The sequence below is a fragment of the Variovorax sp. J2L1-78 genome (genome assembly GCF_030317205.1).
Taxonomy (GTDB): Bacteria; Pseudomonadota; Gammaproteobacteria; order Burkholderiales; family Burkholderiaceae_C; genus Variovorax; species Variovorax arabinosiphilus.
In genome coordinates this window covers 719,856-831,410 of record NZ_JASZYB010000002.1, presented here as the reverse complement: position 1 = coordinate 831,410, position 111,555 = coordinate 719,856, and the positions used below count along the sequence as shown (strand labels likewise).

Here is a 111,555-nt window from a genome sequence, read left to right as displayed (position 1 = left end):
GCCAGGATGCCGGGCAGCAGCGGCAGCAGCACGTTGCTGAAGACGACCCCGGTGACGAGGTCGACCTTGTCGCGCTTGATGAAGCGGTCGACGGCCTGCAGCCCGCTTTCGGGCTTCTGCTGGTCGTCGATGATGTCCATCTGCACCGGCAGGCCGCCGAGCTTGTCGCCGCTGTTCTTGATGCCGAGGTTGAAGCCGTCGCGCACCTCGTTGCCGATCACCGCGCCGGGGCCCGACAGCGTCGTGAGGAAGCCGATCTTGAGCGCGTCGGCCGCCTGCGCGGCGGAGGCGGCGAGCAGGGCGCCGCCAAGGGTGGCCGCCAGGGCGAGGCGGTGCAGGGAGGGACGTGGCATGCGGGCAGCTCCAGTTCGGACGAGGGGTGCGGCGAAGTCTAGGAGCCGACCCGCGCCGGCAGCTATCCGCAAACGGCAAGCGCGCGGTGGCAGGCTGTCCGATTTACGCAGTGCACCGCGCGCCCCGCCGCGCCTTGCCGTTTCCGGACAAGCCCTTGCCGATCGCGGCTAGTTCGCATCGCACGATCTCCCCACACTGGGGCCTTACGTCGTGGACGGACAAGGACCCTTTCGATGATTGCCGATGACGAGCTGGCCGCCCTGGTGCGGCCCGACAGCGTGAACAAGCGCGTCTACACCGACCCCGCCATCTTCGCGCTGGAGATGGAACGCATCTACGGCCGCGCCTGGATCTACGTCGGCCACGACAGCCAGGTGCCGAACACCGGCGACTACCACACGACCCGCCTGGGCGACCAGGACGTGGTGATGGTGCGCGCCGCCGACGGTGCGGTGAAGGTGCTCTACAACCGCTGCCCGCACAAGGGCGCCAAGCTGGTGAGCGAAGGCGATGGCTGCGCCGGCAAGTTCTTCCGCTGCCCGTACCACGCGTGGACCTTCAAGCTCGACGGCACGCACCTCGGCGCACCGATGCGGGACGGCTTCGAGGGCACGGCCTACGACCCGACGAACCCGCAGTTCTCGATGGCGCCGGTGGCGCGTGTCGACAGCTACCGCGGCTTCGTCTTCGCCAGCCAGAGCGCCGAGGGCCCAAGCCTGCGCGACTTTCTCGGCGGCGTGGCGAGCTCGATCGACAACCTGTGCGACCGCTCGCCCGTCGGCGAGGTCGAGGTGGTGGGCGGCGTGTTCCGCGTGCTGCAGGAGTCGAACTGGAAGGTGTTCTACGAGAACCTGCACGACACGATGCATGCGCGCGTGACGCACGAGTCGTCGTTCCGCGCGGCGCGCGACGAGGCGGCCGCGATCGGTGAGATGCCCTTCGAGCTGCTGATCCAGGATGGCAACGGCGAGCCCTACACCTTCTGGGAAAAGCTGGAACTGCGCGCCTACCGCGGCGGCCATGGCTACATGGAAGGCATCTTCGACCCGGGTGCCGCCACGCGCGACCCGGTGGCGCGCGCGCACTTCGAGTGCCTGAGCGAAGCGGTGGGCGAGGAGCGCGCGCGCGAAGTGCTCGGCATGAACCGCCACAACACCATCCTCTACGGCAGCGGCTCGCCGCACAACGTGTTCCAGCAGTTCCGCGTGATCCGTCCGCTGGCGGTCGACCGCACGCTGATCGAGATCCAGCTGTTCCGCTGCAAGGGCGCACCCGATGCGGTGTTCGACCGTGCGCTGACCTACGCCAACCTCATCAACTCGCCCTCGTCGAACGTGATGCCCGACGACGTGGAGCTGTACCGCCGCTGCCAGCAGGGCAACAACACGCGCGGCGGCGAATGGGTGAGCCTGCACCGCTACGCGGGCACCGACCGCATGCTGCCCGACGGCGCGGTGTCGACCAACGGCACCAGCGAGCTGCCGATGCGCAACCAGTTCGCCGCATGGCGCGAGTACATGCTGGCTGATGTGCCGGGGGAGGCTGCGCATGCTGCTGCTTGACCGCGCCTTCGACGTCTCGACCACCCCGCTGACGCCAGCGCCCGCCAACCCGGCACTGGCGCAGGAGGCCGCGCAGTTCATCGGCCGCGAGTCGCGCCTGCTCGACGAGCGCCGCTTCGACGAGTGGTTGGCGCTGTGGACCGACGAAGGCCGCTACTGGATGCCGCGCCACCACGGGCAGGCCGACCCGTTCCAGCAGATCTCGCTGTTCTGGGAAGACCGCATGCTGCGCGAGACGCGCGTGCGCCGCCTGCTGCACCCACGCAATTGGTCGCAGCAACCGCCCACGCGCAGCAGCCGGCTGGTGGGCAACCTCCAGGTCGACGGGCTCGACGCAGCGGGCCACCTCATCGTGTGCGCGACGCTGCACTACGTCGAATACCGGCTCGAGCAGCGCATGCTGGCGGGCCAGGTCTTCTACAAGCTGGCGCGCGCCGAAGACGGCGGCTTCCGCCTGCAGCTCAAGCGCGTGAACCTCGTCAACTGCGACAGCGTGTTCGGCAACCTGGAGGTCTTCGTGTGACACCGACGTCCACGACCGCGGTGCTGGCGCTGCACTACCAGAACGAGACGCTGCACCCCGACGGACGCATCCGCGTCGGTCTCGCAGAGGGCGGCGCGGCGCGTTACGCCGTGATCGCCGCCGCCTCCGCGCTGCTGGCCGGCGCCCGCGCGCGCGGCTGGCCGATCGTGCATGTGCGCATCGCCTTCCGGCCCGACTACGCCGACTGCCCGCGCAACACACCGATCTTCCGGCGTACCGTCGAACTCGGCGCGGTGCGCGACGGCGAATGGGGCGCGGAGTTTCTGGAAGCGCTCGCGCCGCAGCCGGGCGAGCGCGAGTTCGTCGTGACGCACACGCGCATCAGCGCCTTCGCCGGCACACCCGTCGAGCAGTTGCTGCACCTGGTCAATGCCAAACGGCTGCTGGTCGCGGGTGTGGCCACGCATTCGGTGGTCGAGGGCACGGTGCGCGACGCGGCCGACCGCGGCTTCGACGTGTTCGTGGCGGCCGATGCCTGCGCCGCGGCCGACCGCGCGGTGCACGACGCCTCGCTGGCGAGCATGGCGCTGGTGGCGACCATCACGACCGTGGCCGAGGCCTTCGCCGCGCTGGAGGCCATGGCATGAAGCTCGCGGGCAAGGTCGCGATCGTCACCGGCGCCACGCAGGGGCTGGGGCACGACGTGGCGCGCGGGCTGGTGGCGCAGGGGGCGCGCGTCGTGATCGCCGGCATCGACCCCGCGGCCGGGCAGGCCGTGGCGGATGCGCTCGGCGACATGGCGCGCTACGTCGGCACCGACATCGAGGACGACGCGCAGATCGCGCAGTGCATCGCCGCGACGCTCGCGCACTTCGGCCAGCTCGACCTGCTGGTGAACAACGCCTGCGTGTACGACGACGCGGGCATCGCATCGACCCGCGCGCAGTGGCTGCACACGCTCAACGTCAACCTGGTGTCGGCCGCGATCTTCGCGCAGCAGGCCGCGGCGGTGATGCCGCGCGGCGGCGTGATCGTCAACCTCGGCAGCGTGGGCGGCAAGTTCGGTTCGGCGGCGCGGGCCACCTACCCGGCGTCGAAGGCCGGCATGCTGCAGCTCACGCGCAACCTCGCCGTCGCCCTGGCGCCGCAGGGCATCCGCTGCGTCAGCGTGTCGCCGGCCTGGACCTGGTCGCCGGCCTTGGCGGGCATGAGCGGTGGTTCGATCGAACGGGCCGATGCGGTGGGCGCGCACGTGCATCCGCTGGGTCGCGTCGGGCGCGGGGAAGAAGTCGCGGCGGCGGTGGCCTTCGCCTGCTCCTCGGAAGCCTCGTGGATCACCGGGGTCGACCTGCCGGTGGACGGCGGCTTCTCGTGCCTGGGGCCGGACCAGGGGAGGTCGCCGCGCGCGTGGTTCGAGGCGACGCCCTGACCCCTCGGCAAGGGCTCAGTGATTCAGCGCCGCGGCGGCGGTCAGCGTGGACTGCGTCAGCGCCTGCTCGGCCTTCGCGTCGATGCGCAGGCCGCCGGCGCGCATCGACTTGACGAGGGCAGCGAGCGTGCTCGCCTCGGCAGCACGGCGGTGGTCCAGGCGGCGCTCGCAACCGGTCGAGCAATCGACGCGGTCGTCCACGGCGCGGGCCAGGCTCTCGAAGCGGACGGCCAGTTCGGTCGCTTGGGGCGACACCGACTGGCCGCGCGCGAAGCGGGCGAATTCGCTCGCCAGCCTTTCGGTCTGGCGCTGTGCCACGACCGCGGCCGGGCGGCAGTCGTCGAACAACGGCGTGCGGGCGACGAGCCCGCGTCCGGTGCAGACGAAGGCGACGTCCTGGTCCTTCGTGACGGTCTGCGCCACGGCCATGCTGTCGCGCGCCAGGCGCGCCTTCGTGCCGAGCAGCACGCCGTCGCGCAACACCACGTAGGGCACCTGGTCGTCGTCCTTGCTGATGCCCAGCACGCTGCCGCTGAGCAGCACCTGGCGGCCGAGCAGGCGACGGTCGCCTGCGGCCGGGTCCTTGGCATAGACCCGCCGTGCCGCTTCGGCGGTGACCGCCACGGTGCCGAAGAGTTCGCCGACGGCCGTGTCTTCACCGCGCCCGAACGCGGCCACCTCGTCCTTCAAGTAGAAGTTGACGAGCGGCGCGAACTGGCGGTCGAGCGTGTAGCGGACGGTCGAGACCACGTGATCGGCCGGCGGCGCCTGGAATTCAAGGGTCGGCACGCGCAACGTCGCATCGATGGGTGCCGGCGGTAGCGCCTCTCGCTGCGCGCAGGCGGCCAGCGCCAGCAGAAAACACAGGGAGAGGAGGTGTCGCGTCATGCCCAGATTGTCGAGGGGCAGGGTGACGACTGTCTGTGCAATGTCAACACTCCGGCCGCATTCCGCATCTGAGATCGCCGTACTGCCAAGAATTTAACGATCGCGGCGTGGCCAAACGGCCCACCCCCCTAAAGTCCGGGCCTTCTCATCCGAAGGCCACGCCGACGACCGGGGGCCCGATGCGCGATCATGGGACCATGACGATTGCGGTCTGCACCCTCTTCGAAGGCCACTACCACCACGGCGTGGCGGTGCTGGTGAATTCGCTGGCGGCGGCAGGCTACGAAGGCACGGTGTGGGCCGGCCACCGCGGACCGCTGCCGGAATGGCTGACCCGCCGCGCAGGCTTCGAGCGCGGCCGGGCGCGGCTGCAGGTGACCTCGCGGCTGGCGCTGCAGACGGTGGCCCTCGACCCGCCGTGGAGCCTCAACTACCACAAGCCGGCCTTCATGCGCGAGCTGCTGCACCGGGTCCCGGCGGCTGACGCGGTGGTCTACCTCGACCCCGACCTGGTGGTGAAGTGCGCCTGGTCGGAGATCGAGGCCTGGCTCGCCGGTGGCGAGGTCGCGCTGATCGAGGACCTCGACGGCGCGCTGCCCTCGGACCATCCCAGGCGACAGCAGTGGCGCCAGTTCTTCGCCGCGCACGGCGAGCAGCCGCAGCGCCCGCTGGAGCGCTACTACAACAGCGGCTTCGTGGGGGTGCCGCGCGCGCGGGCCGACGTCCTCGGGCACTGGCAACGCATCTGCGAACTGGTCGCGGCCGAGACGGGCAACGTCCTGCGCCAGCGCAAGATCGGCGGGCCTGAGCATCCCTTCCATTCCACCGACGAGGACGCGCTCAACTTCGCCTTGAGCCTGTCGCTGGCACCGCTGCGCACGCAGGGCCCCGAGGCGATGGACTTCATGCCCGGCGGACGGCACCTGTCGCATGCGGTCGGTGCGGCCAAACCCTGGCAGGGCCGGCATTTGCGCGGGGCGCTGCGCGGGCGGCCACCGTCGGTCGCGAGCCAGGCCTTCTACCGGTTCACGCGCGGCCCGCTCGCCTCGCTGTCGCCGCTGACGCTGGTGCGGCGGCGGGTGTCGATGGCGCTGGCGACGGCGCTCGGGCGGGTGTACCGGCGGCGCTGACGCCGATCGCCTGCAAGGGCTTCAGGGCTGCGGCGGCTGCGCGAGCACCCAGCGCGCCAGCGTCTCGGATTCCGCCACCGTCATCTTCGGTTGGCGCGGCATGATCACGCGGCCCCAGGTGCCGACGCTGCCCCCGCGGATCTTCGCGGCGAGCCGTGCCGGGGCGGCGGCGTCGCCACCGTAGCGTGCCGCGATCTGCGCGAAGCCGGGGCCGACCTGCTTTCTCACCATGCCATGGCAGGCCATGCAGCCGTAGGTCCCGCTCAGCCGCGGCGCGTCGTCGGGCCGCCCGTCCACCGCCTGCGCGGCATGCGGGGTGGCGCAGAGGATCAGCAGGCTGGCCAGAAGAAGCGTTCGCATGCCACGCACTCTACGTGCTGCGCGCGATGGGCGGCTCGCCATCGAAGACGACGCCCAGCGCACGTGCCACATGCGCGTCCTCGATCGGCAGCTCCCAGCTCAGGAACACCAGGGTTGCATCCACCTCCGCCGCGAAGTCGGCTTCGTCGAAGCCGCTGCGGCCGCGCCGGAGGACGGTGTGCGGCTGGCCCGTGTCGAAGACCACCGCCAGCCCGCGGACGAGGGGCATGCGAAGGCCCACTGCCGGGAAATGCAGGTCCAGCCCCTTGTCTTCGCTGAGGAAGAGGTTGCAGAAGGCCGCACCGCCGTACTGCGCGGCGTCGTGGTGGACCCTCGCGCCGCGGCAGGCCATCAACGCCACCTCGCTGGAAGCCAGCACCTCCGACAGCCCGAGCGCACGGGTCCAGTCGGCCATCGCCTGCACGCAGGGCCGGTAGTCCGGCCAGCGCGCGCGGGCGCGCGGCAGGGGCAGCGGCTCGACGTCGCCGGGCGCCAAGCCCAGGCGGGACGACACCTCGCGTTCCCAGTCGGCCGTCAGACGCGCGGGCGGCATCGGCACCTCGAGCGTGCCGACCAGCACCACATCGCTCACGCTTCGACTGCGCAGGTCTTCACCGGTGCGAAAGCGGACGATCGAGGGGCCGCGTTCGTCAGGCGGCGGTGAGACGGGAGGCATCGGGTCAGTGTAGTAAGGCGAAAGACAACAGACGGATGACAGCTCGCAAAACACGTCGTTGCGAACGTGCCAAGGTTGACGCGGGCCGCACGCATCGAACAGGTTTGGACACCTTTTCGTCCTATAGTTAAATTTTCATACCTGCCACCGCAGCGCTTGCCTCGAAAACGCGCACAGAACGTCATGCTGAAGAAGATCAAGGCCACGCAGCTGGAAGAAGGCATGGTCCTCAAGGGGCTCGATGGCATCTGGACGGGTGTGCCGAATTCGCGCTCGACCTCACGGGTGCTCGACCGGCGCCTGTTGCGCTCGCTGCGCGCCCGGGGCGACATCTCCGTCTGGATCGAGGTCGCCGAAGCACCGCCGGTGGTACGTGCGCCACCTCCCATCAATGCGCACGAAGCCGCCACCAGCGCCCGTGCCCTCGGCGCGTCCACCATGAGGGGAGCCTTCGCCGACGCGCAGGCCAACCGGCCCCTCAACGTGGCACAGGCGGTTCAGGTGGTCGACGGGATCTACGCCACCATCGAACACGACCCCGGTGCCATGCTGAGCGTGGCCCGGCTCAAGACCGCCGACGAGTACACCTACATGCACTGCGTCACCGTTTGCGCGCTCATGGCGGCCTTCGCGCGCGAGCTGGGCATGACCGAAGGGCAATGCCGCAACGCGGCCATCGGCGGTCTCTTCCACGATCTGGGCAAGGCGCGGGTGCCGATCGAGATCCTGAACAAGCCGGGCGCCCTCACCGACGCGGAGTTCACGACGATGAAGAACCACCCGCGGCTGGGCATGGAGATGTTGCAGAGCAACGGCTTCGACGAGCCCATCGCGCTGGACATCTGCCTGCACCACCACGAGAAGATCAGTGGCGGCGGCTACCCCGACGGGCTGGACGACGAGGAGATCTCGATCTACGCGCGCATGGCGGCCATCTGCGACGTCTTCGATGCCGTGACCTCCGCGCGCGTCTACAAGCGTGCCTGGGACCCGGCCGACGCCCTGGTGCGCATGGCCGCGTGGAAGGGCCACTTCGACCGCGAGCTGCTGGCCGCCTTCATCAAGCTGGTCGGCGTGTACCCCGTGGGCTCGCTGGTGCGGCTGAGTTCGGGCCTGCTGGCCGTGGTGGTACAGCAGCGCAAGGATCAGCTGTACAAGCCGATCGTGCGCACCTTCTATTCGACGGTGCAGGAAACACCGACGGTGCCGACGCTGCTCGACCTGAGCGAGCCGGATTGCAATGTGCAGATCGTCGGACGCGAGCCGCGCGACCTCTGGGACGACGCGCACATCCAGCGGCTGTCGCTGCCGGACTGAACGCCGGCGCGCCAAGCCATGCGCGGGCTCGTGGTGCGCCCGAATGCCTGATGCGGCGCGGACGATTCAGCGCCGCGCCGTGTGCCGCGGCAGTTCGCCGAAGCGCTCGCGGTAGTAGGCCGAAAAACGGCCCAGATGGCCGAAGCCGAAGGCCATCGCCGCGTCGGTGACCAGGCAGTCGGCATCGCGCTCGAGCATCTGCCGCGCGGCCTCGAGCCGCACCTGGCGCAGCCACACCATCGGGCCGACGCCGAAGCGGCGCTTGCAGTGCATGTGCAGGGTGCGCGGGCTCACGCCGGCGGCGCGCGCCAGGTCTTCGAGCGACAGCGGCGCGCACAGGCGGCTGCGCATGTAGCGCTCGGCGGCGGCCAGCGGCGGCTCGAGCGCGTCGGCGGACGACGGCGTGCCCAGGGTCAGCGCTGCGTCGTTCAGCGCCGGCGCACCGCCCGCCGGCTGCTGCGTGAGCAGGAAGTAGGCGAGGCTGCGCTCGACATGCTCGAGCCAGGCCGGGTGGCAGGCCGCGGGCCGGTCGGCGGCGTCGGGCAGGGCGAGTTCCATCAGCGACTGCACCAGGCCGAACCACTGGGCCGATGCGCCGTCGTGCAGCCGATGGGCCGACTGCAACCCGGTGGCGGCCGCGGCCTGCGCGCTGTGCACGGCGGCGTCGTGCACCAGTGTCAGCGGAATGCGCAGCAGCAGCTGCTCGCAGTCGCGGCTCCAGCGCAGGCGCACGCTGCGGCGCGGCGCAATGACCGCCACCTGGCCGCGGCCGATCGAGAGGCGGTGGCCGTCGCTTTCGATCTCGGCGCTGCCGGACAGCGGCATCTGCACCAGCGCGAAGCCGTCGAAGGGCTGCGGGCGCACCTCGACCTCGGGCCCGTAGCGCAGGATGAACATCTGCAGCCGCGGCGAGCCCGCGCTGTAGAGCGCCGAGTCGACCGCGCCGGCGCCGCAGCGCACGTCGTGCTCGACGAGCGCGTGGCGCAGGTAGGCCCTGGAAGCGTCGATGCAGTCCGACGCGAAGACCCGGTTGCGGTAGAGCCGCGACAGGTCCATCGCCGGCATCGCCGGACTCATGGACGGCACGCCGCGAAGGCGGCACGGTCGAAGCCGAACGGAAGGGACGGGTCGGTCCGGGTCATGTGCGTCAAGCTCCTTGGGGCGCCGTGGGGTGCGCGGGATGGGGCGGATGCCGTGCGTGCGGCATCGCAGTCTGCATCCACACCCGTCGGCGAGCAAGAGCCATGCCGATGCCCATCCCGCGTGGGCGCCTTTGTCCGCTATCGGCGATGCGCCGCCGCGCGGCCGGCACGGGCTTGCGGATTCCGGATAGCCACGCGAGCGGTTTTGCGGTGAGATCGGGCGGTCGCCAACTCACTCCGCCTGCCCCACGCAGGCCGCACCCATGAGCAGAACCCTCACCATCCCGGCGCTGGACGGCAGCGGCAGCTTCTCCGCCTACGTGGCCGTGCCCGCCAGCGGCCATGGCCCCGGCATCGTCATCGCGCAGGAGATCTTCGGCGTGAACGCCAACATGCGCGCCACCGCCGACCTCTACGCCGAGGAAGGCTACGTGGCCATCGTGCCCGACCTGTTCTGGCGCCAGAAGCCGGGCATCGAGCTGGGCTACACCCCGGCCGACTTCGAGCAGGCCATCGGCTACTTCCAGGGCTTCGACCTGGACAAGGGCATCGAGGACATCCAGGCCACGCTCAACCTCCTGCGCACGCTGCCCGAAGTCGAGACCTCGGTTGGCCAGGGGCTCGTCGGCTTCTGCCTGGGCGGGCGGCTCGCCTACTTCGCGGCCTGCCGCACCGACGTGTCGGTGGCCGTGGGCTACTACGGCATGGGCATCGAGCATGCGCTGGACGAGGCACCGAAGATCAAGGGCCGGCTGGTGCTGCACTTCGCCGAGCTCGACGGCTACTGCGACGCCGCCGCGCGCGCCACGATCACCGAGGCGCTGGCGCCCAACAAGCGCATCGAGATCTACACCTACCCGGGCGTCGAGCACGCCTTCGCGCGCCTCGGCGGCATGCACTTCGACAAGCTCGCGTCGATGATGGCGCAGCAGCGGACCATCGCCACGCTCAAGCGCGAACTCGGCCCCGACTACGACCTGTCGGCGCTGTGGGACAAGCACTGCGAATACGAGTTCGGCACGCGCAACGTCGAGGACACGATGGCGACAATGGTGGCCGAGCCCTACGTCAACCACATCCCCACCATGACCGGTGGCGTCGGCTACAAGCAGCTCTACCGCTTCTACAAGAACCACTTCGTGCACGGCAACCCGCCGGACATGGCGCTGCGGCCGCTGTCGCGCACCGTCGGCTCCAACCAGCTCGTCGACGAGTTCATCATGAGCTTCACCCACACGACCGAGGTCGACTGGATGCTGCCCGGCATCGCGCCGACCGGCCGCAAGGTCGAGCTCCCGATGCTCGGCGTGGTGCGCTTTCGCGGCGACAAGCTGTGCCACGAGCACATCTACTGGGACCAGGCCAGCGCGCTGGTGCAGATCGGCGTGCTCGACCCGGCCGGCCTGCCCGTGGCGGGTGCGGAGACGGCGCACAAGCTGATCGACGAGACGCTGCCGTCGAACACGTTGATGGCGCGCTGGAAGACCAGCGAGGGCACGTGACGGGCTGAAGCCTGCCAGCCGGTCGGTCAGCGCAAGGGCCGCCCGGTGGCAGGTTCCAGGCCCTCGAGGCCGTGGACGATCTGCCGGCTCAGCGCCACCAGCGGCGCGCTGAGATGCGCCGCCACGTCGGCCACCGGTTCGGTCGTGGACACGCTGACGTTCAGCACATGGCCCCATGCGCCGTGCACACGAAGCGGCACGGCCAATGCAACGATCTCGGGCTGCCATGACGCGACGCACCACCCGTGCGTGTGCACGCTGTCCATGGCCGCGTCGATCTCCCGGCGCAACGCCGGCCAGTCGGCACGGCGCGCCTTCAGCGTCTTGAACAGCGCCTTGCGCTGCGCTTCGGGGGCGACCGCCAGCCAGGCGCGACCGAGCGAGGTCAGTTCGATGGGCACCCGCTGGCCGCTGACCACGTTGCGCAGGGACGGGCGACGGTTGTAGCGGATCGACTCGATGTAGACCATCTCCGACCGGTCGGCCACGGCGAGCCCGACGTTGATGCGCAGCTTCTCGGCCAGGGCGCGCATCAGCGGCGCCGCCACCTGCAGCACCGTCGAGCCGGTGCGCATCGCATGCGCCAGGCTCAGCACGGGTGCGGCCAGGCGATAGGCGCGCGCCGGGCGGTCATGTTCGAGCAGGCCCGCACCGACCAGGGTCTGCGTCAGGCGGCTCACGGTGGCCGGTGACAGCTGCGTGCGCTCGGCCAGTTCGCCGTTGCCGAGCAAGGCGGAGCCCGGCCGGAAGGCCCGCATGATCTCCACCCCGCGTTCGAGGGAACGGTTCGTCGTGGCCATGGCTATCCTTTCGAGCGGTCAATGCAATTCCACTCAGTGGAATTGGCAGGGTGCATCGCGGGAGTATGCGACCTAAGCTGCAAGCGCGTAGTCATACAAGAAAAGAGACAAACCATGCTTGCATTCATGCACCCGCGGGCGCTGCGTCGCCTGCCGTTCCTTCGCTCGATCGCGCTCCTGGCGTTCGCGGTCTTCGGCGCGCTGCCCGCCATGGCGGCGTTCCCCGACAAGCCGATCCGGATCGTCGTGCCCTTCGCCCCGGGCGGCGGGACCGACGCCATCACGCGCACGCTCGGCGTGGGCATGGCGAATACGCTCGGCCAGCCCGTCATCGTCGACAACAAGCCCGGCGCCGGCACCATCATCGGCACCGACTTCGTGGCCAAGAGCGCGCCCGATGGCTACACGCTGGTCATGGCCACCTTCGCGCATGCGGTCAACCCGGCCCTGCAGCCCAAGCTGCCCTACGACACCCGCAAGGCCTTCGCCCCGGTCGCGTTGATCGGCGCGTCGCCCAACGTGCTGGTGGTGCGTGCGGACTCGCCGTACAAGACGCTGGCCGACCTCGTGGCCGGCGCGAAGGCCAGGCCGGGCAAGCTGAGCTTCGCCTCGCAGGGCAATGGCACCTCCGCGCATCTGGCGGGCGAACTGTTCAAGAACCTCGCCAGGATCGACCTCGTGCACGTGCCGTACCGCGGTGCCGGCCCGGCCATGACCGACCTGCTGGGTGGCCAGGTGGACATGATGTTCGCCACCGCGGCCGCAGCGAAGTCCTTCGTGGCCGCGGGAAAGATGCGCGCACTGGCCGTGACCACGGCGCACCGTTCGCCCGCCTACGCCGACGTACCGACCATGGCCGAGGCCGGCGTGCCCGGCTATGCCGCGGAGAGCTGGTACGGGCTGTATGCCGCCGCGAACACGCCCAAGGACGTGATCGATCGCCTCAACGCCGCCGTGCGGCGTGCCGTCAAGGAAGCGCCCTTCGTCCAGCAGACGCAGACCGAAGGGCTCGACGTCAACGTCGGCTCGCCCGACGAACTGGACCGCTACGTGCGCGCCGAAGAAGTGCGCTGGCGCAAGGTCGTCCAGGACAACCACATCACCATCGACTGAGGTCCACGCCATGAGCCACACCCCCACACCTTCGCTGATCGACCTGAAGGTCGATGCCGGCATCGCCACCCTCACGCTGAACCGCCCGGACAAGCGCAACGCCATCACCGATGCGATGCGCACCGAACTCATCGACGCGCTCGAACAGGTCACGGCCGACGGCGCCATCCGCGCGCTGGTGCTGACCGGTGCCGGCAAGGGCTTCTGCGCCGGTGGCGACGTCGCCGGCATGCAGCGCCGCATGGATGCGCGGGCCGGCGAGGTCGGCTTCAACGGCTGGACGCGCCAGCAGCGCGTGCACCACTCGGTCGCCCTGCTGCACACGATGCCCAAGCCGGTCATCGCGGCCGTCAACGGCGGTGCGAACGGGCTGGGTGCCGACATGGCACTGGCCTGCGATTTCGTGGTGGCATCGGACGAGGCCAGCTTCGCCTGGAGCTACATCAAGCGCGGGCTGATTCCCGATGGCGGCGGCATGTACTTCCTGCCGCGGCGCGTCGGCCTGGCGCGCGCCAAGGAACTGATCTTCACCGGCCGCAAGGTCGAGGCGGCCGAAGCCTTGACGCTCGGCATTGCCGACCGCATCAGTCGCGCCGATGCGCTGCTGGCCGAGGCGCAGGCCTGGGCACGCGAACTGTCGCAGGGCTCCGCCCCGGCGCTGGCGCTGGGCAAGTCGATCCTCAACCAGAGCTTCGAGCTGTCGGCCGAGCAGGTGTTCGCGCAGGGCAGCCAAGCCCAGGGCATCTGCTACACGACGCAGCAGCACCGGGACGCGGTGATGGCCTTCCTGAACCCGACGCGGGAGAAGGCGGCATGAGCGGCACGACCGGACCTGGCGAGCGCACCGACGCGATCTCGCGCCTGATGAAGCCACGCAGCGTGGCGGTGATCGGCGCGTCTGCCGACCCGACCAAGACCGCGGGCCGGCCGGTCGCCTACCTGACCAAGCACGGCTTCGGTGGCGCCATCTACCCGGTGAACCCACGCGCCGAGCTGATCGGCGGCCTCAAGAGCTACCCCGACGTCCGCTCGCTGCCCGAGGCACCCGACGTGGGCATCGTGCTGCTCGGTGCCGAACGCGCCCACGAGGCGGTGCGCGAACTTGCGGCGCTCGGCACCTCGGCAGCGATCGTGCTGGCCAGCGGCTACACCGAAGTCGGCGAGGAAGGCGCCCGGCGGCAGCAGCAGTTGCTGGAGGCGGCCGGCCCCATGCGGCTGCTCGGCCCCAACACCATCGGGCTGGTCAACCTGACCGACAACATCACGCTGTCGGCCACCGGTGCGCTCGAGATGGCCGGCTTCGAGGCCGGGCACATCGGCGTGGTCTCGCAAAGCGGCGGCATCCTCGGGGCGCTGCTGTCACGCGCCGCGGCACGCGGCATCGGGCTGTCGAAGCTGGTCTCGACCAGCAACGAGGCCGACCTCGACATGGCCGATTTCGTCGACCATCTGGCGGACGACGAGGCCACCTCGGTCATCGCGCTCTACATGGAAGGCCTGCGGCACCCCGACAAGTTCCGCGCCGCCGCGCTGAAGGCGGCGCGCCAGGGCAAGCCCGTGGTGGTGTTCAAGATCGGCCGCTCCGAATCGGGCGCCGCGGCTGCGGTGTCGCACACCGGGGCGCTGGCCGGTGCGGACCGCATGTACGACGCGCTGTTCCGCGAGGTCGGCGTGATCCGCGCGCAGAGCTTCGCCGACCTGCTCGACCTGCCGGCCGCGCTCGCGAGCAGCCGCCGCCTGCAGGGCCGGCGCGTGGCCGTGCTCACATCGACCGGCGGTGCCGGCACGCTGGTGGCCGACAGCCTCGGCACCAGCGGCTTCGAGACGCCACCGCCCGACGAGGTCACCGCCGCCGCACTGCGCGCGCTGCAGTCCGGCGACCATGCCGTGCTCGACCGCAACCCGATCGACGTCACGCTGGCCGGCCTGCAGCCGACGTTGCTGCGCGGCGCCATTCGCGCGCTGCTCGCCAGCCCGACCTACGACGCCGTGGTCGTCATCGTCGGCTCGTCGGGGCTCGCCATGCCGGACCTGATGGCCGACGCCATCCACGACTGCCTGCCGGCCAGCGACAAGCCGCTGCTGGTCTACGTGAGTCCGCATGCGCCCGGCATCGCGAGCCTGCTCAACCAGCGCGGCGTGCCGGCCTTCATGGCCCCCGAGAGCTGCAGCAGCGCGCTCGCCGCGATGCGGCAGACCACGTCGTGGCGCGCGCCGGCCGCGCGCCCGGCGTTGCCGCCGATGGCCATGGATGCCGAGTGGCCCGTCGGTGCGCTTGACGAGGCCGAGGCCAAGCAGCTCTTCGCGCGCTTCGGCGTGCCCTGCGTGCGCGAGCGCATCGTGTCCGACGCTGCCGAAGCGATGCAGGCAGCGCGGGCTTTCGAAGGGCCGGTCGCACTCAAGATCCTGTCGTCGACGATCACGCACAAGAGCGACGTCGGTGGGGTGGCCGTCAACGTGGCACCGGCGCAGGTCGGCGAGCGCCTGGCGCGCATGGCCAGCGATGTCGAAGCGCTCGCCGGCGTGCGGCCTTCGCGTTTCCTGGTGCAGGAGATGGTCGCGAGCGGCGGCGTCGAGTTGATCCTCGGCTTTCACCGCGATCCGCTGGGCGCGGCCATCCTGCTCGGCATGGGCGGCGTCACGGCCGAGCTGCTGCAGGACACGGTCCTGCAGATGCTTCCCGCAGGCGGGCTCACGCGCGGCGAGGCCGCCTCGCTGGTACGCGGCCTCAAGACCTGGCCGCTGCTCGACGGCTTCCGCGGCCGGCCGCCGGCCGATGTCGATGCGCTGGTCGACGCGGTCGTCGCGTTCTCGCAGATGGCGGCGGTGCTGGGCGACCGGCTGCTCGAAGCCGAGATCAACCCGTTGTTCGTGTTGCCCCGAGGCCAGGGCGTGCGTGCAGCGGACGGTGTGGCAGTGCTGCAGCCCCAGGGCTCACAAGGAGACAAATCATGAGGTCGCTTCATTCAATGTCGCGCCGGCAGTTCGGCGCCGCGATCGGTGCCGGGCTGGCCGTGTCGGCACTGCCGATGCGCCCGGCCTGGGCCGCCGGTGCGCCGGACTTCCCGTCCAAGCCGATCCGCATCGTCGTGCCCTTCGCCCCCGGCGGCCCCACCGACCTGATGGCGCGCGCGATCGGCAAGAGCATGTCGGTGTCGCTCGGCCAGCCGGTCATCGTCGACAACAAGCCGGGCGGCGGCGGTGTCATCGGCATGGGCGAGATCGTGCGGCAACCCGCCGACGGCTACACCCTGGTCTTTCCATCGATCCTGGCCGTGACCAACCCTGCGCTGATGCGCGACTACCCCTTCGACACGCTGCGCGACTTCGCGCCGCTCACCGTGGTGGGCTTCGTGCCGCACGCCGTGGTGGTGCGGCCCGACTTCCCGGCCAAAACGCTGCCCGAGCTGGTGGCGCTGGCCAAGGCCAAGCCCGACAGCCTGTCGTACGGCTCGTCGGGCAACGGCACGTCGGCGCACCTCGGGGCTGCGCTGTTCGCGCAGCGCGCCGGCATGCAGGTGGTGCACGTGCCCTATCGCGGCGCCGGGCCGGCCGTGCAGGACCTGCTCGGCGGGCAGATCCAGTTCATGTTTCTCGACATGAGCAGTGCGCTCTCGCAGATCAAGGCAGGCAAGTTGCGCGCGCTCGCCGTGGCGCCGAGCAAACGCTTCGTGGGGTTGCCCGATGTGCCGACCGTGGCGGAGCAGGGCTTTCCCGGCTTCGACATCCACGGGTGGTACGGCCTGCTGGCCCGCGCCGGCACGCCCGAGCCGGTGATGAACGCGCTCTATGCCGAGGTCAAGCGCGCGCTGGCGACGGACGAGGTGCGGCGCATCTTCGAGGCACAGGGCATCGAGCCGGGCGGCATGCCGCCTGCGGCGTTCACGGCGCTGGTGCAGAGCGACCTGGCGTGGTGGAAGCGCACCGTCGAACAGTTGCACATTCCGCAGCAGTGAAGGAGACCTCCATGCGCATCGTCATTCCCGATGACTACCAGGACTGCGTTCGCGGCCTCGACTGCTTCGCGAAGCTCGCCGGCCACGACGTGCAGGTGTTCAACGACACCGTCCATGACACCGAAACGCTGGCTGCGCGCTTCGCGGATGCCGAGGCCATCGTGCTCACGCGCGAGCGCACGCGCATCGACGCCGCGCTGCTCGATCGCCTGCCGCGCCTGCGCCTCATCGCACAGACCGGCAAGCTGGCCGGCCATGTCGACCTGGCCGCCTGCACGGCACGCGGCGTGCTGGTCGCCGAGGGCAGCGGTGCCGGCTCGGCCACGGCCGAACTCACCTGGGCGCTGGCGCTGGCCAGCCGGCGCCACCTGGTCGACGAAGCGACGCGGCTGCGCCAGGGCCTCTGGCAAGGGCACCTCGGGCAGCAGCTGGGCGGGCAGCGCCTGGGCGTGTGGAGCTATGGCCGGATCGGCCGGCAGGTGGCGGCGTACGGTCGCGTGTTCGGCATGCAGGTCTGGGTGTGGGGCCGCGACGCATCGACCGCCGCCGCCCGCGCCGACGGTTTCGAGGTGGCGCCATCGCGCGAGGCGTTCTTCGCAGAGAGCGACGTGATCAGCCTGCACGTGCGGCTCAACGCCGACACGCTGGGCCTGGTCGATGCGCAGGACCTGGGCCGCATGAAGACCACGGCGCTGCTGGTGAACACCAGCCGTGCCGAGCTCATCACGCCCGGTGCGCTGGCGCAGGCGCTGGCCCATGGTCGCCCGGGCTTCGCAGCGGTCGACGTGTACGAGGCCGAGCCCATCCTGGGTGCCGACCATCCGCTGCTGCGTCTGCCCAACGTGCTGTGCACGCCGCACATCGGCTACGTCGAGAAGGACAACTACGAGCGCTATTTCGGCATCGCCTTCGACCACATCCGGGCCTTTGCTGCCGGCACGCTGACGGACGTCGTCAACCCCGAAGCGCGCCGCTAGGCGCGTGCCGAGGCCGCCGCCGCGCGCAGCACCCACGGCGTCGCGAGCACGGCGAGCAGCTGCACCAGCATCCGCTCCTGCGGCAACCACCGCGGCCGGCTGCCCAGCACGTTGAAGGTCGCAAGGCAGCGGCCCGCGTCGAGCAGCGGCACGTTGAGCACCGCATGCAGGCCGAGCGACGCGATGCGCGCATGGTCGTCGAACACCTCGCGCAGCACCGCATCGCCCTCGCCGACGAACAGCTCGCCGCCGCGCAGCAGCTGGCGCGTCCAGGGCGTCATGGTCTTGCGCTTGCGGCCGCCGACCGGGTAGGCGTCGGGGTTGGAAGTCCACAGCCGCTGCAGCTCGATGGTGTCGCCGTCCTGTGGGCCGTCCGGCGCGGCGTCGATGTTGACGGTGAGCAGCCCGTCGCCGAGCTGCGCCTGTCGCACGGCCTCGATCAGGCCGAGTGCCGCGTCCAGATGGGGTGCTCGCGGCAGGTCGTGGCAAAGCGCCGCACAGGCCTCGGCCGGCAGGCAGAGCATGGCCTCGGTCCGCGCCTCACTCATTCTTGATGCCAAGCTCGCGGATGACCTTGCCGTAGCGGTCGGCGTCGCTGCGCAGCACGGTGGCGAACTGCTGCGGGGTGCCCTTGACGATCTCGACGCCCATCGAATCCATGCGCGTGCGCACCTCGGGTTGGGCCAGCGCCTTGTTGATCTCGTCGTTGAGCTTGGTCACCAGTTCCTTGGGCATATTGGCCGGGCCGAAGGCGCCGTACCAGACACCGAGCTCGTAGCCGGGCAGCGTCTCGGCCACGGTCGGTGCGTCGGGCAGCAACGCCGAGCGCTTGGCCTCGGTCACGGCCAGCAGGCGCAGCTTGCCGGCCTTCACGTGCGGCAGCGTCTGCGTGCCGGCCGAGAACAGCACCTGCGTCTGGTTCGACACCGTGTCGACCACGGCCGGCGCGCCGCCCTTGTAGGGCACGTGCAGCATCTCGATGCCCGCGGCCTTCTCGAACAGCACCGCGCTCAGGTGGTTGGTGGAGCCAGGCCCGGCCGACGCGTAGGCCAACTTGCCGGGGTTGGCCTTGGCGTAGGCGATGAACTCCTTCACGTTGGTCACGGGCACCGCCGGGTTGATGACCATGGTGTTGATCACGTTGGCCATCTGTGCGATGGGCGTGAAGTCCTCGACGCCGCGAAAGGGCATGGCGGGCATCAGCGCCGGGTTCATGGCATGCGTGCTCATCGAGCCGATCAAGAGCGTGTAGCCGTCGGGCTTGGCCTTGGCCACGAAGTTGGAGCCGATGTTGCCGGACGCACCCGCGCGGTTGTCGACGATGACCGTCTGGCCCAGCGACTTGGTCAGCTGCTCGGCCAGCGAGCGCGCGAGGATGTCGGTCGAGCCGCCGGGAGCCCAGGGCACGACCAGCGTGATGGGCTTGTCGGGCCACTCGGCCGCGGCGAGGGTGGCGAAGCCGCAGAGGGCCAGCAGCGTGAGGCTACGTCGGAGGCGTGAAAACATGGGAAGGACTCCTCGAGAAAAAAGAAGGGGGTTCAGGTCAGCGGCCGACGGCGTAGCCCTGCATGCCGCGCGGGTTGGCCGCCGCACGCAGCAGCAGGCGGCCTTGCGCGTCGTGCTCGCGCGTGCAGGCGGACAGGCGGCTTTCCGACCACGGCTCGCCGACCTTCACGTCGTGCCCCTGCGCGCGCAATGCATCGAGCACCTCGGGCGAGAAGCGCGACTCGACCGTGAGCCGGTTGAGCGTGGTGGTGCGCGGCCAGAACGACGCAGGGAAATGGTCGACGTGCCAGGCCGGCGCGTCGATGGCCTCCTGCAGGTTCATGCCGTGCACGGCATGGCGCAGGAAGAAGGCGGGCGACCACTGGTCCTGCTGGTCGCCGCCGGGCGTGCCGAACACCATGTAGGGCTCGCCGTCGCGCAGCGCGAGCGACGGCGACAGCGTGGTGCAAGGCGGCACGCCCGGCGTCACGGTGTTGGGCAGGCCGTCGTCGAGCCAGGTCATCTGCAGGCGCGTGTTGACCGCGAAGCCGAGCGCCGGGATCACCGGGCTGGACGACAGCCAGCCGCCCGAGGGCGTGGCCGCGACCATGTTGCCGTGGCGGTCGATCACGTCGATGTGGCAGGTGTCGCCGACGAAGACTTCGCGCTCCGCCCACTCCGCAACGGGTGGCAGCGCCGCGAAGGTCGGCTCGCCGATGCCGAAGCGCGTGTCGGCGGTACGCAGCGTGCGCGCGACCACGTCGAGGTCGGGCAGGCGCGGCGCCTGGCCGAGCGGCGACCCAGGCTGCAGCTGCTGCGATGCGCGGTCGCCCACGGCCATCCAGCGCTGGCGCAGGTAGTCGTCGGACAGCAGCGCCATCTGCGCTTCGCGCGACGCCCCGGGTGCGCTGCCGTACCAGGCCAGGCGGTCGGCCATCGCCAGCTTGGCCGCTTCGGCGATGCGGTGCACGAAGCCCGCGGTGTGCGGCGCGTGCTGTTCGAGGCCGGCGTGGCGCAGCATGCCGATCTGCTCGAGGAAGGCCGGGCCCTGGCTCCAGAAGCCGCACTTGGCCAGCGTGTAGCGGCCGAAGTCGACGGTCAGCGGCGGCTCGATGGTCGGCTGCCACTGCGCCATGTCGTCGTAGCGCAGCAGGCCGGCGTGCCGCTCGCCGGTGGTGTCGCGCACCTGGGCCGTGCGGTAGTAGTTGTCGATCTCGCGCGCGACGAAGCCCTGGTACCAGCAGCGCAGCGCGGCATCGATGGTGCCGGTGCGCGTGCCGCCACCGTCGCTCTCGGCGGTGCGCACGAGGCGCTCGTAGGTCGCGGCCAGGCGCGGCTGGCAGAACAGTGCGCCGGGCTGGGGCACCTGGCCGTCGGGCAGCCAGACCTCGGCGGACGAGGTCCAGTGTTCGCGGAACAGCGCCTGCACCGCGACGATGGCCTGCACCGCACGCGGGATGAGCGGGTAGCCATCACGTGCGTAGCCGATGGCCGGCGCGAGCACGTCGGCCAGCGACCAGGTGCCGTGGTCGCGCAGCATCGTCAGCCACGCCCCGAAGGCGCCGGGCACGGTGGCCGGCAGCAGGCCGATGCCCGGCACCTGTTCGAGCCCCAGGCGGCGGAAGGCCGCGGCCGAGGCCTCGGCCGGTGCGGCGCCCTGGCCGCAGACCGACTGCATGCGCCGGTCCTTCTCGCTCCAGAAGAGGATGGGCACTTCGCCGCCCGCGCCGTTGAGGTGCGGCTCCACCACCTGCAGCACGAAGCCGCCGGCCACGGCCGCGTCGAAGGCGTTACCGCCGCGTTCGAGCACGCCCATGGCGGTCTGCGCGGCGAGCCAGTGCGTGGCCGCGGCGACGCCATGCGTGCCGGTGATCTCGGGGCGGGTGGTGAAGGTGCTCATGGTTCTGGTGCATCGAAGGGATGCGCCGATTCTGGTCGCATGAAATAGGCCAATGCACATGGATTGCTATCGATGCATGCATCGATTGCTATGCTCCAGGGCACCATGCCTCCTGCGCCCCTCGCCCCCGACGCCCTCGCCCTGCGCCTGGAAACCCGCCTGAAGATGCGGCACTACGTGCTGTTGATGGCGGTCGACCGGCACCGCTCCATCACCCGCGTGGCCGAGCAGCTGTCGCTCGCGCAGCCGACCGTGACGCGTGCGCTGGCCGACATCGAGGACATCTTCATGACGCCGCTCTTCATCCGCAGCCGACGTGGCCTGGAGCCGACGGTGGCCGGCGAGGTGGTGCTGGCGCGCGCCAGGCTCGCCGTGGCGGACAACCACGCGCTGCAGCAGGAGCTGCGCGCCGTCAGCGGCGCCGGGCTGCAAGGGCGGCTGCGCATGGGCGTGATCCCCTACGCCGCGACGCAGACGCTCGACGCCGCGTGGCAGCACCTCTTCGGCCTGCGCCCGCGCATCGCGCTGCTGGCGCACGAGGACACCACGCACAACCTGGTGCTGGCGGTGCGCCAGCGCACGCTCGACTGCGCCATCTGCCGCTTCTCGCACGACAGCACCGACGACGACCTGGTGCAGGAGCTGCTGTACCGGCAGGAGGCCTGCGTGGTGGTGTCGAAGGCCAGCGCGCCGCGCCTCGCGCGCCAGGACACGGTCGACATCTCGCTGCTGTCGGAGATGGACTGGATCTTCCCGCCCTCGGACACGCCCATCCGCCAGATGATCGACACCGTCTTCGCCGCCGCCGGCCGCACGGTGCCCGTGCCGCTGCTCGAGGCCTATGCGGTGCGCACCGTCGCCTCGGCCATGCAGCAGCTACCGCGGGCCGTGACGATCCTGCCGCGCGACGTGGCGCAGGCCGTGGCCGCCACCGGCGCCGCCGAAGTCATGCCGCGCCCGCTGCCGTGGAACCTGCCGCCGGTGGGGCTGGCGTGGCTGCGGGATTCGCCGAAGGCGGGGGTGATCCAGGGGTTGGCAGCGGCGCTGCGCTGAGGCCGGCCTTGGCACCAGGCGGCCTCAGAACACTGCGCCGCGTGCTCACCACGCCCTGGGAAGCACCAGCATCAGCGCGGCGATATTCATGACCACGCAGAACGCGATACACAAGGGCGAGATGTCGATGGCAAATATCGACGACAACCTGTCGGCGGGCACCGACGCCACGAGCGGCGCGGGATTGGTGTATTCGAAGGCACCCCCATACCCATCGCCCGACGGCGCCCCTTGCACCGTGAAGCATCCGCTGGCCACTTTCACCGAAGCCCCCCGGATGCCCGCCCTGCGTGCACGTCCTGGGTGGGTCCTGCAACGCCGCGGCTCGAGGCGTCGGCCAACCGCTGCTCGAGCCGGTGTTCTTCGGCCGCCAGCCGGGCGAACGTGCGCAGATCCGCATCGCTGGGCTCGGAGCCGTCGCCTGCCAGGTAGGCACGAAAGGTATCGACGAGACGCAACTGGAACGCCGCACGGGCGCGCGTTGCACGAGCGAGCGCCGCAGCGTCTCGATTGAAGGCCGGAATCGCGCCCAGCCTGGGGCGGTCGACCCGCAGGAAATGTTGAGCCGACATGGCCCCTCCCAGAAAAATCGATGGATGGGAAAAAATCACATCCCTACATTTTTTCTGTTGCGCCTTGCGCTGGATGTCGGACGCACGCTCGCCTCGTGACGCTCTGGTAACGGGAGGTGTCCTGCACACCAGCCCGCACCCATTGAGCCAAGGACCCATCGAACGGGCCGTGGTGCGCCGTCAGTCGAAGATGACCTGCGTGGCGATCAACACGTCGTTGACGATGCGCCCACCCACCACGGTGACCTGGACGCCGTTGCCAAGTTGGCCTGCCGCCCCATTCACATACTGGATGCCGGCCCCGCTGGCATCGATCGCCTGGCCCTTCACCTTGAATTGCGCGAGCGACTTGAAAGCACTCACCGTGCCCATGGCCGTGAAGGAAGCCGAACTCGCACCACCCGGGGTCTTCTTGATCTTGATCTTGGTGGCCACCAGCGACCCGTTGACGACGGTGCCGGCCACATTCAGTTCGACGCCATTGGCAATCGCCGCCGCCGGCCCCCCCGACACCTGCGCGGACGAGGCGTCCACGGGCGTGCCGAGCACCCGGAAGCTGGAGATTCCGCTGAAATCCGTCACCACGCCACCCAGCTGGCGGCGCGTGCCGTCTCGCAGCGAAACGGGGTACCAGAGCTCGACCGAACTGGCTTGCAGCACGCCGGCCGCCAGCGACAGGTTCGTACGCACGCGCACGTTGACCCCCGCCGCGAGCGCGGCAGGCGAAGCGATCTGGCTGAAATCGACGGCCAGGCTTCCCAGCAGGAACTGGCGGTTGGCCACGTCGAGGTTTTGAACGACCCCCGAGAGGATCGGGGTGCCGGCCACCCGTTTCTCGATCCGCGTCGCACGCAGCAAGCCCGGCCCGGCAGGCAAGCCCCACACCTGCACGGTCATTCCGGGGGCCAGCGCGTCGAGGCCCGGGATGTTGCCCCACACCGTCGTCGCGTCTGTATTGATGGTCATGCCGAGCACGACCAGCTCACCATTGCCCGCGTTGATCGAGGTGACCACGCCACGCGCATCCGCAGCGGACTCGACCTCCGTGGCCTCACCGGCGGTGAAGTCCGCATTGGTGGATCCGTTGACCTTGGCGGTCATGCCCAGTTGCAGCTGCGGCGCATCGCGCAGCTTCAGCACGGCGTCAGCGGTGTTGTACCGAACGTCGTTGACGATGATGCTGGCGACGCCGCCCACGCCCCCCACGCCCGAATCGCCGCTGTCGCCCGCGGATGCGGAAGCCCCCGTGCCGCCGGAGCCCACGCCACCGGCATCGCCGGAGGAGGCCGAGGCGGTGTCACCACTGCCGCCTGCTGCGCCGGCCCCGGCACTTGCGGCGCCCGATCCGGCGTCGGCGCCTGCGTTGCCGCCGCCATCGTGGGAACCGGTCTGGCCCACGAAGCCCCAGTCCGGCGAACTCACGTCCCCGGTGGCGACGGCTGCGCCAGACGAACCGGCCGCCGGCGACCCGTCGATGGCGTCACCACCACCGCAGGAAAGAACGAACACGGTCGACAGCGCGACAAGGCCACGCATCAGGCGCTTTTTCATGGCTTCAAACTTTCCTTTGACGCCGCATCGAAGGACTCCTCGGAGCTTCCCTTGGCGTCTTCGAAATACGTGTAGATGCCTACCCTGATCCGAGCCGTCGCGCCCTCGCCCGCGGTGTCGATGGCGGTTCGCATTTCATGCGCCAGCTCGTGATGCAACGTGCTCCAGCGGGCCCGGACCAACTGGTGAATTTCCTCGCAGGCGGCCATCGGAAGGCCATGCGCAAAGATCGATCGCTCCAGCAGCGGCGGGCGTTCCGCCAAGATGTTGGACACCGACGCGTTCAGATGATCACGCCCGTTGTCGGCGAAGAAGGCCAGCATGCCGGCCAGGTCGTTCACGGGGATGAAACCATCGGCCTTGAGCTCGACCTGGGTGCCGTGGTCGGTCACCAGTCCCAGGCGGACAAGCTCTTCAAGAATGACGCGGTGATGCACATTGCCCCGACTGCCGATCCATGCCATGGACTCGAACGACGGCGCCTTGCTCTCGCTCATCACGGGCAGTTTGTGCAGCTTCGGGTTGTCCGTGGCCATCTCCAGCCACACCGTGAGGGTCTTCGCCGCAGAGGAGAGCTCGGTCGGCGCCAATGGATCGCGCGGCGCGCGAACCCTCGTCGTGACCGCTTTCCGGTTGATGCCCGTCGTGATGGAAAGCTGACTGAGGTTCGGTTGCACCCCCTTGGATTGCCACGACCTGCGCGCTTCATCCAGCAGCAATTCGTTGAGCAGTTCCTGCAAGTGCGGCTGCTTCAGACCCAGGCCCATGGCGAGCCTGACCACCGGCCGCAGAACGCGTGCGCAAGCGGACAGTGCCAAGGCGAGTTGATTCATTGGACGACGGCGATTGTCGCCGAGTTGCTCGAATTCTCAGGACGGCAGGACGGCCATGGACAGCATGCGTCGAGCCCGGATGCGAGGCAGCGTGGGCATCGCCATGGCGAGCCGTCCCAACGTCGAGGCGACGGACACCTGGCGGGTCTTCTGCGACTCGGCGGAAATCGGCGGCAGGGGTGCCTCACCGACGAGAAGAGCGTACTGGCGCAGCTGCCTGGCGATCTCCATCATCCTGGCAGATGCGCCCGGCTCGTGGCGGCGCAGCGCCTCCATGCCTTCTGAATACTGTTCGGTCAACCGAGCCCAGTTTGAAAAGTCGCTCTCGAGAACGGCAGCGTGCGAGTGCATGTGAGGCATACAGAGGTCGTGAGTGGATGAAACAACTGTATGTGACATTTTCACATTTGACCAGCCCGCTGGGCGCCCGGCCGATCCGGCGTGATGTATTGCTCATCCTCTGCCGTGGCTGCCGCCTTCGCCGCTCTGGCCTCCAGGCCCGCATCCCCCGCAGCGGTAGTGCGCCCGCACGGCGACCCGCAGCCGCTCGATGGCCGGCGCATCCGGCGGCTGTCGCTGCCATGCGGCCTCTGCATCGGCCGTGAGCGCCGCTTCCAGGGCGGGCAGGTCCACCGACTGGCAGCGTGCGTCGTGCACCACGCTGCGGCCGCCGACGATCAGCCGATGGATGTCGCGCTTGGTCATGCGCGCAATCAGGCGTTCGAGCCGATGATCGGGCGCCTCGGCGAGCACATCGCGCGACAGGCGCCGCGTGTCGAGCACCAGGATGTCGGCCGGCGCACCGGTGGCCAGTTCGCCGCCGCCATCGGCGCCGGTGATGCTCTGCCGCCCGTGCACGCACACGGCGCGGAACAGGTCGCCCAACGCAAAGCGCTCGTCGCTGCCGGCATCGGCCGTCTGCAGCTGGTGCCAGGCCAGACGCATCTCGCGCAGCATGTCTTCGTCGTCGTCCAGGCTCATGCCGTCGAGCCCCAGGCCGAAGCGCAGGCCGGCGTCGAGGTAGCGCCGCCACGGCGGCAGGCCCGTGCGCAGCCGCAGGTTCGACGACACGTTGGCGCTGACCGTGACGCCGCGTTCGGCCAGCAGCCCGCAGTCGTCGTCGTCGAGCCAGACCGCGTGCGCCACGGTGAGGCGCGGCGACAGCAGCCCGATGCCGTCGAGGTGGCGCAGCAGGCCGCGCGGGTAGTGCGCATCGGCCCAGGCGCGCTGGCGCTGTGTCTCGAACAGGTGCATGTGCACGCGCCGGCCGGTGTCGGCGCTGGCCAGGGCGATGGCCGCCATCGCCTCGTCGTCCACCCACTGCGGGCCGACCGGGCCGTACTGCACGCGAAAGCCTTCGTGTTCCAGCTGCGCGATCTCTTCGACCAGCGCGAAGTTCTGCTGCAGCGTGCGTGTCGGCTGGCGCATGGCGTGCACGCGCGCGTGGTCGGCCGCCGGCAGGTGCGCCAGCAGCGGCTCGAGCGGGCCATAGACCACGCCGTTGCGGCCGGCGAAGGGCACGGCGAAGCCGATCCGCAGGCCCACGTCGCGCGCGGCACGGGCCACGCCTTCGGCCTCTTTCAGCAGCGCCTGGCTGTCCTGTGTGTTGTGGCAATGGTTGGCCGCCGCGATGCCGCCTTCGGCCATGCGCGCAAAGGCCACGGCGGCGCGCAGGTAGGGGTCGACGCGCGGCTCGAAGGCCAGTTCGGGCAGCCAGGTTTCCAGCGACTGGTCGCGCGCGCCGAAGGCCAGCGTGCGCAGGCCGCGGCCGTGGTCATGGGCATCGGCCGGTGCGGGCAGCGCGACGTGATGGCGCGCCGCGGTCGGCAGGTCGGCCAGTGCCTCGATGCGGACGATGCGGCCGGCGTCCAGGTGAAGCCGCGACGGGCCGAGCGGTGCGTCGACGCCTGGCCTCGCAAACACCTGCGCGACATCGACATGCACCGGACCGTCGCCAGCGTTCAAAGCGCCGCCCAGCCGCCGTCGACCGGCAGGTCCACGCCGGTGATCTGCTTGGAGACATCCGACGCGAGGAAGAGGCAGGCGTTGGCCACGTCCATGTCGGTGGTGATGCGGCGCAATGCGTATTCCTCGGCCTGGCGTTCCTCGGCCTGCGCCTCGTCGAGGCCGAACTTGCGCATGGCCTCCGGAATCCAGAGGCTGCGGAAGCGCTCGTCGTCGACCATGCCCGGCGCGACGAGGTTGACGTTGATGTTGTGCGCGCCCGCTTCCAGCGCGGCCGACTTGGTCACGCCGCGCAGCCCCCACTTCGAGGCCGAGTACGCCATGCGGCCGGCCCGCGCGCGCATGCCGTAGGTGCCGCCGACGTTGACGATCTTTCCGTAGCGGCGCGAGATCATGCGCGGCAGCACGGCGCGCATGGTGTTGAAGCAGCCCAGCAGGTTCACCTGCATCGTGTGCTCGAACTCCTCGGGCGAGGTGTTCCAGGTGGCGTCGCCGATCGGGCCGGTGTCGCTGGCCACGTTGACCAGCACGTCGATCTGCCCGTACTGCTGGATCGCCAGCTCGGCCATGCGGTCGGTCTCGGCCGGTACCGTCACGTCGCAGCGCACCGGCAGCGCCTGCCCGCCCAGCCCTTCGGTCTTCATGGCGATGGCGTCGATGGCCTCTAGGTCGCGGCTGGCCAGCACCAGCCGGCAGCCTTCCCGGGCGAATGCCTGCGTGATGGCCGGCCCCAGCCCCTTGGCCGGACCGGTGACGATGACGACCTTGCCGCGCAAACCCAAATCCATGTCGTGTTCCTCTTGTTCGTAAATGGCAACGCGATCCGGCGCCATCTGGCACCCCCCTTGCTCTGGCAAGCGGAAACACCGCGCGATGTACCGATATCGCGTGCTCAGGACCACGTTAATGGATCCCGTGCACTTTCGAGGTGCCAAATTGGCGCGGCCGTGTTGACTTTCATGCCCGAGGAGGATTCGATGGCCTTGCGAAACATGCGCGTCTGGCGCTATCTGGAAGAGGTGGCCCGCACCGGGTCCGTGCGTCAGGCCGCCGAGCGCCTGCACCTGACGCCCTCGGCGCTGCTGCGCCGCATCCAGGATGTCGAGTCCGACCTCGGCGCCGCGCTGTTCGAGCGCACCTCCTCCGGCGTGCAGCTGACGGCCGCCGGCGAGATCTTCATCGGCTGGATCAAGAACCAGAACGCCGACCTGCGGCGCGTGTATTCGCAGATCGAGGCGCTGTCGGGCCTGCGACGCGGCGAGATCCGCATCGCCGCCAGCCAGGCCGTGGCGCGCGGCGTGCTGCTCGAAGAGATGAACGCCTTTCGCGCCAAGCACCCGCTGGTCAAGCTGACGGTGAACGTCTGCGACCATGCCTCCGCGATGCGCCTCTTGCTGGCCTACGAGGCCGACCTGATCCTCGTCTTCCGCCCGCCGCATGCGGCGGAGCTGCAGCCGCTGATGTCCATCGGCCAGGGCATGGTGGCGGTGATGGCCAAGGACCACCCGCTGGCGGCCAAGGAGAAGGTGCGCATGCGCGACTGCCTGGTGTACGACCTGGCGCTGCCCGACGCGAGCTATTCGGGCCGCGAGCTCATCGACCAGATCCTCGCGCGCGGTTCGCGCCAGCCCAACCCGGTGATCGAGTCGAACTCCTTCGACCTGCTGTCCGACATGGTGAAGGGCACCGAGATCATCACCTTCCAGGTCGACATCGGCAGCAGCCGCTGGCGCCAGGACCCCGACCTGGCCGTGCGGCCCATCGACGAGGCCGACAGCGCCTACGGGCCGCTGGTGCTGGGCCAGCTGAAGGGCCGCACCCTGCCGCTGCCCGCCGCGCGCTTCGCCGAGCAGATGGCCCGAAGGCTCGACGACATGCGCTCGCTGCCGATGGACGAATGCGTCGCCACGGCCCAGCGCGCGCAGCAACGTGCGCCGCGCCCGAGCGAGGTCGAGGAAGAACTGGACTGAGGCACTGACGCACGGGGCCAGGGCGGCAGTCGCGCCGCCGCGTGGCCGAAAGCGCAGCCGCGCCCCGCGCAAATGGCGACACGGCGCGCCAGCCCCTTGCCTAGCATCGATGGCTTCGCCACAGCCCGATGCGTCATGTTGTCTCCGTTCTGTTCCCGATGCCGCACCGGGCGCGGCCTGAGCCGCCGCGGCTTCCTGTCCTTCGGCGCGATCACCTCCGCCGCGGCCATGGCGCCCTGGGCCATGCCTGCATCGGCGGCCGACCCGCCAGCGTCGACGGTGCCTGTCGAACAGGAGGAATGGGGCGACACGCCCGTCGTGCTCACGCAGGGCACCAACCTCGCGATCGCGCTGTCGCCCGACGGCCGCACGCTGGCGATGGACCTGCAGGGCCTGCTGTGGACCGTGCCGGTCGAAGGCGGCACGGCACGGCGGCTGACCGGCTACCTGCACGACATCGCGCGGCCGCACTGGTCGCCCGACGGCACGTGCATCGTCTTCCAGTCGTACCGCGACGGCAGCTTCCAGCTCTGGCGTATCGCGCCGGATGGCCGCGACCTGCGGCAGCTCACGCAGGGCGAATTCGATTGCCGCGAGCCGGCCTGGTCGCCCGACGGCCGCGAGATCGCCTTCGCCAGCGACCGCAGCGGGCACTACGCGATCTACGCACTCGACATCGCCTCGGGCCGCGTGCGGCGCTTGGCCGACACCGACGCGGAAGACGGGGAACCCGCATGGTCGCCCGACGGGCGGCGCGTGGCCTTCTCGAGCGGCGGGCGCATTCGCGTGGCCGATGCGACCGCTTCGGGCGCTGCGATCGCCACTGTTTTCGACGGGCCGGGCGCGAGCGCGCCGGCCTGGTCGCCCGACGGCCGCCTGAGCTGGCGCGTGGTCGCCGGCACGGCGCGCGACGTGCAATCGACCCGGCTCTTGGTCGACGGCCAGCCGGTGAGCGACGCGGCCGAAGACGTGTTCCCCGTGCCGGCGGTGTGGCTGTCCGGCAATGAGCTGCTGTACACCGCCGACGGCGAGATCAAGCGCCGCACCTTGCTTCGCGCACCAGGCGCATCGGCCATCACCGCCCGCATCCCCTTCAACGCCACGGTGCGCGTGACCGCCCACCGCGCGCCGCTGCACCGCCGCCGCGACTTCGACAGCACCGTGCCGCGCACGGTCAAGGGCATCGCCTTTCCGGCGCTGTCGCCCGACGCCACCCGCATCGCCTTCGGCGCGCTCGGCCAGCTCTGGCTGCTGACGATCGGCGACCCGCACCCGCGCCAGCTCACGCACGACGCCTTCGCCAAGATCGGGCCGGCCTGGTCGCCGGACGGGCGCACGCTCGTCTATGCCTGCGACCGCAGCGGCATGCTGCAGCTGTGGCTGCACGACCTGGCCGGCGGCGGCGCGCGCCAGCTCACGCAGGCCGACCGGCCGCTCAAGCAGGCGGCCTGGTCGCCCGACGGGCAACGCATCGTCTGTGCGTCGGAAGACGGCTGGCTGTGCCTCGTCGACCCGGGCACCGGCGCGTTGCAGCGCGTGGCGAAGCAGACGGTGTGGTCGGGCCGGCCGAGCTGGTCGCCCGACGGCAGCCACCTGGCGCTGGCGGCGGTGCAACCCTATTCATCGCGCTACCGCGAGGGGCTGACCGCGATCCTCACGGTTCACCTTGCCAGCGGGCGCATGCGCTACCAGCGGGTGCGGCCGGGCGTGTCGCTCGACGTGCGCAACGTCAACGGGCCGCTGTGGTCGCCCGACGGCCGGCACTTCATCTACACGCTGGGCGGCACGCCCTGGCGCTCGCCCATCGCCGCCGACGGCACGCTGCAGGGCGCGCCCGAGGCGCTGGGTGACGACAGCGCCGACGCGCTGAGCCTGAGCGCCGACGGCCGCACGCTGATGTACCTGTCGAACGGCCGCCTGCGCCTGCGCACGCTGGACGACGCCACCAGTACCGCACACGACGTGCCCTGGGCCCTGCAATGGCGCGTGGCCCCGCCCGCACAAACCACGGTCGTGCATGCCGGCCGGCTGTGGGACGGCATCGGCGAGGCGCTGCGCGAGAACGTCGACATCGTCATCCACGGCCACCGCATCGCCGCCATCGAGCCGCACCGCGCCCAGCGCCCCGGCGTGCGCTGGGTCGATGCGAGCGGCCTCACCGTGATGCCCGGCCTGATCGACATGCACACGCACCGCGAGATGGGCAACCAGCTGGGCCTGCGCGACCCGCGCATTTTCCTGGCCTACGGCATCACCAGCACGCGCGGCCTGAGCGACAACGCCTACCTCACGCTGGAGAACAAGGAATCGGTCGACGCCGGCTGGCGCATCGGCCCGCGCCACTTCGGCACCGGCGAGGCGCTCGACGGCGCGCGCGTGTTCTACGACGGCATGCACCCGATCCGCGAGGCCGGGCAGTTGCTGCGCGAGTTCGAGCGCGCCCGCGCGCTCGACTACGACCTGCTCAAGTGCTACGTGCGCCTGCCGCTCGAGCTGCAGGCGCGCGCCACCGCGATGGCGCGGCGCCTGGGCATCCCGATCAGCTCGCACTACCTCTTCCCCGCCGTCGCCTTCGGTGCGCAGGGGCACGAGCACATGGGTGGCACCAGCCGCTTCGGCTACTCTCGCACCGGCAGCGCACTGGGCGTCGGCTACCAGGACGTGATCGCCATCGCCGCGGCGTCGCGCAGCTTCCGCACGCCCACGATCTTCGGCATCGACGGCCTGCTGGGCGATGCGCCCGACGAGGTGTTGAACGACCCGCGCGTGCAGCGCCTCTTTCCGCCGGCCGAGCGCGCGCCGCTCGAACGCGCCGCGCGCGGCGGCCCGAGCCGGCCGGTGCGCATGGTCGCCAACCAGGTGGCCACCCTCCTGGCGCAGCAGGCCGCGGGCATGACCATCGTCTGCGGCAGCGACTACCCCATCGTCGCGCCCGGCATCAGCCTGCACCTGAACCTGCGCGCGATGGTCCGGCACGGCATGCGCCCGGTCGACGCGCTGCGCACCGCCACCCGCAACGCCGGCCAGGTGCTGGGCCACGACGTCGGCACGCTGGCGCGCGGCCAGCTGGCCGACCTGGTCTGCGTGGACGGCGACCCGCTGCAGGACATCGGCGCCGCCATGCGCGTGCGGCGCGTGATGGTGGGCGGCGTGGACCACACGGTGGACGAACTGATCGCGCCCTTCGAAGCGCAGCAGCCCGTGCCTGTGGCCACCGCGGAATCGGAAGACCTCGTCGCAGCCCTTGCGGCGCACGTCGTGGAGGACGACGCCTGGTGGCACGACCCGCACTGGGTCGCGGAGATGCGCACCAGCTGCTGCACGCCGTTGGCCTGAACGCCTCGAGGCGCCGGTGGCAGCGCAGGCCCGAGAATCCCCGCATGCCCCACGCCGTCGCCCGGCTGCGCGCCGCCCGCCTGGCGCGCAGCAGCAAACCCTTTCTCGCCCGCGGTGGCTTCAAGCAAGAGCGTTGCGTCGGTTGCCGGCTCCTGCCGAGCCACTGCCTGTGCGCCCTGCGCCCGACGATGTCGACCCGCGCCGGCATCTGCCTGCTCATGGCCGACATCGAGCCGCTCAAGCCCAGCAACACCGGCTGGCTGGTCGCGGACGTGGTCGCCGACACCTTCGCCTTCGGCTGGGCACGCACGGAGACCGACCCCGCATTGCTAGCCCTGCTGAGCGACCCGCAATGGCAACCCTTCGTGGTGTTCCCCGGCCAGTACGCAGCGCCCGAGCGCGTGGTGCACGCCGTGCCACCGCCCGACGCGTCGGCCGATGGACTGGTCAAGCGCCCGCTGTTCATCCTGCTCGACGGCACCTGGGCCGAGGGCCGCAAGATGTTCGGCCGAAGCCCCTATCTCGACGCGCTGCCGGTGCTGAGCCTGGCGCCGGAACGGGCCTCCCGATACCAGCTGCGCAACTCCGGCCGCGACGACCACCTCTGCACCAGCGAAGTGGCCGCGCTGTGCATGGGGCTGGCGGGCGAGCACCATGCTGCACAAATGTTGGGCGCCTACCTGGATGTCTTCACCCATCACTACCTGTGCGCGAAGAACCAGCAGCCTGTGGCGTGGGAGGGGTCAGCGCATCAGGGGCTGCGCGACGTGCTGTCCCCGCCCGGCCACCGGTCCCTCGGCAACCGATACAGCAGCTGACGCCGCAGCGGGTGCTCGATCGGCACGAGCGGATGATCGAAATCGTCGGCGGCGGTGTGCGACATGCCGAGCTTCTCCATCACGCGGCGCGAGTTCCGGTTGGCGGGCACCGTGTTGGCCACGATTTCGGGGAGTTCGACGTGCTCGAATCCAAAGCGGATGGCGCACGCGGCAGCCTCGGGGGCATAGCCCTGCCCCCAGAAGCGCCGATGGAGGCACCGTCGGCCTTGGACTCGATCGCCCAGAAGCAGAAGCCATGCGTCCGCAGATGCGCCTGTTGTCGATCGATCCATGCATCGACGGCCTCGGGCGAAGCGAAGGGCAACAGGTGTTCCATCACCTGCGGATCGTTCGACATGCGCGCGAACGGCGCGCGATCCCGGTCGAGCCATGGACGCAGGGTCAGGCGCGGCGTTTCCAGCGGGACCAGGCTTGGGGACGTGGCATCGTTCGTGGGCATCGCGCGATTTTCGCGCCGGCACCGGGCCGCGGCCCTGATTCGGATCAGCGCCCCGCGCCCACCAGCCCCGCCGCCGCATCCGCCGCAGCCGCCACCGCACTGCGCTCCCGCGCATCGCCGAGCCCAGCGCCGCCCGGCAGCTCCAGCACCAGCCGCTCGCCCGCCGGAATCGTCTGCAGCCCCTTCGCGCGCAGCAGCGTGCCGGACGTGAGCCGCACCACACCCACTGCGCCGTCGCCGCCGCCGGAACGCCCGCGCGCCGGCGTCGCCACGCGTTCGTACATCGCCAACACCTCGAAGGCCGCACCATCGCGTGTGCCGACCTCGACGGTCTGGCCCAGGCCGCCGCGGTAGCGGCCCGCGCCCCCGCTGTCGGGGCGCAGCTCCTTCTTCCAGATGACGATCGGGGCGCCGTGCTCGCTCACCTCCACCGGCATGGCGCGCACGCCGCTGGGGAAGGCGGTGGCGTCCAGGCCGTCCTGCCCCGGTCGGGCGCCGGCGCCGCCGCTGTTGAAGAACACGGTGTCGAAGGTGGCGGCGGCCGAGCCGGGCACGCGGCCGCGCAGCTGCACGCTCCACAGGCAGGACGAACCCTCGGCCGGCACGCGGTTCGGCAGCGCCTGGTCGAGACAGCCCAGCACCACGTCGGGCAGCATCTGGCCGATGACATGGCGGGCCGCCACCGGTGACGGGCGCAGCGCGTTGAGGATGCTGCCCTCGGGCGCATCCACCACGAAGGGCAGCAGCGCGCCGTGGTTGTTGGGCACCTCGGGCGAGATCACGCACTTGAGGCCGAACACCGTGTACGCGCGGCAATAGTTCAGCACCACGTTGATGCCCTGCGGCACCGCGCCATCGGTGCCGACGTAGTCGACCGACACCTGGTCTTCGGTGATGGTGAGCGTCGCGCGCAGGGTGATGGGCGCGTCGTAGCCGTCGATGGTGAGCTCGCTTTGCCACTGGCCGCGCGGCAGCGCCGCGATGCGCTCGCGCGTCGCGGCCAGCGACTGCGCCAGGATGTAGTCGCCCAGTGCGTCCAGGCTCAGCTGGCCGAACTCCGTGAGCATGGCCTTGAGCCGCCGCGCGCCGGTGTCGTTGCTGGCGATATACGACAGCACGTCGCCCTCCACCTGCAGCGGCGTGCGCACGTTCTGCTTGAGGATGGCGAGCAGGTCTTCGTTGATGCGACCGCCCGAGGCCAGCTTCATCAGCGGGATCTGCAAGCCTTCCTCGAAGATCGATCGCCCGTCGGGGCCCTGCCCCAGGCCGCCGATGTCGAGCTGGTGGCAGCAGCAGCCCAGCAGGCCGACCACGCGGCCGTCCATCACCACCGGGCTCACGACGGTGATGTCGTGCAGGTGGCCTGCCGTGAGCCACGGGTCGTTCGTGATGTAGTGGTCGCCCTCGGCCATCGTGTCAATGGGGAAGCGCGCGATGAAATGGCGCACGCCTTCGGCCATGGAGTTGACGTGGCCCGGCGTACCGGTCACGGCCTCGGCGATGAGCCGGCCCTGTGTGTCGAACACGGCCGCCGAGAGGTCGCCGGCGTCGCGCACTGTGGTCGAGAAGGCGGTGCGCATCAGCGCCTGCGCGGCCTCTTCGACCACGGAGATCAGGCGCGTCCACATCACCTGCAGGCGCAGGTCGCGCAGCGTGTCGTCCACGCCGGCCGTGCTTGTCGTTGAAGTCATCGTGAATGCTCCCATTTCAGTTTTGCAAGGCGCCGCGCGCCAGCCGCATCGGATGAAACCGGCGCGGCCGAGGCCAGGGCACCCGCGGAACTGGCTCTGCCAGGCCGCCGGGTGCGCCCCCTTGAGGGGGAGGCGGCGACACGCAGTGCGCCGCTTCGGGGGTGGGTTTCATTTCCGCCTCGTCATGACGATGTAGCCGTGCCCGTCGATGCGCGCATCGAAGGCTGGCGACACCACGGTGGTGGTCTCGTCCTCGACGATCAGCGCCGGGCCCGACAGCGTGTCGCCGGGGCGGAGTTCGGTGCGTCGGTACAGCGCGTGGCGACGGACTTGGCCCAGGCCCGGGTCGAGCACCTCGCGGTGCCCGTCGGGCTCGGCGTTGCGGCGCTGCGCGGGCTCGGGGATGCGCTCGACCGGCGGCTGCGCGGTGGCCACGGCCACGCGCCAGGTCAGGATCTCGATCGGCAGCTTCACGGCCAGGCCGCCGTAGTGCGCGCGGTAGGCCGTTTCGAAGGCGGCGGTCAGCAGCTCGGCATCGGCGACGGTGAGCGTGCGCGCGGGCACGTCGATCGCGATCTCGTAGCCCTGGCCGCGGTAGCGTGCGAAGGCGGTGCGGCGTTCACCGCGTGGCAACTCGGCATTGCCGTGGCGCACGATGACATGCGCTTCGTCCGTCATCGCATCGAGCAGCGTGTTGACCGCGCCGGCGTCGAAAGCATCGAGCCGCTGGTGCAGGCTGCGCGCGATTTCGTAGGCGATCGGTGCGCGCAGGAAGCCCACCGCCGAGCCCACGCCCGCGCTGCGCGGGATCACCACCTCGTCGATGCCCAGCTTCTCGGCCACACGCGCGGCATGCAGCGGCGCGCAGCCGCCAAAGGCCACCAGCGTGCGCGCGTCCAGCGTCAGGCCCAGCTCCACGGCATGCACACGCGCGGCGCTGGCCATGGCCTCGTCGACGATCTCGCTGATGCCGAGCGCGCGGGCTGGCGCATCGGCCTGGCGCAGGCCGGGCAATGCAAGCAATGCCGTCGCGCAGGCCTCGGCGTCGAGCCGCATCTTCCCGCCGGCGAAGGCATCGGCGGCAATGCGGCCGAGCGCCAGGTCGGCATCGGTCACAGTGGGGTCGGCACCGCCGCGGCCGTAGCAGGCCGGGCCGGGCTCCGACGCCGCGCTCTTGGGGCCGACGGCCAGGCGGCCGGCACCGTCGATGCGCGCGATGGAGCCGCCACCGGCGCCGATCTCCACCATCTCCACCACCGGGATGCGCAATGGCAGGCCGCTGCCCTTGCGGAAGCGGTGCACGCGCGCCACCTCGAACACCTGCGAGCTCTGCGGCAGGCCGTCGTCGATGTAGCAGAGCTTGGCGGTGGTGCCGCCGACGTCGAGCGCCAGCATGCGTGCGATGCCGCGCTCGGCCGCCACCGCGGCGGCGAACAGCGCGCCGCCCGCGGGGCCGGACTCGACCAGCCGCACCGGGAAGCGTGCCGCCGTCTCCACCGTCGTCAGGCCGCCGGAGGACAGCATCAGGAACAGCGGGCAACCGAAGCCCAGTGCGCGCAGCTTCTGGTCGAGGCGGCCGAGGTAGCTCGCGACGATCGGCTGCACATAGGCGTTGGCGGCGGTGGTTGAGAAGCGCTCGTACTCGCGCATCTCCGGCGACACCTCGCACGACAGCGAAATCGTCACGCCCGGCAGCGCCTCGCGCAGCAGCGCGGCGGCACGCTGCTCGTGCGCCGGGTTCACGTAGCTGTGCAGGAAAGCCACGGCCACGCTCTCCACGCCCTCGGCCGCGAAGAAGGCGGCGGCGGTGCGCACGCCGTCTTCGTCCAGCGGCAGCAGCGCGGCGCCGTCGGCGGCCATGCGCTCGCGCACCGGCACGCGCAGCCGGCGCGGCACCAGCGGCGGCGGCTTGTCCATGGCGATGTCGTACTGGTCGAAGCGGCTCTCGGTGCCCATCTCGAGCACGTCGCGAAAGCCCTCGGTCGTCAGCAGCGCGGTCTTGGCGCCGCGACGCTCGATCAGCGCATTGGTGGCGAGCGTGGTGCCGTGCACGACCAGGCCGACGTCGTCAGCACGCAGGCCAGCCTCCGCCAGCAAGAGCGCGATGCCGTCGAGCAACGCGCGCTCGGGCGCGTCGTAGGTCGTGAGCAGCTTGGTGGAATGGCGCCGCGTCGGCGTCTCCAGCACCACGTCGGTGAAGGTGCCGCCGATGTCGGCGCCGATGCGCGCCAGGCCTGCGCTCGTGGATGCCGATGTCACGTCGTGCCCCGCTTCACAGGAAGTCGCCCGGCGACTTTTCCAGCCGTGCGTAGAAGCGCTTGAGGTGCGTGCCGACATGCACCGGCTCGAAGCGCGCCACGCCGCCGTCGCGCGCCACCAGCTCGGGCAGCGGCGCGACCACGGTGTCCTGGTCGGGGTTGAGGAAGAACGGGATCGAGAAGCGCTCGACGCCGGCCTTGTTGCGCACGCGGTGGTAGTTGGAGACGAACTGCCCGTTCGACCACCACATCATCATGTCGCCGATGTTGATCGTGTAGGCGCCCGGCACCGGCGGCGCCGAGATCCAGGTGCCGTCGCGGCGCTTGACCTCGAGCCCGCCGATGCTGTCCTGCGCGAGGATGGTCAGCGGCCCTTCGTCGGTGTGCGACACGGTGTTCGACACCTCGACGTCCGAGCCGTCGGGAATCGGGATGTAGTACAGCAGGCTGAGCTGGCAGATCGGCAGGTCGAAGTAGCCGTCGAAACGGTCTTCGGGCAGGCCCAGGCCGATGGCGAAGGCGCGCAGCAGGTCGCGCGACAACGCCAGCATCGCCGCGTAGTGCGCCTGGCAGGCGGCGCGGAAGGCCGGCATGTCCTCGGGCCAGCGGTTGGGGCGGTTGAAGATCGGGTCGGGCTCGGCCTCGTCCGGGAAGTCCGCCTGGATGCGGTACTGCTCGAAGAGCCGGCTGTTGCGGTCGAGCGCGCCTTCGCGGCGCGGCATCGGGATCCAGCCGCGGTACCACTGCAGCGTGGCGGCCGAGGCGCGGCGCTCTTCCTCGGGCCGGTGGAAGAAGGCCTTCGATGCATCGAAGGTGTCGGCCAGCACCTGCGGCGGCACATCGTGGCCCTTCAGGTAGAAGAAGCCGATCCGCTCGCAGGCGTGGGCGATCTCGGCGGCCACGGCCTTCTTGCCGGCCTCGCCGCCGTGGCGGAAGGGCGAGAAGTCGATGATGGGAATCTCTGCGAGGTCCACCGTCCTGGCGACGATGCTGTCCTCGACGCCGGCAGTGCTGCGGCTCATGGAAGCGGGTCCTTTGCAAGTCTTTCGAACGCATGCCCGGCGCCGTGCAACGTCGTCGTGCACGCAGACGCCACGGATGGCAGGCAGGCCGTGACGGTAGCGCCAAGCCGCGCGCGCCGGGGTGCCTTTTGCGTCAGCACCGCTTGCGCAAACAGCTACGTGTGCTGGGCGTTTCCGGCGGCAAGATCACGGCCATGCCAAGCCATGTTGCGACGTCCGTCGATCGCTTCCGCGTCCCCCGCCTGGGGCGTCGCGGTGCGCTGGCCGCGCTCGGCGCCTTGCCGCTCGCGGGCCTGGGCGCCCTGTCCTTTCACGTGCTGGCGCCGGGCGGCGCCGCATCTTCCACACGAGGTCTCATGACGTTCGACCACCAGCTCGGCTGGGTCAAGGGCATCCAGTTCGGCGGCTACCTGGCCGCGCTCGACCGCGGCTATCTGGCGGAGGAAGGGCTGGACGTGAACTTCGTCGCCGGCGGCCCCGGCACCGACTACCGCACCCTGGTCGCCAGCGGTCGCGCGATGACCAGCGAAAGCAACGTCGCCGGCATGATCGACGGCCACCTGCACGGCCAGCCGCTCGTCGCCTTCGCCGCCGTGATGCAGCACGACCCCGGCGCCATCATGAGCCCGGTGGGCCGGCCGATCCGCTCGGTGCAGGACATGGTGGGCAAGACGCTGGGCGTGCCCAACAGCGTGCGCGCGCAGCTCATCCCGCTGATCCGGCGCGCCGGCATCGACCCGGCCAGCATCCGCCTGGTGCCGGTGGGCAGCGACCCGTCGCTGCTGGCCTCGGGCCAGGTCGACGGCTACTACAGCTGGTCGACGACGGCGGTGCCGGCCCTGCGCAAGATCGGCTTTGACCCGCACTGGATGCCGCTGTCGGACCTCGGCGTGCCCGGCTACGGCCAGGTGCTGATCGCGCGGCGCGACACGCTGGCCCAGCACCGCGATGCGCTGGTGCGCTACACGCGCGCGCTGATCCGCGGCTGGCGCTGGGTGGTCGACAACCCCCAGGAAGCGGCCGAGATGATCGTGCGCAAGTACGCGCCGCCCGGCACCGACGTGGCAGAGCAGCGCGGGCAGGCGGACATGATGCGCGACTACATCGTGGGCGGCGACGCGAAGAGGCACGGCCTGCTCTGGATCGACCCCGCCGTGTTCGAAAAGGCGGTGGCGCTCGGCCGCGAGGCGGGCAGCGTGCCGGCGGACGCCGAGGTCGACGTGTCGCGGCTGGTCACGCAGGACATCGTGAGAGCCGCGCTGAAATGACCGCTGCAAGCGCATCGATGGCCGGCCTCTCGGTCCAGCATGTCTCCAAGTCCTTCGCACTGGATGGCCAGGCCGTGCCCGCGCTCGCGGACGTCAGCCTCGACCTCGAGGCCGGCCAGTTCGGCGCGTTGATCGGCCCCTCGGGCTGCGGCAAGTCGACGCTGCTGCGCATGGTGGCCGATGTGTTCGCGCCCACGGCCGGGCACATCGCCGTCGACGGTGCGCCGCCGAAGCAGGCCCGGCGCGACCACCAGATCGGCTTCGTGTTCCAGGAAGCCACGCTGCTGCCCTGGCGCAGCGTGCTCGAAAACGTGCGCCTGCCGCTCGAGCTGCTGGGCAAGAGCGGCTACGTGCCGGCACGCACGCCCGAAGAGCTGGTGCGCCTCGTCGGCCTGTCGGGCTACGAGCACGCGCGGCCTTCGCAGCTCTCGGGCGGCATGCAGCAGCGCTGCGCCATCGCGCGGGCGCTGGTGGCCTCGCCCAAGATCCTGCTGCTCGACGAGCCCTTCGGTGCGCTCGACGAGGTGATGCGCTACCGCATGAACTTCGAGCTGCTGCGCATCCGCGCCGAGACGCAGACCACCGCGCTGATGGTCACGCACTCGATCGAGGAAGCGGTGCTGATGGCCGACCGCATCTTCGTCTTCGCGGCCAAGCCCGGCCGCATCGTCGAGACCATCGATGTCGAGATGCCGCGCCCGCGCCGTCTCGCGACCATGGACGACCCGCGTTTCAACGCCACCGTCGACCGCGTGCGCCGCGCGCTGTTCGACCAGTTGCCGCATGCGCTGGACCACGAGACTGCCGATGTCGAAGGCTAGCCGCCACGCCCGGCGTTGGCTGCTGCCGATGGCGGTGTTCGGCGCGCTGCTGGCCGCGGCCGAGGCCTGGGTGGCGCACGGCGGCGCGCCGATGACGATCCCGAAGCCCTCGGGCGTGCTGCGCCTGCTGTGGGCCGAACACGCGATGCTGCTGCAGCAGCTCGCCACCACGGTGCTGACCGCCGCCTACGGCTTCCTCATCGCGCTGATGCTGGCGCTGGGCATCGGCTTCGCGGTGTACGCGGCACCGCGCAGCGAAGGGCCGGTGCTCACCGCCGGTGCCGTGCTCAGCAGCATCCCGATGATCGCCATCGCGCCGATCCTCAGCGTGTGGCTGGGCCTCACGCTCGGCACGCGGGTGCTCATCACGGTGGTGATCTGCGTGTTCCCGATGCTGGTGTCGGTGGTGCAGGGGCTGCGCGAGAGCAAGGCCGGCGAGCAGGAGCTGTTCACCGTGCTGGCCGCATCGCGCTGGCAGCGCTTCCGCCTGCTGGCGCTGCCGAGCGCCGTGCCGCTGCTGTTCGTCGGCCTCAAGATCAGCGCGCCGCTGGCCGTGCTGGGCGCGCTGATCGGCGAATGGAACGGCGCCGAGAACGGCCTGGGGGTGGTGATGCTCAACGCGATGTTCGGCCTGCAGGTGCAGCGCCTGTGGGCCACCGTGCTGATCGCCTGCGCGGTGTCGTCGCTGGCTTACGTCTACATCTGCCTGCTGGAGCGCGTGGCGGGCTACGACCGCGCACCTGCGCCGGAGGCGGCATGAGCGCAGCGCCGGGCCGCCCCAAGCAAGCTTGCACCGCAGTGCAAGGCACGGAGGTGCTCCGATGACCGGTGCGCTCACGCTGACGGCACAGCGCCTCGCCGGCTACGCGGCGACCATCGCCGTCGTGGCGCTGCTGTGGCAGGCCGCGATCTGGGTCTTCGCCGTGCCGAACTACCTGCTGCCGAGCCCCGGTGCCGCGGCGCAGGCGATGGGCGAGAACGCCGGCACCATCGGCCACGCCGCCTGGCTCACGGTGCAGTCCACCGTCATCGGCATGGCGGTGGCCACGGTGGCGGCGCTGGTGCTGGCGCTGCTGTTCATGGCTTCGCCGACGCTCGACGCGGCGCTGATGCCGCTGATCGTCGTCGTGCGCACCGTGCCGATGATTGCCATCGCGCCGGTGCTGGTGCTCATCTTCGGGCGCGACCGATGGAACGGCGTCGGCATGGTCGCACTGCTGTCCTTCTTCCAGATCATGCTGGCGGCGCGCAAGGGCTTCGAGGCGCCGAGCCGCCACATGCTGGAGCTGATGCACTGCAGCGGCGCGGGCTTCTGGCAGACGGTCTTCAAGCTGCGCGTGCCCTGCGCCATGACGCATCTCTTCACGGGGCTGCGCATCGCGTCGGCCTCAGCCATCCTGTGCGCGATGTTCGCCGAATGGCTGTCGGGTGCACCGGGCCTCGGCAGCCTGATCCTCGACGCCTACTCGCGCCAGAACTTCGCGCTCATGTGGGCGGCCGTCGGCGCCGGCACGACGGTGTCCTATTTATTTTTCACTTTCACCATCGCGCTCGAGCGCGTCGTTCAGGACTGGAGCCGCTGACCGCGGCCCCTCGACATGACCCTCATGAACACACTGAAAGGCAAGGTGGTCTTCGCCACCGGCGCGACCAAGGGGCTGGGTGCCGAGCTGGCACTGGCGCTGGCGCGCGAAGGCGCGCACGTGGCGATCGTCGGACGTGACACGCAGTCCGGCAACGAGGTCGCCACCGCGGTGCGCGCCATCGGCAGCGAAGCCATCGTGCTGCAGGCCGACGTGACCGACAGCGATGCGCTCGATGCCGCCGCGCGCGCAGCCCACGCGAGCTTCGGCCGCATCGACCGGCTGCTGTGCACCGCCGGCGTCGGCAGCCCGCGCCAGCCGGTGTGGCAGAGCACCGCGGCCGACTACCACGCCTGCTTCGACATCAACGTTCTCGGCACGATGCTGGCGATGCGCGCGGTGATGCCGCTGCTGATCGCGCAGGGCGAAGGCCGTGTGGTGGTGATCGGCGGCACCTACGGCCACAAGGGCGTGGCCGATGCGGCCATCTACGCGGCGTCGAAATGGGCGGTGCGCGGGCTCGTGAAGTCGGCCGCGCTCGAAGGCGGGCCGCACAACGTCACCGTCAACACGGTGGCGCCGGGCGGCATCGCCGGGCCGCGGCTCAAGCGCCTGTTCGAAGCCTCGGCGCTGCGCGAAGGCCTGCCCTACGAAACCGTGCTGCGGCGCTTCACGTCCAAGTCCGCGCTCGGCCGGCTGGTGAGCGGCGACGACGTGGCCCATGCGGTGATCCACCTCTTCTCCGACGGCGGCCGCCTCATCACCGGCCAGGACATCGTGGTCGATGCCGGCACGCTGGTCTGAATCTCTTCCCTTCCTCAAGCCATGAACACACCCGCTTCCCACGCCAGCGCCTTCGCGCAAGACACGCAGATCGTCCACCTCGGCCGCGACCCCGATGCGTACCACGGCATCGTCAATCCGCCGGTCTATCACGCGTCCACCTTCATCTTCAATTCCGTCGCGCAGTTGCTGGAGACACGGCGCGACCGCGCCAGCGGCGCCTTCGAACAGTTCACCTACGGCCGCGAGGGCACGCCCACCACGCGCGCGCTGGAAGACGCGGTGACGCAACTCGAAGGCGGCTACCGCGCGGTCGTCACCTCCTGCGGGCTCGGCGCGATCTGCGCCGCGCTCACCGCCTTTCTCTCGACCGGCGACCACCTGCTGATCGTCGACAGCCTGTACGGCCCGGTGCGCCAGTTCTGCGACGAGTTCCTGAAGAAGTACGGGGTCGAGGTGACGTACTACGACCCGCTGATCGGTGCCGACATCGCGCACCTGGTCCAGCCGAACACCAAGGTCATCTACCTCGAGTCGCCCTGCTCGCTGACCTTCGAGATGACCGACGTGCCGGCGATCACCGCCGTGGCGAAGGCGCGCGGCATCAGGACCATCCTGGACAACACCTGGGCCTCGCCGCTGTGCTTCAAGCCGCTGGCGCACGGCGTCGACGTGTCGATCCATGCGGCCACCAAGTACATCTCGGGCCACTCCGACCTGATGCTGGGCATCGCGGTCTGCAACGAGGCCTCGTTCATCCCGGTCAAGAAGACGGCGTCCGGCTCGGGCTACTGCGGCGGCCCCGACGACGTCTACATGGCGCTGCGCGGCCTGCGCACGCTGGGCCTGCGCATTCCGCGCCACCAGGAAACGGCCACGACCATCGCGAAGTGGCTGCAGACGCGGCCGGAGGTCTCGCGCGTGATGTACCCGGCGCTGCCGGACGACCCCGGCCACGCGATCTGGAAGCGAGACTTCACCGGCGCCAGCGGGCTCTTCGGCGCGGTGCTCCAGCCCTGCAGCGACACGCAGTTTGCCGCCATGCTCGACCACCTCGAACTGTTCCGCATGGGCTATTCCTGGGGCGGCTACGAAAGCCTGGTGGTGCCGACCTACCCGGCCACGCTGCGCAGCGCGCGGCCCTGGCAGGAGAAGGGCCCGGCGCTGCGGCTGCACGCCGGCCTCGAAGACCCCGACGACCTGATCCGCGACCTGGAACGCGGCTTCGCACGACTCGCGGCCGCCGCCTGAAGGACCTCCACGCATGACGCCAGAGATCGACTACGCGAACGCGACGCACCCCTTCCTCGACGGCGCGCCCAAGCGCATGCTGATCGGCGGGCAGTGGGTGGCCGCGGCCTCCGGCAAGACCTTCGAGACGCGCAACCCGGCCACCGGCGACCTGCTGGCCGTGGTGCCCGAGGGCGATCGCGAGGACATCGACCGCGCCGTGGCTGCCGCGCGCGCTGCCTTCGAAGGACCGTGGCGGCGCATGAAGCCCGACGAGCGCGCGGCGCTGATGCATGCGCTGGCCGACGTGCTCGACGCGCACTACGACGAGCTGGCCTGGCTCGACACGCTGGACATGGGTTCGCCCATCCGCCACACGCGGGGCAGCCGGCGCCACCTGGTCGGGCTGATGCGCTACTTCGCCGGGCAGGCCACCGCCATCCATGGCCTGACGGCGGAGACCTCGCTCAACGGCGACATGTTCGCCGCCACGCTGAAGGAGCCGGTCGGGGTGGTGGGCGCCATCATTCCTTGGAACGGCCCGCTGTGGGCCACCGTCTTCAAGACCGCGCCGGTGCTGGCGACCGGCTGCACGCTGGTGCTCAAGCCTGCGGAAGACGCGCCGCTCACGCCGCTGCGCTTCGCCGAACTGGCGCTGCAGGCCGGCGTGCCGCCGGGCGTCATCAACGTGGTCACGGGCTTCGGCGCGGGCGCCGGTGCGGCGCTGGCCGAACACCCGGGCGTCGACAAGCTGTCGTTCACCGGTTCGGTCGGCACCGGCCAGCAGATCGTGCGCGCCTCGGCCGGCAACCTCAAGCGGCTGTCGCTGGAACTCGGCGGCAAGTCGCCGCACATCCTGTTCGACGATGCCGACGTGCAGCGCGCCGCGCAATCCGCGGCGATGGGCGTGTTCGCGAACGCCGGCCAGATCTGCAGCGCGGGCACACGCGTGTTCGTGCAGCGCGGCATCTACGACGAGGTGGTCGAGGCCATGGCGCGGGCCGGGGCCGCGCTGCGCGTGGGCGCCGGCACCGACCCGACGAGCGACATCGGACCGCTGGTGTCGCCACGCCAGATGGCGCGCGTGCTCGGCTATGTCGACAGCGCCCGCGACGAGGGCGCGCGGCTGGTGTCGGGCGGCGCGCGGCTCGACGGGCCCGCGCATGCACAAGGCAACTTCGTCGCGCCCACGGTGTTTGCCGACGTGCGCGACCCGATGCGCATCGCGCGCGAAGAGATCTTCGGCCCCGTGGCTTCGGTGATGCCCTACGACGACCTCGACGAGGTGGTGCGCCGCGCCAACGACTCGCCCTTCGGCCTGGGTGCCGGCGTGTGGACCCGCGACATCGGCCGCGCGCACGCCATGGCCAAGCGCCTGCAGTCGGGCTCGGTCTGGGTCAATTGCTACAACCAGATGGACCCGTCGATGCCCTTCGGCGGTGTGAAGCAGAGCGGCTACGGCCGCGAGTCGGGCGCGCAGCAGCTCGACGAGTACCTGAACGTGAAGGGCTTGTGGATCCAGCACGACTGACGCTGTCGTCCATCGGTTGAGCTGGTCATCGAGGCCGCGCAGCAATGCGCGGCCTTCTGCTTTGTGGGTCCGGCACTGGAGCACAGCAGCAGGCCGCCTGCCATTGGCGCGTTGCTTTTTCACCCGTGGGAACGCGTCGACGCGTTGCCATTTTGTCGAGGCCCATCTCGAAAAAGAGAACGCACGGCCTTTTGCGCACCCAGCACCCCTGAGGCGCTGCCACGTAGCGGTCCGTGCGTGATGCACCGACGAAAAAAGCAATTCTTCGACGAGGGCCTTCTCGATAAATTGACCTGGCCTTGCAACGTATCCCGCGCCACGCGCTTCGGCCCGCCGCACGGCGAGCCGCCACTTCAACGTTTTCAACCGTACCGGAAACCCACCCATGAAGACCGAATTCATCGCCACCGTCCTGGCCACGGCCGCGGCTGCGGCCTGTGCACAGACGGCCTTGCCGACCCCCACCGCGACACAGGAGAGGACCGACATCGGCCGCGTGAGCGCCACCGGTGCCACCAACGCGAATCCGGACGACACACCCTCGGCCACCGGCGTCACGCGCAAGGAGCTCAGCGGTGGGCTGATGGTCGACGAGAACGTGCCCAAGGCCAAGAGCTCGGTCACGCGCGACTTCATCCAGAAGCAGCAGCCGTCGGCCGACGTGTTCCAGCTGCTCAAGCTGTCGCCGGGGGCCAACGCGGCGCCGAGCGATGCGTGGGGCCTGAGCCCCGGCGTGATCTCGGTGCGCGGCTTCGATGGCGGGCAGATGGGCTTCAACTTCGAGGGCATGCCGATGAGCGTGGCCTCGAACTGGTCGGTGTTCCCCGGCCAGTACATCGACACCGAGAACACCGACGTGGTGACGCTGAACCAGGGCTCCGCCGACCTGGTCTCGCCCAACGTCACGGCCACCGGCGGCATCGTCGACATCTTCCTGCACACGCCGTCCAAGACCCGCGGCGGCCTGCTGACGACCTCGATCGGCACCGACAACGCACGCCGCATCTTCCTGCGCGGCGAGACCGGCGAGATCGGCGACAGCGGCTTCCGCGCCTTCGGCTCGATCTCGCAGATCGACGCCGACCACTTCCGCGGCCCGGGCGACGACCGCAAGCAGCATCTGGCCTTCGGCGCGGTGCAGGAATGGGGCGGCGGCAGCCGCACGCGCATCGCGCTGACCTACTCGAAGATCATGCGCGACGTGTACAAGAACCCGACGCTGGCGCAATGGAACGCCGATGGCGTCAAGGGCGCCAGCACCAACTACGACAGCACCTACACGCGCGGCAGCCTGAACTACTACAAGTCGCTGCAGAACCCGTGGGAGAACGTGCTGCTCTCGGCGCCAAGCGACCTGCGCGTGAACGACAAGCTCACCGTCAACGTGACGCCCTACCTCTTCTACGGCTACGGCGGCTCGGGCTCGGCCGGCACGCTGAACGAACGATCGGTGGCCTACGGCAACCGCGTGAGCGCAGTCGACCTGAACGGCAACGGAACGACCACCGACACCAACGTCTCGTTCTACAACCCGATCATCGAGAAGAACATCCGCACCGGCATCACGACCAAGGGCACCTACCAACTCGACAACCACACGCTGGTCGCCGGCGTGTGGGCCCAGCATTCGCGCGACCAGCTCTACCGGCCGTACAGCCTGCTCAACGCCGACGGCACGCCGGCCAGCGTGAGCGGCACCTCGTACAACATCCGCACCGCGAACGGCGACGTGGTGCAGCAATGGAACCAGGACACGCGCGACAACTTCTACGCGCTGTTCGCGGGCGACACCATCAGCCTGATGGGCGACCGGCTGGCGATCGACGTCGGCATCAAGAAGCTGTGGCTCAACCGCGAAGGCATCAACCGGGTGCCCAGCTCGGTGCCCGAGACCGAGGCCTCGAACAACCCCGTGCTGCCGACGGCCGCGATCCGCTACAAGCTCGACGACACGAGCTCGGTGTTCGCCACGGTCGCTCGCGGCTACCGCATCCTGCCGGCCGGCGCGCTCTACCCGCGCTACAACGCCACCACGGGTGCGACGACCACGCGCGAGAACCCCGGGCAGCCATCGGAAACCTCCAACTCGATCGAGGCCGGCTACCGCTACCAGGGCCCGGTCTACAGCCTGGCGAGCTCGGTGTTCGCCTACAAGTTCAACAACCGCCAGATCTCGGCGCAGGTGTGCGACCCGGGCTGCGTGGCGTCGCCGATCAACGGCGGCAAGCAGAGCGCCTACGGCATCGACTTCGAGGCCGGCATGCGCCCCTACAAGAACTTCCGCCCCTATGCGTCGCTGGAGCTGATGAAGACGCGCATCGACAGCAACATCCCGGTCTCGGGCGACTACCTGCCGACCACCGGCAAGGAAGCAGTGCGCGCACCGAAGATGCAGGCGGCGCTGGCGGTCGACTACGACAACGGCACCTTCTTCGGCAACCTGGGCATCAAGTACGTGGGCAAGCAGTACGCCACGCTCATGAACGACCAGCAGATCCCGTCGTACACCACGGTGGACGCCGCCGTCGGCTACCGCTTCGCCAGCAACCCGACCTATGGCTTCACCAAGCCCGAACTGCGCCTGAACCTGCTGAACCTGGGCAACCGCAAGTACCTGTCGGGCGTGAACAGCTCGACCACCAACGCGGTCGCCACGCGCGGCACCAACGGCACGCTCATCGCCGCTTCCCAGCCCACCTACGTGGTGGCCAACACCTTCGCCGCGATGCTGACCTTCTCGGTCGGCTTCTGAGGACTCACGCACCATGCAAATCAGCCAGGACTTCCTGCACGCCGCCACGATCAACCTGCTGTACGCGGGCATCGCCATTCTCACCTTCGTGATCCTGGAGCGGCTCGTGTACTACGTGCACCTGATGTCGCGGCGCACGCGCATCGCCAAGGCGATCGCCACGGCGATGGCGCGCGATGCGAGCCATCCGCTGCCCGAGCTCGCGCCGGGCCGCGACGTGCTGACGCTTTCCATGCAGGAGTACGTCGCCGTGCAGCGCAAGGGCGCGGTCACGCGCAGCCGCATCGAGGACCTGTCGGCCGCGCTCTTCCTGCGCGTGGACGGCAAGGTCAACCGCGGCCTGTGGATCCTCGACACCATCGTCACGGCGGCGCCGCTGCTCGGCCTCCTGGGCACGATCCTCGGGATCATGGACACCTTCCAGGCGCTGTCCGCCGGTGGCGTGTCCGACCCGTCGGCGGTCAGCCGCGGCATCGGCTCGGCGCTGTTCGCCACGGCGATCGGCATCGGCACCGCGCTGTACGGCCTGCTGGGCCACAACGTGCTGCACCGCCTGGGCGAATGCATCACGGAGGACTTCAAGGGCTTCCTGCTCGAAGCGACCGAGTGACCCGGAGCCCGCCATGAGAGCCTTCCCCCAACGCAAGGAGCGCCGCGCGCGCATCGAGATCATTCCGATGATCGACGTGATGATGTTCCTGCTGGTGTTCTTCGTGCTCATCAGCACCAACGTGCTGCCGGCGCTCGGGCTGAACGTGGCGCTGCCGGGTTCGGCCAAGCCCGATCCGGTCAAGGACGAGCCGCTGCGCATCACGCTGACGATCGACCGCACCGGTGCGGTCTACGTCGACGGCAAGCCGGCGCCGATGGCGCAGATCGCCGACCGCCTCAAGGCCGCGGCCGGCCCCAAGCCGGCCAAGGTGATCATCGCCGGCGACGGCAGCTCGAACCTGCAGACGCTCGTCGAGCTGCTGGACCAGCTCAAGGCCGCGGGGATGCCAGCGGCGTCCATCATCACCAAGCGCCAGCCGTGAGCGATTTCCCGAGTCACGACGGGCGCCGGGTGTTTCGGCCGATGACGGCGCGCGATCCGTTCGAGCGCGCCTCGATCGGTTTCGCGCTGGCGGCCACCGCCGCCGCCGTGGTGGCGCTGGCGATGATGCCGCGGCCCGAACTCGCGCCCAACCCACCGCCGCCCGACGCGCCGACCGTGGTGACCCTTCAGGCGGAAGAAGTGCCGCCCGAGGTGCCTCCGCCGCCGCCGCCTCCCCCACCACCGCCGCCTCCGCCCAAGCCGGTGACGCCGCCCCTGCCGCGTCCGCTGCCGCCCGCACCGGCCCCGGTGCCGGCCCCGTCGCCTTCGCCCGCACCGGCGCCCGTGCCGCCGCCGCCACCACCGCCGCCCGTGGCACCGGCCCCGCCGCCGGTGCCGACGCCGCCCGTGCCCGCACCCGCGCCGCCACCGGTCAACAACGCCAACATCGAGGCCGGCTACGTCGGACGTCTGCGCGGCTACATCCGCAGCATCACCGAATACCCGACCTCGGGCGATGCACGGCGCCTGCGGCCCGAAGGCGCAAGCGTCGTGCGCTTCACGCTGGGGCGCGACGGAACCATGAAGGATGCGGAGATCGAGCGCAGCGCAGGCTCGCCGATCCTCGACAAGCAGGCGCTGCAGATCGTGCGCAACGGCAAGTACCCGGCCTGGCCGGGCGACGCCTGGCCGGGCAGCAGCGACCATGTCTTCACCGTCACCGTGCAGTTCGTCTCGCCATGAGCGCGCCACCCGACTTCGACACCGAATCGCCGTCCGCCGTGCGCGCGGCGATCCGCAGCGGCGCCTTCCGTGGTTTCACCAACACGGTGGCGCGCGGGCATGTGCAGGGCAACCTGATGATCGTGCCGGCCGAACACGCCGACGACTTCGCGGCGTACTGCGCGCTCAACCCGCAGGCGCTGCCGCTGCTGGGCCGCAGCGAACCGGGCTCGCCGCACATTCCCGGCATCGCGGCCGACCTCGACCTGCGCACCGACGTCGGCGGCTACATGGTCTTCCGCGACGGCGAGCTGGTCGACACGCCGCGCGAGATCGCCACGGTCTGGCGCGACGACCTGGTGGCCTTCGTGCTGGGCTGCTCGTTCTCGTTCGAGGCCGTGCTGCAGCGCCAGGGCGTGCGGCTGCGCCACATCGACGAGGGCAGCGTCTCGGCGATGTACGTGACCGGCATCGAGACCAAGCCGGCCGGGCGCTTCGGCGGCCCGCTGGTGGTGTCGATGCGCGCGCTGCGCGCGGCCGACGCGATCCGCGCGATCACCGTGTCGCAGCGCTACCCGCAGTTCCACGGCGAGCCGGTGCACATCGGCTGGCCGTCGTTGATCGGCATCGACGACCTCGCGCGGTCCTATGGCGGCCACGGGCTCACCGAGCTGCACGACGACGAACTGCCCGTGTTCTGGGCCTGCGGTGCGACCGCCCAGCTGGCCGCCCGCCAGGCCCGGTTGCCGCTGTGCATCACCCACTACAAGGCGCACATGGTCGTGACCGACCTGCCGATCGACGGCACCGCCGCCGATCCCTCATTCGAAAAGGAAAAGACATCATGAACATCGAGACGATGTATGCGCAGTACCAGGCGCAAGGCTACGTGCTCATCCCCGACGCGCTCAACCCCGCCGAGGTGGCCGAGTTGCAGGCCACCACCGACCGCATCGCCGCGCAGGCCACCGGCCTGACCGAAGAGAATTCGCTCTTCGACTTCGAGGCAGCCCACACGCCCGAAGTGCCGATGGTCCAGCGGCTCAAGAAGCCGCACCGTGTCGACCCGCTGTACTTCGCGTTGGCGAAGCACCCGGCGATCTTCACGCTGGTGCAGCGCATCTGCGGCGAGAACATGCGCCTGAGCCACAGCAAGATCAACATGAAGGCCGCGCGCGAGGGCTCGCCGCTCGAGTGGCACCAGGACTGGGCCTTCGCGCCGCACACCAACATGTCGACCTGCGTCGCGTCGGTGATGATCGACGACGTGTCGCTCGAGAACGGCGCGATGCAGGTGCTGCCCGGTAGCCACAAGGGGCCGCTGTTCGACCACCACGACCCGGAGCTGGGCTTCGTCGGCGCGGTGGACATCGCCGCGCAGAAGGTGGACATCGGCGGCGCCGCGTCGCTGGTCGGCGCGGCCGGCACGGTGTCGATCCACCACCCGATGACGATGCACGGCTCGGGCGCCAACCGCTCCGGCCGGCAGCGCCGCATCCTGTTCCTCGAGTACGCGGCCAGCGATGCCTTCCCGCTGTTCTACGACGTCGACTGGGACGAGTACAACGCGCGCCTGCTGACCGGCCCGGCCACGAGCGAGGTGCGCACCGAGCCCCACTACATCAAGCTGCCCTTCCCGTCGCGCGCCGGGAGTTCCATCTACAAGGCGCAGGCCCATGCGCGCGCGCGCTACTTCGACAAGGCGGCCGCATGAGCGCGAACGATCACGAGCCGTCGACGGCGAACCGGTTCGCACTCGTCACCGGGGCCGGCAGCGGCTCCGGCCGGGCCATCGCCATCGCGCTGGCCGAGGACGGCTGCGACGTCGGCATCCTGGGCCGGCGCACCGAGGCGCTGGAAGAAACGGCCACGGCGATCCGCGCCCTGGGCCGCCGCACCTGCATCCTGTCGACGGACGTCTGCGACGAGTCGGCCGTCGCCGCGGCGATGGAGGTGTTCCTCGCCTGGTCGGGCGGCCGCGCCGACGTGCTTGTCAACGCGGCCGGCATCCCCGGCCCGCTGCTGGGCGAAACCATCGGCGAGCTCAAGGTCAAGGACTTCGACGCCGTGATGGCGACCAACCTGCGCGGCCCCTTCCTGCTGATGTCGCACCTGCTGCCGGTGATGTGCCGGCAAGGCAACGGGCGGGTCATCAACATCGGCGGCAACCACGGCATGCGCGGGCGCGCCGGCCGCGCCAGCTACGCGAGTTCGAAGTGGGCACTGCGCGGCCTGACGCGCAGCGCCGCGCTGGAAGTCGGCAAGCATGGCGTGACGGCCAACCTCGTGGCGCCCGGCGCCATCGCGGTCGACCGCATGCGCCAGCGATGGGCCGACCAGGCCGAGGCCGAAGGCGTGAGCGAAGCCGTGGTGCTGGAGCGCTACGTGCAATCGCTCGGCGTCGCGCTGCAGCGGACCAACGACACCGCCGACGTGGTCGCCGCCGTGCGCTTCCTGGCGGGCGAAGGCGGACGCAACATCACCGGGCAGGAGATCGTGGTGGATGGTGGCGTGATCGTGTGAGTCGTTGACCGTCCATGCGCCTGCGGGGCGCCGGGGGCGTCTTGCATCGGCCGGACGGCCTCACAGCGTCTTGCTGAGGGTGACGATGCCACGCGTCTTGTTCACGAAGCCGAAGTAGTCCTTCTTGTTGGCACCCTGCACGCCGCCGTACAGCGCGACACCGCTGCCGAAGTCGTACGACACGCCCAGCGCGTAGTCCACGTAGTTCGGGATCTTGCTGCTGGTCAGGGCCGTGTAGTCCTTGATGCCGCCATTGAAGCGCGTGTAGCCCACCGCCGCCTTCAGCGTCAACGAGGGCGCCACTTCCTGTGCGAACGCCAGGTTCAGGTACCCCGTGTTGCGGCCCTTGTAACCCGAGCCCGAGCTCTCACCGGCCCAGCCGAAGTAGTCCTTGGAGATCGTGTGCGAGTACTTCAGCGTCAGCGGACCGAAGCTGCCGGCACCGTACAGCTCGGTGGTGTTGGCGCCCTTGGCACCCGGGTAGATGTAGGTCAACGCGCCCACGTCCCAGTTCACGCCACCGGCGGTGAATTTGTAACCCCCGTACAGGTCGCTCTCGATGCTGTTGCCCGACAGCCAGTTGACGCTGGAGTTCCAGTTGCCCACGTACCAGCCGCTCTCGCCGAAGGCGTAGTCGAAGCCGCCCTGGATCGCCGGCTTGAAGGCACGCGTGCGGCCCGTGTCCTGGTCCTGCCCGCGGAACTTGTAGTTGCTCGTGAGTGCCACATTGGCCGTCAGCTGTGCGCTGGCGAGCATCGGCAGGGTAGCGAGGGCGACGCAGAGGGTGGTGCGAAGGGTGCGTTTTTGCATGGGGATTCCGTTGGGGCCATCGGCCGTTGTCGTTCATGTCTGCCGGGTCGGCAGCCGGACGACACTGTCGAGCAACGGGCATCAAGAGGGTGCAAAGCTTTGGCCGCCTCGCGCAAAGACCGCATAAAAAAGGGAAGGTCAGCGACGAGTCGGCCGTCGCCGCGGCGATGGAAGTGTTCCTCGCCTGGTCGGGCGGACGCGCCGACGTGCTGCTCAACGCGGCCGGCATCCCCGGCCCGCTGCTGGGCGAGACCATCGGCGAGCTCAAGGACAAGGACTTCGATGGCATGACGGCCAACCTCGTGGCGCCCGGCGCCATCGCGTCGAATGCATGCGCCAGCGATGGGCCGATCATCGACGGCACGGCGGCGCCGTTGCGCTTTTCCCGTGAACGTCAGCGGCAGGCGCCCGTTCGTGAGCGCCCAGCAAGAAGACGACTTACTTGCCGCACGTGCCCGGCTGCGCCAACCCGAGTTTGACCACGTCGGCCTTGCCTTGCTCCTCGGGAATCTGTTCCAAGTCGGCGCCGCCCACGAAGGCACCGAGCTTGATGAACTGCCGGATGAAGTAGTTCTTCCCGGCTTCCATGAATACTTCCATGGCGTTGGGCGAGAACTCCGATTCGGTTTCGATCTTGTGCTTCTTGCCACCTTCGACCTGCGTGTAGAAGAACACGTCGGATGCACTCTCGCCCAGGCATTTGCCGTCGACCCAGATGTCCTTCTTGAGCGCCTTCCCGACGAAGCTGTTGCGATACACATAGACGCCGGAGTTCCCCGCACTGGGAGCGCTGAATTGCTTGGCCTTGTCCGACTCCTCCTTGCTGGCCATGTTGACGGAGGCACATCCGGTCAACACGAAGGCGGAAAGGGCGAGGATGGTGATGTTGTGATTGATCTTCATCTTTGAACTTGAAAGACAGTTGAGAAAAAACGCCGAGCCCGATCTCGAGCCCGCCTCCATGACCGCGGCGTGGTGCCGGGAGCGGCGGGATTATGCCCTTTTGTTTCGACATGTAACTCAGTGTCTTGGGTGTTGGATTCGCGGGGTGAGGGCCTGAGCGAACTGGTACCCGGCAAGACGGGTGTTTCCCTCGTCGCCTGGCCCCACCAGGCGCTCTGCGGGAGAATCCCCCCATGAAAATCGAAAAAGACACCGTCGTCACCCTCCGCTACAAGGTCACCGACCTGCAGGGCAAGCTCATCGAGGAAGCCAAGGAGCCCATGGGCTATCTGCATGGCGGCTACGACAACACGCTGCCCAAGATCGAAGAGGCGCTGGACGGCCAGGAGGCCGGCTACGGCGTCACGCTGCAGCTCAAGCCCGAAGACGCCTTCGGCCTGCGCGACCCGGCGCTGGAGCGCACCATCGACAAGAGCGACTTCCCGCCGGGCGTGAAGGTCGGCGGCCAGCTCGAAGGCCGCAACGACAACGGCGAGCCGCAGATCTACTACGTGAAGAAGATCAAGGGCAACCAGGTGCTGCTCGACGGCAACCACCCGCTGGCCGGCCAGGAGCTGCGCTTCGTGCTGAAGGTGCTCGAGGTGCGCGCTGCCGCACCGGAAGAGCTGGCGCACCGGCACGTGCACGGCGCAGGCGGCCACCATCATTGATCCACGAAGCGACGGCCCACCCATGAACTCCCCCCTGAGCGCCCGCGAACAAGACCAGAAGAAGATGGCGCTGTGCGAGCCGTGCAGCGGCATCCAGCGCAACTGGCGCCGGGCCCCCGGCCACGCCGAGCTGGTGCAGGGCAACAACCGCAAGGAAGAACGCGAGGACGGCCGCATGGTCACCGTCACCAGCTACCGCTGCGACCGCTGCGGCACCCGCTGGGAATACGAGAACGACAAGGCCAACCTGCATGCGGGGTGGTCGGTGACGGGGCGGTAGGCGCTTGGAAGACGCGCTTCGCATCCGCAGCTACCAGCCGGGCGACGCCCCTGCGCTGCGCCACGTTTTCGAGTCGTCCGTCCACACCCTCGCGGCCCGCGACTATCGACCCGAGCAGCTCGCCGCCTGGGCACCACGCGACCACGACGCGGCGCGGTGGGCCGAGCGCATGCAGCACATCCGGCCCTTCGTCGCCGAACGGGGCGGCACGATGGCCGGCTTTGCCGACGTGCAGCCGTCCGGCCACATCGACATGTTCTTCGTCTCGGGCGATCACGCGGGCCGCGGCGTCGCGACGGCCCTGATGGCGCACCTGCATGCGGTGGCGCAGGCGCAGGGCATCGCCGCGCTGCATGCCAACGTAAGCCTGCGTGCGGAGCGCTTCTTCCTCGCCTCGGGCTTCGCGATCGAAATGCGGCAGGAGGTCGAGCGCGCCGGCGTCATCCTGCGCAATGCACGCATGCGCAAGGTGCTGACGGCCGCCGCCTGAGCCCGCCAGCGCCGCGGCGCCTGCCGCAGCGAATTGAGGGGGAAAGCCCCCTCTGTTCCACCCATGGGCCACGGCCCCCGCGGCCTAGGATCCGACTTCCTTCATCCCGCCACGCGGTACGCCGACCCTTGGGCGCATCCGTCTGCACATGCCATGTCCGGAACTGTCGTTTTCAAGGGCGTGACGTTCTCTCCCGACGTTGCGCCGCTCGTCCCGCGCATGGCGCTGGTGAATGACCATCGCGAGTCGCTGCAACGGCTGGAAGACACCTGGGACCAGCTCGGTCTGCTGGCGCAGATGACCGGCAGCGGCACGTCCATCGCTGCCACGGGCGCCAGGTTCCACGCCCTGACCGGCGTGCTGCTCGACGCCCTGGCCCAGCGCCTGCGCCAGGACGCCCTGCGCTCGGCGCGCGCCAAGGCACAGACCCTGGTCGACCTGCTGGTGCGCAACCTGTTCGAGCGCACCGCCGACGTGGGTTTTCTCGCGCTGGACAGTGCCCTCGTCAGCGCCGCCGCCGCGGCGACCGAGATCGACGCGGCGCAGCTCGGCGCCCTGCAGAACCATCTGACTTCGTACCAGGCGAAGTACAGCGTGTACGACGACATCCTGTTGCTCGCGGCAGACGGCAGCGCACGCGTGCGCCTGCGGCAGGACACCACCGCGCAGGCAGACGCCGGGCTGGCCCAGGCAGCGCTGCGCAACGACGCGCCCTACCTGGAGCGCTTCGGCCCGTCGCCACTGCTCGGCGGACAGGATGGCCTGCTCTTCTGCGCCCCGGTGCGCACCCCCGGCGGCCACGCCGCGGCAGTGCTGTGCCTGAGCTTCGCGCTGCAGAACGAGATGGCGTCGATCTTCGCGGCGCTCACCGCGGGCGACGAGGCCTCGGTGCTGCTGCTGCTCGACGCACAGCGCACCGTGGTCGCCAGTTCCGACGTGCACCAGGTCGGGCTCGGCGTGGTGCTGCCGGCGCCACGCCCGGGCAGCATCACCCTGCGCTTCGCGGGGCGCGACTACCTCACGGTGCAGGCGAGCTCGAACGGCTACCAGGGCTACGTCGGCCTGGGCTGGGTCGGCTGTGTGCTGGTGCCGCTCGATGCCGCGTTCGACGGCAGCACCGCGCCGATGCCGAAGAAAGACATCGGCGCCCGGCTTTCCGCGGGCAACCACCTGTTCGGCGAAGCGCTGCGCACGATCCCGATGCAGGCCAAGGGCATCCAGCACGGCCTCGAGCGGCTGGTCTGGAACGGCCAGCTGCGCCTGAAGGCGGACGGCGGCGACGTGTCCGCCACCGGCTTCGCGAACGTGCTGCTCGAGCGCGTCACCGCCACGGGGCGCCGCATCAGCCAGGTCTTCGAAGAGGCGATCGAACAATTGCAGCAGTCCGCCGAGGCCTCGGTGGTCGACGAGGTGCGGGCCGCCGCGGCGCTGGGCAGCGACATCCTGGACCGCAGCTTCTACGAGCGCGCGAACGACTGCCGCTGGTGGGCGCTCGACGAGACCCTGCGCACTGCTGCGCGCGAGCGCACGCCCGACGCCTGCGCCCAGGCCTCGAAGGTGCTCGCGCACATCAACGGCCTGTACACGGTGTACGCGCAGCTCCTGCTGCTCGACGAGCACGGCAAGGTGCTCGCCAGCTCACGCACACCGCAAGCGGGCAGCGTGGCGACGCCCTGGATGTCGGCAGCCGCCCTGCTGCGCGACGAAAGCGCCTACGTGCGCGCGGCCTTCGGCCCGTCGCCCTTCTACGACGGCCGCGGCACCAGCATCTTCGCGGCGCATGCCCACACCGGCACGGGCCGGGGCGGCACCGTGGCGACCGTCTTCGACAGCGCGGTGCAGATGGAAGCCATGCTGCACGACGTGCTGCCGCGCGACGCGGCGGGCGCACCGCTGCCCGGCGCCCTGGCGCTCTTTCTCACCCGCAACGGCACGGTGGTGGCCAGCACCGATGCGCGCTGGCAGGCCGGCGACGAAGCGCCGCTGCGCGAGCGCTGCGAATCGCTGGCCCGGGGCGCATCGAACGGCGCACTCGTCGAGCTCGGCGGCGTGCTCCATGCGGCCGGCATCGCCATGACGGGCGGTTACCGCGAATACGACAGTGCCGGCAGCTGCGGACCCGACGACATGGCCTGCCTGGTGCTGTCGGCGCTGGGCGAGGTGGCTGCTGGCGACACCGACGCCTGGCCCGCGCGCTTCGCGCCGGCGCTGGATGCGCACGCGCCCCAGAAAGACGAACGCACCGGCTTCGCGAGCGTGCGCATCGGCCCCCAGTGGCTCGGCCTCGCGACGGCCCAGGTGGTCGAAGCCATCGAGGCGCCCGCCTCGGCCGCCGGCGAAGGGCGCGGCGGGATCGTCATCCACGACGACCGGGCGCTGGCGGTGATCGACCTGCATCGCCTCGGCCGCGACGCCGGTGGCACGACCGACCGTCGACAGGCCCTGCTCGTCATCTGCGAAGACGCGAACCAGCGCCGGGTTGCGCTGCGCGTGGACGAACTTGGCCCGGTCTTCGACGTGGCGCGCTCGGCCCTGCGGCCGCTGCCGCCGGGCCTGGAGGCGCGTGACCCGCTGGCGACCGCGCTGGTGGACGGCGGCGACGGGCCGATGCTGACGGTCATCGACATCGATGCCCTGCACGCCATCGGGCGGGCCGCGGTGCGGACGTAGCGACACTGGCATGCAGCATTGCGGGCACGCGCCTTGCACAATCGCCCGCATGACCCGCCCCACCGCCATCCCCACCGTCCAGATCGACAACGACCGCGTCACCGTCACCGAGTGGCGTTTTCCGCCCGGTGCCGAAACCGGCTACCACCGCCACGGCATGGACTACATCGTGGTGCCGATGACCACCGGCACGCTGCTGCTCGAAACGCCGAACGGCGAGGTGCGCAGCCCCCTGACCGCTGGCGTGTCGTACACGCGGCTCACCGGCGTCGAGCACAACGTGATCAACGCCAACGACCACGAGTTCGTCTTCGTGGAGATCGAACTGAAATAGACCCACCCCCGATGCGGCGCACTGCGTGTCGCCGCCTCCCCCTCAAGGGGGCGCACCCAGCGGCCTGGCGGAGCCAGTTCCGCGGGTGCCCTGGCCTCAACCCACTTTCACTTCGACCCGGCGCGGCTGCGCATGCTGCGCCTTCGGGATGCGCAGGCGCAGCACGCCCTGCGCGAACTCGGCCGAGACCTGCTCGGTGTCGAGCTCCTTGCTCAGCGTGAAGACGCGGCGAAAGCGCGCCAGGCCGACCTCGGTGTGGCTCGACTGCAGGCCCTCGGGCGACGGCAGCGCCGACTCGGCCTCGATGGTCAGCGTGTCGGCCTCGACGTTCAGCTGCAGCTTGTCGCGCGACACGCCCGGCAGGTCGGCGTAGAGGGTGATGCCGCCGCTGTCCTCGATGACGTCGACCGGGGGTGTCAGCGCGGCGTCGCTGTAGCGCGAACGTGGCTGGGCCTTTTGCTGCGCGCTCGGTGTGTTCGACGCACCCTGGGTGGTGGCCGGTGTCTGATAGGTGTTCACGATGCACTCCTTTCTTGCAGTGTCGAGGATCGAATTCACTGGACAGCGATGCGCCGCGGCTGGGCCGACGCGCGCCGCTGGATGCTGATGTGCAGCACGCCGTCGCGGTATTTGGCGTCGACCGCGTCCGGGTCGGCGTCGTCGGGCAGCGTGAGCACACGGCGGAAGCTGCCCTCGAAGCGCTCGTTGATGTGCACGGCGGCCTTGTCTTCGGGCTTCGGCAGGTCGCTCTTGCGTTCGCCGGCGATGGTGAGCAGCCCGCGTTCGAGGTTCACCTCCAGCTTCGCCGGCTCGACGCCGGGCGCGAAGGCGAAGACCTCGATGGACTGCGGCGTGCCGCCGACGTTGATGGCCGGAAAGCCGTTGCGGCCGATGCCGCGGATGGTGGGCGACAGATCGAAGGCCTGCTGCATGTCGCGCTGCAGGCGATCGAGTTCGGCGAACATGTCGCGCGGAAAAAGCGATCGATACATGGCGATAACCTCCATTCATGCGTTGAAACGAAGGAGGCGCCGGAGGCGTGTCCAGCGCTTCCGAGGGCGTACATAGGGCACGCCCGGACGACTTCAAGAGCGGAGATTTCGCTTTTTTAAACCGCCGGATCGACCGGCATCGGCGGCGTTCCGCGCGCCTCGATGGCCTCGCCAGCCGCCAGCAGCAGGTCTTCGCGGAAGCGCCCCGCCACCAGCTGCACGCCGACCGGGCGCGTGCCGGCCATGCCGGTGGAAACGACCAGCGACGGCAGCCCGGTGAGCGGCAGGCCGATCATCGGCGCCTGCGCGGCCCACACCCGCGCGTAGGCGTCCGGCCCCTGCAGGTCGAGGTCCGACGCGAAGGGCAGCTCGGCGCTCGCCGGCATCAGCAGCACCGGGTAGCGCGTGGTGAATTCCTGCCAGGCACGCGCCAGCGTGGCCCGGCGGATCAGCGCCTTCGACAGGTCCGGCGCGCCCGCCGCGCCGACGAGGCTGGCCTGGCCCGCGAGCGCCGCGATGGCACCGGCATCGCCTTCCTGCTGTGCGGCGGAGACCATCGCGTCGTAGCCGTCGCCCATCCACAGCACGATCTGCGTGGTGCAGGCGTCCTGCAGCGGCGGCACGTCGTCGAGTTCCTCCACCTGCCAGCCGGCATCGCGCAGGCGTTCGGCGGCATCGACCAGCGCGGCGGCCACCGCCGGGGACGTGTCGAGCCCGTCGGGCCGCACGCACAGGCCGACGGTGCGCGGCATGTCGGGGCCGGTGAGCGGCGCCGGTACCCACCACGGGTCGCGGTCGTCGGCGCCGGACATGGCGGCCAGGCCCAGGCGGATGTCGCCGATGGTGCGCGCGATCGGCCCCGACACGGCGGTGATCTGGCCGCCGATGTTGCGTTCCGGCCCCGACGCATTGAAGGCGGCCACGCGGCCCAGCGAGGGCCGCAGCCCGTGCACGCCGCAGGCGTAGGCCGGGTAGCGGATCGAGCCGGCGATGTCGGTGCCGTGCGCGAGGTGGCCGATGCCGGCCGCGATGGCCGAGGCCGCGCCGCCGGACGAGCCGCCGGGCGTGAGCGACGCATCGCGCGGGTTGACCGTGCGGCCGTGCAGCCGGTTGTCGGTGAACCAGCGGTAGCTGAAGGCCGGCGTGTTGGTGCGGCCGACGATCACCGCGCCCGCCTTCAAAAAGTTGTCGACCACCGGGCTGTTCGTCGCCGCGATGCGGTCCTTCTGCAGCGTCACGCCATTGGTGGTCGCGAAGCCGGCCTGGTCGATGTTCACCTTCACGGTGATCGGCACGCCGGCGAGCGGGCCGCAGTCTTCGCCGCGGGCCAGCGCGGCATCGATGGCGTCGGCGCGCTGCAGCACCTCGTCAGGGCGCCAGTCGACCACCGCGTTGAGCCGTGGGTTGACGGCATCGAGCCGCGCCAGGGCGGCCTGCGCGGCTTCGACGGCGGAGAATTGGCGTCGCGCGATGTGCTGCGCGACGTCGGAAGCGGAGAGGCGCCAGATGTCGGTCATGGTCGCGGTTTACAGCGCAGCGAGCACGCTGTCCAGCGTCTCGACCAGGAGGTCGGCATGGGTTTGGTCGAACACCAGCGGCGGCCGGATCTTCAGGATGTTCGCCTGCTCGCCCGTGGCGCTGAACAGCACGCCCCGTTCGCGCATCGCATTGACGATGCGCGCCGTCTCGGCCGTGGCCGGCGTGCGCGCGGGGCGGTCGCTCACCATCTCGACGCCGACGAAGAAGCCGGCGCCGCGCACGTCGCCGATCAGCGCGTGGCGGTCCACGAGCTGCGTGAGTCGCCCACGCAGGTAGGCGCCGACGCGCTGCGCATTCGCGACCAGGCCTTCGCGCTCGACCACGTCGAGCACCGCCATGCCGGCGGCCATCGACACCGGGTTGCCGCCGAAGGTGTTGAAGTAGCGGCACTCGCGGCCGAAGGCGGCCAGCACCTCGGGGCGGATCGCGATGCCGGCGAGCGGGTGGCCGGCCCCCAGCGGCTTGCCCATGGTGACGATGTCGGGCACCACGCCGTGGCGCTGGAAGCCCCACATCGCATCGCCCGTGCGGCCCAACCCGGCCTGCACCTCGTCGGCGATGAAGACACCGCCGGCCTCGCGCACCGCCTCGACCGCGTCCTGCAGGAAGCCCGGTGGGTCGGTGAAGATGCCGTCGCTCGAGAAGGATGTGTCGACCAGCAGCGCGGCGGGGCGCATGCCGTGGGCCTTCAGGTCGGCGATGGCTTCGCGCACGCCGGCCGCGAAGGCGCGACCCATGTCGGAAGGCGCGATGCGGTAGCTGTCGGGTGCGGGCACGGTGCGCACGCTGGCCCCCAGCTGCACGAACTTCCCGAGCGACGGCGAGGCCTCGGCGATCGATGCGGTCACGCCGTGGTACGCGAAGCGCGTAACGATCAGGCCTTCGGCCTTGGTATGCGCCCTGGCGATGCGCATCGCGAGGTCGTTCGCCTCGCTGCCCGTGCAGGTGAACATCGCATGCGCAAGTTCCTGCGGCATGGTCGCGAGCAGGCGCTCGGCATAGTCGAGCACGCCTTCGTGCAGGTAGCGCGTGTGCGTGTTGAGGATGCTCGCCTGCCGCGCGATGGCCTCGACCACATGCGGATGGCAGTGGCCGACCGAGGCCACGTTGTTGTAGGCGTCGAGGTAGCGTTTGCCGTCGCCGTCGTGCAGCCACACGCCGTCGCCGCGCACCGGGTGCAGCGGCGTCTCGTAGAACAGGCGGTAGGCCGGGCCGAGCACACGGGCGCGGCGTTCCATCAGGGCCTGGGTGTCGGCAGGAAGGGCGGACATGGGATGCTTTCGATTCAGAGACCGCAGGCGCTGCGGAAGGCGGCCGTGGCATCGGCGTTGCCGACGCGTTCGCAGGCCTGCAGCCGCGCCCACGACAGCGGGTTATTGCGCAGCAGGTAGGCCGCGTTCTCCGGATAGCGCGCGGCGCGCCAGCCGCTGATGGCGACCACCATCACCAGCCGTGCCGTGATCAACGCGAAGAGCAGGTCGAGTTCGGTCGCCAACAGTGGCCGGACCGCGTGGTACGCGGCGACGAAGGGCACGATGTGCGCGAAGGGCGCATCGTCGGTGCCGATCTGGTAGGCCGCGGCCACGGCCAGGTCGTCGATGCACGGCGCGCGCACCATGTCGCCGAAGTCGAGGATGGCCGCGATGCGGTCGGTGTCCTGCGGGTCGACCAGCACGTTGTAGATGTTGAAGTCGTTGTGGATCGGCTGCGCGGGCAGCGTGCGCAGCACCGGCTGGGCCGCGTGCTCGAAGCGGTCGAGCGCCGCGGTGGCGAGCGCGCGGCGGTCGGCGTCGGCGATGTGCGCGAGCAGGCCGCGCACGCTCTCAGCGCGCTGCAGGTCCCAGGGCAGGGGCAGGTCGCCGGCCGGGTGGTCGAAGCCGGCCAGCGCCACGTCGAGCCGCGCCAGCATGCGCGCCAGGTTCTGCTGCTGCAGCGGCGTGCGCGGCGCCTCGGGCAGCGGCAGGCCGGGCAGGTAGGTGAAGACGCGTGCGACGCGCGGCAGGCCGTCGCCCGGGTCCACCACGATCGAGGGTGCGCCGTCCAGTGTCGGCACGATGCGCTGCACCGGCAGCGTGGGATCGGCCTTGGCCAGATGCAGCAAGGCCTGCGTCTGGAAGTCGGCGACCAGCGGGGTTTCGGCCGGGTGCGAGATCTTCAGCATGAAGCGCGCGCCGTCGGAGGCGCGCTCCAGCCGGTAGTTGCGGTCGCGCTCGCCGGTCAGCGGCTTCATTTCGCCGGCGATGCCCCAGCGCTCCTGCGCCAGCGCGCGCACCCAGGCGTCATCGAGTTCGGGCGAGCCTTCGCTCAGCACCTGCGCGTCGTCGAATTCAGTCGCCGGGCTCATGCAGCACTCGCAAAGCCGCGCAACGCGCTCGCGATGTTGGGACCGAGGTCGTCCGACAGGTAACCGCCCTCCTGGACCAGCACGGTCGGCAGGCCCAGGCGCGCGATCTCGGCCAGCAGCACTTCGAAGCCGGGCGTGGTGATCTTCATGCCCTTGTACGGGTCCTTCTCGTGTGCGTCGAGGCCGAGTGCCACCACCACCGCACCGGGCGCGAAGGCGCGGATGCTGTCGCAGGCGTCGCGCAGCGCGGGCAGGTAGCCGTCGATGTCGGTGCCCAGCGCCAGCGGCTTGTTAATGTTGTAGCCCAGGCCTTCGCCTTCGCCACGCTCGTGCGCGTAGCCGGTGAAGAAGGGCGTGAAATTGCGCGGGTCGCCGTGCAGCGAAATCGTCAGCACGTCGCTGCGCCGGTAGAAGATGCCCTGTGTGCCGTTGCCGTGGTGCACGTCGATGTCGAGGATCGCCACGCGCGGGTGCGCCGCGCGCAGATGCTGCGCTGCGATCGCCACGTTGTTGAGGTAGCAGAAGCCGTTGGCGCGGTCGACATAGGCATGGTGGCCCGGCGGACGGCACAGCGCGTAGGCGGCACGCTCGCCGTCGAGCACCAGCTGCGCGGCGTGCGTGGCCATGTTCGCAGAGGCGATGGCGGCTTGCCACGTGTGCGCGCCGATCGAGCACGCGTTGTCGCCCATGTGGAAGCCGGCCTGACCGACCACGCTCTCCGGGTAGCTGCAGGGCTGGCCGGGGAAGGGATGGATGTTGGGCATGACCTCGTCCGACGGGTCGTCCAGCAGCTGCCACCGTGCATGGGCCGTTTCGAGGAAGCGCAGGTACTCGGGCGTGTGGATGGCCGCGCGCGGGGCGGGGCCGAAGTCCTGGCCCGCAATGACCTCGTGGCCCTCGGCCTGCACCGCCTTCAGCAGGCGGAAGGCGCGCTCGGGCTGCTCGTTGCTGCGCTTGAGCTTGCCGCGCACCATGAAGAGTTGCGGGTCGTGGTCTTTGTGGGTGTCGGTGTAGACGACTTTCATCGCGGATGTCCTTGAACGGTTCAGGCGGGGGATGGCGTGGCGGGAAACGCAGGGGCTGCGCCGTGCTGCTTCACGAACAGCGCGCGCACGTTTTGCCACGCGTCCTCGAGATGCACGCGCATGGCCGTCTTGGCCGCTTCGGCGTCGCGCTTCATCAATGCGTCGACGATGGGGTAGTGCAGCGAGGCCACGGTGGCCGGGTCGTGGTAGACCGCATCGATGAGCGCGATGATCATCCGCAGCTCGGTCTGTGTGTTCTGGTAGATGCGGCGCAGGTGCGCATTGCCCGAGAGTTCGCAGATCAGCGTGTGCAGTTCCAGGTCGCTCGTGATGCGTTCGTCCTGCGCCTGCGTCGCGGCCTCGCGCACCATGGTGTCGACCAGCGCCTTGACGCGCGCGAGGCCCGCGTCGTCGGCCCTTCGGCAGGCCAGCTCGATGGACGTGAGTTCGATGCTCAGGCGCACCTCGTACAGGTCGTCGATCTCCTGCACGCTGATCGTGCGCACCGCGAAGCCATGGCGCGGCCGCGAAACCAGCACGCCCTGCCGCTCCAGCCGGCGAGCCGCCTCGCGCACCGGTGCGCGGCTGATGCCCATACGCCGCGCGATGTCGGCCTCGACGATGCGGCTGCCCGGCGGCAGGTGGCCTTCGACGATGGCACGCGTGAGTTCGGCCTCGACCAGCCCGACGAGGTCGGTCGACTCGACGGATTCGAAGAAGGTGGCGTCGGACGATGTGGAAAGAGCCATGGAAGGTGTGTCTCGCTGGAGCCGGTGGCCCGTTCTTATTCGATGGCGACCCGCTGCGGCGTCGGACGTGCGCGCGCGATGTACATGCCGGCGCACATGATCAACGCGATGCCGGCGATCGCCAGCGTGTCGGGCGGTCGGTGGAAGAAGAAGGAACTGATCAGCACCGCCAGCAGCAGCTGGAAGTAGTTGAGCGGCGCCAGCGTCGAAGCCTCCACCCGCGAGAACGCGGCCAGCAGCAGCCATTGCGCCGCGCCGCTGCAGGCGCCGCCGGCCAGCAACAGCAGCGCGTCGCCGACGGGCACATGCTGCGTCGGCCAGAAGAAGGGCGCGGGGATCGCCGTGACCACCAGGCAGACGATCGCCGTGTACGCGTACTGCACGGGGCTCGCGACGTGGCCGGCCAGGCGCCGCGTCAGCAGCTGGAAGACCGCGTAGCAGACGGCCGACACGGCCATCAGCACCGTGCCCAGCAGCGGCAGGTTGCCGCCGGGCCGCACGATGAGCAGCATGCCGCCGAAGCCCACGATCACCGCGATCCAGCGGCTGCGCCGCACCGTCTCGCCCAGCAGCCAGGGCGACAGCGCGACCATCAGCAGCGGCGCGGTGAAGTAGATGGCGGTGGCCTCGGCCAGCGGCATCCACAGCAGTGCCGTCATGAAGCAGGTGGCCACCGTCGCCAGCATCACGCCGCGCAGCAGCAGCAGCGGCTTCTGCGGCGCGCGCCAGATGCGCAGGTCGCCGTGGTGCAGCAGCATCGCGAAGGCGATGCCGATGACCGCGAAGTAGCGCATCACGTTGACGAAGGGCGCCGAATAGAACTGCAGCATGTACTTGCAGAACGCGTCGTACGACGCGAAGGCCACCAGCGCGCAGAAGAAGATCGCGACGCCCGCGCTTCGGGAGCCCGGCGGGCGCAGCGAGGCGATGGCGGCGCTCATTCCGTGACGTTCATCGGGTGGACAGGAAGCCCTGCACGAAGCGGTCGAGCGCCGGGCCGATGGCCTCGACCATGTAGCCGCCCTCCTGCACCACCACGGTCGGCAACTGCAGTGCACCGATCCGCTCGCCGAGCGCGCGGTAGGCCTCGAGGTCGAGCTTCAGCACGCTGATGGGGTCGTCTTTGTAGGTGTCGAAGCCCAGCGGCAGCACCAGCGCACCCGGTGCGAAGTCGCGCAACGCCGCCACGCCGCGGTCGACCGCGTCGAGGAACTCGTCGTTGCCCGTGCCGTGCGCCAACGGCAGGTTGAGGTTGAAGCCCTCGCCCGCACCGACGCCGCGCTCGTGCGCATAGCCGGTGTAGAACGGGTAGTAGCCGCCCGGGTCGGCATGCGTCGACACGGTGAGCACGTCGCCGCGCGCATAGAAGATGTTCTGCGTGCCGTCGCCATGGTGGGCGTCGACGTCGAGCACCGCCACGCGGCCGTGCGTCTGGCGCAGCCGCTGCGCCGCGATGGCGCTGTTGTTGATGTAGCAGAAGCCGCCCGCGCGGTCGCGGTGCGCATGGTGGCCCGAGGGCCGGCACAGCGCGTAGGCCACGTCGTCGCCGGCCAGCACCGCATCGGCCGCGGCCACCGCCGTGTGCGCCGAGCGCAGGACCGACCGCCAGGTGTGCGGCCCCAGCGGGCACGACAGGTCGCTGATGTAGTAGCCGGTGCGCGCGATGAGCGAGGGCGACGGGCACGGCGCGCGGTCCACGCCCGGCACGCCGTTGTAGTACGGCGAGAGATTGGGCAGCACCTCGATGCCCGGCTCCAGCCCGAAGACCTTCAGCTCGCGCCACTGCGCATAAGCCGTCTCGAGGTAGTCGAGGTAATCGGCGCTGTGCACCGCCTCGAGCGGCGCGCGTCCCACATCCGGCGGCGAGGCCAGCGCGATGCCGCGGCCGGCCAGCGCGTCGCGCAGCGCATGCGCGCGGCTGGGCAGGTCGGTCGGCTTGCAGATGCGGCCGACGCGCATGTACTGCTGCGGGTCGTGCAGCAGCTGGTCGTCGGTGAAGAAGGCCTTCATGCGAAGGTCTCTTCGAAGATGGCCATGGCGCGCTCGAAGCGCACGAAGAGTTCGTCCATCTCGGCGGCGGTGGTGATGAGCGCCGGGCAGAAGGCGATGGAGTCGCCCATGGCACGCACGATCAGGCCCTGCGCCAGCGCCAGCTCGGCCAGCCGGGCACCGGCCTTCTTCGCGGGGTCGAAGGACACGCGCTTGGCCGGGTCGGCGTACAGCTCGATGGCCGCGATCAGGCCCACGCCGCGCACCTCGCCGACGTACTTGCGGCCTTCGTAGCCGTGCAGCGCCTTCTGGAACTGCGGCACCAGCGACTTCACGTGCGCGAGGATGTTCTCGTCCTCGTAGACCTTCAGCGTCTCGAGCGCGATGGCGCACGCCACCGGGTGGCCCGAATAGGTGAAGCCGTGGCCGAAGGTGCCGATCTTCCCGCTGTTGGCGGCGACGGCGGCATGCACCTTCTCGTTGACCATCACGGCCGAGATCGGCACGTAGCCCGACGACAGCGCCTTGGCGCTGGTCAGGATGTCGGGCTTGAGGCCGAAGGTGGTCGAACCGAACATCTCGCCGGTGCGGCCATAACCGCAGATCACCTCGTCGGCGATCAGCAGCACGTCGTACTTCGCGAGCACCTTCTGCACCTTCTCGAAGTAGGTGGCCGGCGGCACCAGCACGCCGCCCGCGCCCATCACCGGCTCGGCGATGAAGGCGCCCACGGTGTCGGGGCCTTCCTCGAGGATGCGCTTCTCGAGGTTGTCGGCCAGGCGGGTCGCGAAAGCCTCCTCGGTCTCGCCCGGTTCGGCATAGCGGAAGTGGTGCGGGCAGTCGACATGCAGGATGCGGTCGATCGGCAGGTCGAAGTCGCGGTGGTTCGGCACCAGGCCGCTCAGGCTCGCGGCCGCGACGGTGACGCCGTGGTACGCGTTCTTGCGCGCGATGATCTTCTTCTTGGCCGGCTTGCCGATGGCGTTGTGGTAGTACCAGACCAGCTTCACGGCCGAGTCGTTGGCCTCGGAGCCGCTGTTGGCGAAGAAGACCTTCGACATCGGCACCGGGGCCAGCGCGATGAGCTTGTCGGCCAGCGCGATGGCGGCCGGGTTCGAGCGGCCGTTGAACGTGTGGTAGTACGGCAGGCCGTGCAGCGCGTCGCTGCCGGCCTTGGCCAGGCGGGCATTGCTGAAGCCCAGCGACGCGCACCACAGGCCCGACATCGCTTCGAGGTAACGGCGGCCCTGGTCGTCTTCCACGAAGATGCCGTCGCCGCGCGTGATGACCAGCGGGCCGACCTGCGGATGGGTCGCGAGGTTGGTGAAGGGGTGCAGGTGCGACGCGACGTCGTGCGCTGCGTTCTCGGCGTGGGTGCTTGCGTTCATGGAGAGTCTCCTTGTGTGATCGGCGGGTGGCAGCTCAGTAGCCGCGTTCCAGGTCGATCTGGTTGAGCGGGCGTTCGCCCTGGCGAATGGTGGCCAGGTTGGCGAGCGTCTGCTGGGCGATGACGAGGCGGTCGGTGCGCGTCGCGATGTGCGGCGTGACGAGGATGTCCGGGTGGCCCCAGAAGGGGTGGTCCTTCGGCAGCGGCTCGACCGAAAACGCGTCGAGCGTGGCGGCCGAGAGCTGACCGCTCGCGAGTGCGGGCAGCAGGTCGGCTTCGACCAGGTGGTCGCCACGGCCGACGTTGACCAGGTGCGCGCCCCGCGGCAGCTTGGCGAACAGCGCCGCATCGAGAAAGCCCTGCGTCTGCGGTGTGAGCGGCAGCAGGCACACCAGCGTGTCGCAGCCCGACAGGAAGTCGTCGAGCTGGTCGGCACCGTGGAAGCCGGTCACGCCTTCGGGCAGATCGCTCTTCGCGCTGCGGCTCCAGCCGCGCACCTGGTAGCCGATGGTCGACAGTGCATCGGCGCAGGCCAGGCCCAGCGTGCCGAGGCCGGCGATGCCCACGCGGTGCCGGCGCGGCGAGACCACGGGCTGCTCTTCCCACTCCGCGGCGTCCGAACTGGCCACATACGCCTTCATGCCGCGGTGGTGCTGCACCACGGCCCAGCTCACATAGGCCTTCATGCCCGCGGCCATCGTGTCGTCGACGATGCGGCACAGCGGCAGCTGGCGCGGCAGCTCGGGGTCGGCCAGGATGTGGTCGACGCCAGCCGCCAGCGACTGCACCAGCTGCAGGTTCGGGAACTGCGCGAGCCGGCCGTGGGGCGGGAACCAGCAGACGGCGACGTCGATGTCTTCCAGCGCGCCGAGGTCGTCGCCCAGGCGCACGTCGATGCCCGGCTGGGCTTGCTCGAACGCATCGGCCAGGTACTGCATGTGGATCGCCGAACTCAGCAGCGCGACGACGGGGGGCTTCTTCATCTTCTCTTCTTCGATCGTGTGTCAGGCCACGAGGGCTGGGGGTTCGGCGGGGGATGCGAGCCGGGGCACGGCCTCGATCAGCTTGCGCGTGTACGCGTGCTGCGGGTCGCCCAGCACCTTGGCCGTTTCCCCGTATTCGACCACCACGCCACGCTGCATGACGGCGATGTGGTCACACATCTGGCCGGCCACGCGCAGGTCGTGCGTGATGAAGACCATGGCCAGCTGGAATTCCTCGCGCACCTGCGCGAAGAGCTCGAGCACCTGCGCCTGCACCGACACGTCGAGGGCCGACACCGGCTCATCGGCCACCAGCAGCGACGGCTGCATCGCGAGCGCGCGGGCGATGCCGATGCGCTGGCGCTGACCGCCCGAGAATTCATGCGGGTAGCGCTCGGCCGCATCGGCGCCCAGGCCGACGAGCTTGAGCAGCGCCATCGTGCGCGCCGTCGCCTCGGACTTGCTCACGCCTTGCGCGATCGGGCCGCCCGCGATGGCCGCGCCGACGCGGTGGCGCGGGTTGAGCGAGGCGTACGGGTCCTGGAAGACCATCTGGATCTTGCCTTCGGCCGCCGCGCGGAAGTTGCCGCCCTGTGCCAGGTTGCGTCCGTTGAAGAGGATGCGCCCGCTGTCGAAGGGCGCGAGCCCGACCAGGCAGCGGCCCACGCTCGACTTGCCCGAACCGGATTCGCCCACCACGCCCAGCGTCTCACCGCGGCGCAGGTCGAAGCTGATGTCCTTGGCGGCCTGCACCGCACGGCCACGCTTGAACAGGCCGTTGCCCGAGCGGTAGGTCTTGCACAGTTCCTGCACCTGCAGCACGTAGGGCGCGTCGCTGGTCGACGGGCCGCGCGTGGCGGTGCCGGTGGGAATGGCATCGATCAGCTTGCGCGTGTACGGATGCTGCGGGGCCTGCAGCACGTCGCGCGCCGGGCCGGCCTCGACGACCTTGCCGGTCTGCATCACGACGACGTGGTCGGCGATCTCCGACACCACGCCGAAATCGTGCGTGATGAAAAGCACCGCGGTGCCGCGGCGCTGCTGCAGCTCGCGCACCAGCTTGAGGATCTGCGCCTGCGTGGTCACGTCGAGCGCGGTGGTCGGCTCGTCGCAGATGAGCAGCACCGGCTCGAGGATGAGCGCGCAGGCGATCATCACGCGCTGGCGCTGGCCGCCCGACAGGCGGAAGGGATAGGCGTCGATCAGCAGCTCGGGCTCGGGCAGTCCGACGTCGGCCAGCGCGGCGAGGATGCGCTTGCGCTTCTCGTCGGCCGGCACGTTCATGTGCGCGTCGAACACCTCGCCGATCTGCTCGCCGATGCGCATCACCGGGTTCAGCGCGGTCATCGGCTCCTGGAACACCATGCCGATGCGGCGGCCACGCAGCTCGCGCATCTGCGGCTCGGTCAGCGTGAGCAGGTCGATGCCCTCGAAGAGGATCTTTCCTCCCACCGGCCGCACGTGCGGCTGCGGCAGCAGGCCCATCACCGAATTGGCGATCATCGACTTGCCCGATCCGGATTCGCCCACGACGCACAGCGTCTGGCCCGGCAGCACCGACAGCGAGGCGCCTTCGACGGCCAGCGAACGGTCGGCGCCGGACGGCAGGCAGATGCTCAGGTCGACGACCTCCAGCACCGGCTGCACGGGCTTGATGGCGGTGACGCTCATTTCGTTCTCCCGTCGAGCCGCTGGTTCAAGCCATCGTTCAGGCCTTCGCCCACGAGGTTGAGCGCCAACACCGTCAGCACGATGGCCAGGCCCGGGAACAGCGCCATCCACCAGGCCTGGCGCAGCACGGTGCGCGCCGAGCCGACCATGTAACCCCAGCTCATCTGGTTCGGGTCGCCCAGGCCGAGGAAGCTCAGGCTCGACTCCAGCAGGATCGCGGTGGCGATCATCAGCGAGGCCATCACGATGATGGGCGACATGGCGTTGGGCAGGATCTGCGTGAGGATGATGCGCGGGGTCGACTGGCCGGCCAGCAGCGCGGCCTGCACGAAGTCGCGCTGGCGCAGCGTGAGGAACTCGCTGCGCACCAGGCGCGCCACCGGCGGCCACGACACGATCGCGATGGCCGCGACGATGGAACCCACCGACGGCTGGAAGATCGCGACCAGCACGATGGCCAGCGCGAAGCTCGGCACCGCCTGGAAGATCTCGGTGAAGCGCATCAGCGCCGCGTCGACCCAGCCGCCGAAGTAGCCGGCGATGGCGCCGAGCGTGACGCCGATGAGCAGCGCGACCACGGTCGACACCAGCCCGATCAGCAGCGAGATGCGCGCACCGTAGATCACGCCCGAGAGGATGTCGCGGCCGAGCGTGTCGGTGCCCATGGCGAAGCCGGGCTCGGTCCACGGCCGCAGGAAGGGCTGTTGCACCATGCCCCAGGGGTCGTTGGTGGCGATCCACGGGCCGAAGACGGCGATGAAGGCGACCAGCAGCAGCACGACCGTGCCGGCGACGGCACCCTTGTTGCGCATGTAGCGCCGCATGAAAGGACTCTTGAGTGTCATAGCTCGATCCGCGGGTCGACCAGGGTGTAGACGAGGTCGGTGATGAGGTTGAACAGCACGGCCATGGCGGCGGTCACCAGGAAGGTGCCCAGCAGCAGGCTGTAGTCGCGCTGCAGCAGCGCATCGAACATCAGTCGGCCCAGGCCCGGCCACGCAAACACGGTCTCGGTCAGCACCGCGCCGCCGATCAGGCCGCCGGCCTGGATGCCGGCCAGCGTGACGACCGGCAGCAGCGCGTTGCGCAGCACGTGGGCGCGCAGGATGCGGCCCGGCTTCACGCCCTTGGCGCGCGCCGTCTTCACGAAGTCCATCTGCGCGACCTCGAGCATGGCGGCGCGGGTCATGCGCGCATACACGGCCATGTAGAACAGCGCCAGCGTCAGCACCGGCAGCACCAGATGCTGCGCGATGTCCCAGGCCAGCGCGAGGCCGGTGGCGCCGGAGCCCACCGTGCTGAAGCCGAAGCCGGGCAGCCAGTCGAGCTGCACCGTGAAGACCAGCACGGCCATGAGCGCCAGCCAGTAGAGCGGCGTGGCGTAGAAGACGAGCGCCACCAGGCTGATGGCGCTGTCGACCCAGGTGCCCGCCTTTCGCGCCGACAGCGCCCCCAGCGTGATGCCGAAGATCAGCGAGAGCACGAAGGCGCTGCCGGTGAGCAGCAGCGTGGCGGGCAGCCGGTCCAGGATGAGCTTGAGCACAGGCTGCTGCTGCCGGTAGGAATAGCCCAGGTCCAGCTGCACCACCTTGCCCAGGTAGGTGGCCAGCTGCGTGGTGATCGGCTTGTCGAGGCCGAACTGCGCACGCAGCTGGGCCACGAACTGCGCGTCCGAAGCGCCCGCCTCGCCGGCCATCACCGACACCGGGTCGCCCGGGGCGGCGCGCACCAGCATGAAGTTGACGGTGGCGATGAGCAAGATGGCGATCAGCCCCTGCAGCACCCGCTTGACCATGAATTGCGTGCGCTTCATGCCAGCCACGCCTTCGCGAAGCCGTCGTTCAGGCCCACGCCCGAATTGATCGGGTTGTTGACCCTGGCGCGGTACACCGTCGGGAAGTTGAGCTCATGCAGCCAGGCCACCGGCATCTCGTCGACGAGCAGCTTCTGCACCTCGAAGTAGATGGCCTGGCGCTTGGCCGGGTCGAGCTCCTTCTGGCCCTGGTCGAACAGCGCGTCGACCTTGGGGTTGCTGTAACCCTCGACGTTGTTGAAGGGCGAGCCCTTCTCGATGTTCGACGTGGTGTAGTTGCGCGCCACGCCCAGTGCGGCGTCGCCGTGCTGGTAGAGGAAGTTGAAGGCCAGGTCGAAGTCCCACTCGTTGAGCCGCTGGTTCCAGCCGGCCACATCGGTCGGTGCCAGTTCGACCTTGATGCCGACCTCGGCCAGGTTCTGGCGCGTGATCTCGGCCAGGCGCTGCCAGGTCTCGCCGTAGGGCAGGGGCAGCAGACGCAGGGGTTCGCCCTTGTAGCCGACGTCGGCCAGCAGCCGCTTGGCCTTGTCCTTGTCGCGTGCCAGCTTGGGCAGGTCGGCGCGCGCATATTTGAGGTGCCGGTTGAAGGGGCCGTTGGGCACCTCGGCATAGCCGTACCAGGCCACCTTGCGCATGGCTTCGCGGTCCAGTGCGAGGCTCAGCGCCTGCCGGAACTTCACGTTGTCCATCGGCGCCTTGCGGTTGTTGATGACGATCCACGACAGCGGCGCGAACATCTCCCAGCCCTTGGTGGTCACGACGACGCCGGGCAGCTTGGCCAGCCGCGCCACGTCGAAGTACTCGACCGAGCCGCCGGGCAGCACGTCGATCTTGCCGGACTCGAAGGCGTTGGCGCGCGAGGCGGCGTCGGGGATGACGTGGAAGTACAGGCTGTCGACCAGCGGCGCGTCCTTGACGTGGTAGTCGTCGTTGCGCACCAGCTGGATGTACGACGCGCGCGCCCATTCCTTGAACTTGAAGGGGCCGGTGCCGATCGGCGTGGCGTGCGCCGGATGCTTGAGGAAGTCGGCTGCGCCTTCGTAGATGTGCTTGGGCACCATCGGCATGCCGTTGGCCGGGAAGATGCCGAGGAAGGGGCCGAAAGGCTGCTTCAGCTTGAATTCGACGGTGAGCGGGTCGACCTCGCGGATGCTCTGCACGACCGCCATGTTCGAGCGTGCGCGTGCATGCGTCTTGCGCAGGAAGACGTCGATGGAGAACACCACGTCGGCCGCCGTGAAGGGCTTGCCGTCGTGCCACTTGACGTTGGGCTTGAGCTTGAAGACGTAGGTCAGGCCATCGGGGCTCACGGTCCACGCGGTGGCCAGCGAGGGCTGCGGGGTGAGCTGCTCGTCGTAACTCAACAGGCCTTCGTAGATGTTGCCTCCCACCAGAAGGGCCGGACCGTTCTGGATCGTGCCGATCATGATGCTGGGCGGCTCGGGTTGCAGCGCGACGTTGATCACGCCGCCCTTCTTGCCGGCGGCGAGCAGCTCCAGCGGGATGCCGGCCAGCGTGAGGCCGGCCGTGGCGCCGCCCAGCTGGAGGAGGTTGCGTCGTTTCATCGGAAGTGGACTCCGTCAGGTAAAGAGTGGACGGGCGGGCCCCGGAAGCGGCCCGCCGCGTGCGTTCGGCACAGACGCGGGCGCCAGCGCCTGCGGCGGTTCAGGCGATCGAGGCGCCGCCCAGGCTGTCGTTCAGCCCGATGCCCGAAGTCACGAGGTTCGTGAGCTTGGTGCGGTACAGCGTCGGGAAGTTGATCTCGTAGAGCCACGCGACCGGCACTTCGTCCAGCAGGATCTTCTGGGCCTGCAGGTAGATGGCCTTGCGCTTTTCCGGATCGGCTTCCTTGGCACCGGCTTCGAACAGCTCGTCGACCTTCGGGTTGGAATAGCCCTCGACGTTGTTGAAGGGCGAGCCCTTGGCGATGTTGGCGGTCGTGTAGTTGCGCGACACACCCAGGGCCGGGTCGCCGTACTGGTAGACGTAGGTGAAGGCGAGGTCGTAGTCCCACTCGTTGAGCTTCTGGTTCCAGCCCGCGACGTCGGTGGCGACCATCTCGATCTTCACGCCGGCCTGCAGCAGGTTCTGGCGCAGGATCTCGGCCGAGCGCGTCCAGGTTTCGCCGTAGGGCAGCGGCAGCATGCGCAGCGTCTCGCCCTTGTAGCCGGCTTCGGCGAGCAGCTTCTTGGCGGTCTCGACATTGCGCGGGTACTTGGCGACGTCGGTGCTGTAGAACTTGATGTTGCTGTTGAACGGGCCGGTGGCCGGCTTGGCGAAGCCCTGCCACGCCACCTTGCAGATCGCTTCGCGGTCGATGGCGAACATCATCGCCTGGCGGAACTTGATGTTGTCCATCGGCGCCTTGCGGTTGTTGATCCACAGCCACGCGTGCGGCGCGAAGAACTCCCAGCCCTTGGTGGTGACGGCCGCACCGGGCAGCTTGGACAGGCGCAGCACGTCGAAGTATTCGACCGCGCCGCCGGGCACCACGTCGACCTTGCCGGATTCGAAGGCGGCGGCGCGCGAGGCCGCATCGGGGATGACGTGGAAGTACACGCTATCGACCAGCGGCATGTCCTTGACGTGGTACTTGTCGTTGGCCACCAGCTGGATGTAGCTGCCCTTGACCCATTCCTTGAACTTGAAGGGACCGGTGCCGATGGGCGTCGCGTTGGCCGGGTTGGTGGCGAAGTCGGTGCCTTCGTAGATGTGCTTGGGGACCATCGGCATGCTGCCGACCTCGAAGATGCCGAGGAAGGGACCGAAGGGGTACTTGAGCTTGAACTCGACCGTCAGCGGATCGAGCGCCTTGATGCTTTCCACCGCAGCCAGGTTGTTGCGCAGCCGCGCATGGGTCTTGCGCAAGAAGACGTCGGCCGAGAACACCACGTCGGCGGACGTGAAGGGCTTGCCGTCGTGCCAGGTCACGCCGGGCTTGAGCTTGAAGGTGAAGAGCGTGCCTTCCTTGTTCGAGGTCCACGAGGTCGCCAGGCCGGGCAGCGGGTTGATCTTCTCGTCGTAGCGCAGCAGGCCTTCGTAGATGTTGCCGGCCACCAGCTGGGTCGGGGCGTTCTGCGTGATGCCGACCATCAGGCTGGGCGGCTCGGGCTGCACGACGGCGTTGATGACGCCGCCCTTCTTGCCGGCGGCCAGCACGTGCAGCGGCACGCCCGCCAGCATGAAACCGGCAGTGGTAGCGGCACCCGCCTGAATGAGATTGCGTCTTTTCATGGGAAGGACTCCTGGAGGCTCGAGAAGGGTTGGGGAAGGATCGACGGAAAGGAAACGGGGGGGCTCAGTCGCGGAAGGACGTGACCGGCGATGGCGCGATGCGTTCGAGCATCGCGCGCCATTCGCGGGCGTTCGGATCGGGGTCGCCGGCTTCGCGCGTGCTGTCGCCGCTCTCGTACTGCTGCGCGGTGCGCTCGCAGACCTCGGGCGGCACGGGGTGGATCGGCTCGCCGGTGGAGGCGATGGCCACCTGCACGCGGCAGGCGCGCTCGAGGTTCAGCATCAGGATGAAGGCCTCGGAAACGGTGCGCCCCAGCGTCATCAGGCCGTGGTTGCGCAGGATCATGGCGCGCGAGCTCGGGCCCAGGTCGGCGATGAGGCGCTCGCGCTCCTCGTGGTCGAGCGCGATGCCCTCGAAGTCGTGATAGACGACGCGGTTGTAGAACTGCAGCGCCCACTGGTTGCAGGGCTGCAGCCCGCCGGCCAGCGAGGAGACGGCGACGCCGGCGATCGTGTGCGTGTGCAGCACGCAGGCGGCATCGTGGCGGGCCGAATGCACCGCACTGTGGATGGTGAAGCCGGCCGGGTTCACGTCGTAGGGCGAGTCGTCGAGGATCCGGCCTTCGAGGTCGATCTTCACGAGCGACGAGGCCGTGATGTCGCGGAACAGCATGCCGAAGGGGTTGATGAGGAACTGGCCCTCGGTGCCCGGCACCCGCGCGGAGATGTGCGTGTAGATGCTGTCGTCCATGCCGTAGTACGCGACCAGTCGGTAGGCGGCAGCCAGGTCTTCGCGCACAAGGCGCTCGGCGTCGGAAATCTCGGTCTTTCGGGGGCTCACGGATTGGAGGTGCATAGGGGTCCTTGGCTCGCCGCCTGCCTTGAAACCGCGCCCGGAAGGGTGCGGGCGGTCAATATGTAACCTGTCGACAGTCAACGTTTGACATTTATCATGCAAATTGCGGGCCAGGCGTGATAGGGCGAACCCGCCCGCAAACGGTGCAGGAAACGGGCAGGATTTCGCGGACGGAGCACCGCACTGGGCATCGCGCTTGCATGCGGACACAGATCTCGGTAAATGTGAAGTTCTGTAAAGCAGGGCTTCTTCCAGCGCCTGCCGCGAACCAGTAGCGCCTGCTCGTTTCACACTTCCGCCTTGACCCCACAACCACCGGTTCCCATGTCGCACCCTGCCCCGTTCGCGCCACCTTCCCCTGCCTCTCGCGGCCTTCGTCTTGGATTTGTTGCGTGGGGGCTGGCGGCCGCGCTGGCGGTGACGGTGGCCGGCTGTTCCCGCTCCGAAACGGCCGCCAAGGGTGCGGCACAACCGCAGGTCAAGGAGATCGGCGTGGTCACGCTCAAGCCCGAGCGCATGGCGTTCAGCACCGAGCTGTCGGGCCGCACCGTGGCGCCGGTGATCGCCGAGATCCGTCCGCAGGTGGGCGGCATCATCCAGAAGCGCCTGTTCAACGAAGGTTCGCAGGTCAAGGAGGGCCAGGCGCTCTACCAACTCGACCCGGCACCGTTCCAGGCGGCCTATGCCAGCGCGCAGGCCAACGTGCGCAAGGCCGAATCGACGCTCGCGAACGCACGCACCGTGGCCAAGCGCAACGCCGAGCTCGTGAAGATCGACGCGATCAGCCAGCAGGTGAACGATCAGACGCAGGCGGCCTCGCTGCAGGCCGAGGCCGACGTGGCGGTGGCGCGCGCGGCGGAACAGACGGCGCGCATCAACCTGGGCTACACGCGCATCAACTCCCCGATCACCGGCTGGGTCGAGCTCTCGAGCGTCACGGCCGGCGCGCTGGTCACGGCCAACCAGGCCACGGCGCTCACCACGGTGCAGCAGCTCGACCCGGTGTACGTGCACGTCACGCAGTCCAGCGCGGACCTGCTGCGCCTCAAGCGCGACCTGGCCGAAGGCCGCCTGCAGCGCGGCAACGCCAACGAGGCGCCCATCAAGTTGCTGCTCGAAGACGGCTCGGTCTACCCGCACCCCGGCAAGCTGACCTTCGCCGGCGTCACGGTCGATGCCGGCACCGGCAGCGTGACGCTGCGCGCGGTGATGCCCAACCCCGACCGCCTGCTGATGCCCGGCATGTATGTGCGCGCGGTGCTGCAGGAAGGCGTGAACGAGGCGGCGCTGCTCATCCCGCAGCAGGCCGTGACGCGCACGCCCGACGGCGCCGCATCGACGCTGGTGGTCGGCGCCGACAACAAGCTGGTCAAGCGCGCCATCGTCGTCGGCCGTGCCGTGACGAACCGCTGGCAGGTGCTCAGCGGCCTCCAGGCCGGCGAGCGCGTGCTGGTCGAGGGTTCGCAGCGCGCCCGCGTGGGCGACACGGTGCGCGCGTCGGAAGTCACGCCGCCGGCCGCGACGCCCGATGGTGCGAATCCGAAGGCACCCAACGGCGCGGCCGGCACGCCCGGGCCGGTGGCGAGCGCCGGCGCCACGGCCACCGTGCGCTGAGGAACGACGATGGCCCAGTTCTTCATCGACCGCCCCATCTTCGCGTGGGTGCTGTCCATCATCGTCATGCTCGCGGGGCTGATGGCGATCCGCACCCTGCCGCTGGAGCAGTACCCGGACATCGCGCCGCCGCGCGTGTCCATCGTCTCGACCTACACCGGCGCGTCGGCCAAGACGGTGGAGGACTCGGTCACGCAGGTGATCGAGCAGCAGCTCACCGGCATCGACAACCTGCTCTACATGCAGGGCACCAGCAACTCGTCGGGCGTCTCGCGCATCCAGCTGACCTTCGCGCCCGGCACCAACGTCGACGTGGCGCAGATGCAGGTGCAGAACAAGCTGCAGCCCGCCATGGCCCGGCTGCCGCAGCAGGTGCAGACCCGCGGCGTGTTCGTCATCAAGGGCGGCAACGACTTCCTGATGATCGTCTCGATGTTCTCCGGCGACGGCAGCGCCGACGCGGTGGACGTGGGCGACTACATCACCAGCAACTTGGTCGACGTGGTCAGCCGCATCGACGGCGTGGGCGAGGTGCAGACCCTGGGCACCGGCTACGCGATGCGCATCTGGCTCGACCCCGACAAGCTGCGCAAGTACTCGCTCATGCCCTCGGACGTGAACACCGCCCTGCAGGCGCAGAACGCCCAGGTGTCGGCCGGCCAGCTGGGCGCCCTGCCCGCCGCGTCGCAGCAGCAGCTCAACGCCACCATCACCGCGCGCAGCAAGCTGCGCACCGTCGAGCAGTTCGGCAACGTGGTGCTGCGCGCGACCGCCGACGGCGCGGTGGTGCGGCTGCGTGACGTCGCCCGCATCGAACTGGGCGCCGAGAACCTGACGGTGCGCTCGGTGCTCGGCGGCAAGCCCGGCGCGGGCCTGGGCATCGTGCTGGCCGACGGCGCCAACGCGGTGCAGGTGGCCGAAAACGTAAACGCCAAGATCGCCGAGCTGCAGCCCTTCTTCCCGAACCGGCTCGAGACCTTCGTGAGCTTCGACACCACGCCCTTCGTCAGCGCGTCGATCGACGAGGTGGTCAAGGCGCTGGCTGAGGCGATGCTGCTGGTCGTGCTGGTGATGTACGTCTTCCTGCAGAACTTCCGCGCCACGCTGATCCCCGCGGTGGCGGTGCCGGTGGTGTTGCTGGGCACCTTCGGCGTGCTCTCGGCCTTCGGCTATTCGATCAACACGCTGACCATGTTCGGCATGGTGCTGGCCATCGGCCTGCTGGTGGACGACGCCATCGTGGTGGTCGAGAACGTCGAGCGCGTGATGAGCGAGGAAGGCCTGTCGCCCAAGGAGGCCACGAAGAAGTCGATGGCCGAGATCACGCCGGCGCTGGTCGGCATCGCGCTGGTGCTGTCGGCGGTGTTCATCCCGATGGCCTTCTTCGGCGGCTCGACCGGTGTGATCTACCGCCAGTTCTCCATCACCATCGTCTCGGCCATGGTGCTGTCGGTGCTGGTGGCGCTGACGCTCACGCCGGCCCTCTGCGCCACGCTGCTCAAGCCGGTGCCCAAGGGGGCGCATTCTCCGCACGGCGCGCCGCGCAAGGGCCTGTTCGGCTACGTCGACCGCTTCTTCGCGGGCTTCAACACGCGCTTCGATCGCAGCGCCGACCGCTACACGGGCATCGTCGGCGGCATCGTGCGGCGCGGCAAGCGCAGCCTGCTGGTCTACCTCGGCATCTGCGCCGTGATGGCCATCATGTTCATGCGCCTGCCCACCTCCTTCCTGCCGGACGAGGACCAGGGCTTCGTGCAGGTGCAGGTCACGCTGCCGCCGGGTTCGTCGAATGCGCGGCTGCAGCCGGTGCTCCAGCAGGTGCAGGACTACTTCCTGAAGCAGCCCGAGGTCGTGACCATCAACCTGATCATCGGCCAGAACGGCGACCAGAGTTCGGCGCGCGCCTTCGTCAAGCTCAAGGACTGGGCCGACCGGCCGGGCAGGGAACATTCCGCCGCCGCCGTGGCCCGCCGCGGCAGCAGGGACCTCGCCGCCGTGCGCGACGCCCGCATCTACGTCGTGCTGCCGCCGGCGGTGCGCGGCCTGGGCGCCAACGCCGGCTTCAACTTCTTCCTCAAGGACCAGAACGCGCTGGGCCACGACGCGCTGCTCAAGGCGCGCGACCAGGCGCTGCAGCTGATGGGCCAGCGGCCCGAACTGGCGAACGTGCGCAGCAACAACCTGGAAGACACGCCCGAGTTCGCTGTCGACATCGACGACGCCAAGGCCGGTGCGCTGAGCCTCACCACCACCGCGATCGACAGCACGCTGTCGACCGCGATGGGCGGCACCTACGTGAACGACTTCCTGAACAATGGCCGCGTCAAGCGCGTCTACATGCAAGGCGACACGCCCTTTCGCATGCTGCCCGCCGACATCGGCCGCTGGAGCGTGCGCAACACGCTCGGCCAGATGGTGCCCTTCAACGCCTTCTCGACCACGCGCTGGACCTACGGCTCGCCACAGCTCATCCGCTACAACGGCGCGCCGGCGTATGAATTCGTCGGCGATGCCGCACCGGGCGTGAGCTCCGGCGCGGCCATGCTGGCGGTCGAGGACGTGATGAAGCAGATGCCCGCGGGCATCGGCTACGAGTTCTCGGGCGCGTCCTACCAGGAGCGGTTGTCGGGCGCGCAGGCGCCGATGCTCTACGCCATCTCGATCCTCTTCGTGTTCCTCTGCCTCGCGGCGCTGTACGAGAGCTGGTCGGTGCCCTTCTCGGTCATCCTGGTGGTGCCGCTGGGCGTGGTGGGCGCGCTGCTCTTCACCTCGACCCGCGGGCTGAGCAACGACGTGTACTTCCAGGTCGGCCTGCTGACCACCGTGGGCCTGTCGTCGAAGAACGCGATCCTGATCGTCGAGTTCGCCAAGCAACTGCAGGAGCAGGGCAAGAGCGTGATCGACGCGACGCTGGAGGCGGTGCGGCTGCGACTGCGGCCCATCCTGATGACCTCGCTGGCCTTCGGCTTCGGCGTGCTGCCGCTGGCCATCGGCACCGGCGCGGGCGCCGGCGGCCGCCAGTCGATCGGCACCGCGGTGCTGGGCGGCATGGTGCTCGGCACCGCGCTGGGCATCTTCTTCGTCCCGCTGTTCTTCGTGCTGATCCGGGGTTTCATGGAACGTCGCCGCAGCAAGCGCACGCCACCGGCGATGCCGGTGCAGGCCATCGAGCAAGGGAGCCACTGATGCGCACGCACCGCGGCTTTCGCCCATTCCTTCTTTCGCTGGCCGTGCCGGCCGCGCTGCTGTCGGGCTGCGTCAACCTGGCGCCCCGCTACGCCCAGCCGGCGGCGCCGGTGCCCGCGGCCTGGGCCTCCGCCCCCGCGGGCCTGGCGTCTGCGGTGCCCGCCGCGCGCGACCTGGGCTGGCGCGAGTTCTTCATCGATGCGCGGCTGCGCGGCGTGGTCGAGCTCACGCTGGCCAACAACCGCGACCTGCGCGTGGCGGCGCTGAACATCGAACGCGCCCGGGCGCAGTACGGCGTCACGCGTGCCGGCGCCTTCCCGTCGATCGGACTGGGGGCCGGCGGCAGCCGCGCCCGCACGCCGGGCAGCGTGTCGGCCAGCGGGCAGGCGCGCATCGCGACGCAGTACAACGTGAACCTCGCGCTCACCAGCTACGAGCTGGACCTGTTCGGTCGGGTGAGCAACCTGAGCGACGCGGCGCTGGAGAGCTTCTTCGCGACCGAGGACGCGCGTCGCGGTACCCAGCTGAGCCTGGTGGCCGAAGTCGCCACCGCCTGGCTCGTGCTGGCCACCGACCAGCAGCGCCTGCAGCTGGCGCGCGACACGCTGACGACGCGGCAGAAGTCCTACGACCTGATCAAGCGCAGCTACGACCTGGGCGCGCAGTCGGGCCTGGCGCTGGCGCAGGCACAGACCACCGTCGACACCGCGCGCGCCGACGCGGCCGCCTTCGACAGCCAGGTCGAGCAGAGCCGCAATGCGCTCAACCTGCTGGCCGGTACCACGGTGCCCGCCGAGCTGCTGCCGCCACCGATGGCCGCGATGGCGCAGGCACCGGCCGCGCAACTGCTCGCGCCGCCGGCCGAGCTGCCGTCGTCGGTGCTGCAACAACGGCCCGACGTGCTGGCCGCCGAGCATGCGCTGCGCGCCAGCAACGCCAACATCGGCGCCGCACGCGCGGCCTTCTACCCGCGCATCACGCTCACCGGCTCGGCCGGCACCGCGAGCAACAGCCTGTCGGGCCTGTTCGCGGACGGCAGCGCGGCCTGGAACTTCGCGCCGTCGATCAGCCTGCCGATCTTCGACGGCGGCATCAACCGCGCCAACCTGGGCGTGGCCCAGGCGCAGCAGCAGATCCAGCTGTCGAGCTACGAAAAGACCCTGCAGGTCGCCTTCCGCGAGGTGGCCGACGCCCTGGCCGCGCGGCGCACGTTGGGCGAGCGGCTGGCGGCGCAGCAGTCGCTCGTGGCTGCCACGACGCGCGCCTTCGAGCTGTCCGACGCGCTCTTCCGCAGCGGCGGCGCGGCCTACCTCGACGTGCTCGACGCGCAGCGCGCGCTGTACACGGCGCAGCAGTCGCTCATCAGCCTGCAGCTCACCGAGCAGACCAACCGGCTCACGCTCTACAAGGTGCTGGGGGGTGGCTGGCGCGAGACGACGGAACAGGCGGCCGACGTGAGCACGCCCAAGCCCGCTGGTGGCTGAGGGCTAGACCGCGCGCGGCACGGTCCGAAAGGGCTTGCTCAAAAAGCGTGACCCCTTCTCCCCGAAGCGCCACGGCACGTCGGCCGCCTTCGAGATTCCGATGCGCGGGCCGACCTCGACCTGCACGGCGGGCTGCTCGCCATCGATCGGAATCAGCACGAAGGGCGGCGCATCGAGCGCCTTGCCGTTGAAGCTCCCGTCGATGCCGAGCGCCTGCCCCACGCGGCCTGGGCCGGCGCACAGCAGGCGCAGATCGTCGAGCCCGCGCCGTGCCTGCATGCGTGCGATGCCCATCGTGGGTTCGATCGCGCGGATCAGCACCCCGGCGCCGTGGCCTGCTTCGCGGCAGACGACATTCAGGCACCAGTGGATGCCATAGGAGCGGTAGACGTAGGCGCGGCCCGACGGCCCGAACATCGCCGCGTTGCGCGGCGTAGGCCCGCCGAAAGTATGCGAGGCCGGGTCGTCGCGGTCGTAGGCCTCGGTCTCGACGATGCGGCCGCCGACACCGTCGACCAGCAAGGTCACGCCGATGAGCGCGCGCGCCACGACCTCGGACGGCGCGTCGAAATCGAGGTCGAGGGGAGGATGCGAAGCGCGCGGCATGGGGACTGCAGTTTCCCAGAGAAAATGGCGGGCTCGAACTCACCCGACCCCATGAACGATTCCACCACCCGCCCCGACCTGCCCGACCACCTCTCCATCGACCCGCGCAGCGCGCACCATGTCGCCGCCGTGTTCGAGCACGACATCGGCATCCGCTTCAACGGCAAGGACCGCGCCGACGTGGAGGAGTACTGCGTCAGCGAAGGCTGGATCAAGGTACCGGCCGGCAAGACGCTCGACCGCAAGGGCAAGCCGTTGATGCTCAAGCTCAAGGGCAAGGTCGAAGCCTTCTACCGCTGAGAACGCCCGGCGGAGTCACCGCCACTGCAGCAGGAGCGACCAGGGCTGCCGGCTCAGGTGCCGGTCGATGCAGCCGGGCGTGCCCACCGTGCAACCCTCGGCCAGGTAACTCGCGTCGAGCACCGAGGTGCCCGGTGCGAAGTCGAGCCGGCGCCGCGTGACCGACTGCAGCACGTTGCCGCCTACGGCGTCGAAGCCGCTCGCATCGACCGCCACGATCGCATCGCAATGCATCGGCAAGGCCACGCCGCCGGTGGGCCGCCCGGCCAGCACCTCGCCGATGCGCGCGAAGGTGTCGAGCCCGGCGCGGGCACCACGCGCCTGGCAGACCAGGTCGCCCACACGCGGTGGCGTCTGCGTGATGTCACAGGCACGCATCGCGTAGCGCGTCGGTGCGCCCGTCGCCTCCGCCTCGCCGGACTGCCACGCGGCGCCCGCGTAGTCGGCATGCGCCTCTGAGAAAACGAACTCGCCGTCGACCAGGCCCGACTGCCGCGCGAGCCAGCTCACGAAGGCGGCGGACCAGGGCGTGTCGATCACCGCGACGCGGTTGGCCGCCGTCTGCAAGGCACGCACCTCCGAGGCCTCCAGCCCCTGGTCCGGCCCCACGCCCAGCCCCTGCAGCCGCTCGGCGGACGCCTGGCCGATGGCCTGCACCAGCAGGCGCCGGTCGGCCGGCCGCCACGCGCCGAAGCGCACCTGCGACGGCAGCAGGCCGTCCTGAGGGTCCACCGCCGCCCAGTAGCCGAGCACGCGCTGCCAGGGCGGGCGGTCGGCGAGACTGCGGCGCGTGTCTTCGGCCTCGGCGTTGCCGGCGACGACCATCCGGCCTTCGGCGTCGATCGTCTGGCCGCCGAAGGCCTGAAGTTCCTGCTGCGCAGCCGTGGCGAAAGCGATGGCACGGGGTGAGGCGGTGACCTGCGTTGCGGTCTGCAGACAGATGGAGGCGGTGTCGGCGGCCGCCCCCGCCGCGCCGGACGATGCGAGAGCCAGTGCGACACACTTCAGCGATTTCGAGAAAGAGGCGAGGATGGCGTCAACGGACATGCGAGGACAGCATAGCCGGCCGCCTGCGTCGCACCAGGCCGCCGTTCCACATGCAGAACACGGTGTCCTCCCTGTCGGCCTTCCGCTCCACCGAACCGACCCCATATTCCGGGGATCGCCGCCACCATCGCAGCCGGCGCTCACTCGAAAGACACCGCCATGACCGACCCCATCGTCCAGATCAAGCCCCTCGGCTTTCCGTGGGAGACCATCGACCCGTTCCTGTTCTGCGCGTACCACGACGACGCCTATCCCGCCGGCAACGGCGCGATGGGCCCCGCGGTATCGCTCGAAGGCCGCGCCATCGGCCAGGACTTCAGCCGCAAGGACGGCTGGAGCATGTACCACGGCGAAGACATTCCCGGCTTCCCCGGCCATCCGCACCGCGGCTTCGAGACCGTGACCATCGTGCGCAAGGGCCTCATTGACCACGCCGACTCGCTCGGCGCGGCGGCGCGCTTCGGCGGCGGCGACGTGCAGTGGGTGACGGCTGGCGCGGGCATCGTGCACTCGGAGATGTTCCCGCTGCTCGACGCGACCGCGCCCAACCCGCTGGAGCTGTTCCAGATCTGGCTCAACCTGCCGGCGCGCCACAAGATGGTGGCGCCCCACTTCACCATGTTCTGGGCCGAAGACGTGCCGCGCTTCACCGCCACCGACGACGCGGGACGCACGACCGACGTGGCCTGCGTGGCCGGCCGCATCGGCCCGATCGACGCCGCGCCGGGCCAGGCCAGCGGCCCGCTCGCGCCGCCGCCCGATTCATGGGCCGCACAGGATGACGCCGACGTGGCCATCTGGACGATCCGCATGGCGCCCGGCGCGCGCTGGACGTTGCCCGCCGCGCAAGGCCGGGGCACGCGCCGCAGCCTCTACTTCTTCAAAGGCACGTCGGTGACCGTGGGTGGCCGCGATGTCGCGAGCCACGCGGCCATCGAGTTGCGCGCCGACCAGGCGGTCGAACTGGTCAACGGGGATGCCGTGGGCGAGTTCCTGGTGCTGCAGGGCAAGCCGATCGCCGAGCCCGTGGCCCAGTACGGCCCGTTCGTGATGAACACGCAGGCCGAGATCGCGCAGGCCATGGCCGACTACCGCCGCACCCAGTTCGGCGGCTGGCCGTGGAAGGACGAGGCGCCGGTGCACGGCACCGACCCGGCCCGCTTCGCGCGGCATCCGGACGGGCGCGAGGAGCGACCGGCGCCGGGCGCGACAGCCACCCACGCCACGAACGGTTAGGCTCGCTGTCGCCGCCGGCCACCGACCGGTCTGCGCGCGACAAGAATGACAACGAGCCTCTCGAGACACACCCCGCCCCGCTCTTCCTGGCTGATGCTGCTGGCCCTGACCGGCGCCTTCGCCCTCAGCCAGGCCTTCCGCACCGTCGCCGCCATCCTGGCCGCGCCGCTGCAGGCCGAGTTCGGCCTGTCGGCCCAGGCGCTGGGCCTGTTCGCCGGGGCCTTCCACTTCGCCTTCGGTGCGCTGCAGCTGCTGATGGGCATCGGCATCGACCTGCAGGGCGTGCGGCGCACGGTGCTGGCCGCGTTCCCGCTGGCGATCGTCGGCGCGGCGGTGTCGGCGCTGGCACCGACCTTTCCGGTGCTGGTGGCGGGCCAGGTGCTCATCGGCGTCGGCTGCGCGCCGGCCTTCCTGGTGTGCACGGTGTTCATCGCGCGGCAGTTTCCGGCCGAACGCTTCGCGGCGGTGTCGGGGCTCACGTTGGGCATCGGTTCGCTGGGCATGCTGCTGACCGGCACGCCGCTCGCGTGGCTGGTGCAGGCGACATCCTGGCGCACCGGCTTCTGGGCGCTGGGGGCGGTGTCGGTGCTCGCGTGGTTGCTGATCCTGTGGCTGGTGCAGGAGCCGCCGGCACCGGTGGCGGCGGCCGAGCGGCCGTCGGTGCTGGGCGCGCTGCGCAGCTACGGCGCGCTGTTCGCGCTGCCGCACACGCTGGGCATCATTGGGCTGGCGTGGGTGACCTACGCGTCCTTCATCTCGCTGCGCGGGCTGTGGCTCGGGCCGCTGCTGATCGAGCGGCACGGCTTCTCGCTGGTGCAGAGCGGCAATGTGGCGATCGCGGTGTCGGTGGTCGGCATGTTCGGGCCGGTGCTGTTCGGCCGCTTCGACCCGGGCGCGGCGCGGCGGCGCTGGATCGTCGGCTTCACGCTGGGCGTCGCGGCGATCTTCGGCGTCATGGCCTTCAACCCCGGGGCGGCGCTCGACGTGGCCGGCCTGATCGCGGTCGGCGTGCTCTCGGGCTACATCGTGCTGCAGTACGCGGACGTGAAGGCCGCCTACCCGGCCGCGATGACGGGCCGCGCGATGGCGGTCTTCACGATGGCGATGTTCCTCGGCGTGGCGGTGATGCAGTGGTTCACCGGCGCGGTGGCGTCCGTCGCATCGGCGCACGGGGCCGACCCGTTCATGAGCGTGCTGCTGACCATTGCCGCCCTGCTGGTCTCGGGCGCGGCCGCTTTCGTGTTCCTGCCGAAGCCCACCGGCACGCGGGCGCCGAGCGGCGGCTGATTCAGACCGAGAGGCCGTGCTCGACCATGTCGAGCAAGCGCTGGCCCACCTGCTGCATCTGCGGGCCGACCACGGGGCCGAGCGGCCCGTCGAGCACCAGCATCGCGAGGCCGTGGACCGCCGACCAGGCGAGGAATTCGGCGCCGGGCCGCCGATCTGCCGACATCAGCCCGGCGGCCACCATCTGGTCGAGAGCCTCGCCCAGCAACTGGTACGGGTTCTTGCCGCTCGGCCCGGCACGCGCCGGATCGCTCGGGCCCTTGAGGTCGTCGGACGCCGCATAGGCCGTGAGGAACAAGCCGTGCTCGGCCTGCGCGAAACGCAGGTAGCCGGCACCGATGGCGCGCAGGCTCGCGCGGGCCGCCTCGGCCGGTGCAAGACCCGCCGGGACCGTGGCCAGCTCGGCCTCCATGGCCGCCGCGGATGCCGACAGCGCGGCCGCGCGCACCGCCTTCAACAGCTCCTGGCGGCTGCCGAAGTGCCGGTACGCCGCGTTCGGCACCACGCCCGCCTGGCGCGTGACCTCGCGCAGCACCACCGCCTCGGGCCCGCCGCTGCGTGCCAGCGCGATGCCCGCTTCGAGCAACGCGCGCCGCAGGTCGCCATGGCGGTAGGTGCTGCGCACCGGCAGCGGGACGGGAACGGGACTCATGGCACGGGGAATTTCATGTGGACAGCGTCCATTCTCTCCGTTAAGGTCTTGTGGACGGCGTCCACAAACCGTCCCATTTCACCCCATTTCCCGAGGAAAACCAATGGCGACCCAGATCTTCGTCAACCTGCCGGTGAAGGACCTGAAGCGGTCCGTCGCTTTCTTCACGGCACTCGGCTACACCTTCAACCCGCAGTTCACCGACGAGAACGCGACCTGCATGATCGTGAGCGAGGAGCACATCTACGTGATGCTGCTGGTCGACACGTACTTCCAGACCTTTACGTCCAAGACGATCGTCGACGCGAAGACCAGCACCGAGGTGCTGCTCTGCCTGTCGTGCGAGAGCCGCGCGCAGGTCGACGACCTCGTCGGCAAGGCGGTGGCCGCGGGTGGCACCACGCCCACCCCGGCGAAGGACCACGGCTTCATGTACCAGCACGCCTACCAGGACCTCGACGGCCACGTGTGGGAGCTGGTGTACATGGCACCCGGCGCGGTGCCGGGCTGAAGCGCCGCGGCGGCGATCAGTCGATCGCGACCTTGCCGTCCTTCACCAGCTTCGCGAACTTGGTGGTCTCGTCGGCGATCTGCTTGGCCATCTGCTCGGGTGTGCCACCGAGCGGCTCGGCACCGATGGCCTGCATGCGCTGCGCGAAGTCGGGCGAACGGATGATCTTCACCATCTCGCTGTTGAGGCGCGCCACCACGTCCTTCGGCGTCGCGGCCGGCGCGAGGACGCCGAACCAGGTGCCGATGTCGAAGCCCTTGAGCCCGGCCTCTTCGAGCGTCGGCACGTCGGGCAGCACCGACGAGCGCTTCGCGGTCGTCACGGCCAGCGCGCGCAGCTTGCCCGCCTGGATGTGCTGCAGCACCGGCGTGATGGTGTCGAAGGACATCGCGACCTGGCCGCCGAGCAGGTCGGTCGTCAGCGGGCCGCTGCCCTTGTAGGGCACGTGCAGCAACTCGACACCGGTGCTGGCCTGGAACTGCGTGCCGATCAGGTGCTGCGCGGTGCCGTTGCCGTTCGACCCGTAGGCCAGCTTGGCCGGCGCCGACTTGGCGAAGGCCACGAGCTCGGTCACGTTGCGCGCGGGCGTGAGCGCGGCGTTCACCACCAGCACGTTGGGCACCATCGCGACCGTGGCCACCGGCGCGAGGTCCTTCTGGAAGTCGTACGGCAGCTTCTTGTAGACGCTGGTGGCGATGGTGTGGTGCACCGCGCCCATGAGCAGCGTGTAGCCGTCGGGCTTGGCCTTGGCGACATAGTCGGCCCCAACGGTCGCACCGGCACCGGGCCGGCTTTCGACCACGACGGGCTGGCCAAGGCTCTGCGAGAGCCTGTCGGCCAGCGCGCGCGCCAGCACATCGGTCGTGCCGCCGGCGGGGAACGGCACGATCAGGCTGATCGAGCGTGTGGGCCAGGCTTGCGCCATGGCCAGCGTGGCCGACAGGCCGAGCGCGAGCGCCGCGGCCTGCACGAGCTGCCGACGATGCGGCCGGAAAGAAATGCGCATGGTGTTGTCTCCGTCTTGTTGTGAATCTCGTCGCTCGCGCCAGGCTGGCGCGGCCGCGCTCAGGCGGCGCGGCGTTCGCTGTGCGCGCTGGCGATGTGCTCGCAGACCGCGCGCGTGACCGCCTCGGTGGTGGCCGTGCCACCGAGGTCGCGCGTGTGCAGCGCGGGGTTGGCGGTGACATGCTCCACGGCCTGCATCACACGGGTCGCCGCGGCGGGCTCGCCCAGATGCTCGAGCAGCATCACCACCGACCAGAAGGTGCCGACCGGGTTGGCCAGCCCCTGGCCCATGATGTCGAAGGCCGAGCCGTGGATCGGTTCGAACATCGACGGGTAGCGGCGCTCCGGGTCGATGTTGCCGGTGGGTGCGATGCCCAGGCTGCCCGCCAGCGCGGCGGCCAGGTCGCTCAGGATGTCGGCGTGCAGATTGGTGGCCACGAGGGTGTCGAGCGTGGCGGGCCGGTTGACCATGCGCGCGGTGGCGGCGTCGACCAGCTCCTTGTCCCAGGTGACGTCCGGGAACTCCTTGCTGATCTGCACCGCGATCTCGTCCCACATCACCATCGCGTGGCGCTGCGCGTTGCTCTTGGTGACGACGGTGAGCAGCTTGCGCGGGCGCGACTGCGCCAGCTTGAAGGCGAAGCGCATGATCCGCTCGACGCCGGCGCGGGTCATCATGCTCACGTCGGTCGCGGCCTCGATCGGGTGGCCCTGGTGCACGCGTCCGCCGACGCCGGCGTACTCGCCTTCGGAGTTCTCGCGCACGATGACCCAGTCGAGGTCCTTCGGGCCGCAGCGCTTGAGCGGACCGTCGATGCCCGGCAGGATGCGCGTGGGCCGCACGTTGGCGTACTGGTCGAAGCCCTGGCAGATCTTCAGGCGCAGGCCCCACAGCGTGATGTGGTCGGGGATGTGCGGGTCGCCGGCCGAGCCAAAGAGGATGGCGTCCTTGTCGCGCAGCGCATCGAGGCCGTTGGCCGGCATCATCTCGCCGTGCGCGCGGAACCAGTCGCCGCCCCAGCCGAAGTCCTCGAACTCGAAGCGCAGCGTGCCGTCGGCCGCGGCCAGTGCGTCCATCACCTGCCGGCCGGCGGGGATCACTTCCTTGCCGATGCCGTCTCCGGGGATGGTGGCGATGCGGTACGTCTTCATGGTGTCTTCCTTCAATGCGGCGGTGGTCTGGATGACGCACTGTAGGATCGGCCCGCGCGATGCATTCGCGCCGGAATTGAATCCATCGTTAACCTGAGTTCAACAATGGAACGTCGATGAGCGCCTCCATCCAGCCCGCGGAACTGGGCTTCTTTTCGACGCTGGCAGCGGCCGGCAGCCTGAGTGCGGCAGCGCGCGAGATGGGCGTGACCACGCCGGCGGTGAGCAAGCGGCTCGCGCTGATGGAGGACCGGCTGGGCGTGACGCTGGTCAACCGCACCACGCGGCGCATGGGCCTCACGCCCGAGGGTGAGCTGTACCTGGCGCATGCGCGCCGCATCCTCGGCGAGATCGAGGACATGGCCCAGCTGCTGGGGCAGGCCAAGGGCGAGCCGCAAGGCCTGCTGCGGGTGAACGCGACGCTCGGTTTCGGCCGCAGCCATGTCGCACCGGTGATCTCGCGCTTCGCGCGCCGCTACCCCGAGGTCGACGTGCAGCTGCAGCTGTCGGTCAACCCGCCGCCGCTGACCGACGACGCCTTCGACGTCTGCATCCGCTTCGGCGTGCCGCCCGATACGCGCGTGATCGCGCGACGCATCGCGTCGAACCGGCGCTTGCTGTGCGCGTCGCCGGCGTATCTGACGCGCGCCGGCACGCCCCGGGTGCCGAACGACCTCGCACGCCACGCCTGCATCGGTATCCGGCAGGGCGACGAAGCCTACGGCACCTGGCGCCTGACCAGCGGCCGCGGCGCCACGCAGCGCACGCAAGCGGTGAAGACGCGCGGCCCGCTCACCACCAACGACGGCGAGATCGCGGTGAGCTGGGCGCTCGACGGGCACGGCATCGTGATGCGCGCCGAATGGGACATCGCGCGCTACCTGCGCAGCGGCCGGCTGGTGCAGGTGCTGCCCGGCTACCGCACGCCCGAGGCCGACATCCACGCGGTGTACCCGCAGCGCCACCAGCTGTCGACGCGGGTGCGCGCCTTCGTCGACTTCATGGCGGCCGCCCTGGCGAAGGGCGAGGCGGGCGGCGCGGTGGCCGCGTGACCGTCGACGCGAAACGCCGTCGTCGAGGGGTGCGACTCGGCTGGGACGCCTGCGAGGTCAGGCCGATGGCGGCGTGCTCGGCGCCTCCGCTGCGGCTTGCAGCATCCAGTTTCGGAAGGCCGAAACGGCAGGGTCGCTGTCGCGCTCGGCGCTGAGCACCATCGCATAGTCCGGCGCGCGCCAGGTGGTCGCCGGCAGCGGACACACCAGACGCCCGGCGGCAAGATCACGCAGGATCAACGGCAGTGAGGCCAATGCCACGCCCAGTCCTTCCACCGCTGCGGCCTGCTGCAGAAACACATGCTCGAACTCCATCTGTCGCGCGGGCCGAAGGCCAGGTGCGCCGGCCGTGCGCAGCCAGTGGGTCCAGGCGCCTTTGGTACTGGCGGAATGCAGCAGCGTATGGTGGCGAAGGTCGGCCACACTGTGGATCGGATGCTGGCGCAGCAGGGCCGGGGCGCATGCTGGCAGGCGGACATCGGCCATGAACATGCGCGAGACGAGGCCGGGTCCCTGCTCGGGTCCGGACCGCACGCCGATGTCGAAGGCATCGCCCAGGTAGCGCAACCTGCGCGAGGTGGTCGACACCTGCACGTCGATGTCGGGAAACTGCAGGCAGAAGTCTGGCAGCCGTGGCAGCAACCAGCTCAGCGCGAAGCTCACCAGGGCATTGACCCGCACGGTCCCCGAGATGCGCCGAGCGGAACCTGCGTCGCGCAGCCGCGCGGTGCCCGTCGCCAGCCGGTCGAAGGCATCGCTGACGTCACCCAGGAGGGCCGCGCCCTCATCGGTCAGGCGCACGCCGCGCGCACGGCGTTCGAACAGGGGCTTGCCGAACCAGTCCTCCAACAGGCGGATCTGTTTGCCAACCGCCCAGTGGGTGACGTTGAGCCCGGCCGCCGCAGCGGCGAAGCTGCCATGCAGGGCCACCGCCTCGAAGCTGCGCAGCGCATTGAGCGGAGGCAAGCGGGCGCGCTCCACGCGGGCTTCGGCCTTCTCGATGTTGGCGGGACTTTTTCTCCCCATAGCCGCGATATTACGTCTGTGGTGGCCTGGGCCGCGGAAGCCTAGGATCGATCGCATGACGACGCCCTCCCTCGCTGCCGATTCGACCAGGCGCAAGCACGCGGCGCCGGAGGCGAATCGCGTGCTCTGGGTATCGTGCGTGGCGCATGCGCTGCACGACGGCTACACCGACCTGATCTACGTGTTGCTGCCGGTGTGGCAGACGGAATTCGGCCTGGGCTACGGCGCGCTGGCCGTCCTTCGCGCGGTCTACGGCGGCACGATGGCCTGCCTGCAGTTGTCGGCCGGTCGACTGTCGCAACGGGTAGGACGGCGCGCCACATTGGCACTGGGCACGCTGCTGGCGGCGCTGGGCTATGCAGCGGCCGGCATGTCGGGCAGCCTGCTCGGCCTGTGCGTGGCGCTGGCGGTATCGGGCAGCGGCTCCAGCACCCAGCACCCGCTGGCCTCCACCGCCGTGTCACACGCCTACGGCCCACGCGCCCGGGGTCCGCTGGGCATCTACAACTTCGCCGGCGATCTGGGCAAGGCCATGCTGCCCGCGGCCATGTCGCTCCTGGTGGCCTCGATGCCCTGGCGCCATGCGCTGTGGGTGATGGCCGCCGTGGGCGTGCTGGTCGCGGCAGGCATTGCACTTTTCCTCCCATCGCTGCCGCGCGCCGCGCCGATGGCGCAGCGCCAGGCTGGCGGCGGCCCGCACGCATCGCGCAGCGGCTTCCAGCTGCTGCTGGCGATCGGCGTTCTCGACACTGCCGTGCGCATGGGTGTTCTGACCTTCTTGCCCTTTCTGCTGCAGGCCAAGGGCATTTCGACGCCCATGCTGGGCACCGCACTGGCGATGGTGTTCATCGGCGGCGCGGCCGGCAAGTTCGTCTGCGGCTGGCTGGGCGAGCGCCTCGGCGTGACGGGCACCGTGCTCGTGACCGAAGGCGGCACGGCAGCGTGCATCGTGGCCGTTCTGCTGTGCCCGCTGGGGCCTGCCCTGGTGCTGTTGCCCCTCCTGGGGCTGATGCTCAACGGAACGTCGTCGGTGCTCTACGGTACCGTGCCGGACATGGCTCCGTCAGACGGCACCGAGCGCGCCTTCGCGGTGTTCTACACGGGCACCATCGCTTCAGGCGCACTGTCGCCGATCGTCTATGGCTTTTTGGGCGACCACGTCGGCATCCGGGCAGCGACCGTGGCCACGGCGCTGACGGCGCTGGCGATCGTGCCGCTGGCGTTGACACTCCGGCCACGCCTCGCGCCGACGCAACAACGTGGTTGAGGCTCGGGTCCGATGCCACTGCTTCGGCATTCATCTCATCATCACTCCGAGGTCCGCACCATGCATGCCGTTTCCCAGGCGCCTTTGATCCTGATCACCGGCGGCAGCCGTGGCGTCGGTGCCGCGACAGCGCGACTGGCGGCCGCCCAGGGCTACGACGTGGCGCTCAGTTTCATCTCCGACGAGTCCGCGGCCCGAGCGGTGCGCGCCGACGTCGAATCGCTCGGACGCCGGGCCCTGGCCGTGCGCGCGGACAGTGCAGACCCCGCACAAGTCGCACAGTTGTTCGCCGCCATCGATGACGCGTTCGGCAGGATCGATGTGTTGGTGAACAACGCCGCCATCATTGCGCGGCAGTCCCGGATCGAGGGACTCGACTTCGCACGGATGCAGCGCATCTTCGCCGTCAACGCCATCGGCCCGATCCTCTGTGCGCAGCAGGCGGTGAAGCGCATGTCGCAGCGTCACGGCGGGCGGGGCGGCGCCATCGTCAACATCTCATCGGCCTCTGCCCGGCTCGGCAGCCCGAACGAGTATGTGGACTACGCTTCGTCGAAGGGTGCGCTCGAGACCTTCACCCTCGGCCTCGCCAAGGAAGTCGCGCGCGAAGGCATCCGCGTCAACTGCATTCGTCCCGGGCACATCTACACCGAGATGCATGCCAGCGGCGGCGAACCGAACCGTGTCGATCGCGTCAAGGACTCGATTCCCATGGGACGAGGCGGCCAGCCCGAAGAGGTGGCGCGGGCCATCCTGTGGTTGGCGGGCGCCGAGGCGTCTTTCGTCACCGGCACCTTCCTGGATGTCACCGGCGGCAAGTGATCGACAGCGCACGTCGACGGCTTGCCTCGACGCTCGTCAGCTGCAACGGCCCTCGCGCATCGGTGACCCAGGCCGATGCGGCCGCGCGTTAGATTCGAGGGCTCAACCGGAGACCCTCTTCATGATCCACGTCCTCGCCTTCATCACCGCCAAGCCGGGCCTGCGCGCGCAGGTCATCGACGCCTTCCAGGCCAACGTGCCGGCGGTGCTCGCCGAAGACGGCTGCATCGAATATGCCGCAACGGTCGACGCGGCCGGCATGCCGCCCTCGCGCGGCAGCGTCGGCGACGACAGCTTCGTGGTGATCGAGCGCTGGGCCAGCGTGGCGGCGTTGCAGGCGCATGCCGCGTCGCCGCACATGGCGGCCTACGGCGCGAAGGTGAAAGACTGGACGGTCAGCCGCACCATCCACGTGCTCGAAGCGGTCTGACCTGCCTGCGCGCTCAGCCCTTCGCCGGCGGCGGCAGCTGCCGCAGGTAGAGGTGCAGCGCGCGCATGTCGATCTCGCTGATCTCACGCAGCGATTCGAAGGGCATGACCCGCACCGGCGTGCCGTCGGGCCGCTGGCCGGTCTTGAACAGCCGCATCATCGATTCGGCATCGGGGTAGCGCGCCATCACCGTGCCCTCGCCCGGCGCGAGGCGCGACGCGGCCGGCCAATCGGGCGGACCGCCGGGGATCTTGCCGCCCGCCAGTTGCGCGCCATGGCAGCCCAGGCACATGTTGGCCACGTAGGCGCCGTGCTGCACGCTCACACCTTCGGGCACCGGTGCCGCCGGCGGACGTGTGTGGTCGATCTTCGCGGCGGCGTCCTGGATCAGCCCGAATCCGTAGAGCGCGCGAACCGGCAGCGGCAAGTCGAGCACCGCGGCACCGCCTTCGGTCGGCGGCAGGCTGCGGATGTGGGCGACGAGCGAGGCGAGGTCGTCGTCGGTGAAACGGTTGTAGTCCTCGCTCGGCATGATCATCAGCGGCCGGCCGATCGGGTGCACGCCATGGCGGATCACGCGCACCCAGTCCTCCGGCCGGTAGCCCGCGGTCACGCTGCCGGGGCCGGGACTGATGTGCGGGCCGGCGACGCGCAGACCGTTCGGGTCATCGATGAAGGTGCGACCCCCGCCGTTGGCGCCATGGCAGTCGACGCAGCCGCGCGAGGCGTAGAGGTAGCGGCCACGCTCGAGGGCCACCGTGTCGGTGAGCGGGCGCAGCGCGACCGGCTGGACAGCGACCTCGACCTTGCGCTGCATCTTGCGGTCGGCCTGCGACAGGCCGAACCACAACGCGGCGCCGGCGAGCAGCACCAGCCCGAGCACCACCACGCCCGCGCGGCGCAGCCACCGTGCTGCGGCGGGGCTCATGCGTTCTCCTTCGCATGCATCCGCGGCCGGCGCCCCATGCGCTGGCGCAGCAGGCCGGCGGCCATCTTCCATTGCAGGCGCAGCCGCGGCTTGTGGCCCCACACGCTGGTCTGGTCCATCCGGCGCGACTGCCACGTGCGCGGCTCGATCTCCTGCGTGCCGGTGCCGATCTCGAAGTCGAAGCCCGAGGGCGTGGCGCCGTAGAAGGACACGGTGCTGTCCGGTGCCGGGTGTTGCCCCAGGTCCAGGCTCATCGGCACCTTGAGCCGTCGGGCACGCTCGTAGGCCATGCCGATGTCGCGCACGTCGGGCGCCTGCAGCATGAAGTGATGCATGCGCTTGCGCATCGGCAGGTCGAACAGCGCCAGCGAGTGATGGCGGCGGTTGCAGTGCATGAAGACACCCTGCACCTGGATCGGTCCGAGGCGCGTGTCCAGCCGCTCGGTGACGCCGAAGCCCAACGCCTCCACATAGAAAGCTTCGAGCGCGGGCACGCGTTGCGACACCAGCACCGCATGGCCCAGGCCGAGATCGCCGACCACGAAACCCTGCGGAAAGGCATCGGACGCGAACGGTCGCGCCGCGGCCTCGGCCCCGACGCAGAGTTCGACGACGTTGCCGTCGGGGTCGCGCACCACGTGGAGGCGCCGCACCCGCCGCGCCGCTCGGAGCGTCGCGTCGCCCACCTCGACCCTGTGGCCGGCAGCGGCCAGACGAACGAGCAATGCATCGAGCGCTGTGTCGTCCGCGCAATCGAAGCCCAGCGCCACCACGTCATCGGCCGGACCCGGCCGGACGATCAGGCGCTGCGCGCGCGCGTCGACCTGCCAGCCCACGCTGCCATCGCTGTTGGCCAGCGGCGCAGGCAGGCCCAGCACCTCCCGGCAGAAACGTTCCCACCGCGGTGGGCTGGACACCTCGAACACGAGGTAGGCGAGTACAAGAGAAGGCGTCATCAGTCTGTCCTCTAGAATTGTCGAGTCATTCAAATTTGAATGCGTCATTGAAAATTGAATGCTATGTCTAATTTTGAAGGACTGTCACTCGCCGCATTGCCTATGCCGCTCGGCCAGGCGCTGGCTGGTCAGCCGCCCGGGCTGGGCAAGCGCGAGCGCACGCGCCGCCAGCTCATCCTGGCGGCGGTCCAGGTGTTCTCGGCCCGAGGGGTGGCCGGTGCCACGATGCAGGAGATCGCCCAGCTCGCCGGCGTGACCCCTGGGACCGTCTACAACCACTTCGATGCGAAGGAATCGATCGCGACGGCGTTGGCCGTGTGGCTGGCCGAGACGCTCTGCCAGCACATCAACGACAGCCAGCAGGGCGTCGAGCGCGCCGCGCAGCGCATGGCGATCGGCCAGCGCCGCTACGCCTGGCTGGCGAAGGAGAGTCCGCGATGGACACTGCTGTTGCTCGATATCGCGGCCACGGTGCCCGCACTCACGGAACGTGTCGCGCTGTATGCGCGAGCCGACCTGCGCCTGGGCATCGCGCAGAAGGATTTCCGCGTGCCCAGCGAGCAAGCGGCGATGGGGCTCATCATGGGGACCGGCATGCAGACCATGCGCGACATCGCGCTGGGCACCGCGTCGACCGACCACGACATCGCCATGGCGACGGTGGTGCTGCGCGGGCTCGGCGTGCCATTCGAAAAGGCGGCTGAAATCGCCCGCCGGCCCCTGCCGGCGTTCGACGACGTGGCGCCGGTCCCGGCACGTAAGACGGCAACCGCATTCGCCAAGGCGACGCCAAAAAAAACGCGCCCGAAGGCGCGTTCCTGATCGACCGGTAGGCCGTGCTTACTTCGACACAACCTTGACCATCTCGAGGCACTTGTTCGAGTAGCCCCATTCGTTGTCGTACCAGCTCACCAGCTTGACGAAGGTGCTGTCCAGCGCGATGCCGGCTTCGGCGTCGAAGATCGAGGTGCGCGGGTCGCCGCGGAAGTCGGTGGCCACGACCTTGTCTTCGGTGTAGCCCAGCACGCCCTTGAGCGCGCCTTCGCTCTGCGCCTTCATTTCAGCGCAGATTTCCTTGTACGTGGCTTCCTTCACCAGCTCGACCGTCAGGTCGACCACCGACACGTCGGAGGTCGGCACGCGGAAGCTCATGCCGGTGAGCTTCTTGTTGAGCTCGGGGATCACCACGCCCACGGCCTTGGCGGCACCGGTCGACGACGGGATGATGTTTTCCAGGATGCCGCGGCCGCCGCGCCAGTCCTTGTTGCTCGGGCCATCAACGGTCTTCTGCGTGGCCGTGGCCGCATGCACCGTGGTCATCAGGCCGCGCTTGATGCCCCACTTGTCGTTGAGCACCTTGGCCAGCGGCGCCAGCGCATTGGTCGTGCAGCTGGCGTTGCTGATGATGGCTTCGCCGGCGTACTTCTTGTCGTTCACGCCGTAGACGAACATCGGGGTGTCGTCCTTGCACGGCGCCGACATGATGACCTTTTTGGCGCCCGCGTCGATGTGCTTCTGGCAGGTTTCCTTGGTGAGGAACAGGCCGGTGGATTCGAGCACGATGTCGGCGCCGGCTTCGTTCCACTTGAGGGCCGCGGGGTCGCGTTCCTGCGTGAGGCGGATCTTCTTGCCGTTGACGATCAGCGTGTTGCCGTCGACCGAGACTTCACCCTGGAAGCGGCCGTGCACCGAATCGTACTGCAGCATGTACGCCAGGTAGTCGGGCTCGAGCAGGTCGTTGATGGCGACGATCTCGATGTCGTTCCTGAAGTTCTGCACCGCTGCGCGCAGCACGTTGCGACCGATGCGGCCGAAGCCGTTGATACCGAGTTTGATAGCCATCTGACTTGCTCCTAAGGTTGAAAAATCAATTCCGGAAAACTCAGCGCGCCAGCGCCGCCTCGACCGTGGCCGCGACGTTTTCCGGGGTGAAGCCGAAATGCTTGAACAGCACGCTCGCGGGTGCCGATTCGCCATACGTGTCGATGCCGACCACGGCCGACACGCCGTATTTCCACCAGCCGTCGGTCACGCCCATCTCGACGGCGATGCGCGGCAGGCCCTTGGGCAGCACGCTCTTCTTGTAGGCCACGTCCTGGCGGTCGAAGGTGGTGGTCGAGGGCATCGACACCACGCGCACGCCGATCTTCTTGGCGGCAAGCAGCTCCTGCGCCTTCAACGCGAGCTGCACTTCGGAGCCGGTGGCGATGATGACCGCCTTGACCTTCTTGTTCTTCAGGCCGACGCGCTCGGGCTCGGCCAGCACGTAGGCACCCTTGCTGATGTCGCTCAGGTCGCTCTTGGGCGAATACGGCAGGTTCTGGCGCGACAGCAGCAGTGCCGTCGGGCGCGTGGCGTTCTGCAGCGCGACGGCCCAGGCCACCGTGGTCTCGGCCGTGTCGCCCGGACGCCAGACGTCGAGGTTGGGGATCAGGCGCAGCGAGGCGGCGTGCTCGATCGACTGGTGCGTCGGGCCGTCTTCGCCCAGGCCGATGGAGTCGTGCGTGAAGACATGCACCACGCGCTGCTTCATCAGCGCGGCCATGCGGATCGCGTTGCGGCTGTAGTCGCTGAAGGTGAGGAAGGTGCCGCCGTAGGGGATGAAGCCGCCATGCAGCGCCACGCCGTTCATGATGGCCGCCATGCCGAATTCGCGCACGCCGTAGTTGATGTGGCGGCCCAGCAGGCCGTCGGGGAACTGCTCGTTGCCTTCGCTGCGCACCACGTCGCCCTGGTCGTCGAAACGCAGGTTGGGCGTGCTCTTGGTGTTGGTGAGGTTCGAGCCGGTCAGGTCGGCGCTGCCGCCGAGCATCTCGGGCAGCGCGGCGGTGAAGGCTTCGAGCGCCAGCTGCGAGGCCTTGCGGCTGGCGACCGTCTCGCCCTTCGAATGGGCCGCCACCACGGCGTCGAACGCGGTCTGGTGGAAGCTCTTGGGCAGCTCGCCCTTCATGCGGCGGGTGAACTCCGCGGCCAGGTCGGGGAAGGCCTTGGCGTAAGCGGCGAAGCGCTCGTTCCAGGCGGCTTCGGTCTTGGCGCCGGCGGCCTTCGCATCCCACTCGGCGTACACGGCCTCGGGCAGCTCGAAGGGGGCGTGCGGCCATTGCAGCGCGCTGCGGGTCAGGCCGATCTCGTCGGCGCCCAGCGGCTCGCCGTGGGCCTTGGCGGTGTTGGCGCGGTTCGGGCTGCCCTTGCCGATCTGCGTCTTGCAGATCACGAGGGTGGGCTTGTCGGTCGACTTCTTCGCGTCGGCGATCGCCTTCGACACGGCCTTGGTGTCGTGGCCGTCGACCGGGCCGATCACGTTCCAGCCGTAGGCCTTGAAGCGCTCGGCGGTGTTGTCGACGAACCAGGGCTTGACCGGGCCATCGATGCTGATGCCGTTGTCGTCGTACAGCGCGATCAGCTTGCCCAGCTTCCAGGCGCCGGCGAGTGCGGCGGCTTCGTGGCTGATGCCTTCCATCAGGCAGCCGTCGCCCAGGAAGGCGTAGGTGTGGTGGTCGACGATGGCGTGCGACGGGCGGTTGAATTCGGCGGCGAGCAGCTTCTCGGCCAGCGCGAAGCCCACGGCGTTGGTGATGCCCTGGCCCAGCGGGCCGGTGGTGGTTTCGACGCCGGGCGTCACGCCCACTTCAGGGTGCCCGGCGGTCTTGCTGTGCAGCTGGCGGAATTTCTTGAGCTCGTCGATGGACAGGTCGTAGCCGGCCAGGTGCAGCACGGCGTAGATCAACATCGACGCATGGCCGTTGGACAGCACGAAGCGGTCGCGGTCGGCCCAGTGCGGATTGACCGGGTTGTGGCGCAGATGGTCTCCCCACAGCGCCACGGCCATGTCGGCCATGCCCATGGGGGCGCCGGGGTGGCCGGAGTTGGCGAGTTGAACGGCATCCATCGCCAGCGCGCGGATCGCGTTGGCCATCAAGGCTTGGTTGGCCATCGGGGAAGGCTTTCGGGGGGTGAGATTGGGGGAGCCCGCGATTTTAGCGGGCCGGGTCCGGGAGGCTTCCTGACGCATGACAAGTCCCGGCGCAACAAGGGCGCACTGCTAGAGTCGCGAGCCATGCAAGGGCTGCACCTCACCGCCGATCTCCACGACTGCCAATGCGCGCCACCGTGGCTCACCGACGCGCAACTGCTGGGCGAGCGCTGCACCCGCGCGGTCGCAGCCGCCGGGCTGCAGGCCGTCGGCCAGCTGTTCCACACCTTCCCCGCGACGCCCGACGGCCCCGGCGGCGTGACGGCCACGGTGCTGCTGGCCGAATCGCACCTGTGCGTCCACACCTGGCCGGAGTTGCGCGGCGCCACACTCGACGTCTATGTGTGCAACTTCGGCGCCGACCATTCGGCCCGGGCGCACGCGCTGATGAATGCGCTGCTCGCGCTGTTCGAACCGGGGCAGGTGGAGCGCCACGAGATCGCGCGCGGCGGCGCGGCGGTGGTCAAGGCATGACCGGCGCCCAGGCCATGGTGCTGGCCGCCGGCCGCGGCGAGCGCATGCGGCCGCTGACCGACGCCACGCCCAAGCCCCTGCTCGACGTGCGCGGCAAGCCGCTGATGCAGTGGCCCCTGGAGGCGCTGGCGGCCGGCGGTTTCTCGTCGGCGGTGGTCAACACCGCCTGGCTGGGCGAGCAGATCGAGGCGCGCTTCGGGGCGGGCGGCAATGCGCTGCCGTCGATCGCCTACTCCCACGAGGGCCGAGACTTCGGCGGCGCGCTGGAAACGGCCGGCGGCATCGTGCGCGCCTTGCCGATGCTCGCGGACGTGTTCTGGGTCGCGGCCGGCGACGTGTATGCGCCAGATTTCGTCTTCTCCGAGGCGGCTGTGACACGTTTTGTCACCAGCGGCCGCCTCGCCCACCTGTGGCTGGTGCCAAATCCGTCACACAACCCCAAGGGTGATTTCGGCCTCTCGGCCGCCGGTCTGGCGCTGAACGAGGCGCCCGAGCGCCTGACCTTCTCGACGATCGCCCTCTACCGGGCTGCCTTCTTCGCGCCGCCCCACGGCGACATCCCGCCCGGCAACCCGCAGGGCACGAAGGCGGCCCTGGCCCCCCTGTTGCGGCGCGCCATCGACAACGCCCAGGTGAGCGCGGAACGCTACCTGGGCGCGTGGACGGATGTGGGCACACCCGAACGGCTGGCCGCGCTGAACGCCGGTCGCTGAGACCGACGCCGCGCGGCGGCTGTCAAGGGATGTTCGAGCCGGAGACCTGGAACGGGCCGCCCGGCAGCGCAAAGCTGCCACCGAACTCGAAGGTGCCATTGGTGGCGCAGCCATTGGGCGGCTGGCACGCCTTGCCGCTGCCCTGGTTGGTCCAGAAGACCACAGGGCCGTAGCGGTAGTTGGAGACCTGCTTTCCGCCGTAGTCCGCGACGGACAGGACATAGGACTCGGTGCCATGGTTCTCGGCGTCCTCGGCGGCGATCGGGTCCACCAACCGCGTGTCGGTCAACGGGTTGGCACGCACGACGCCACTGTTGAAGTCGGCCGCAAACTGCACCCAGTCGATCCGGCGGTCGCCGCGCGAGGTCACGATGACCTCACGCTCGAAGCCTTGCGTGTAGACCTTGGTGCCATCGTGAGGCTTGACGTAGGCGATGTGCGTCGGGTTGCGGCCGACGGTCACGCCGCCCTTGCGCACAATCTCCGCGGCCGCACCGCCGCCGGAGGCATTCAGGTAGTTGCCGAGGTCATAGATGTGCAGCTGGCCTTCCTGCGTGGCGATGAAGGCGCGCCGGGGACCATCGTTCGGCCGCACATTGACAGCGGTCGGGCGGTTCTCCATGTCGATGGTCTTGATGACCGCCGGCTTCTGCGATGCCACCGCGTCGAAGGTGTAGGGCCATTGGCTGGCGCCGGGGCCGCGACTGGCGATCATGGCGTTGAAGTCGGACTGCGAACCGCCAAAGTACTTCTCGCGGTAGTAGCTGAACAGCGGACGCAGGTCGATGAAGGCGGCCCGCTTCTCCGACTTGGAGATCACCACCGCCACACCGGCCCGCGCATAGGCGCCACCATTGACGCCCGAATAGAAGCTCGTGCGGTTGTTCTGGTCCGTGAGCGGGAGCGCGTAGTAGTTCTGGAGGTTGTTGGTGCCCGGCGCGAAGGTGCGGTTGTAGTCCTCGAACGCGATGCCCGTGGAGCTCGAGATCTCGGTGGGCGCGCGCAGGTTGTCGGGAAGATCCACGTAGCCGAGCACCTTCATGTAGGCCGTGTTGCCGAGGTTGGGCAGCCCGGGGTAGACGTTGCCCCAATCGCCCCAGTGGTTGTACCAGCCCGATGGATTGTCGGGGTTGCAGCCGTCGCAGAGGCTGGCCAGCGCAATGACCGCGATCTGGCCCTTCAGATTGACCGTGTCCCACACCGTGACCAGTGCGAATTCGTTGCTGCCGGTGACGGCGATAGCGGTGGGCACCTTGCCCGCCGCCAGCTGGACCGTGGCGCGGTTCGTCGACGTGTTGCTGCCGGTGGTGGCGATCAGGCCGTTCTGAAACACCATCAGGCTGTTCGTGCACCAGCCGGAGCGGCCATAGCAACGGCCCACGGCCACAGGCTCGCGCGCACCGAGTCCCCGGGCGACATAGCTGACGGCCGCACTGTCGTCGACGCCGTTGCTGTAATCGACCGTCCAGCTCGGCTCGGGCTTCTGGGCGAAGGTGTTGTGGGCCATGTTGATGGCCTGCAGATTCGAGATGCCCACATGGGCCGCCGGCGCGTCGGCGATGTACGCCGTATGCAGGATCGACGACGAATAGTCGCCGGGGTCGGTCTGCAGGGAGCCGATCTGCCAGGTGCCGCAGTAACCGCCCTGGTTGGCGGGTGCACAGCCCCGGGTGCCGCCGGGATTGCGAATGGAGATCGGGTCGTAGGACTGGTCGCCACGCGTTCCCCAGGTCGGCAGCCCGCTGTTGCCCGCCTTGCCGTACGTCGCCGCCGAGGGCCCGTACCGGTATTCGATCCCGGCCGCCTTGCTGAACTGCAAGGCCGTCTCGCGGTAGGCAGCGGGCACCACGTTCACGGTGCTGTCCACGACATCGTTCTGGATCGGGACGGTGCCTGTGGCGCCGCTTGCGCCCCCAGCACCACCGCTCGCACCGCCCACGCCGTCGGCCTGCGTGGTGCTGCTGACATTGCTGCTGCCCGAGGCCGTGGTACCGGTCCCGCCGCCGCCGCCACCACCGCCGCACCCGACCAATGCCGCCGCCAAAACCAGCGACATTGCGAATTTATTTTCAGTAACTGTGAACAATGTAGGAATCCTCTGATTGACAGTGGCGCGTTTGTACATTTTTAGTCTGACAACAGGAACTCTTCTTTCAATTCTTTGCTCACGTCGGCAGAGATGCCACACTGTGCCGTTACAAAACGGCAGCATGGTTACAGCAATGGATACTTCCTTCTACATAGCCCGACGCAATCGTCTTGCAGCAACTATCGGGCCCGGTGGCATCGCCGTCATTCCGACCGCGCCGGAACGCCCGCGCAACCGCGACAGCGACTACCTCTACCGTCACGACAGCTACTTCTATTACCTGACGGGATTCACCGAACCCAACGCCTGGCTGGTGCTGACCGGCAGCGGGCACGCCACCCTGTTCTGCGCGCCCAAAGACCTGGAGCGCGAGATCTGGGACGGCCACCGGCTGGGCCCCGAAGCCGCGCCCGAAGCGCTGGGTGTCGACGCCGCCTGCCCCGTCACCGAACTCGACACCAAGCTGCCCCGGTTGCTGGAGAACACGGCCGCCGTCTGGTACCCCTTCGCCACGCACAAGGGGCTGGAGTCGCGCATCGACGGCTGGCTGTCGTCGGTCCGCTCGCGCGTGCGCTTCGGCGCGATGTGCCCCGACCAGCAGCGCGACCTGTGCGGCCCGCTCGACGAGATGCGGCTGGTGAAGGACGCGCACGAGCTCGACATCATCCGGCGCGCCGGCAAGATCAGCGCGGGCGCCCATGTGCGCGCCATGCAGGCCTCGGCCCGCATGCTGCGCGAGGGCAGCGACCTGCGCGAGTACCACCTCGACGCCGAGCTGCTGCATGAATTCCGCAGGGGCGGCTCGCAGTACCCGGCCTACCCGTCGATCGTGGCCGCGGGCGCCAACGCCTGCGTGCTGCACTACCACGCCGATGCCGCGCCGGTGCGCCCCGGCGAGCTGGTGCTGATCGACGCCGGCTGCGAGCTCGACGGCTACGCCAGCGACATCACCCGCACCTTCCCCGCCGACGGTAAATTCACCGGCCCGCAGCGCGCGCTGTACGACATCGTGCTGGCCAGCCAGGTCGCCGCCGTGGCCGCGACCAAGGCCGGCAACCGCTTCAACGACCCGCACGAGGCCGCCGTGAAGGTGCTCGCGCAGGGCATGCTCGACGTCGGTCTGCTCGACGCGAACAAGGTCGGCAGCCTCGAGGACGTGATCGAGCAGCGCGCCTACTTTCCCTTCTACATGCACCGCACCGGCCACTGGATGGGCATGGACGTGCACGACAGCGGCAGCTACGTGGAGCCCACGCAGCAGGGCGAGGTGAGCGAACGCAAGGACCCGCTGAGCGGCGAGACCATCAAGAACCGACCGAGCCGCATCCTGCATCCGGGCATGGTGCTGACCATCGAACCCGGCATCTACGTGCGGCCGGGCGAGGGCGTGCCGGCGCAGTTCCACCACATCGGCATCCGCATCGAGGACGACGCCATCGTCACGCCCGACGGCTGCGAGCTGACCACGCGCGACGCGCCGGTCGACGCCGACGAGATCGAGGCGCTGATGCGTTGATGCTGGCGCGCAGGTTTCGCCCTCAGTCCGCCTTGAAGCCGGTTTGAAGCCGGTCGCTGCCACCGCTCTGTTCGCGCGGTGGCGGTCGGCCTGACCAGGGTTAACCGTCAGGCGCTCAGAGGCTCCCCGCGAGATGCCCGCGCGTGAACGCCTCTTCGAAGATCGAATAGCCCGACCAATCGGCGTGCGCGAAGACGAGCCGGCCGGCGACCACGGTGGCCTCGTGGCCGAGCTGCGCGCGCAACCCTGGCGTCGGGATCGCCATCGCGTGGCCGTAGCGCGTGATGTCGATGCGCGTGGCACGCTCGGCGATGTCGGGGTGCGGCACCGACAGCTCGGCCAGCAGCGCATCGCGCCAGGCGGACCAGGGCTGGTCGAGCAGTTGGCGGCGGCCGTCGGTGCCGTCGAAGGCGCTCGGGCCCAGCGGGCGGTACCAGGTCAGCACGGTGGCGCGCGGGGTCGGGTCGAGCGTCTGGTGACGGGCGTCGACATACCCCAGGCCACGCGTGCCGTAGACCACGTTGTCCCAGCTCGGCGCGGCGCCAGGTCGGTCGGCGAGCGGCGCGTCGAGGTGCAGGTTCGCGACCAGCCAGGGCGCGTAATGCAATGCAGCCGCGGCACGGCGAAGAAGCTCCGGCGGGTTCTCCACCACGCGTGCGGCGATGAAGACCGGCAGCGCGACGATGCAGCGCTCGGCCTGCCAGCGCACGAGCGCCTTCGTGGCCGTGTCGAACACATCGACCTCCACGCCGTCGCGCATCTCGGCGATACGTGTGACGACCTGGCCGGTGCGCAGCCGCTCGCCCAGCGGCGCGGCGAGGCGCTGGGTGAGCCAGCCATTGCCTTCGGGCCAGGTGAGCACCGCATCGCGGTCCGCGCTGTCGTCGCCCGGCGCGTGAAACCCGTGGCGGCTCGCGAAGTAGTGGATGCCGGCCCAGGCCGACACCTGCGCGACGCCGGCGCCGTAATCGTCGCGACAGCAGTACTCGAGGTACCAGCGCAGGTGCGCATCGCCCAGGCCCTCGGCATCGAGCCACTGGCCGAAGCTCATGGCGTCGAGCGCGCGCGATGCCGATGTGGAAGGCGCGCGCAGCGAGGGGATCGCGAAACGGGCGGCGTGCTGCAGTTCGTCGACGCGTTGGGCGAAGCGGCGGTACTGCGCCAGCGTTTCGGCGCCGACACCCTGCACCGGCAGCAGCCCGTCGTGCCATTCGCCCTGGAAGAAGAGACGCTCCTGCGGGCTGTGGCACAGGTGGCGCTCGTCGTATTCCCAGCGGCCGGCCACGCGACGCCGCAGGCCGAGTTCTTCCAGCAGATCCTGCACCTCGTGCGCGTCATCACCGGGCACCGGCAGGTAGTGCGCGCCGAGCGGGCAGGCGATGCCTTCAACCGCCCCGCCGCGGCTGTTGCCGCCAGCCGTGTCCTCCAGCTCGAGCAGCACGAAGTCGTCGACGCCGCGTGCGCGCAGGGCACGCGCGGCCGCGAGGCCCGCGACGCCGCCGCCAGCGATGAGCACGCGCGTGCGCTGCACGGACGAAGGCGTCGCACCGCGCTGAACGCCGTCGCGCAGCGCATGGCCGCGTGCGACGTCGATGCCGGTGAAGCCGCCCGCGATGGTGCGCGATGCATCGCAGCCCGACAGCGCGAAGGCGCCCGCGCCCAGGGCGCTGCCGATGAATGCGCGGCGCTGCATCGTCAATGCCCCGAGACCTTGCCCCACTCGCGCTCGTAGGTGGTCACCAGCGTCTGGTTCGACAGCCGGTTCACTTCGGCGGGCACGCGCGCCATGTCGAGCGGAAAGTCGAACATCAGCGACAGCGTGGGGAGCGACAGGTAGCGCAGGCCCGCCGGCAGCGAATCGGGCCGGCGGTAGGGCCGATGGCTTGCGATGACGAAGCCCCATTCGCCGAAGCTCGGCACATGCACGTGGTACGGCGTGGCGGTGAGGCCGACCGATTCGATGGTGCTCGCCACCGTCCAGAAGCTCTGACGTGCGATCAGCGGCGACGTCGTCTGCACCACGGCATAGCCGCTCGCCGCGAGACGCTTGTCGAGCAGGGCGTAGAAGGAATTGGTGTAGAGCTTGCCGATGGCGAAGTTGGTCGGGTCGGGGAAGTCGACCACGATCACGTCGAACGTGTCATCGCCTTCCTGCAACCACTTGAACGCATCGGTGTTGACGATCTTCAGCTTGGGCGACTTCAGCGCGCCGCCGTTGAGCGCCGCGAGCGTCTCGTGCTCGGCGAAGAGCCGCGTCATGTTCGGGTCGAGCTCCACCAGCGTGACCGACTCGACCGACGGGTACTTGAGGATCTCGCGCACCGCCATGCCGTCGCCGCCGCCGAGCACCGCCACCTTCTTCGGCGCGCCATGCGCCGCCATCACCGGGTGCACCAGTGCCTCGTGGTAGCGGTACTCGTCGCGCTCGGCGAACTGCAGGTTGCCGTTGAGGAAGAGCCGATGCCCCGCACTGCCGCGCGTCACCACGATGCGCTGGTAGGACGAGGTGGCGCTGAAGACGATGCGGTCCTGGTAGAACTTGTCTTCGGCCAGCGTCGTGATGTGGTCGGCGAAGACGAAGCCCACGACCAGCACGGCCAACGTCAGCATGCATGCGACAAGGTGCGCGCCGAACTGCCGCAGCTCGTGCCGGAACATCCACAGCGCCCACAGCGCGACGGCCGCGTTCATGAAGCCGAACAGCAGGCCGGTGCGGATCATCCCGAACTGCGGCACCAGGATCAGCGGAAAGGCGACCGACACCGCCAGCGCGCCGAGGTAGTCGAAGGTCAGCACCTGCGACACCAGGTCCTTCAGCGCCGTGTTGCGCTTGAGGATGCGCATGACCAGCGGGATCTCGAGCCCGACCAGCGTGCCCACGACGACCACCAGCCCGTAGAGCAGCAGGCGGAAGGCGCCGGGGATGTAGGCGTTGGCGATGAAGAGCAGCGCCGGCAGCGCGCCGCCGACGAGCGCGACCAGCAGCTCGATGCGCAGGAAGTGCGCGGGCAGTTGCCGCTCGAAGTAGCGCGAGAGCCACGAGCCCACGCCCATGGCGAAGAGGTAGGTGCCGATGATGGTGCTGAACTGCAGCACCGAATCGCCGAGCAGGTAGGAACTCAGTGCCGCCGCGCTCAGCTCGTAGACCAGCCCGCAGGCGGCCACGACGAAGACGCTGGCGAGGAGGGCGATCTCGACGGGCTGCGGGCCGCGCCTCGCGGGGTCCGGCACGCTCAATGGATCGCGGCGGCCACGATGATCGAGATGCCCAGGCACATCGCCGCGACCACCATGCCGAGCGCGCGGTTCTGCTTCTCGACGATCTCCTGCCAGAGGTCATAGGGCGTGAGCTTGTCGATGATCAGGAAGGTGACCCAGAAGATCAGCACGCCGATGATGGCGTAGAGCATCGAGCCCAGAAATGCGGCGGGCCGCAGCCATTCAATTCCCATCATGAGAACCTCCTGAAGAAAGGGTGTGTGAAAAGGCGTCGGTCATTTGTGACCGCCGCCGCTGGAGTAGCCGCCGTACGAACCGCCGGAACTGCGCGTGGACGATCCGCCCGACGAACTGCAGGTGCTCAGGATGATCAGCAGGATGAGGATCACCACGACGACGAGGATGATGGTGCCGCAGCCCATGCTCGACGCGGCGCTCAGCGGCGCGGCGTCGGCGCGTTTGAACATGTCCTTCTTCGCGTCGAGCTTGAAGGCGGCGGCCACGGTGGCGCTGTCCATCTTGCTGCCGGACGACCAGGTCAGTTCGTTGGCCGAACGCTCCATCGACAGCAGCGCATTGCCGTTGGCGAAGTCGCGGTTGAAGGTCTTCTGCCCGCGCTCGACCTGCCAGTAGAACTCGCCCGCCACATAGGTGGTCTCGGCGTTGTACGCGTATTGCTGCTGGTAGCTCTTGCCGAGGTACTTCGCGGTCTTGCCGCTCTCGGCCATGCTGGGCGCGCCGGTGGTCGGCGCGACCATGCTCCAGCCGTCTTCCGCATCCACCAGGAAGCTGAAGCCGCGCTGGCGGTTGAAGAGCAAGTATTCGTTCCAGCCGAAGTGCTCGTCGTCACCGGGCTCGCTCCCCATGCGGTGCTGGAAGCCGACCACTTGCCAGTTCACACCCTGCAGGGTGCCGACGCTGCCCAGCGCGATCAGCGGGCGCACCGGCTCGTCCTGCTCGGCGTGCTTCAGCTCGCCGCCGATGCCCTGCGACAGGTCGATGATGCTGTTGCAGTGGCCGCAGGTGATGCTCTTGCTGTCGGCCAGGTTGACGGTGACCGGCGCGCCGCAGTTGGGGCAGGCGAAGCTGCGGCCCTTTTCGTCCTTGGTGGATTCGTCGCGCAGGCCGGTGAGTTGCAGGTCTTCGAGCCGCACGGCGCGGCCGAGGTAGGCACCGGGCGGCTGCGTGTCGTAGTCGAGGCTGAGCACCTGGCCCTGATCGCTGCGCAGTTCGACGACCGCGAAAGGCTTGCCGAGATCGGGCAGCCGCGGCAGTTCGCCCTGCGCCGACACCAGCGTCACCTGCTCGTTCGACGCGACGGTGTAGCCCTGGCCGTTGAAGGCGGTGGTGGCGCCGACGCGCAGGTCACCGGCCGGCGGC

104 protein-coding genes and 1 pseudogene (2 of these 105 running past the window's edge) are annotated in these 111,555 nt (G+C 69.6%); 51 read left to right on the top strand and 54 right to left on the bottom strand.

Translation table 11 applies throughout. The annotated features are described in order from the left end of the window. A protein-coding gene (locus QTH86_RS17845; protein ID WP_286647536.1) for an ABC transporter substrate-binding protein crosses the window boundary here: on the bottom strand, nt 1–353 show its 5' end (the start). 835 nt of this gene lie to the left of the window's left edge; 353 of the gene's 1,188 nt are visible here — the first part of the coding sequence; its start codon is at nt 351–353; its stop codon lies beyond the left edge, outside the window. Between the two features lie 234 nt (nt 354–587). On the opposite strand from QTH86_RS17845, the gene QTH86_RS17840 reads away from it, so the two are divergent. The 4 genes from QTH86_RS17840 to QTH86_RS17825 are packed head-to-tail and all read left to right on the top strand — an operon-like array spanning nt 588 to nt 3,829. Beyond that, nucleotides 588–1,916, top strand: coding sequence for an aromatic ring-hydroxylating dioxygenase subunit alpha (locus QTH86_RS17840; RefSeq protein ID WP_286647535.1), 1,329 nt, complete (start codon nt 588–590; stop codon nt 1,914–1,916). After that, nucleotides 1,903–2,439, top strand: a complete 537-nt coding sequence (locus tag QTH86_RS17835; protein ID WP_286647534.1) for an aromatic-ring-hydroxylating dioxygenase subunit beta — start codon at nt 1,903–1,905, stop codon at nt 2,437–2,439. Before QTH86_RS17840 ends, QTH86_RS17835 begins: the two co-directional genes overlap by 14 nt. Then, nucleotides 2,436–3,047, top strand: coding sequence for a cysteine hydrolase family protein (locus tag QTH86_RS17830; protein WP_286647533.1), 612 nt, complete (start codon nt 2,436–2,438; stop codon nt 3,045–3,047). The genes QTH86_RS17835 and QTH86_RS17830 overlap by 4 nt, the downstream gene beginning before the upstream one ends. Then, nucleotides 3,044–3,829, top strand: coding sequence for an SDR family oxidoreductase (locus tag QTH86_RS17825; protein WP_286647532.1), 786 nt, complete (start codon nt 3,044–3,046; stop codon nt 3,827–3,829). The genes QTH86_RS17830 and QTH86_RS17825 overlap by 4 nt, the downstream gene beginning before the upstream one ends. A 15-nt stretch (nt 3,830–3,844) precedes the next feature. Here the strand turns inward: QTH86_RS17825 and QTH86_RS17820 are convergent, their stop codons facing one another. Then, a complete protein-coding gene (locus QTH86_RS17820; RefSeq protein WP_286647531.1) occupies nt 3,845–4,717 on the bottom strand; it encodes a hypothetical protein in 873 nt (290 codons plus the stop codon). A 197-nt stretch (nt 4,718–4,914) separates the two neighbouring features. Here QTH86_RS17820 and QTH86_RS17815 point away from each other — a divergent pair, with 197 nt between their 5' ends. Further along, a complete protein-coding gene (locus tag QTH86_RS17815) occupies nt 4,915–5,847 on the top strand; it encodes a hypothetical protein (protein WP_286647530.1) in 933 nt (310 codons plus the stop codon). A 21-nt stretch (nt 5,848–5,868) separates the two neighbouring features. On the opposite strand, the gene QTH86_RS17810 is transcribed toward QTH86_RS17815, so the two are convergent. After that, nucleotides 5,869–6,207, bottom strand: coding sequence for a c-type cytochrome (locus QTH86_RS17810; protein WP_286647529.1), 339 nt, complete (start codon nt 6,205–6,207; stop codon nt 5,869–5,871). Nucleotides 6,208–6,217: 10 nt separating this feature from the next. Next, the gene (locus QTH86_RS17805) at nt 6,218–6,883 is read right to left on the bottom strand and encodes a hypothetical protein (RefSeq protein ID WP_286647528.1); all 666 of its coding nucleotides are present in this window, start codon (nt 6,881–6,883) and stop codon (nt 6,218–6,220) included. Between the two features lie 183 nt (nt 6,884–7,066). Between QTH86_RS17805 and QTH86_RS17800 the strand changes: the two genes are divergently transcribed. After that, nucleotides 7,067–8,200 (top strand): HD-GYP domain-containing protein, encoded by a 1,134-nt coding sequence (locus QTH86_RS17800; RefSeq protein WP_286647527.1) that lies wholly within the window; start codon nt 7,067–7,069, stop codon nt 8,198–8,200. A 66-nt stretch (nt 8,201–8,266) separates the two neighbouring features. On the opposite strand, the gene QTH86_RS17795 is transcribed toward QTH86_RS17800, so the two are convergent. Beyond that, a complete protein-coding gene (locus QTH86_RS17795) occupies nt 8,267–9,277 on the bottom strand; it encodes an AraC family transcriptional regulator (RefSeq protein ID WP_286647526.1) in 1,011 nt (336 codons plus the stop codon). Between the two features lie 328 nt (nt 9,278–9,605). On the opposite strand from QTH86_RS17795, the gene QTH86_RS17790 reads away from it, so the two are divergent. Next, the gene (locus tag QTH86_RS17790) at nt 9,606–10,844 is read left to right on the top strand and encodes a dienelactone hydrolase family protein (protein WP_286647525.1); all 1,239 of its coding nucleotides are present in this window, start codon (nt 9,606–9,608) and stop codon (nt 10,842–10,844) included. Nucleotides 10,845–10,870: 26 nt separating this feature from the next. On the opposite strand, the gene QTH86_RS17785 is transcribed toward QTH86_RS17790, so the two are convergent. Continuing rightward, on the bottom strand, nt 10,871–11,644 hold the full coding sequence (locus QTH86_RS17785) for an IclR family transcriptional regulator (protein WP_286647524.1): 774 nt from the start codon (nt 11,642–11,644) through the stop codon (nt 10,871–10,873). A gap of 114 nt (nt 11,645–11,758) precedes the next feature. On the opposite strand from QTH86_RS17785, the gene QTH86_RS17780 reads away from it, so the two are divergent. The 5 genes from QTH86_RS17780 to QTH86_RS17760 are packed head-to-tail and all read left to right on the top strand — an operon-like array spanning nt 11,759 to nt 17,690. Continuing rightward, complete coding sequence (locus QTH86_RS17780) at nt 11,759–12,757, top strand: tripartite tricarboxylate transporter substrate binding protein (RefSeq protein ID WP_444813868.1); 999 nt, start codon at nt 11,759–11,761, stop codon at nt 12,755–12,757. Nucleotides 12,758–12,767: 10 nt separating this feature from the next. Continuing rightward, the gene (locus tag QTH86_RS17775) at nt 12,768–13,574 is read left to right on the top strand and encodes an enoyl-CoA hydratase/isomerase family protein (RefSeq protein ID WP_286647523.1); all 807 of its coding nucleotides are present in this window, start codon (nt 12,768–12,770) and stop codon (nt 13,572–13,574) included. Then, nucleotides 13,571–15,712, top strand: a complete 2,142-nt coding sequence (locus QTH86_RS17770) for an acetate--CoA ligase family protein (RefSeq protein WP_286647522.1) — start codon at nt 13,571–13,573, stop codon at nt 15,710–15,712. The genes QTH86_RS17775 and QTH86_RS17770 overlap by 4 nt, the downstream gene beginning before the upstream one ends. Further along, a complete protein-coding gene (locus QTH86_RS17765) occupies nt 15,709–16,713 on the top strand; it encodes a Bug family tripartite tricarboxylate transporter substrate binding protein (protein ID WP_286647521.1) in 1,005 nt (334 codons plus the stop codon). Before QTH86_RS17770 ends, QTH86_RS17765 begins: the two co-directional genes overlap by 4 nt. A gap of 11 nt (nt 16,714–16,724) precedes the next feature. Continuing rightward, nucleotides 16,725–17,690 (top strand): D-2-hydroxyacid dehydrogenase family protein, encoded by a 966-nt coding sequence (locus tag QTH86_RS17760; RefSeq protein WP_286647520.1) that lies wholly within the window; start codon nt 16,725–16,727, stop codon nt 17,688–17,690. Here the strand turns inward: QTH86_RS17760 and QTH86_RS17755 are convergent. From QTH86_RS17755 to QTH86_RS17745, 3 genes are read right to left on the bottom strand one after another with little or no spacing between them, the layout of a single operon-like run. Next, nucleotides 17,687–18,238 (bottom strand): GAF domain-containing protein, encoded by a 552-nt coding sequence (locus QTH86_RS17755; protein ID WP_286647519.1) that lies wholly within the window; start codon nt 18,236–18,238, stop codon nt 17,687–17,689. The genes QTH86_RS17760 and QTH86_RS17755 overlap by 4 nt on opposite strands. After that, nucleotides 18,231–19,196, bottom strand: coding sequence for a Bug family tripartite tricarboxylate transporter substrate binding protein (locus QTH86_RS17750; RefSeq protein WP_286647518.1), 966 nt, complete (start codon nt 19,194–19,196; stop codon nt 18,231–18,233). Before QTH86_RS17750 ends, QTH86_RS17755 begins: the two co-directional genes overlap by 8 nt. Before the next feature lie 37 nt (nt 19,197–19,233). Further along, entirely contained in the window at nt 19,234–21,075 is a 1,842-nt protein-coding gene (locus QTH86_RS17745; protein WP_286647517.1) for a gamma-glutamyltransferase family protein, read from the bottom strand. Nucleotides 21,076–21,180: 105 nt separating this feature from the next. Between QTH86_RS17745 and QTH86_RS17740 the strand changes: the two genes are divergently transcribed. Further along, nucleotides 21,181–22,128: a LysR family transcriptional regulator gene (locus QTH86_RS17740; RefSeq protein ID WP_286647516.1), complete on the top strand. Its 948-nt coding sequence runs from the start codon at nt 21,181–21,183 to the stop codon at nt 22,126–22,128. 45 nt (nt 22,129–22,173) lie between these two features. On the opposite strand, the gene QTH86_RS17735 is transcribed toward QTH86_RS17740, so the two are convergent. The 7 genes from QTH86_RS17735 to QTH86_RS17705 all read right to left on the bottom strand — a co-directional run bounded on the left by QTH86_RS17735 (nt 22,174) and on the right by QTH86_RS17705 (nt 27,837). Beyond that, on the bottom strand, nt 22,174–22,392 hold the full coding sequence (locus tag QTH86_RS17735; protein ID WP_286647515.1) for a hypothetical protein: 219 nt from the start codon (nt 22,390–22,392) through the stop codon (nt 22,174–22,176). Next, entirely contained in the window at nt 22,389–22,700 is a 312-nt protein-coding gene (locus QTH86_RS17730; RefSeq protein WP_286649423.1) for a hypothetical protein, read from the bottom strand. Before QTH86_RS17730 ends, QTH86_RS17735 begins: the two co-directional genes overlap by 4 nt. Nucleotides 22,701–22,880: 180 nt before the next feature. Beyond that, nucleotides 22,881–24,251: a DUF5666 domain-containing protein gene (locus tag QTH86_RS17725; protein WP_286647513.1), complete on the bottom strand. Its 1,371-nt coding sequence runs from the start codon at nt 24,249–24,251 to the stop codon at nt 22,881–22,883. Then, complete coding sequence (locus QTH86_RS17720) at nt 24,248–25,084, bottom strand: DUF6502 family protein (protein ID WP_286647512.1); 837 nt, start codon at nt 25,082–25,084, stop codon at nt 24,248–24,250. Before QTH86_RS17720 ends, QTH86_RS17725 begins: the two co-directional genes overlap by 4 nt. Before the next feature lie 36 nt (nt 25,085–25,120). Continuing rightward, nucleotides 25,121–25,384 (bottom strand): hypothetical protein, encoded by a 264-nt coding sequence (locus tag QTH86_RS17715; protein ID WP_286649386.1) that lies wholly within the window; start codon nt 25,382–25,384, stop codon nt 25,121–25,123. Between the two features lie 153 nt (nt 25,385–25,537). Continuing rightward, on the bottom strand, nt 25,538–27,028 hold the full coding sequence (locus tag QTH86_RS17710; protein WP_286649422.1) for an amidohydrolase family protein: 1,491 nt from the start codon (nt 27,026–27,028) through the stop codon (nt 25,538–25,540). Between the two features lie 17 nt (nt 27,029–27,045). Next, entirely contained in the window at nt 27,046–27,837 is a 792-nt protein-coding gene (locus QTH86_RS17705) for an SDR family NAD(P)-dependent oxidoreductase (RefSeq protein ID WP_286647509.1), read from the bottom strand. A gap of 189 nt (nt 27,838–28,026) precedes the next feature. Here QTH86_RS17705 and QTH86_RS17700 point away from each other — a divergent pair, with 189 nt between their 5' ends. The 3 genes from QTH86_RS17700 (at nt 28,027) to QTH86_RS17690 (ending at nt 33,173) form a co-directional block, all read left to right on the top strand. Beyond that, nucleotides 28,027–29,019, top strand: coding sequence for a LysR family transcriptional regulator (locus tag QTH86_RS17700; RefSeq protein ID WP_286647508.1), 993 nt, complete (start codon nt 28,027–28,029; stop codon nt 29,017–29,019). Between the two features lie 135 nt (nt 29,020–29,154). Further along, a complete protein-coding gene (locus tag QTH86_RS17695) occupies nt 29,155–32,355 on the top strand; it encodes an amidohydrolase family protein (protein ID WP_286647507.1) in 3,201 nt (1,066 codons plus the stop codon). 44 nt (nt 32,356–32,399) lie between these two features. Beyond that, nucleotides 32,400–33,173 (top strand): tRNA-uridine aminocarboxypropyltransferase, encoded by a 774-nt coding sequence (locus QTH86_RS17690; RefSeq protein WP_286647506.1) that lies wholly within the window; start codon nt 32,400–32,402, stop codon nt 33,171–33,173. Here QTH86_RS17690 and QTH86_RS17685 read toward each other — a convergent pair. From QTH86_RS17685 to QTH86_RS17670, 4 genes and pseudogenes are all read right to left on the bottom strand, one after another. Further along, nucleotides 33,107–33,531, bottom strand: a pseudogene (locus QTH86_RS17685) (GNAT family N-acetyltransferase). The gene QTH86_RS17690 and the pseudogene QTH86_RS17685 overlap by 67 nt on opposite strands. A gap of 146 nt (nt 33,532–33,677) precedes the next feature. Further along, complete coding sequence (locus QTH86_RS17680) at nt 33,678–35,324, bottom strand: hydantoinase B/oxoprolinase family protein (protein ID WP_286647505.1); 1,647 nt, start codon at nt 35,322–35,324, stop codon at nt 33,678–33,680. Nucleotides 35,325–35,492: 168 nt separating this feature from the next. Then, the gene (locus QTH86_RS17675; protein WP_286647504.1) at nt 35,493–37,583 is read right to left on the bottom strand and encodes a hydantoinase/oxoprolinase family protein; all 2,091 of its coding nucleotides are present in this window, start codon (nt 37,581–37,583) and stop codon (nt 35,493–35,495) included. Between the two features lie 13 nt (nt 37,584–37,596). After that, nucleotides 37,597–38,604, bottom strand: a complete 1,008-nt coding sequence (locus QTH86_RS17670) for an isopenicillin N synthase family dioxygenase (RefSeq protein WP_286647503.1) — start codon at nt 38,602–38,604, stop codon at nt 37,597–37,599. Nucleotides 38,605–38,798: 194 nt separating this feature from the next. Here QTH86_RS17670 and QTH86_RS17665 point away from each other — a divergent pair, with 194 nt between their 5' ends. The 14 genes from QTH86_RS17665 (at nt 38,799) to QTH86_RS17600 (ending at nt 52,851) form a co-directional block, all read left to right on the top strand. Then, nucleotides 38,799–39,872 carry an ABC transporter substrate-binding protein gene (locus tag QTH86_RS17665; protein WP_286647502.1) on the top strand — a complete coding sequence of 358 codons (1,074 nt, stop codon included), beginning with the start codon at nt 38,799–38,801 and terminating at the stop codon, nt 39,870–39,872. Beyond that, nucleotides 39,869–40,693 carry an ABC transporter ATP-binding protein gene (locus QTH86_RS17660; protein WP_286647501.1) on the top strand — a complete coding sequence of 275 codons (825 nt, stop codon included), beginning with the start codon at nt 39,869–39,871 and terminating at the stop codon, nt 40,691–40,693. Before QTH86_RS17665 ends, QTH86_RS17660 begins: the two co-directional genes overlap by 4 nt. Continuing rightward, the gene (locus QTH86_RS17655; RefSeq protein WP_286647500.1) at nt 40,680–41,453 is read left to right on the top strand and encodes an ABC transporter permease; all 774 of its coding nucleotides are present in this window, start codon (nt 40,680–40,682) and stop codon (nt 41,451–41,453) included. The genes QTH86_RS17660 and QTH86_RS17655 overlap by 14 nt, the downstream gene beginning before the upstream one ends. A 61-nt stretch (nt 41,454–41,514) precedes the next feature. Then, nucleotides 41,515–42,276, top strand: coding sequence for an ABC transporter permease (locus tag QTH86_RS17650; protein WP_286647499.1), 762 nt, complete (start codon nt 41,515–41,517; stop codon nt 42,274–42,276). Between the two features lie 24 nt (nt 42,277–42,300). Further along, complete coding sequence (locus QTH86_RS17645; protein ID WP_286647498.1) at nt 42,301–43,080, top strand: SDR family NAD(P)-dependent oxidoreductase; 780 nt, start codon at nt 42,301–42,303, stop codon at nt 43,078–43,080. Nucleotides 43,081–43,101: 21 nt separating this feature from the next. Then, nucleotides 43,102–44,310: a cystathionine beta-lyase gene (gene metC / locus QTH86_RS17640; protein ID WP_286647497.1), complete on the top strand. Its 1,209-nt coding sequence runs from the start codon at nt 43,102–43,104 to the stop codon at nt 44,308–44,310. A gap of 13 nt (nt 44,311–44,323) precedes the next feature. Then, a complete protein-coding gene (locus QTH86_RS17635; RefSeq protein ID WP_286647496.1) occupies nt 44,324–45,820 on the top strand; it encodes an aldehyde dehydrogenase family protein in 1,497 nt (498 codons plus the stop codon). A gap of 385 nt (nt 45,821–46,205) precedes the next feature. Further along, nucleotides 46,206–48,572, top strand: a complete 2,367-nt coding sequence (locus tag QTH86_RS17630) for a TonB-dependent receptor (RefSeq protein ID WP_286647495.1) — start codon at nt 46,206–46,208, stop codon at nt 48,570–48,572. Nucleotides 48,573–48,585: 13 nt separating this feature from the next. Then, a complete protein-coding gene (locus QTH86_RS17625) occupies nt 48,586–49,182 on the top strand; it encodes a MotA/TolQ/ExbB proton channel family protein (protein WP_286647494.1) in 597 nt (198 codons plus the stop codon). Between the two features lie 13 nt (nt 49,183–49,195). After that, on the top strand, nt 49,196–49,606 hold the full coding sequence (locus tag QTH86_RS17620) for an ExbD/TolR family protein (RefSeq protein ID WP_286647493.1): 411 nt from the start codon (nt 49,196–49,198) through the stop codon (nt 49,604–49,606). After that, nucleotides 49,603–50,349: an energy transducer TonB gene (locus QTH86_RS17615; protein ID WP_286647492.1), complete on the top strand. Its 747-nt coding sequence runs from the start codon at nt 49,603–49,605 to the stop codon at nt 50,347–50,349. The genes QTH86_RS17620 and QTH86_RS17615 overlap by 4 nt, the downstream gene beginning before the upstream one ends. Further along, nucleotides 50,346–51,176, top strand: coding sequence for a putative hydro-lyase (locus QTH86_RS17610; RefSeq protein ID WP_286647491.1), 831 nt, complete (start codon nt 50,346–50,348; stop codon nt 51,174–51,176). The genes QTH86_RS17615 and QTH86_RS17610 overlap by 4 nt, the downstream gene beginning before the upstream one ends. Beyond that, a complete protein-coding gene (locus QTH86_RS17605) occupies nt 51,173–52,042 on the top strand; it encodes a phytanoyl-CoA dioxygenase family protein (protein WP_286647490.1) in 870 nt (289 codons plus the stop codon). The genes QTH86_RS17610 and QTH86_RS17605 overlap by 4 nt, the downstream gene beginning before the upstream one ends. Further along, nucleotides 52,039–52,851, top strand: coding sequence for an SDR family NAD(P)-dependent oxidoreductase (locus QTH86_RS17600; RefSeq protein WP_286647489.1), 813 nt, complete (start codon nt 52,039–52,041; stop codon nt 52,849–52,851). Before QTH86_RS17605 ends, QTH86_RS17600 begins: the two co-directional genes overlap by 4 nt. A 60-nt stretch (nt 52,852–52,911) precedes the next feature. On the opposite strand, the gene QTH86_RS17595 is transcribed toward QTH86_RS17600, so the two are convergent. Further along, complete coding sequence (locus QTH86_RS17595; protein WP_286647488.1) at nt 52,912–53,661, bottom strand: TorF family putative porin; 750 nt, start codon at nt 53,659–53,661, stop codon at nt 52,912–52,914. 89 nt (nt 53,662–53,750) lie between these two features. Here QTH86_RS17595 and QTH86_RS17590 point away from each other — a divergent pair, with 89 nt between their 5' ends. Continuing rightward, nucleotides 53,751–54,140, top strand: coding sequence for a hypothetical protein (locus QTH86_RS17590; RefSeq protein ID WP_286647487.1), 390 nt, complete (start codon nt 53,751–53,753; stop codon nt 54,138–54,140). Here the strand turns inward: QTH86_RS17590 and QTH86_RS17585 are convergent. After that, complete coding sequence (locus QTH86_RS17585) at nt 54,100–54,564, bottom strand: DUF2846 domain-containing protein (protein WP_286647486.1); 465 nt, start codon at nt 54,562–54,564, stop codon at nt 54,100–54,102. The two genes, QTH86_RS17590 and QTH86_RS17585, sit on opposite strands and share 41 nt — an antisense overlap. Nucleotides 54,565–54,797: 233 nt before the next feature. Here QTH86_RS17585 and QTH86_RS17580 point away from each other — a divergent pair, with 233 nt between their 5' ends. The 5 genes from QTH86_RS17580 (at nt 54,798) to QTH86_RS17560 (ending at nt 59,048) form a co-directional block, all read left to right on the top strand. Then, entirely contained in the window at nt 54,798–55,274 is a 477-nt protein-coding gene (locus QTH86_RS17580; protein WP_286647485.1) for an FKBP-type peptidyl-prolyl cis-trans isomerase, read from the top strand. A 22-nt stretch (nt 55,275–55,296) separates the two neighbouring features. After that, nucleotides 55,297–55,554, top strand: coding sequence for a hypothetical protein (locus QTH86_RS17575; RefSeq protein WP_286647484.1), 258 nt, complete (start codon nt 55,297–55,299; stop codon nt 55,552–55,554). Between the two features lie 4 nt (nt 55,555–55,558). Further along, entirely contained in the window at nt 55,559–56,044 is a 486-nt protein-coding gene (locus tag QTH86_RS17570; RefSeq protein WP_286647483.1) for a GNAT family N-acetyltransferase, read from the top strand. 153 nt (nt 56,045–56,197) lie between these two features. Continuing rightward, complete coding sequence (locus tag QTH86_RS17565) at nt 56,198–58,714, top strand: chemotaxis protein CheW (protein WP_286647482.1); 2,517 nt, start codon at nt 56,198–56,200, stop codon at nt 58,712–58,714. Nucleotides 58,715–58,763: 49 nt separating this feature from the next. After that, on the top strand, nt 58,764–59,048 hold the full coding sequence (locus tag QTH86_RS17560) for a cupin domain-containing protein (RefSeq protein WP_286647481.1): 285 nt from the start codon (nt 58,764–58,766) through the stop codon (nt 59,046–59,048). 96 nt (nt 59,049–59,144) lie between these two features. On the opposite strand, the gene QTH86_RS17555 is transcribed toward QTH86_RS17560, so the two are convergent. The 17 genes from QTH86_RS17555 to QTH86_RS17475 all read right to left on the bottom strand — a co-directional run bounded on the left by QTH86_RS17555 (nt 59,145) and on the right by QTH86_RS17475 (nt 77,630). Continuing rightward, entirely contained in the window at nt 59,145–59,468 is a 324-nt protein-coding gene (locus QTH86_RS17555; protein ID WP_286647694.1) for an Hsp20/alpha crystallin family protein, read from the bottom strand. A gap of 134 nt (nt 59,469–59,602) precedes the next feature. After that, nucleotides 59,603–60,040 (bottom strand): Hsp20/alpha crystallin family protein, encoded by a 438-nt coding sequence (locus QTH86_RS17550; protein ID WP_286647480.1) that lies wholly within the window; start codon nt 60,038–60,040, stop codon nt 59,603–59,605. Nucleotides 60,041–60,156: 116 nt separating this feature from the next. After that, nucleotides 60,157–61,557, bottom strand: a complete 1,401-nt coding sequence (locus QTH86_RS17545) for an amidase family protein (RefSeq protein ID WP_286647479.1) — start codon at nt 61,555–61,557, stop codon at nt 60,157–60,159. A 9-nt stretch (nt 61,558–61,566) separates the two neighbouring features. Then, entirely contained in the window at nt 61,567–62,850 is a 1,284-nt protein-coding gene (locus tag QTH86_RS17540) for an aspartate aminotransferase family protein (protein ID WP_286647478.1), read from the bottom strand. Nucleotides 62,851–62,864: 14 nt separating this feature from the next. Beyond that, on the bottom strand, nt 62,865–63,923 hold the full coding sequence (locus QTH86_RS17535) for a phosphotransferase (protein ID WP_286647477.1): 1,059 nt from the start codon (nt 63,921–63,923) through the stop codon (nt 62,865–62,867). Next, entirely contained in the window at nt 63,920–64,948 is a 1,029-nt protein-coding gene (locus QTH86_RS17530) for a histone deacetylase family protein (protein WP_286647476.1), read from the bottom strand. Before QTH86_RS17530 ends, QTH86_RS17535 begins: the two co-directional genes overlap by 4 nt. 20 nt (nt 64,949–64,968) lie before the next feature. Continuing rightward, a complete protein-coding gene (locus QTH86_RS17525; RefSeq protein WP_286647475.1) occupies nt 64,969–65,697 on the bottom strand; it encodes a GntR family transcriptional regulator in 729 nt (242 codons plus the stop codon). Nucleotides 65,698–65,732: 35 nt separating this feature from the next. Then, nucleotides 65,733–66,638 carry a DMT family transporter gene (locus tag QTH86_RS17520; protein WP_286647474.1) on the bottom strand — a complete coding sequence of 302 codons (906 nt, stop codon included), beginning with the start codon at nt 66,636–66,638 and terminating at the stop codon, nt 65,733–65,735. Nucleotides 66,639–66,648: 10 nt separating this feature from the next. Then, nucleotides 66,649–67,707, bottom strand: a complete 1,059-nt coding sequence (locus tag QTH86_RS17515; protein ID WP_286647473.1) for a histone deacetylase family protein — start codon at nt 67,705–67,707, stop codon at nt 66,649–66,651. Beyond that, the gene (locus QTH86_RS17510) at nt 67,704–69,074 is read right to left on the bottom strand and encodes an aminotransferase (RefSeq protein WP_286647472.1); all 1,371 of its coding nucleotides are present in this window, start codon (nt 69,072–69,074) and stop codon (nt 67,704–67,706) included. Before QTH86_RS17510 ends, QTH86_RS17515 begins: the two co-directional genes overlap by 4 nt. 34 nt (nt 69,075–69,108) lie before the next feature. Then, on the bottom strand, nt 69,109–70,056 hold the full coding sequence (locus QTH86_RS17505) for a 2-hydroxyacid dehydrogenase (RefSeq protein ID WP_286647471.1): 948 nt from the start codon (nt 70,054–70,056) through the stop codon (nt 69,109–69,111). A 21-nt stretch (nt 70,057–70,077) separates the two neighbouring features. Then, nucleotides 70,078–71,727, bottom strand: a complete 1,650-nt coding sequence (locus QTH86_RS17500; protein ID WP_286647470.1) for an ABC transporter ATP-binding protein — start codon at nt 71,725–71,727, stop codon at nt 70,078–70,080. Then, the gene (locus tag QTH86_RS17495) at nt 71,724–72,572 is read right to left on the bottom strand and encodes an ABC transporter permease (protein ID WP_286647469.1); all 849 of its coding nucleotides are present in this window, start codon (nt 72,570–72,572) and stop codon (nt 71,724–71,726) included. Before QTH86_RS17495 ends, QTH86_RS17500 begins: the two co-directional genes overlap by 4 nt. Then, nucleotides 72,569–73,540, bottom strand: a complete 972-nt coding sequence (locus QTH86_RS17490; protein WP_286647468.1) for an ABC transporter permease — start codon at nt 73,538–73,540, stop codon at nt 72,569–72,571. The genes QTH86_RS17495 and QTH86_RS17490 overlap by 4 nt, the downstream gene beginning before the upstream one ends. Continuing rightward, a complete protein-coding gene (locus tag QTH86_RS17485) occupies nt 73,537–75,105 on the bottom strand; it encodes an ABC transporter substrate-binding protein (RefSeq protein WP_286647467.1) in 1,569 nt (522 codons plus the stop codon). The genes QTH86_RS17490 and QTH86_RS17485 overlap by 4 nt, the downstream gene beginning before the upstream one ends. Before the next feature lie 100 nt (nt 75,106–75,205). Continuing rightward, nucleotides 75,206–76,774: an ABC transporter substrate-binding protein gene (locus tag QTH86_RS17480; RefSeq protein ID WP_286647466.1), complete on the bottom strand. Its 1,569-nt coding sequence runs from the start codon at nt 76,772–76,774 to the stop codon at nt 75,206–75,208. A 64-nt stretch (nt 76,775–76,838) separates the two neighbouring features. Beyond that, the gene (locus tag QTH86_RS17475; RefSeq protein WP_286647465.1) at nt 76,839–77,630 is read right to left on the bottom strand and encodes a class II aldolase/adducin family protein; all 792 of its coding nucleotides are present in this window, start codon (nt 77,628–77,630) and stop codon (nt 76,839–76,841) included. A gap of 324 nt (nt 77,631–77,954) precedes the next feature. On the opposite strand from QTH86_RS17475, the gene QTH86_RS17470 reads away from it, so the two are divergent. From QTH86_RS17470 to QTH86_RS17460, 3 genes are read left to right on the top strand one after another with little or no spacing between them, the layout of a single operon-like run. Next, complete coding sequence (locus QTH86_RS17470) at nt 77,955–79,244, top strand: efflux RND transporter periplasmic adaptor subunit (protein ID WP_286647464.1); 1,290 nt, start codon at nt 77,955–77,957, stop codon at nt 79,242–79,244. Nucleotides 79,245–79,253: 9 nt separating this feature from the next. Next, the gene (locus QTH86_RS17465) at nt 79,254–82,430 is read left to right on the top strand and encodes an efflux RND transporter permease subunit (protein ID WP_286647463.1); all 3,177 of its coding nucleotides are present in this window, start codon (nt 79,254–79,256) and stop codon (nt 82,428–82,430) included. After that, nucleotides 82,430–83,914, top strand: coding sequence for an efflux transporter outer membrane subunit (locus QTH86_RS17460; protein WP_286647462.1), 1,485 nt, complete (start codon nt 82,430–82,432; stop codon nt 83,912–83,914). Before QTH86_RS17465 ends, QTH86_RS17460 begins: the two co-directional genes overlap by 1 nt. A 3-nt stretch (nt 83,915–83,917) precedes the next feature. On the opposite strand, the gene QTH86_RS17455 is transcribed toward QTH86_RS17460, so the two are convergent. After that, nucleotides 83,918–84,520 (bottom strand): DNA-3-methyladenine glycosylase, encoded by a 603-nt coding sequence (locus tag QTH86_RS17455; RefSeq protein ID WP_286647461.1) that lies wholly within the window; start codon nt 84,518–84,520, stop codon nt 83,918–83,920. 51 nt (nt 84,521–84,571) lie between these two features. Between QTH86_RS17455 and QTH86_RS17450 the strand changes: the two genes are divergently transcribed. Then, nucleotides 84,572–84,820: a DUF3297 family protein gene (locus QTH86_RS17450; protein WP_286647460.1), complete on the top strand. Its 249-nt coding sequence runs from the start codon at nt 84,572–84,574 to the stop codon at nt 84,818–84,820. Nucleotides 84,821–84,835: 15 nt separating this feature from the next. On the opposite strand, the gene QTH86_RS17445 is transcribed toward QTH86_RS17450, so the two are convergent. Beyond that, nucleotides 84,836–85,867, bottom strand: coding sequence for a DUF2272 domain-containing protein (locus QTH86_RS17445; RefSeq protein ID WP_286647459.1), 1,032 nt, complete (start codon nt 85,865–85,867; stop codon nt 84,836–84,838). A 159-nt stretch (nt 85,868–86,026) separates the two neighbouring features. On the opposite strand from QTH86_RS17445, the gene QTH86_RS17440 reads away from it, so the two are divergent. Further along, the gene (locus tag QTH86_RS17440) at nt 86,027–87,103 is read left to right on the top strand and encodes a pirin family protein (protein WP_286647458.1); all 1,077 of its coding nucleotides are present in this window, start codon (nt 86,027–86,029) and stop codon (nt 87,101–87,103) included. Nucleotides 87,104–87,196: 93 nt separating this feature from the next. After that, nucleotides 87,197–88,390 carry an MFS transporter gene (locus QTH86_RS17435; RefSeq protein ID WP_286647457.1) on the top strand — a complete coding sequence of 398 codons (1,194 nt, stop codon included), beginning with the start codon at nt 87,197–87,199 and terminating at the stop codon, nt 88,388–88,390. Between the two features lies 1 nt (nt 88,391). On the opposite strand, the gene QTH86_RS17430 is transcribed toward QTH86_RS17435, so the two are convergent. Continuing rightward, nucleotides 88,392–89,042 (bottom strand): TetR/AcrR family transcriptional regulator, encoded by a 651-nt coding sequence (locus QTH86_RS17430; protein ID WP_286647456.1) that lies wholly within the window; start codon nt 89,040–89,042, stop codon nt 88,392–88,394. 103 nt (nt 89,043–89,145) lie between these two features. Here QTH86_RS17430 and QTH86_RS17425 point away from each other — a divergent pair, with 103 nt between their 5' ends. Continuing rightward, nucleotides 89,146–89,553: a VOC family protein gene (locus QTH86_RS17425; protein ID WP_286647455.1), complete on the top strand. Its 408-nt coding sequence runs from the start codon at nt 89,146–89,148 to the stop codon at nt 89,551–89,553. 16 nt (nt 89,554–89,569) lie between these two features. Here QTH86_RS17425 and QTH86_RS17420 read toward each other — a convergent pair whose 3' ends face one another. Together QTH86_RS17420 and QTH86_RS17415 are read right to left on the bottom strand one after the other, a co-directional pair. Next, nucleotides 89,570–90,559, bottom strand: a complete 990-nt coding sequence (locus QTH86_RS17420) for a tripartite tricarboxylate transporter substrate binding protein (protein WP_286647454.1) — start codon at nt 90,557–90,559, stop codon at nt 89,570–89,572. Between the two features lie 59 nt (nt 90,560–90,618). Continuing rightward, nucleotides 90,619–91,710 (bottom strand): tartrate dehydrogenase, encoded by a 1,092-nt coding sequence (locus tag QTH86_RS17415; protein WP_286647453.1) that lies wholly within the window; start codon nt 91,708–91,710, stop codon nt 90,619–90,621. 116 nt (nt 91,711–91,826) lie between these two features. Between QTH86_RS17415 and QTH86_RS17410 the strand changes: the two genes are divergently transcribed. After that, a complete protein-coding gene (locus QTH86_RS17410) occupies nt 91,827–92,762 on the top strand; it encodes a LysR family transcriptional regulator (RefSeq protein WP_286647452.1) in 936 nt (311 codons plus the stop codon). Nucleotides 92,763–92,819: 57 nt separating this feature from the next. Here the strand turns inward: QTH86_RS17410 and QTH86_RS17405 are convergent, their stop codons facing one another. Further along, nucleotides 92,820–93,788, bottom strand: a complete 969-nt coding sequence (locus QTH86_RS17405) for a LysR substrate-binding domain-containing protein (protein ID WP_286647693.1) — start codon at nt 93,786–93,788, stop codon at nt 92,820–92,822. 55 nt (nt 93,789–93,843) lie between these two features. Here QTH86_RS17405 and QTH86_RS17400 point away from each other — a divergent pair, with 55 nt between their 5' ends. The 3 genes from QTH86_RS17400 (at nt 93,844) to QTH86_RS17390 (ending at nt 96,307) form a co-directional block, all read left to right on the top strand. Then, nucleotides 93,844–95,055 (top strand): MFS transporter, encoded by a 1,212-nt coding sequence (locus tag QTH86_RS17400; RefSeq protein WP_286647451.1) that lies wholly within the window; start codon nt 93,844–93,846, stop codon nt 95,053–95,055. 60 nt (nt 95,056–95,115) lie between these two features. Then, a complete protein-coding gene (locus QTH86_RS17395; protein ID WP_286647692.1) occupies nt 95,116–95,877 on the top strand; it encodes an SDR family oxidoreductase in 762 nt (253 codons plus the stop codon). Between the two features lie 121 nt (nt 95,878–95,998). After that, the gene (locus tag QTH86_RS17390; protein WP_286647450.1) at nt 95,999–96,307 is read left to right on the top strand and encodes a putative quinol monooxygenase; all 309 of its coding nucleotides are present in this window, start codon (nt 95,999–96,001) and stop codon (nt 96,305–96,307) included. A 13-nt stretch (nt 96,308–96,320) separates the two neighbouring features. Here QTH86_RS17390 and QTH86_RS17385 read toward each other — a convergent pair whose 3' ends face one another. Together QTH86_RS17385 and QTH86_RS17380 are read right to left on the bottom strand one after the other, a co-directional pair. Then, the gene (locus QTH86_RS17385) at nt 96,321–97,235 is read right to left on the bottom strand and encodes a c-type cytochrome (RefSeq protein WP_286647449.1); all 915 of its coding nucleotides are present in this window, start codon (nt 97,233–97,235) and stop codon (nt 96,321–96,323) included. Then, nucleotides 97,232–98,191 (bottom strand): VOC family protein, encoded by a 960-nt coding sequence (locus QTH86_RS17380; RefSeq protein WP_286647448.1) that lies wholly within the window; start codon nt 98,189–98,191, stop codon nt 97,232–97,234. The genes QTH86_RS17385 and QTH86_RS17380 overlap by 4 nt, the downstream gene beginning before the upstream one ends. 102 nt (nt 98,192–98,293) lie before the next feature. Between QTH86_RS17380 and QTH86_RS17375 the strand changes: the two genes are divergently transcribed. Then, on the top strand, nt 98,294–99,013 hold the full coding sequence (locus tag QTH86_RS17375) for a TetR/AcrR family transcriptional regulator (RefSeq protein ID WP_286647691.1): 720 nt from the start codon (nt 98,294–98,296) through the stop codon (nt 99,011–99,013). A gap of 18 nt (nt 99,014–99,031) precedes the next feature. On the opposite strand, the gene gap is transcribed toward QTH86_RS17375, so the two are convergent. Together gap and tkt are read right to left on the bottom strand one after the other, a co-directional pair. Then, complete coding sequence (gene gap / locus QTH86_RS17370; RefSeq protein WP_286647447.1) at nt 99,032–100,033, bottom strand: type I glyceraldehyde-3-phosphate dehydrogenase; 1,002 nt, start codon at nt 100,031–100,033, stop codon at nt 99,032–99,034. 40 nt (nt 100,034–100,073) lie between these two features. After that, entirely contained in the window at nt 100,074–102,125 is a 2,052-nt protein-coding gene (gene tkt / locus QTH86_RS17365; RefSeq protein ID WP_286647446.1) for a transketolase, read from the bottom strand. A gap of 123 nt (nt 102,126–102,248) precedes the next feature. On the opposite strand from tkt, the gene speD reads away from it, so the two are divergent. Together speD and QTH86_RS17355 are read left to right on the top strand one after the other, a co-directional pair. Continuing rightward, on the top strand, nt 102,249–102,638 hold the full coding sequence (speD, locus tag QTH86_RS17360; RefSeq protein WP_286647445.1) for an adenosylmethionine decarboxylase: 390 nt from the start codon (nt 102,249–102,251) through the stop codon (nt 102,636–102,638). 14 nt (nt 102,639–102,652) lie between these two features. Then, a complete protein-coding gene (locus tag QTH86_RS17355) occupies nt 102,653–103,351 on the top strand; it encodes a nucleotidyltransferase family protein (protein WP_444813903.1) in 699 nt (232 codons plus the stop codon). 22 nt (nt 103,352–103,373) lie between these two features. Here QTH86_RS17355 and QTH86_RS17350 read toward each other — a convergent pair whose 3' ends face one another. After that, the gene (locus tag QTH86_RS17350) at nt 103,374–105,407 is read right to left on the bottom strand and encodes a hypothetical protein (protein ID WP_286647443.1); all 2,034 of its coding nucleotides are present in this window, start codon (nt 105,405–105,407) and stop codon (nt 103,374–103,376) included. A 166-nt stretch (nt 105,408–105,573) separates the two neighbouring features. Between QTH86_RS17350 and QTH86_RS17345 the strand changes: the two genes are divergently transcribed. Next, nucleotides 105,574–106,956, top strand: coding sequence for an aminopeptidase P N-terminal domain-containing protein (locus QTH86_RS17345; RefSeq protein WP_444813866.1), 1,383 nt, complete (start codon nt 105,574–105,576; stop codon nt 106,954–106,956). Nucleotides 106,957–107,071: 115 nt separating this feature from the next. Here QTH86_RS17345 and QTH86_RS17340 read toward each other — a convergent pair whose 3' ends face one another. The 4 genes in view from QTH86_RS17340 to QTH86_RS17325 are tightly spaced (at most 39 nt apart) and all read right to left on the bottom strand, a layout consistent with a single transcriptional unit that may run on beyond the window. Further along, entirely contained in the window at nt 107,072–108,649 is a 1,578-nt protein-coding gene (locus QTH86_RS17340) for an FAD-dependent oxidoreductase (protein WP_286647441.1), read from the bottom strand. 2 nt (nt 108,650–108,651) lie between these two features. After that, nucleotides 108,652–110,193, bottom strand: coding sequence for a polyamine aminopropyltransferase (locus tag QTH86_RS17335; protein ID WP_444813864.1), 1,542 nt, complete (start codon nt 110,191–110,193; stop codon nt 108,652–108,654). Then, the gene (locus tag QTH86_RS17330; RefSeq protein WP_286647439.1) at nt 110,190–110,411 is read right to left on the bottom strand and encodes a DUF350 domain-containing protein; all 222 of its coding nucleotides are present in this window, start codon (nt 110,409–110,411) and stop codon (nt 110,190–110,192) included. The genes QTH86_RS17335 and QTH86_RS17330 overlap by 4 nt, the downstream gene beginning before the upstream one ends. Before the next feature lie 39 nt (nt 110,412–110,450). After that, a protein-coding gene (locus QTH86_RS17325) for a DUF4178 domain-containing protein (RefSeq protein ID WP_286647438.1) crosses the window boundary here: on the bottom strand, nt 110,451–111,555 show its 3' portion. 377 nt of this gene lie beyond the right edge of the window; the window shows 1,105 of its 1,482 coding nt (coding positions 378–1,482); its start codon lies beyond the right edge, outside the window; its stop codon occupies nt 110,451–110,453.

Bases quoted from the DNA above. Each gene is read 5' to 3' on its own strand.
- QTH86_RS17475 (WP_286647465.1), bottom strand. From the start codon at position 77,630: ATGCACCTCCAATCCGTGAGCCCCCGAAAGACCGAGATTTCCGACGCC.
- QTH86_RS17835 (WP_286647534.1), top strand. From the start codon at position 1,903: ATGCTGCTGCTTGACCGCGCCTTCGACGTCTCGACCACCCCGCTGACG.
- QTH86_RS17415 (WP_286647453.1), bottom strand. From the start codon at position 91,710: ATGAAGACGTACCGCATCGCCACCATCCCCGGAGACGGCATCGGCAAG.
- QTH86_RS17805 (WP_286647528.1), bottom strand. From the start codon at position 6,883: ATGCCTCCCGTCTCACCGCCGCCTGACGAACGCGGCCCCTCGATCGTC.
- QTH86_RS17455 (WP_286647461.1), bottom strand. From the start codon at position 84,520: ATGCCGCGCGCTTCGCATCCTCCCCTCGACCTCGATTTCGACGCGCCG.
- QTH86_RS17790 (WP_286647525.1), top strand. From the start codon at position 9,606: ATGAGCAGAACCCTCACCATCCCGGCGCTGGACGGCAGCGGCAGCTTC.
- QTH86_RS17655 (WP_286647500.1), top strand. From the start codon at position 40,680: ATGTCGAAGGCTAGCCGCCACGCCCGGCGTTGGCTGCTGCCGATGGCG.
- QTH86_RS17745 (WP_286647517.1), bottom strand. From the start codon at position 21,075: ATGAGCACCTTCACCACCCGCCCCGAGATCACCGGCACGCATGGCGTC.
- QTH86_RS17680 (WP_286647505.1), bottom strand. From the start codon at position 35,324: ATGACTTCAACGACAAGCACGGCCGGCGTGGACGACACGCTGCGCGAC.
- QTH86_RS17430 (WP_286647456.1), bottom strand. From the start codon at position 89,042: ATGAGTCCCGTTCCCGTCCCGCTGCCGGTGCGCAGCACCTACCGCCAT.
- QTH86_RS17705 (WP_286647509.1), bottom strand. From the start codon at position 27,837: ATGGATTTGGGTTTGCGCGGCAAGGTCGTCATCGTCACCGGTCCGGCC.
- gap (WP_286647447.1), bottom strand. From the start codon at position 100,033: ATGGCTATCAAACTCGGTATCAACGGCTTCGGCCGCATCGGTCGCAAC.
- QTH86_RS17775 (WP_286647523.1), top strand. From the start codon at position 12,768: ATGAGCCACACCCCCACACCTTCGCTGATCGACCTGAAGGTCGATGCC.
- QTH86_RS17825 (WP_286647532.1), top strand. From the start codon at position 3,044: ATGAAGCTCGCGGGCAAGGTCGCGATCGTCACCGGCGCCACGCAGGGG.
- QTH86_RS17760 (WP_286647520.1), top strand. From the start codon at position 16,725: ATGCGCATCGTCATTCCCGATGACTACCAGGACTGCGTTCGCGGCCTC.
- QTH86_RS17505 (WP_286647471.1), bottom strand. From the start codon at position 70,056: ATGAAGAAGCCCCCCGTCGTCGCGCTGCTGAGTTCGGCGATCCACATG.
- QTH86_RS17635 (WP_286647496.1), top strand. From the start codon at position 44,324: ATGACGCCAGAGATCGACTACGCGAACGCGACGCACCCCTTCCTCGAC.
- QTH86_RS17470 (WP_286647464.1), top strand. From the start codon at position 77,955: ATGTCGCACCCTGCCCCGTTCGCGCCACCTTCCCCTGCCTCTCGCGGC.
- QTH86_RS17420 (WP_286647454.1), bottom strand. From the start codon at position 90,559: ATGCGCATTTCTTTCCGGCCGCATCGTCGGCAGCTCGTGCAGGCCGCG.
- QTH86_RS17670 (WP_286647503.1), bottom strand. From the start codon at position 38,604: ATGAGCCGCAGCACTGCCGGCGTCGAGGACAGCATCGTCGCCAGGACG.
- QTH86_RS17560 (WP_286647481.1), top strand. From the start codon at position 58,764: ATGACCCGCCCCACCGCCATCCCCACCGTCCAGATCGACAACGACCGC.
- QTH86_RS17445 (WP_286647459.1), bottom strand. From the start codon at position 85,867: ATGTCCGTTGACGCCATCCTCGCCTCTTTCTCGAAATCGCTGAAGTGT.
- QTH86_RS17625 (WP_286647494.1), top strand. From the start codon at position 48,586: ATGCAAATCAGCCAGGACTTCCTGCACGCCGCCACGATCAACCTGCTG.
- QTH86_RS17510 (WP_286647472.1), bottom strand. From the start codon at position 69,074: ATGAACGCAAGCACCCACGCCGAGAACGCAGCGCACGACGTCGCGTCG.
- QTH86_RS17755 (WP_286647519.1), bottom strand. From the start codon at position 18,238: ATGAGTGAGGCGCGGACCGAGGCCATGCTCTGCCTGCCGGCCGAGGCC.
- QTH86_RS17410 (WP_286647452.1), top strand. From the start codon at position 91,827: ATGAGCGCCTCCATCCAGCCCGCGGAACTGGGCTTCTTTTCGACGCTG.
- QTH86_RS17500 (WP_286647470.1), bottom strand. From the start codon at position 71,727: ATGAGCGTCACCGCCATCAAGCCCGTGCAGCCGGTGCTGGAGGTCGTC.
- QTH86_RS17595 (WP_286647488.1), bottom strand. From the start codon at position 53,661: ATGCAAAAACGCACCCTTCGCACCACCCTCTGCGTCGCCCTCGCTACC.
- QTH86_RS17690 (WP_286647506.1), top strand. From the start codon at position 32,400: ATGCCCCACGCCGTCGCCCGGCTGCGCGCCGCCCGCCTGGCGCGCAGC.
- QTH86_RS17520 (WP_286647474.1), bottom strand. From the start codon at position 66,638: ATGAGCGCCGCCATCGCCTCGCTGCGCCCGCCGGGCTCCCGAAGCGCG.
- QTH86_RS17355 (WP_444813903.1), top strand. From the start codon at position 102,653: ATGGTGCTGGCCGCCGGCCGCGGCGAGCGCATGCGGCCGCTGACCGAC.
- QTH86_RS17395 (WP_286647692.1), top strand. From the start codon at position 95,116: ATGCATGCCGTTTCCCAGGCGCCTTTGATCCTGATCACCGGCGGCAGC.
- speD (WP_286647445.1), top strand. From the start codon at position 102,249: ATGCAAGGGCTGCACCTCACCGCCGATCTCCACGACTGCCAATGCGCG.
- QTH86_RS17770 (WP_286647522.1), top strand. From the start codon at position 13,571: ATGAGCGGCACGACCGGACCTGGCGAGCGCACCGACGCGATCTCGCGC.
- QTH86_RS17380 (WP_286647448.1), bottom strand. From the start codon at position 98,191: ATGACGCCTTCTCTTGTACTCGCCTACCTCGTGTTCGAGGTGTCCAGC.
- QTH86_RS17440 (WP_286647458.1), top strand. From the start codon at position 86,027: ATGACCGACCCCATCGTCCAGATCAAGCCCCTCGGCTTTCCGTGGGAG.
- QTH86_RS17810 (WP_286647529.1), bottom strand. From the start codon at position 6,207: ATGCGAACGCTTCTTCTGGCCAGCCTGCTGATCCTCTGCGCCACCCCG.
- QTH86_RS17550 (WP_286647480.1), bottom strand. From the start codon at position 60,040: ATGTATCGATCGCTTTTTCCGCGCGACATGTTCGCCGAACTCGATCGC.
- QTH86_RS17480 (WP_286647466.1), bottom strand. From the start codon at position 76,774: ATGAAAAGACGCAATCTCATTCAGGCGGGTGCCGCTACCACTGCCGGT.
- QTH86_RS17820 (WP_286647531.1), bottom strand. From the start codon at position 4,717: ATGACGCGACACCTCCTCTCCCTGTGTTTTCTGCTGGCGCTGGCCGCC.
- QTH86_RS17390 (WP_286647450.1), top strand. From the start codon at position 95,999: ATGATCCACGTCCTCGCCTTCATCACCGCCAAGCCGGGCCTGCGCGCG.
- QTH86_RS17795 (WP_286647526.1), bottom strand. From the start codon at position 9,277: ATGAGTCCGGCGATGCCGGCGATGGACCTGTCGCGGCTCTACCGCAAC.
- QTH86_RS17565 (WP_286647482.1), top strand. From the start codon at position 56,198: ATGTCCGGAACTGTCGTTTTCAAGGGCGTGACGTTCTCTCCCGACGTT.
- QTH86_RS17385 (WP_286647449.1), bottom strand. From the start codon at position 97,235: ATGAGCCCCGCCGCAGCACGGTGGCTGCGCCGCGCGGGCGTGGTGGTG.
- QTH86_RS17695 (WP_286647507.1), top strand. From the start codon at position 29,155: ATGTTGTCTCCGTTCTGTTCCCGATGCCGCACCGGGCGCGGCCTGAGC.
- QTH86_RS17665 (WP_286647502.1), top strand. From the start codon at position 38,799: ATGCCAAGCCATGTTGCGACGTCCGTCGATCGCTTCCGCGTCCCCCGC.
- QTH86_RS17730 (WP_286649423.1), bottom strand. From the start codon at position 22,700: ATGTCGGCTCAACATTTCCTGCGGGTCGACCGCCCCAGGCTGGGCGCG.
- QTH86_RS17345 (WP_444813866.1), top strand. From the start codon at position 105,574: ATGGATACTTCCTTCTACATAGCCCGACGCAATCGTCTTGCAGCAACT.
- QTH86_RS17515 (WP_286647473.1), bottom strand. From the start codon at position 67,707: ATGAAGGCCTTCTTCACCGACGACCAGCTGCTGCACGACCCGCAGCAG.
- QTH86_RS17530 (WP_286647476.1), bottom strand. From the start codon at position 64,948: ATGAAAGTCGTCTACACCGACACCCACAAAGACCACGACCCGCAACTC.
- QTH86_RS17575 (WP_286647484.1), top strand. From the start codon at position 55,297: ATGAACTCCCCCCTGAGCGCCCGCGAACAAGACCAGAAGAAGATGGCG.
- QTH86_RS17725 (WP_286647513.1), bottom strand. From the start codon at position 24,251: ATGAAAAAGCGCCTGATGCGTGGCCTTGTCGCGCTGTCGACCGTGTTC.
- QTH86_RS17425 (WP_286647455.1), top strand. From the start codon at position 89,146: ATGGCGACCCAGATCTTCGTCAACCTGCCGGTGAAGGACCTGAAGCGG.
- QTH86_RS17405 (WP_286647693.1), bottom strand. From the start codon at position 93,788: ATGGGGAGAAAAAGTCCCGCCAACATCGAGAAGGCCGAAGCCCGCGTG.
- QTH86_RS17765 (WP_286647521.1), top strand. From the start codon at position 15,709: ATGAGGTCGCTTCATTCAATGTCGCGCCGGCAGTTCGGCGCCGCGATC.
- QTH86_RS17535 (WP_286647477.1), bottom strand. From the start codon at position 63,923: ATGAGCCCGGCGACTGAATTCGACGACGCGCAGGTGCTGAGCGAAGGC.
- QTH86_RS17750 (WP_286647518.1), bottom strand. From the start codon at position 19,196: ATGTTTTCACGCCTCCGACGTAGCCTCACGCTGCTGGCCCTCTGCGGC.
- QTH86_RS17780 (WP_444813868.1), top strand. From the start codon at position 11,759: ATGCTTGCATTCATGCACCCGCGGGCGCTGCGTCGCCTGCCGTTCCTT.
- QTH86_RS17525 (WP_286647475.1), bottom strand. From the start codon at position 65,697: ATGGCTCTTTCCACATCGTCCGACGCCACCTTCTTCGAATCCGTCGAG.
- QTH86_RS17580 (WP_286647485.1), top strand. From the start codon at position 54,798: ATGAAAATCGAAAAAGACACCGTCGTCACCCTCCGCTACAAGGTCACC.
- metC (WP_286647497.1), top strand. From the start codon at position 43,102: ATGAACACACCCGCTTCCCACGCCAGCGCCTTCGCGCAAGACACGCAG.
- QTH86_RS17660 (WP_286647501.1), top strand. From the start codon at position 39,869: ATGACCGCTGCAAGCGCATCGATGGCCGGCCTCTCGGTCCAGCATGTC.
- QTH86_RS17490 (WP_286647468.1), bottom strand. From the start codon at position 73,540: ATGAAGCGCACGCAATTCATGGTCAAGCGGGTGCTGCAGGGGCTGATC.
- QTH86_RS17645 (WP_286647498.1), top strand. From the start codon at position 42,301: ATGAACACACTGAAAGGCAAGGTGGTCTTCGCCACCGGCGCGACCAAG.
- QTH86_RS17350 (WP_286647443.1), bottom strand. From the start codon at position 105,407: ATGTCGCTGGTTTTGGCGGCGGCATTGGTCGGGTGCGGCGGTGGTGGC.
- QTH86_RS17605 (WP_286647490.1), top strand. From the start codon at position 51,173: ATGAACATCGAGACGATGTATGCGCAGTACCAGGCGCAAGGCTACGTG.
- tkt (WP_286647446.1), bottom strand. From the start codon at position 102,125: ATGGCCAACCAAGCCTTGATGGCCAACGCGATCCGCGCGCTGGCGATG.
- QTH86_RS17540 (WP_286647478.1), bottom strand. From the start codon at position 62,850: ATGTCCGCCCTTCCTGCCGACACCCAGGCCCTGATGGAACGCCGCGCC.
- QTH86_RS17465 (WP_286647463.1), top strand. From the start codon at position 79,254: ATGGCCCAGTTCTTCATCGACCGCCCCATCTTCGCGTGGGTGCTGTCC.
- QTH86_RS17740 (WP_286647516.1), top strand. From the start codon at position 21,181: ATGCCTCCTGCGCCCCTCGCCCCCGACGCCCTCGCCCTGCGCCTGGAA.
- QTH86_RS17720 (WP_286647512.1), bottom strand. From the start codon at position 25,084: ATGAATCAACTCGCCTTGGCACTGTCCGCTTGCGCACGCGTTCTGCGG.
- QTH86_RS17800 (WP_286647527.1), top strand. From the start codon at position 7,067: ATGCTGAAGAAGATCAAGGCCACGCAGCTGGAAGAAGGCATGGTCCTC.
- QTH86_RS17650 (WP_286647499.1), top strand. From the start codon at position 41,515: ATGACCGGTGCGCTCACGCTGACGGCACAGCGCCTCGCCGGCTACGCG.
- QTH86_RS17460 (WP_286647462.1), top strand. From the start codon at position 82,430: ATGCGCACGCACCGCGGCTTTCGCCCATTCCTTCTTTCGCTGGCCGTG.
- QTH86_RS17495 (WP_286647469.1), bottom strand. From the start codon at position 72,572: ATGACACTCAAGAGTCCTTTCATGCGGCGCTACATGCGCAACAAGGGT.
- QTH86_RS17610 (WP_286647491.1), top strand. From the start codon at position 50,346: ATGAGCGCGCCACCCGACTTCGACACCGAATCGCCGTCCGCCGTGCGC.
- QTH86_RS17815 (WP_286647530.1), top strand. From the start codon at position 4,915: ATGACGATTGCGGTCTGCACCCTCTTCGAAGGCCACTACCACCACGGC.
- QTH86_RS17545 (WP_286647479.1), bottom strand. From the start codon at position 61,557: ATGACCGACATCTGGCGCCTCTCCGCTTCCGACGTCGCGCAGCACATC.
- QTH86_RS17600 (WP_286647489.1), top strand. From the start codon at position 52,039: ATGAGCGCGAACGATCACGAGCCGTCGACGGCGAACCGGTTCGCACTC.
- QTH86_RS17485 (WP_286647467.1), bottom strand. From the start codon at position 75,105: ATGAAACGACGCAACCTCCTCCAGCTGGGCGGCGCCACGGCCGGCCTC.
- QTH86_RS17840 (WP_286647535.1), top strand. From the start codon at position 588: ATGATTGCCGATGACGAGCTGGCCGCCCTGGTGCGGCCCGACAGCGTG.
- QTH86_RS17340 (WP_286647441.1), bottom strand. From the start codon at position 108,649: ATGCAGCGCCGCGCATTCATCGGCAGCGCCCTGGGCGCGGGCGCCTTC.
- QTH86_RS17585 (WP_286647486.1), bottom strand. From the start codon at position 54,564: ATGAAGATCAATCACAACATCACCATCCTCGCCCTTTCCGCCTTCGTG.
- QTH86_RS17700 (WP_286647508.1), top strand. From the start codon at position 28,027: ATGGCCTTGCGAAACATGCGCGTCTGGCGCTATCTGGAAGAGGTGGCC.
- QTH86_RS17330 (WP_286647439.1), bottom strand. From the start codon at position 110,411: ATGATGGGAATTGAATGGCTGCGGCCCGCCGCATTTCTGGGCTCGATG.
- QTH86_RS17620 (WP_286647493.1), top strand. From the start codon at position 49,196: ATGAGAGCCTTCCCCCAACGCAAGGAGCGCCGCGCGCGCATCGAGATC.
- QTH86_RS17375 (WP_286647691.1), top strand. From the start codon at position 98,294: ATGCCGCTCGGCCAGGCGCTGGCTGGTCAGCCGCCCGGGCTGGGCAAG.
- QTH86_RS17630 (WP_286647495.1), top strand. From the start codon at position 46,206: ATGAAGACCGAATTCATCGCCACCGTCCTGGCCACGGCCGCGGCTGCG.
- QTH86_RS17450 (WP_286647460.1), top strand. From the start codon at position 84,572: ATGAACGATTCCACCACCCGCCCCGACCTGCCCGACCACCTCTCCATC.
- QTH86_RS17435 (WP_286647457.1), top strand. From the start codon at position 87,197: ATGCTGCTGGCCCTGACCGGCGCCTTCGCCCTCAGCCAGGCCTTCCGC.
- QTH86_RS17400 (WP_286647451.1), top strand. From the start codon at position 93,844: ATGACGACGCCCTCCCTCGCTGCCGATTCGACCAGGCGCAAGCACGCG.
- QTH86_RS17785 (WP_286647524.1), bottom strand. From the start codon at position 11,644: ATGGCCACGACGAACCGTTCCCTCGAACGCGGGGTGGAGATCATGCGG.